The sequence below is a fragment of the Chitinophaga silvisoli genome, from assembly GCF_003412465.1.
Classification (GTDB): Bacteria; Bacteroidota; Bacteroidia; order Chitinophagales; family Chitinophagaceae; genus Chitinophaga; species Chitinophaga silvisoli.
In genome coordinates this window covers 173,015-262,456 of the sequence record NZ_QTJV01000012.1, presented here as the reverse complement: position 1 = coordinate 262,456, position 89,442 = coordinate 173,015, and the positions used below count along the sequence as shown (strand labels likewise).

The 89,442-nt window shown below is 44.7% G+C and carries 84 protein-coding genes, 1 tRNA gene and 1 pseudogene (1 of these 86 running past the window's edge); 24 read left to right on the top strand and 62 right to left on the bottom strand.

What is annotated here, in order from left to right; genetic code table 11:
* Positions 1-153: 153 nt before the first annotated feature.
* Positions 154-558 (bottom strand): winged helix-turn-helix transcriptional regulator, encoded by a 405-nt coding sequence (locus DXN04_RS27510; RefSeq protein WP_116856636.1) that lies wholly within the window; start codon positions 556-558, stop codon positions 154-156.
* A gap of 331 nt (positions 559-889) precedes the next feature.
* Here DXN04_RS27510 and DXN04_RS27505 point away from each other — a divergent pair, with 331 nt between their 5' ends.
* The 3 genes from DXN04_RS27505 (at position 890) to DXN04_RS27495 (ending at position 2,523) form a co-directional block, all read left to right on the top strand.
* Complete coding sequence (locus DXN04_RS27505; protein ID WP_116856617.1) at positions 890-1,465, top strand: YceI family protein; 576 nt, start codon at positions 890-892, stop codon at positions 1,463-1,465.
* Between the two features lie 113 nt (positions 1,466-1,578).
* Positions 1,579-2,112, top strand: coding sequence for a YceI family protein (locus DXN04_RS27500; protein ID WP_116856616.1), 534 nt, complete (start codon positions 1,579-1,581; stop codon positions 2,110-2,112).
* Positions 2,113-2,130: 18 nt separating this feature from the next.
* Positions 2,131-2,523, top strand: a complete 393-nt coding sequence (locus tag DXN04_RS27495; RefSeq protein ID WP_116856615.1) for a hypothetical protein — start codon at positions 2,131-2,133, stop codon at positions 2,521-2,523.
* 123 nt (positions 2,524-2,646) lie between these two features.
* Here DXN04_RS27495 and DXN04_RS27490 read toward each other — a convergent pair whose 3' ends face one another.
* Positions 2,647-3,996 carry an acyl-CoA dehydrogenase family protein gene (locus DXN04_RS27490; RefSeq protein ID WP_116856614.1) on the bottom strand — a complete coding sequence of 450 codons (1,350 nt, stop codon included), beginning with the start codon at positions 3,994-3,996 and terminating at the stop codon, positions 2,647-2,649.
* Positions 3,997-4,168: 172 nt separating this feature from the next.
* The gene (locus DXN04_RS27485) at positions 4,169-4,429 is read right to left on the bottom strand and encodes a hypothetical protein (protein WP_116856613.1); all 261 of its coding nucleotides are present in this window, start codon (positions 4,427-4,429) and stop codon (positions 4,169-4,171) included.
* 562 nt (positions 4,430-4,991) lie between these two features.
* Here DXN04_RS27485 and DXN04_RS27480 point away from each other — a divergent pair.
* The gene (locus DXN04_RS27480) at positions 4,992-5,990 is read left to right on the top strand and encodes a sensor histidine kinase (protein ID WP_158569174.1); all 999 of its coding nucleotides are present in this window, start codon (positions 4,992-4,994) and stop codon (positions 5,988-5,990) included.
* 89 nt (positions 5,991-6,079) lie between these two features.
* Here DXN04_RS27480 and DXN04_RS27475 read toward each other — a convergent pair whose 3' ends face one another.
* The 6 genes from DXN04_RS27475 to DXN04_RS27450 form a co-directional block, all read right to left on the bottom strand.
* Positions 6,080-6,343 (bottom strand): hypothetical protein, encoded by a 264-nt coding sequence (locus DXN04_RS27475; RefSeq protein ID WP_116856611.1) that lies wholly within the window; start codon positions 6,341-6,343, stop codon positions 6,080-6,082.
* Positions 6,344-6,483: 140 nt separating this feature from the next.
* Positions 6,484-7,029: a hypothetical protein gene (locus tag DXN04_RS27470; RefSeq protein WP_116856610.1), complete on the bottom strand. Its 546-nt coding sequence runs from the start codon at positions 7,027-7,029 to the stop codon at positions 6,484-6,486.
* 37 nt (positions 7,030-7,066) lie between these two features.
* Positions 7,067-8,086 carry a zinc-binding alcohol dehydrogenase family protein gene (locus DXN04_RS27465; protein ID WP_233525701.1) on the bottom strand — a complete coding sequence of 340 codons (1,020 nt, stop codon included), beginning with the start codon at positions 8,084-8,086 and terminating at the stop codon, positions 7,067-7,069.
* A gap of 82 nt (positions 8,087-8,168) precedes the next feature.
* Positions 8,169-8,978, bottom strand: a complete 810-nt coding sequence (locus tag DXN04_RS27460) for an MlaD family protein (protein ID WP_116856609.1) — start codon at positions 8,976-8,978, stop codon at positions 8,169-8,171.
* Between the two features lie 6 nt (positions 8,979-8,984).
* Entirely contained in the window at positions 8,985-9,779 is a 795-nt protein-coding gene (locus DXN04_RS27455) for an ABC transporter ATP-binding protein (protein ID WP_116856608.1), read from the bottom strand.
* A gap of 2 nt (positions 9,780-9,781) precedes the next feature.
* On the bottom strand, positions 9,782-10,567 hold the full coding sequence (locus tag DXN04_RS27450; protein WP_233525700.1) for an MlaE family ABC transporter permease: 786 nt from the start codon (positions 10,565-10,567) through the stop codon (positions 9,782-9,784).
* 188 nt (positions 10,568-10,755) lie between these two features.
* Between DXN04_RS27450 and DXN04_RS27445 the strand changes: the two genes are divergently transcribed.
* The 5 genes from DXN04_RS27445 (at position 10,756) to DXN04_RS27425 (ending at position 15,375) form a co-directional block, all read left to right on the top strand.
* Positions 10,756-12,336 (top strand): TPM domain-containing protein, encoded by a 1,581-nt coding sequence (locus DXN04_RS27445; protein WP_116856606.1) that lies wholly within the window; start codon positions 10,756-10,758, stop codon positions 12,334-12,336.
* Positions 12,337-12,397: 61 nt separating this feature from the next.
* Positions 12,398-13,327 (top strand): acyl-CoA desaturase, encoded by a 930-nt coding sequence (locus DXN04_RS27440; RefSeq protein ID WP_116856605.1) that lies wholly within the window; start codon positions 12,398-12,400, stop codon positions 13,325-13,327.
* Between the two features lie 143 nt (positions 13,328-13,470).
* Positions 13,471-14,124 (top strand): FadR/GntR family transcriptional regulator, encoded by a 654-nt coding sequence (locus DXN04_RS27435; RefSeq protein WP_116856604.1) that lies wholly within the window; start codon positions 13,471-13,473, stop codon positions 14,122-14,124.
* A gap of 10 nt (positions 14,125-14,134) precedes the next feature.
* Complete coding sequence (locus DXN04_RS27430; protein ID WP_116856603.1) at positions 14,135-14,971, top strand: sulfite exporter TauE/SafE family protein; 837 nt, start codon at positions 14,135-14,137, stop codon at positions 14,969-14,971.
* 5 nt (positions 14,972-14,976) lie between these two features.
* Complete coding sequence (locus DXN04_RS27425) at positions 14,977-15,375, top strand: DUF1634 domain-containing protein (RefSeq protein ID WP_116856602.1); 399 nt, start codon at positions 14,977-14,979, stop codon at positions 15,373-15,375.
* Positions 15,376-15,398: 23 nt separating this feature from the next.
* On the opposite strand, the gene DXN04_RS27420 is transcribed toward DXN04_RS27425, so the two are convergent.
* The 3 genes from DXN04_RS27420 to DXN04_RS27410 form a co-directional block, all read right to left on the bottom strand.
* The gene (locus DXN04_RS27420) at positions 15,399-17,195 is read right to left on the bottom strand and encodes an ABC transporter ATP-binding protein (RefSeq protein WP_233525699.1); all 1,797 of its coding nucleotides are present in this window, start codon (positions 17,193-17,195) and stop codon (positions 15,399-15,401) included.
* Positions 17,137-18,894, bottom strand: a complete 1,758-nt coding sequence (locus DXN04_RS27415) for an ABC transporter ATP-binding protein (protein WP_116856600.1) — start codon at positions 18,892-18,894, stop codon at positions 17,137-17,139. The genes DXN04_RS27420 and DXN04_RS27415 overlap by 59 nt, the downstream gene beginning before the upstream one ends.
* A gap of 359 nt (positions 18,895-19,253) precedes the next feature.
* On the bottom strand, positions 19,254-20,072 hold the full coding sequence (locus tag DXN04_RS27410) for an SDR family oxidoreductase (protein WP_116856599.1): 819 nt from the start codon (positions 20,070-20,072) through the stop codon (positions 19,254-19,256).
* Positions 20,073-20,145: 73 nt separating this feature from the next.
* Between DXN04_RS27410 and DXN04_RS27405 the strand changes: the two genes are divergently transcribed.
* The gene (locus DXN04_RS27405; RefSeq protein ID WP_116856598.1) at positions 20,146-20,727 is read left to right on the top strand and encodes a TetR/AcrR family transcriptional regulator; all 582 of its coding nucleotides are present in this window, start codon (positions 20,146-20,148) and stop codon (positions 20,725-20,727) included.
* A 159-nt stretch (positions 20,728-20,886) separates the two neighbouring features.
* On the opposite strand, the gene DXN04_RS27400 is transcribed toward DXN04_RS27405, so the two are convergent.
* A complete protein-coding gene (locus DXN04_RS27400) occupies positions 20,887-21,696 on the bottom strand; it encodes an SDR family oxidoreductase (RefSeq protein WP_116856597.1) in 810 nt (269 codons plus the stop codon).
* Between the two features lie 40 nt (positions 21,697-21,736).
* Between DXN04_RS27400 and DXN04_RS36010 the strand changes: the two genes are divergently transcribed.
* On the top strand, positions 21,737-21,961 hold the full coding sequence (locus DXN04_RS36010; protein WP_233525698.1) for a hypothetical protein: 225 nt from the start codon (positions 21,737-21,739) through the stop codon (positions 21,959-21,961).
* 25 nt (positions 21,962-21,986) lie between these two features.
* Here DXN04_RS36010 and DXN04_RS27390 read toward each other — a convergent pair whose 3' ends face one another.
* From DXN04_RS27390 to DXN04_RS27360, 7 genes are all read right to left on the bottom strand, one after another.
* A complete protein-coding gene (locus DXN04_RS27390; protein ID WP_116856596.1) occupies positions 21,987-22,820 on the bottom strand; it encodes an SDR family NAD(P)-dependent oxidoreductase in 834 nt (277 codons plus the stop codon).
* A gap of 295 nt (positions 22,821-23,115) precedes the next feature.
* Positions 23,116-24,018, bottom strand: a complete 903-nt coding sequence (locus DXN04_RS27385; protein WP_116856595.1) for an AraC family transcriptional regulator — start codon at positions 24,016-24,018, stop codon at positions 23,116-23,118.
* Positions 24,019-24,113: 95 nt separating this feature from the next.
* Entirely contained in the window at positions 24,114-24,974 is an 861-nt protein-coding gene (locus DXN04_RS27380; RefSeq protein WP_116856594.1) for an ADP-ribosylglycohydrolase family protein, read from the bottom strand.
* 89 nt (positions 24,975-25,063) lie between these two features.
* Positions 25,064-27,607: a polynucleotide kinase-phosphatase gene (locus tag DXN04_RS27375; protein ID WP_116856593.1), complete on the bottom strand. Its 2,544-nt coding sequence runs from the start codon at positions 27,605-27,607 to the stop codon at positions 25,064-25,066.
* A gap of 6 nt (positions 27,608-27,613) precedes the next feature.
* The gene (locus DXN04_RS27370) at positions 27,614-28,972 is read right to left on the bottom strand and encodes a 3' terminal RNA ribose 2'-O-methyltransferase Hen1 (RefSeq protein ID WP_116856633.1); all 1,359 of its coding nucleotides are present in this window, start codon (positions 28,970-28,972) and stop codon (positions 27,614-27,616) included.
* A 217-nt stretch (positions 28,973-29,189) separates the two neighbouring features.
* Positions 29,190-31,874 carry a glycosyl hydrolase gene (locus DXN04_RS27365; RefSeq protein ID WP_116856592.1) on the bottom strand — a complete coding sequence of 895 codons (2,685 nt, stop codon included), beginning with the start codon at positions 31,872-31,874 and terminating at the stop codon, positions 29,190-29,192.
* Between the two features lie 7 nt (positions 31,875-31,881).
* Entirely contained in the window at positions 31,882-33,300 is a 1,419-nt protein-coding gene (locus DXN04_RS27360) for an arylsulfatase (RefSeq protein WP_233525697.1), read from the bottom strand.
* A gap of 224 nt (positions 33,301-33,524) precedes the next feature.
* Here DXN04_RS27360 and DXN04_RS27355 point away from each other — a divergent pair, with 224 nt between their 5' ends.
* Positions 33,525-33,995 (top strand): hypothetical protein, encoded by a 471-nt coding sequence (locus DXN04_RS27355; protein ID WP_116856591.1) that lies wholly within the window; start codon positions 33,525-33,527, stop codon positions 33,993-33,995.
* Between the two features lie 5 nt (positions 33,996-34,000).
* Here the strand turns inward: DXN04_RS27355 and DXN04_RS27350 are convergent, their stop codons facing one another.
* From DXN04_RS27350 to DXN04_RS27330, 5 genes are all read right to left on the bottom strand, one after another.
* On the bottom strand, positions 34,001-35,536 hold the full coding sequence (locus DXN04_RS27350) for a M1 family metallopeptidase (protein WP_158569172.1): 1,536 nt from the start codon (positions 35,534-35,536) through the stop codon (positions 34,001-34,003).
* Positions 35,537-35,545: 9 nt separating this feature from the next.
* Entirely contained in the window at positions 35,546-35,968 is a 423-nt protein-coding gene (locus tag DXN04_RS27345) for a secondary thiamine-phosphate synthase enzyme YjbQ (RefSeq protein ID WP_116856589.1), read from the bottom strand.
* Between the two features lie 20 nt (positions 35,969-35,988).
* Positions 35,989-36,399, bottom strand: a complete 411-nt coding sequence (locus DXN04_RS27340) for a hypothetical protein (RefSeq protein WP_116856588.1) — start codon at positions 36,397-36,399, stop codon at positions 35,989-35,991.
* Between the two features lie 48 nt (positions 36,400-36,447).
* The gene (locus DXN04_RS27335) at positions 36,448-37,380 is read right to left on the bottom strand and encodes an EndoS/ChiA family endoglycosidase (protein ID WP_116856587.1); all 933 of its coding nucleotides are present in this window, start codon (positions 37,378-37,380) and stop codon (positions 36,448-36,450) included.
* A gap of 138 nt (positions 37,381-37,518) precedes the next feature.
* Positions 37,519-38,415, bottom strand: coding sequence for a hypothetical protein (locus DXN04_RS27330; protein ID WP_147320077.1), 897 nt, complete (start codon positions 38,413-38,415; stop codon positions 37,519-37,521).
* 183 nt (positions 38,416-38,598) lie between these two features.
* Here DXN04_RS27330 and DXN04_RS27325 point away from each other — a divergent pair, with 183 nt between their 5' ends.
* Positions 38,599-40,110 carry a S8 family serine peptidase gene (locus DXN04_RS27325; RefSeq protein ID WP_116856585.1) on the top strand — a complete coding sequence of 504 codons (1,512 nt, stop codon included), beginning with the start codon at positions 38,599-38,601 and terminating at the stop codon, positions 40,108-40,110.
* 239 nt (positions 40,111-40,349) lie between these two features.
* Positions 40,350-41,765 carry an alpha-L-fucosidase gene (locus DXN04_RS27320; protein WP_116856584.1) on the top strand — a complete coding sequence of 472 codons (1,416 nt, stop codon included), beginning with the start codon at positions 40,350-40,352 and terminating at the stop codon, positions 41,763-41,765.
* Positions 41,766-41,801: 36 nt separating this feature from the next.
* Here the strand turns inward: DXN04_RS27320 and DXN04_RS27315 are convergent, their stop codons facing one another.
* On the bottom strand, positions 41,802-42,233 hold the full coding sequence (locus DXN04_RS27315) for a response regulator (protein WP_116856583.1): 432 nt from the start codon (positions 42,231-42,233) through the stop codon (positions 41,802-41,804).
* 213 nt (positions 42,234-42,446) lie between these two features.
* Between DXN04_RS27315 and DXN04_RS27310 the strand changes: the two genes are divergently transcribed.
* From DXN04_RS27310 to gpmA, 5 genes are all read left to right on the top strand, one after another.
* Entirely contained in the window at positions 42,447-44,456 is a 2,010-nt protein-coding gene (locus DXN04_RS27310) for an OmpA family protein (protein WP_116856582.1), read from the top strand.
* Positions 44,457-44,646: 190 nt separating this feature from the next.
* On the top strand, positions 44,647-45,804 hold the full coding sequence (locus tag DXN04_RS27305; RefSeq protein ID WP_116856581.1) for a zinc-dependent alcohol dehydrogenase: 1,158 nt from the start codon (positions 44,647-44,649) through the stop codon (positions 45,802-45,804).
* Between the two features lie 16 nt (positions 45,805-45,820).
* Positions 45,821-46,804, top strand: coding sequence for a manganese catalase family protein (locus DXN04_RS27300; RefSeq protein ID WP_116856580.1), 984 nt, complete (start codon positions 45,821-45,823; stop codon positions 46,802-46,804).
* Positions 46,776-47,459 carry a DsbA family protein gene (locus DXN04_RS27295; RefSeq protein WP_116856579.1) on the top strand — a complete coding sequence of 228 codons (684 nt, stop codon included), beginning with the start codon at positions 46,776-46,778 and terminating at the stop codon, positions 47,457-47,459. The genes DXN04_RS27300 and DXN04_RS27295 overlap by 29 nt, the downstream gene beginning before the upstream one ends.
* 417 nt (positions 47,460-47,876) lie before the next feature.
* On the top strand, positions 47,877-48,563 hold the full coding sequence (gene gpmA, locus DXN04_RS27290; protein WP_116856631.1) for a 2,3-diphosphoglycerate-dependent phosphoglycerate mutase: 687 nt from the start codon (positions 47,877-47,879) through the stop codon (positions 48,561-48,563).
* On the opposite strand, the gene DXN04_RS27285 is transcribed toward gpmA, so the two are convergent.
* The 10 genes from DXN04_RS27285 to DXN04_RS27240 form a co-directional block, all read right to left on the bottom strand.
* On the bottom strand, positions 48,544-49,155 hold the full coding sequence (locus tag DXN04_RS27285; protein WP_116856578.1) for a hypothetical protein: 612 nt from the start codon (positions 49,153-49,155) through the stop codon (positions 48,544-48,546). The genes gpmA and DXN04_RS27285 overlap by 20 nt on opposite strands.
* A 5-nt stretch (positions 49,156-49,160) precedes the next feature.
* Positions 49,161-50,138 carry a hypothetical protein gene (locus DXN04_RS27280; protein WP_116856577.1) on the bottom strand — a complete coding sequence of 326 codons (978 nt, stop codon included), beginning with the start codon at positions 50,136-50,138 and terminating at the stop codon, positions 49,161-49,163.
* A 28-nt stretch (positions 50,139-50,166) separates the two neighbouring features.
* A complete protein-coding gene (locus tag DXN04_RS27275; RefSeq protein WP_233525696.1) occupies positions 50,167-50,709 on the bottom strand; it encodes a D-glycero-alpha-D-manno-heptose-1,7-bisphosphate 7-phosphatase in 543 nt (180 codons plus the stop codon).
* A gap of 115 nt (positions 50,710-50,824) precedes the next feature.
* Positions 50,825-51,520: a nucleotidyltransferase family protein gene (locus DXN04_RS27270; protein WP_199415146.1), complete on the bottom strand. Its 696-nt coding sequence runs from the start codon at positions 51,518-51,520 to the stop codon at positions 50,825-50,827.
* Positions 51,517-52,095 (bottom strand): D-sedoheptulose-7-phosphate isomerase, encoded by a 579-nt coding sequence (locus DXN04_RS27265; RefSeq protein WP_116856576.1) that lies wholly within the window; start codon positions 52,093-52,095, stop codon positions 51,517-51,519. The genes DXN04_RS27270 and DXN04_RS27265 overlap by 4 nt, the downstream gene beginning before the upstream one ends.
* A gap of 110 nt (positions 52,096-52,205) precedes the next feature.
* A complete protein-coding gene (locus DXN04_RS27260) occupies positions 52,206-53,222 on the bottom strand; it encodes a GHMP family kinase ATP-binding protein (protein ID WP_116856575.1) in 1,017 nt (338 codons plus the stop codon).
* Between the two features lie 158 nt (positions 53,223-53,380).
* Entirely contained in the window at positions 53,381-54,511 is a 1,131-nt protein-coding gene (locus DXN04_RS27255; RefSeq protein WP_116856574.1) for a glycosyltransferase, read from the bottom strand.
* 6 nt (positions 54,512-54,517) lie between these two features.
* The gene (locus tag DXN04_RS27250; RefSeq protein WP_116856573.1) at positions 54,518-55,465 is read right to left on the bottom strand and encodes a glycosyltransferase family 2 protein; all 948 of its coding nucleotides are present in this window, start codon (positions 55,463-55,465) and stop codon (positions 54,518-54,520) included.
* Positions 55,466-55,488: 23 nt separating this feature from the next.
* Positions 55,489-56,019, bottom strand: coding sequence for a DUF4199 domain-containing protein (locus tag DXN04_RS27245; RefSeq protein ID WP_116856572.1), 531 nt, complete (start codon positions 56,017-56,019; stop codon positions 55,489-55,491).
* Between the two features lie 17 nt (positions 56,020-56,036).
* Entirely contained in the window at positions 56,037-57,296 is a 1,260-nt protein-coding gene (locus DXN04_RS27240; RefSeq protein ID WP_116856571.1) for a dihydroorotase, read from the bottom strand.
* 145 nt (positions 57,297-57,441) lie between these two features.
* Between DXN04_RS27240 and DXN04_RS27235 the strand changes: the two genes are divergently transcribed.
* The 3 genes from DXN04_RS27235 (at position 57,442) to DXN04_RS27225 (ending at position 58,810) form a co-directional block, all read left to right on the top strand.
* Entirely contained in the window at positions 57,442-58,017 is a 576-nt protein-coding gene (locus DXN04_RS27235) for a Crp/Fnr family transcriptional regulator (RefSeq protein WP_116856570.1), read from the top strand.
* A 69-nt stretch (positions 58,018-58,086) separates the two neighbouring features.
* Positions 58,087-58,494, top strand: coding sequence for a DUF4267 domain-containing protein (locus DXN04_RS27230; protein ID WP_116856569.1), 408 nt, complete (start codon positions 58,087-58,089; stop codon positions 58,492-58,494).
* Entirely contained in the window at positions 58,484-58,810 is a 327-nt protein-coding gene (locus tag DXN04_RS27225) for a hypothetical protein (protein WP_116856568.1), read from the top strand. Before DXN04_RS27230 ends, DXN04_RS27225 begins: the two co-directional genes overlap by 11 nt.
* Positions 58,811-59,036: 226 nt before the next feature.
* On the opposite strand, the gene DXN04_RS27220 is transcribed toward DXN04_RS27225, so the two are convergent.
* The 8 genes from DXN04_RS27220 to DXN04_RS27185 all read right to left on the bottom strand — a co-directional run bounded on the left by DXN04_RS27220 (position 59,037) and on the right by DXN04_RS27185 (position 68,417).
* Positions 59,037-59,609 carry a chemotaxis protein CheB gene (locus tag DXN04_RS27220; protein ID WP_116856567.1) on the bottom strand — a complete coding sequence of 191 codons (573 nt, stop codon included), beginning with the start codon at positions 59,607-59,609 and terminating at the stop codon, positions 59,037-59,039.
* Between the two features lie 297 nt (positions 59,610-59,906).
* Positions 59,907-60,191, bottom strand: a complete 285-nt coding sequence (locus tag DXN04_RS27215; RefSeq protein ID WP_116856566.1) for a hypothetical protein — start codon at positions 60,189-60,191, stop codon at positions 59,907-59,909.
* 317 nt (positions 60,192-60,508) lie between these two features.
* The gene (locus DXN04_RS35900) at positions 60,509-60,925 is read right to left on the bottom strand and encodes a DUF6326 family protein (RefSeq protein ID WP_394337848.1); all 417 of its coding nucleotides are present in this window, start codon (positions 60,923-60,925) and stop codon (positions 60,509-60,511) included.
* Positions 60,926-60,946: 21 nt separating this feature from the next.
* Positions 60,947-61,666: a DUF4386 domain-containing protein gene (locus tag DXN04_RS27205; RefSeq protein ID WP_116856564.1), complete on the bottom strand. Its 720-nt coding sequence runs from the start codon at positions 61,664-61,666 to the stop codon at positions 60,947-60,949.
* Positions 61,667-61,843: 177 nt separating this feature from the next.
* Positions 61,844-64,966, bottom strand: a complete 3,123-nt coding sequence (locus DXN04_RS27200; protein WP_116856563.1) for a COR domain-containing protein — start codon at positions 64,964-64,966, stop codon at positions 61,844-61,846.
* A gap of 645 nt (positions 64,967-65,611) precedes the next feature.
* Positions 65,612-66,724 (bottom strand): tetratricopeptide repeat protein, encoded by a 1,113-nt coding sequence (locus DXN04_RS27195; protein ID WP_116856562.1) that lies wholly within the window; start codon positions 66,722-66,724, stop codon positions 65,612-65,614.
* Between the two features lie 107 nt (positions 66,725-66,831).
* Positions 66,832-67,794, bottom strand: a complete 963-nt coding sequence (locus DXN04_RS27190; protein ID WP_116856561.1) for a hypothetical protein — start codon at positions 67,792-67,794, stop codon at positions 66,832-66,834.
* A 239-nt stretch (positions 67,795-68,033) separates the two neighbouring features.
* Positions 68,034-68,417, bottom strand: a complete 384-nt coding sequence (locus DXN04_RS27185; protein ID WP_116856560.1) for an ester cyclase — start codon at positions 68,415-68,417, stop codon at positions 68,034-68,036.
* A 762-nt stretch (positions 68,418-69,179) separates the two neighbouring features.
* Between DXN04_RS27185 and DXN04_RS27175 the strand changes: the two genes are divergently transcribed.
* Positions 69,180-70,439 carry an amidohydrolase family protein gene (locus DXN04_RS27175; protein WP_116856558.1) on the top strand — a complete coding sequence of 420 codons (1,260 nt, stop codon included), beginning with the start codon at positions 69,180-69,182 and terminating at the stop codon, positions 70,437-70,439.
* Positions 70,440-70,665: 226 nt separating this feature from the next.
* Here the strand turns inward: DXN04_RS27175 and DXN04_RS27170 are convergent, their stop codons facing one another.
* The 13 genes and pseudogenes from DXN04_RS27170 to DXN04_RS27110 all read right to left on the bottom strand — a co-directional run bounded on the left by DXN04_RS27170 (position 70,666) and on the right by DXN04_RS27110 (position 84,071).
* Entirely contained in the window at positions 70,666-72,264 is a 1,599-nt protein-coding gene (locus DXN04_RS27170; protein ID WP_116856557.1) for a glycoside hydrolase family 43 protein, read from the bottom strand.
* Positions 72,265-72,556: 292 nt separating this feature from the next.
* Positions 72,557-72,889 (bottom strand): site-specific integrase, encoded by a 333-nt coding sequence (locus DXN04_RS35895; protein WP_394337847.1) that lies wholly within the window; start codon positions 72,887-72,889, stop codon positions 72,557-72,559.
* Between the two features lie 44 nt (positions 72,890-72,933).
* Positions 72,934-73,575: pseudogene (locus DXN04_RS35890) on the bottom strand (phage integrase SAM-like domain-containing protein).
* A 325-nt stretch (positions 73,576-73,900) separates the two neighbouring features.
* Positions 73,901-73,974, bottom strand: a tRNA-Pro gene (locus DXN04_RS27155).
* Positions 73,975-74,072: 98 nt separating this feature from the next.
* Positions 74,073-77,312, bottom strand: a complete 3,240-nt coding sequence (locus DXN04_RS27150) for an ATP-binding protein (RefSeq protein ID WP_116856554.1) — start codon at positions 77,310-77,312, stop codon at positions 74,073-74,075.
* An 89-nt stretch (positions 77,313-77,401) separates the two neighbouring features.
* Positions 77,402-78,184: a DUF5984 family protein gene (locus DXN04_RS27145; protein WP_116856553.1), complete on the bottom strand. Its 783-nt coding sequence runs from the start codon at positions 78,182-78,184 to the stop codon at positions 77,402-77,404.
* Between the two features lie 64 nt (positions 78,185-78,248).
* Positions 78,249-79,505 (bottom strand): RNA polymerase sigma factor, encoded by a 1,257-nt coding sequence (locus DXN04_RS27140; RefSeq protein ID WP_116856552.1) that lies wholly within the window; start codon positions 79,503-79,505, stop codon positions 78,249-78,251.
* A gap of 109 nt (positions 79,506-79,614) precedes the next feature.
* Entirely contained in the window at positions 79,615-79,971 is a 357-nt protein-coding gene (locus DXN04_RS27135) for a YciI family protein (protein WP_116856551.1), read from the bottom strand.
* A 56-nt stretch (positions 79,972-80,027) separates the two neighbouring features.
* Positions 80,028-80,462, bottom strand: coding sequence for a nuclear transport factor 2 family protein (locus tag DXN04_RS27130; RefSeq protein WP_116856550.1), 435 nt, complete (start codon positions 80,460-80,462; stop codon positions 80,028-80,030).
* A 55-nt stretch (positions 80,463-80,517) separates the two neighbouring features.
* Positions 80,518-81,363: an alpha/beta hydrolase gene (locus DXN04_RS27125; RefSeq protein WP_116856549.1), complete on the bottom strand. Its 846-nt coding sequence runs from the start codon at positions 81,361-81,363 to the stop codon at positions 80,518-80,520.
* Position 81,364: 1 nt separating this feature from the next.
* A complete protein-coding gene (locus tag DXN04_RS27120; RefSeq protein ID WP_116856548.1) occupies positions 81,365-82,390 on the bottom strand; it encodes a hypothetical protein in 1,026 nt (341 codons plus the stop codon).
* Positions 82,391-82,635: 245 nt separating this feature from the next.
* Positions 82,636-83,214 (bottom strand): Crp/Fnr family transcriptional regulator, encoded by a 579-nt coding sequence (locus DXN04_RS27115; protein ID WP_116856547.1) that lies wholly within the window; start codon positions 83,212-83,214, stop codon positions 82,636-82,638.
* A gap of 32 nt (positions 83,215-83,246) precedes the next feature.
* Positions 83,247-84,071, bottom strand: coding sequence for a CPBP family intramembrane glutamic endopeptidase (locus DXN04_RS27110; RefSeq protein ID WP_116856546.1), 825 nt, complete (start codon positions 84,069-84,071; stop codon positions 83,247-83,249).
* 208 nt (positions 84,072-84,279) lie between these two features.
* Between DXN04_RS27110 and DXN04_RS27105 the strand changes: the two genes are divergently transcribed.
* Positions 84,280-85,893 (top strand): hypothetical protein, encoded by a 1,614-nt coding sequence (locus DXN04_RS27105; protein WP_147320075.1) that lies wholly within the window; start codon positions 84,280-84,282, stop codon positions 85,891-85,893.
* 103 nt (positions 85,894-85,996) lie between these two features.
* Here DXN04_RS27105 and DXN04_RS27100 read toward each other — a convergent pair whose 3' ends face one another.
* From DXN04_RS27100 to DXN04_RS27080, 5 genes are all read right to left on the bottom strand, one after another.
* A complete protein-coding gene (locus tag DXN04_RS27100; protein WP_116856544.1) occupies positions 85,997-87,295 on the bottom strand; it encodes a peptidase associated/transthyretin-like domain-containing protein in 1,299 nt (432 codons plus the stop codon).
* Between the two features lie 126 nt (positions 87,296-87,421).
* Positions 87,422-87,853 (bottom strand): RrF2 family transcriptional regulator, encoded by a 432-nt coding sequence (locus DXN04_RS27095; protein ID WP_116856543.1) that lies wholly within the window; start codon positions 87,851-87,853, stop codon positions 87,422-87,424.
* A 4-nt stretch (positions 87,854-87,857) separates the two neighbouring features.
* The gene (locus DXN04_RS27090) at positions 87,858-88,172 is read right to left on the bottom strand and encodes a metal-sulfur cluster assembly factor (RefSeq protein ID WP_116856542.1); all 315 of its coding nucleotides are present in this window, start codon (positions 88,170-88,172) and stop codon (positions 87,858-87,860) included.
* A complete protein-coding gene (locus tag DXN04_RS27085; RefSeq protein ID WP_116856541.1) occupies positions 88,169-89,440 on the bottom strand; it encodes a cytochrome C oxidase subunit I in 1,272 nt (423 codons plus the stop codon). The genes DXN04_RS27090 and DXN04_RS27085 overlap by 4 nt, the downstream gene beginning before the upstream one ends.
* Positions 89,440-89,442 carry the 3' portion of a DUF2249 domain-containing protein gene (locus DXN04_RS27080; RefSeq protein WP_116856540.1) on the bottom strand. It continues 795 nt past the right edge of the window, so only the last 3 of its 798 coding nucleotides appear in the window; its start codon lies beyond the right edge, outside the window; its stop codon occupies positions 89,440-89,442. Before DXN04_RS27080 ends, DXN04_RS27085 begins: the two co-directional genes overlap by 1 nt.

Below are 89,442 nucleotides of genomic sequence, written 5' to 3'. Positions count from 1 at the left end.
TATTTGACTATTTTTGAAAACAGATGTCGGATTTGATCAGTTGACTATGTGTTTACACAATATATTTTATAGTCTCTCTTTTTTCTTGAAAATAGTTTTCATTCCTGTTGGAGAATTCTCCCTTTATATGATAGTCACGTTTATTTCCATTTCTCAGGCATACGCCTTTTTCGTTTTACCTTTCTCCTGGTCTTTCTCTTCATAGCGCTTCCTGTTGTCCAGGATCGTTTCAAGGTGTTGCTGTCCCCAATGCAGCAAATTATTAATCGGCGGGATCAGGCTTTTACCTAATTCTGTGAGCTCATATTCTACCCTTGGCGGGATTTCCGGAAAGAACTCCCTTGAAATCAATCCGTCAGCTTCCAGTGAACGCAGGGTAACGGTCAGCATCTTTTGAGAAATATCACCAATACTGGTTGCAATCTCGCTAAACCGCATCCGTCCTTTGTGAGAGAGCAATTCCACCACCAGGATAGACCATTTATCGCCAAATCTGTCCAGCACATGACGAATGGGACAAAAGGCGGGCTTAAATATTTCTGAACTTTTTTCACTCATAATCACCTGATTTTCAATATTGGTTACCATTTGGTAAGTTGGTCGCCGGCAGGTGCCTTCTTTGTTAGAAGTAACACACCATTTACCTTTGGCTCTCCAAAAGAGAGTGACTCTCCCTCAGGAACAAAAATAACACAAATAATCTAATAAATTGTAATCAGGATGTAGATGACCAAAGTAAGGTAGGCCACCACAAAGGATTTATATTAAAATATCTGTTGAAACACATTTTATTTAAAAAAGTATATATCTTCGGTCCCGAATTCCTGTGAACAGGCAGAACAATAAATTTCTTTTAAAAATTAAAAGCAATCTTAAAACACCAGCTAACATGAAAAAAATCTCCATCGTTGCATCAGCACTGTTATTATCTGCATCTGCATCTTTCGCACAAAACACATGGTCTGTAGACAAAGCGCACAGCAGACTGGGTTACGGCATTACTCACCTGGGTATTTCTGAAAGCGAAGGTAACTTCAAATCTTACGAAGCTAAGATCACTGCATCTAAAGCAGACTTCTCTGATGCGGTAATTGAAGTAACTGCTGATGTTAACAGCATCAACACTGACAATGAAATGCGTGACAAACACGTAAAGAGCCCTGATTTCTTCGATGCTGAGAAATTCGGTACCATTACTTTCAAGAGCACTTCTATCAAGAAAGCAAGCGGTAAGACTTTCAAAGTAACCGGCGACCTGACCCTGCACGGTGTAACCAAGCCAGTAACCCTGGACCTGACCATCAATGGTACTACTACTAACCCAATGAGCAAGAAAGAAGAAGTAGGTATCAAAGTAACTGGTACTTTCAAACGTACTGACTTCGGTATCGGTGCTTCTATGCCAACTCAGATGCTGAGCGACGAAGTGGTACTGAAAGCTAATGGCGAATTCGTAAAAGAATAGGTTTATTCTCAGAAGGATAGCGCTATTCGGATGAGAATAGGTTATTCATAACAGAGTAGGTTTATTCTCAGAAAAAAAGTGTATTCTTAAAAGAATAGGTTTAAAAAACGGCAATGAAAAGATTAATTATATTTTCAGGAACACTGCTGCTCGCGGCAGCAGTGTTTGCCTTTAATATCGTATCTCCGCTGTGGAAGATTGGAGACAAGTACAATGTATCTTTCTCTTCCAACGAAGTAGGTGGGATCTTCAAAGTATTCAAAGGCACAATCAATTTCGACGAGGCAAACCTCGCGGTTTCCAATTTTGATGTAACTGTCGATGTAGCTTCTATCCAGACGGGCAATGCATTGCAGAACAAGCATGCGAAGAGTGACGAGTGGTTTGATGCAGCCAAATATCCTGTGATTCACTATGTATCAAAGAAGATCGTGAAAGCGGGTGCTGGTTACCAGGTAACGGGTGACCTGGAGATTCACGGTGTGAAGAAGGAATTTACCATTCCTTTCAACTTCGTAAAGAAAGGCGCTGGTGCTACTTTCGCTGGTACCTTTAAGGTAAACAGAAATGATTTCCATATTGGCAAACCAGGTGGTGATGTTTCTGATGTAATTAAGGTGGAAATCGCGGTACCTGTTACGAAGTAATTTTATTAAATTGAACTTATGCTGAAGAAATTATTAATATTAGCAGTAGTTTCAGGAATCCTGGCGGCAGTTGCAAGTTTGGTGTACCAAAAGGTGTATGCTGAATCCCTGGGCGACGGGTTTAAGAATATCATTTCCCTGCAAAAGATCTTTGTAGCCTGTATAGGTGCGAACATCGTAGCGGCGATCGGGTATTTCCTGCTGAGCAAGGTGCTGAAGGGACATACAGAGGCGGTATTCAACATCCTCTTTGCCGTGATCACCATTGCCACTATTGTGTATCCAATTGGCTATAAACTGCCATTGGATGTAGAAATGCCGGAGCTGTTTCCGGGCCTGGCGATCCCGATGCACTTCTTCCCTGTATTGGGTTGGATGACATTGAAGCCTTTATTTGCTAAAAATATATAATTGGATAGAGGTTGGATCAAAAGAAAATTGAAGGTATTGAGAATTACATAAACAAAAATTCTCTCCATCAGGTATCCGGACTAAATCCCCGGAAATTTTACTTTTGATCCAACCTCTATCAATTTACACGAAGGCACTAAAACCGGTGATGGCACGGCCTACTATCAATGAGTTGATTTCTTTTGTTCCTTCATAAGAATAGATTGCTTCTGCATCTGCCACAAAGCGGGCTACGTTATATTCCAGCAGAATTCCATTTCCCCCCATTACTTCTCTTGCCCTGCTCACGATATCCCGGGTACGCAAAGAACAGAATACTTTAGCGATAGATGCATGTTCATCTTCCAGCAGACCTTCGTCCTGCAACTGGGACAACCTGTACACCATGGTTTGCATGGCCGTAAGATTCGACAGCATTTCAACAAGATGGTTCTGAATGAGCTGGAAACTGGCAATGGGTTTACCGAACTGCTTACGCTGACGGGTATAGGCAAGTGCATTTTCATAAGCGCCCCTGGCACAGCCTACGGCTAACCAGGCTACCCCGGCCCTGGTCATCTGCAGCACTTTGGCAGTATCCTTAAAGGAGTTTGCATTGGCCAGGCGATCGCTTTCGGCTACTTCACAATCTTTGAGGGTGATGATCCCATTCTGAACAATGCGGAGGGCCATTTTATCATGCATTTTTTCTACGCTGAAGCCGGGGCTTCCTTTTCTTACCAGGAATCCTTTTACCTGGTTATCATCCACATCTCTTGCCCAGATCACCAGTACGTCGGCAAAGGTGGCATTCCCGATCCATTTCTTCTGACCATTCAGCACCCACTTATCTCCTACTCTCTTTGCCGTGGTGGTGAGTCCGCCGGCGGCACCGGAGCCAACTTCGGGTTCAGTGAGTCCAAAGGCACCGATAATTTTCAGTTGCTCCATTCCCGGTAGCCATTCCTGCTTTTGTGCTTCTGAGCCGAGGGTATGAATAGCGCCCATAGCCAGGCCGTTCTGCACCCCGAAGAAGGTGGCGATAGAACAGTCGACTCTTGCCATTTCCATAGCGATGACACCTTCCATGACGAAGGAATAATCACCCCTGAAAGTACCGCCACAGATGTTGAGCTCCGCCAGTTTGGGAATAATTTCAAAGGGGAATTCGGCTTTGAACCAATATTCATTGACGATGGGCTGGATTTCAGTTTCCATGAAATGCCTGACTTTCAGCTGAAGAGCGCGTTCTTCATCGGTAAGCATGGCGGAGAGGTCATAGAAGTCCCCGTTTACGGGAGGGAGTTCCTTCTTTCGGCCACTGCCTGCGGTCAGCATTTTTGTGACACCGGCTAACTGCTGCTCATTCATTTTGCCAAGAGCGGCCATTACTTTTGGCAGGTCCACTTTTTCGGCGATATGCCCTAACTGTTCGAAATCAATGTTTTTGAGTAAGTGGAATGCCTGTCTGATAGTGGAAAGTTTTACTGCCATGGTGGGGATGTTTTTTATAAATATAAGAAAATCCTCAGCTAGCTGTGCCGGCTGAGGATAGGTCTGGCCTTGTAGTAGGACAAACTAAAAATTTACGAAGCATGCATTAAGGGTGCTGAAATGAAAAGACTTTGCTTTGCACTTAAAATACACCTACCTGCATATGAAAGAGTTAAACAACAGAAAACAGTAACCTTGCAGGCAGTTCTGCTGCCAGCCGCAGGTACCTGGTTTGTTCTTCCACCAGTTCTTCAATTTTCTTTTTTCCAAACATATTGTATGGAAATCTTAACGTGATTTTAAATTTAATAGCAGGTTCATCATTCTGTAACCTGTAACCGAAACGGATGTCTTTAATTTTTTCTTTTCCTACCACGTCAGTAAGAAATGCTACAATTTCCGCCGGATGCTCTAAAGTTGTGCTTTGTTGCATGTGTGGTTAAGTTTAGGCGCTTGTGTACGCCTTGTTCTCCAATAAATACATTTGTCTAGCTTCAAAAGGCGGGGGGATTAGGACTGGGTCTAACTGAAACAATAAATTGATTTAAACACAAAACCGGTACATTTGTGTGCAATGCACAACTACCAGGAGTAAAAGACGCGTTTTGATAAAATTTAGTATTAAACCTTATCCGGGCATTTACCTCGTCAAGTTTTAGATGAAAATATATTTATTCACTGCAATTGAACCAGCATTTAAAAAAGACTTTTATCAGCAGATCAGGTCTCAAAATATGCGAATAACCGGCATTACAGCTGCGATTGTAACCTGTACCACCCTTATAACGCATATTATTACCCTATTTTTACCCATTGCAAAATCACTTCCTTTTGGCCAATGGGCCCCTCTACTTATAATACAAAGATGCCTGATCATTAGTTCAGCAATAATTGCTATTCTTATCTACCTGATCCGTAAGAAACTGCCCTTCATACAACAAAATCGATACCACTTTCTGGTGATACTCTATTCCCTGTGTTTTATCGGGAGTTGTATGGCCCTGACTTTCCTGGCGCAGCACAATCCTAAAAACACTATGACAATGATGCTGATAGGCCTTTTGGTGGTTGCGATGGTGCAGGTATTTTCATTTTCACAGCTACTTAGCATTTGCCTGCTCACGGGTGTAACATTTTCTTTTTATCTCCACCTCTTCCAGGTGGACCCTGTACAGCTTGCAGGCAATTTAAATATTTTTTGGCTGATAATGTGTGCCTTCTTTGTGATTTCCAGGCTCTTATATTCTTATCACGCCAATTATTTCATCAAGATTAAAACGATTGAACAGAAGAATGAGGAAATAGCGGCGGCCAATAAACTGAAGACGGAGATCCTGGGCATCGTAGCGCATGACCTGCGGAGTCCTATATCAGGGATTCGTTCCGTACTGCACCTGATGCAGGAATACCCCTTTACCCCTGAACAGGAGAATAAATACCTGCAATGGATCGGCGAGGCCTGCAGTACTGCGGACCAGATCATAGAAGAATTGCTCACCGCAGCGCGGCAATCGGAAGGAGATAAACTACAAACGAATTATATATCACTGAATGACTGGCTGGTGAATGTGCGTGATAACTGGCAACAACAGGTAAAACACCAGCAGCGCTTATTGCTGGAGCTGCCCCAGGGAGAGATTAAGGCACATATTCATACTGGTAAACTGCAGCGGGTGGTGGATAATCTGCTGCACAATGCGTTGAAGTTTACGCCTGACGGAGGGGATATAACCCTTGGCATGAGGCCACACCGTGGGGGTGTGCGGATCACAGTGGCTGATACAGGGATAGGTATCCCGGAGGAAATGCTACCGAATATCTTTGACCGGTTTACTTCAGCCCGGCGGAAGGGCCTTCATCATGAACCTTCCACCGGTCTGGGACTGCATATCTGCAAGCAACTGGTACAGCAGCACGGTGGCAATATCTACGTTTCATCACAAGAGAATAAAGGTACTGTGTTCAATATTGACCTGCCTTATACGGTGTTGTAAGTTTTTTTTAAAAAAAAGGCATAGCTCTTTTTTAATGTGCGCATAAGTAACTCTCTGTTAACAGACCTGCCCTGGATACTGTACTAAGTTCATGGGTAGGATGTAGCACCATTTCCACGATCTTCCACATGAACTACCTCCAAAATGCGGGTAGCAATTGCATTTACCAATTGTGGATCTGCTGCATAGTCCGGGTTTGGTTGTAGGTCGCCGTTTACCTGCAGTAAATAATCGATGGAATGTTCGTCATCCAGCACTGCCTTGTAGTGCTCGATACCCCTTGTTTCATGAGGCTGCACAACTACGATGTAGTTGCTCCCTTTCAGGTCAAAGTCTAATGTGAAATCTTTCATATGGCATCACTTTTAAATGCAATACGCAAAATTGTCCATACAGCGTAATAGGTTGTAGATGTAGATTGTCTGCTGCTCGTTTTGCGTTTTATAAATATAACAAAATTAAGGCCACGCAGTTGCAAAAAATCTATCAACAATTAGTCTTCTTTGCCACCTTTTTCTCCTGTGAACCAGTGTTCTTTTTGTTTGAAGAGGACATTGAAGGTGGTCAATGAGCCGTATATGCGGGTTATGTATTGTTGCATGTTCACTTTGTCTTCGTCGGAGAGCTGCTTATGACTGTTGATCTGTTGTTCCAGTACGCGAAGGCGATCTCTTACCATTACGATTTTATGAAAGAAAACTTCTATGGGTAGTTCTTTTGGTTTCAGCGAAGCATCTTTTGGCTGAAGGCTGATAGTACCACCCTCCCACCTGTCGCCAAGTGGAATGATCTCATTTGGCTCACCCCAGAGACGCAGGATTTTTAATAAAGAAGTTTCGACGGCGGAGGTAGTTTCCACTTCGATACTTTGGTTTTCGATGTGGAGGATTTCGAAAAGCGGGTCGGTCTTATCTACTTCGATGACACCCTGGTCCATAAAGGTCACCACGTACTGAGCGTATTTAACACCGATGATGACTCCCGGACCGTATTTGGCGTGTTGTACCCGCGAACCTTTGCCGGCGGTTAATTCTTCCATGCTGTGATTTTTTTACAAGATATTGAAAAAGTGTCAGTTAGCCCAATTCCACCATTGCCTTGATCACGCCGGTCTTTGGATCCAGCCAGCTGTTAAACTCGGCTTTCACTTCTTCGAATTTTACCCGGTGGGTAATATAAGTCACCGGATCCACTTCCCCGCTCTTCATATTCTTTATCACATGTTCAAAATCTTCCCTTGTAGCGTTCCGGCTGCTCATCAGGGTTGCCTCTCTTTTATGGAATTCAGGATGGCTTACCATGAGCTCTCCTTTTTGTAATCCCACCAATACGTAACGGGCACCGTGTGCCATATATTGAAAACCATTGTTAATAGCTTTCTGACTTCCGGTGGCATCAATCACAACAGTAGGCATATCACCATTTGTGATTTCCTGCAATCTTGCCATTACATCTTCGGAAACAGGATTAATTGTATGAGTGACCTTTAATTTGTCTTTGCAGAATTGCAGGCGACCTTCATTGATATCCATAGCGATCACCTGGCCACCGGCAATACGGGCAAATTCCATGATACCAAGGCCAATAGGGCCTGCACCGATCACCAGTACAAATTCGCCGGGAGTCACGGCTGCACGGCGCACACCATGTGCACCGATAGCCAGGGGTTCTACCAGCGCCAATGCTTCCATGCTGATGCCTTCGCCATGAATTAAGGACGAAGAAGGTACAGACAGGTATTCAGCCATGCCACCATCGATGTGTACACCGCAAACCTGGATCCGGGTACAGCAGTTTGGCTTGCCGCTACGACAGGCGATGCAGGTACCGCAATTAAAATAAGGTATGAAAGTGACTGCCTCACCGATGCTAAAACCGGGTGCATTGTCGATCGCTACCAGTTCTCCGGCCAGCTCATGGCCAAGAATGCGGGGGTAAGCGAAATAAGGTTGTGTTCCTTCAAAAGCGTGGAGGTCTGTGCCACAGATCCCGATACGTTTGATTTTAATAATAGCATGGTTGGCGCTTAATGCCGGCATTTCCTTGTGGCCATAATCAAACTGACCAGGTGTGGTACAGGTGAGTGTTTTTATCATAATGCGTAAAATAAAAAAAATCCCGCTTTTTTACTAAGCGGGATTTTTTTTATTGCGGCCGGCAGCAAATGCCTGGGGTATTTTATCCTTCTTTAGGAATGTTTACGGTTGTGCTGTCAGTACTTTTTTTCTTTGCGTTTTTCTTTTCCTGTTTCTCCTTTTTCTCCTGCTGTTCCTGTTGTTTTTCCTTTGCTTCCTTTGCTGCTTTTTCCTTCTTTCTGAAATAGCCTCTCAACAGGAAATTATGTTTCAACGCTTCCATATTCTCACTGAATCCTTCGGAGCCTTTATGCACTGCTTTCATGGTTTTCTTTGCTTCGTTCACTGTACCTTCCAGGTCATTCGCCATACTATCGCTATACAACAACCTGCCTATACTACCCTTACCCTGGTTCACCTGCGTAGCAATGCCTGCCAGCTGACCAGTGATCACTTCAGCATTGGCAGCTACACCGGAAAGTCTGTCCAGCACCTTATCAAACTGCATTGGGTCTACTGCATTAATGGTTTCACCATCCTTCACCGGTACATTTGAATTCGTACCTGAGCTGATGGCGACCAGCTTATCGCCCATGAGTCCATCAGAACTGATACTGGCTATGGCTCCTTTCTTGATATAAGGCTGCACTTTTTTCTGTATGATCAGCGTAACCCTGGCAGTTGAATCAGAGAGGATATCAATATTGTCTACAGTACCTACATCGATTCCTACAAAGCGGATATTATTACCTACCTGTAAACCACCTACGTTTTTGAATGTACTATATAGGGTGATGGTGCTCCGGAACATATTCTTATTCCTGCCGATAAGGAAAATCCCTACCAGCAACAACAGGATGGTGACCGATGTAAATATCCCAACCTTTACTTTCTGAGATGTCTTGTCGTGCATATCTTATTATTTGAAGAAGTTATTAATGAGTTCATCCGGTGATTTTGCCAGCTCGTCATACGTACCGGTAGCTATATATTCCCCGTCATTCATCACCACTATCCTGTCGGCTGTAATCCTTGCGCAGGGCATATCGTGGGTAATGATGATGGCTGAGGTTTCGTACTTTTCCTGCAGGGTGACAATCAGTTCACTGATCTCCCTGGCGGTGATAGGATCCAGTCCGGTTGTCGGCTCATCGTAGAGCATGATTTGTGGCCGCAGAATCAGGGTCCTGGCCAGTCCTACCCTTTTACGCATACCACCTGAGAGGTCTGAAGGATACTTATCGATGGCATCTTTGAGGCCTACACTATCCAGCGCATCTTCTACCCTTTTGGTCAGCTCCTCTTTATCTTTGATCTGCAATACTCTTGTGAGCGGAAATTCCAGGTTTTCCCTTACCGTCATTGAATCGTAGAGGGCACCGCTCTGGAAGAGGAAACCGATCTTCGTTCTCAGTTCTTTTAATTCATCTTCATTCAGGGTACTGATTTCTTTTCCCAGCACCTCCAGTTTTCCCTCATCGGGTTCCAGCAGGCCGGCAATACATTGAATGGTGACTGATTTACCCTGCCCTGAACGTCCCAGTACGACAATGTTTTCGCCTTTGTGCAGTTCAAGGTTAATGTCTTTCAGCACCTGGTTTTCACCAAAAGATTTCTTCAGGTGTTCAATGCGGATCACCACACCATCTTCCGGTATTTGCTCCTTATCTGTTTCAGGCTCCTGTTCCACCTGGTTTATCTGCGCTTGTTCCATATTTAATAGTATAACAGGTTAGTAATTTGAACAGCCACTGCATCCAGCAAAATGATCCAGAGAGAAGCGGTTACTACTGCTGAATTGGCTGCCAGTCCTACGCTTTCGGTGCCCCGGGAAGCGTGGTAACCTTTGTAACATCCGACAAAGCCAATGGCGAATCCGAAGAAGAAGGTCTTCACCACAGCAGGAATCATATCACTGAATTCAAGTGCAGCGAAAGCTTTCCTGAAGAAGAGAGTGGCGCTCACATGGCCTTGTGTATTGACACCCAGCCAGCCGCCTACGAAGGCCAGGGCATCGGCCATGACTGTGAGCAAAGGCACCATGAGTGTGCAGGCCAGAATACGGGTTACAACCAGGTATTGAATGGGGTTTGCACTGGATACCTCCATGGCATCTATCTGCTCTGTCACTTTCATACTTCCCAGCTCTGCTCCTATGCTGGAAGCAATCTTACCGGTACAGATCAGGGCAATGATCATGGGCCCTATTTCACGTACTATGGAGATAGCCACCATGCCGGGTACAAAGCTTTCTGCACCAAACTGTTTCATTGTAGGCTGGGTCTGAAGGGTCAGTACAAACCCGATAATAAAACCGGAGATAGCGACCAGCGATATAGACCGGACACCTACTACATAACATTGATGGAGAAATTCATTCCATTCGAAGCCATTTCGAAAAATATTCCGGCCAAACTGGGTGGCAAAGGAGATCTGTTCTCCCACCGCGGCCATGTATCTGTTTAAGGATGAAGTAATTGCACTAGCCATAATCGTTCGCATTGGTGATCGTTATCAATCTGATGATGCTGCTACTGGAAATAGATGTAATTTCATGCCACCCTTTTTTACCTGTTTTTGATCATAAAAATGCTGGTAAATGGGTATTATTTTACACAATTGTTGTGATCTAGTGGGAAGGGGACCGCAAAGCAGGGTGATCACTTATTTTTTTTACTTTTGAACTCATCATGAGAAACAGAAAATGTCAGCTTTTCGTTTTACTGCTCCTGCTACTGGTACAGTGTACTTCTAAAAAGCATAATTACGCCGAAGAAATACCTGATCCTATGAAACAGGGCGGCTACGTGAGCAACCCGGATCACATTATTTCAGAGAGTGCCACTGCACAGCTGAATGACATGCTTGGGAAACTGGACCAGGCAGGCAAGGCGCAGATTGCGGTTGTATTGCTGAACAGTATCGGTAGCCAGGTCATTGAAGATGTATCGCACAACATCTTTAGCACCTGGAAACCCGGCAATAAGGAAACCAACAATGGTTTGGTTGTGCTGCTGGTAAAAGACCAGCACAAGATCAGGTTTGAAACGGGATATGGATTGGAAGGCGATCTGCCCGATGTAATCTGTTTCCGTATACAGCAGGCAGTGATGCTGCCTTATTTTAAGAAAGATGATTATGATGCAGGTTTATTAAAAGGTCTGGAGGCGGTAGCACAGGTATTGACCAATCCTGAAGGCACTGTAACAGTAGCGGACAACGGGGACCTGACTGTAGACACAGCTGTTGAGCCAACTCCTTTGGCAGCCGGTGATTCCACTTCAGAAGTAGCAGAAGCAGGTCAGCCATTTGTTGGGGAGGCATCGCCCTATGCAGCAGCAGATAGTGCTACAGCACCTGAGGCAGTGCCACAGTATGCCGGTGAAGCAAGCAGCATTTCACGCCCGGGCTTAGGTACCTTTATCTTCTATATATTCTATATCATTTTTAGTGCGATTACCTTTGGTGTGCTGAAAGGCAATAAACATAAAGATGACCTGTACAGGACTACCTGGCTGGCCAGATGTTTTATCTTCTTTGTACCAGCTATTATTATGCTGGCACTGAGTTTCGGGCTGAACATTCCCTATACCATCTGGACCACCATTGGACTCTGCTATGGTGCATGGCTAGTGTACCTTGCTTATAGGTATAGCCTGGTGAATGCAAGAGAAAAGAGACTGGAAGGTGCCGACAGGCATCAACGTTATGAATCCCTGAACATCGCGCATAAGAACCTGCTTTATACGGCATTTGTATTTCCGCTGCCCTTCCTCGCTTATTATCGCTGGCATGAGGCACGCATGAAAAAACTGCGTTACCAGCCTTATGACTGCGAGACCTGTTCGCAACCTATGACCCTGCTGAACAGGAATAAGAAGAAACCGTTCCTGAACAAGATCCAGGCGGCGGAAGAGAAAGTAGGATCGGTGATTTACGATGTATGGTATTGTAAAAGCTGTGATACGCACAAGGCAATCGGCTATGATAGTATCTATACCAAAGTGACCACCTGCCCGAAATGTAATAACAAAACATTCGAAGCCACACATACACAAACGGTGAAGCGGGCCACCCAACAATCACAGGGAGAAGGTATCCAGTTCTATGAGTGCAGATACTGCAATTTTGTTAAAAAAGAACCCTTTGTTATAGCAAGGTTAAGTTCTTCTTCTTCCTCCTCATCATCAGGTAGCTCCTCCTCTTCCTCATCTGGTGGAAGCTGGGGTGGTGGCTCATCTGGCGGAGGTGGTTCAACAAGCAGCTGGTAAAATGACCGGAGACTGATATTGGTCAGTGATATATATCAGGATAAATAAATACTTTTGTACTATGAATTCTGAAAAACAACTGAGGAAGGGCCCGAACTGGTGGCATCAAATCGACTTTTTAGGCATGCACTTACTGCCTTTTCTGGCATTTTTCACGCATGTAACAACCTTCGACTGGATATTATGCGCATTTTTATATGTGACAAGGATGTTTTTTGTCACTGGCGGATATCATCGTTATTTTTCTCATCGTACTTTTAAAACTTCCCGCTGGTTTCAGTTTGTGCTGGCAGGTGGTGCACAGAGTACTTTCCAGAAAGGTGTGTTATGGTGGGGTGCGAATCACAGAATTCACCACAAACACTCCGACACGCCGGATGATCCCCACTCAGCAAATGTATACGGTTTTTGGTATGCACACATGGGCTGGATCATGGGTCCTGAATATAAACCAACCCGTTTTGACCTGATCAAGGATTTCAAACAACCTGAACTTTTCTGGTTGAATAAATACCACTGGTTCCCAGGTTTAGTGCTGATGGTTGTCAGCTATTTCCTGGGTAACAAGATCAACGGTACCGGCTGGTTCGACTGGCATGCGGGTCTTTCCACACTGTGGATTGGTTTCTTCCTGAGTACCATCCTCGTATACCATGCTACCTTTACCATTAACTCCCTGATGCACAAAGTAGGCAGGCCAAGATATAAGACCGGCGATTACTCCAAGAACAGCGTAATCCTGGCGCTCCTGACACTGGGTGAAGGCTGGCATAACAATCACCACTACTACCAGAGTGCTACAAGACAAGGTTTCTATTGGTGGGAAATTGATATTACCTATTACATTATCAGGACTTTAGGCGCATTCGGCATCGTTTGGGACATCAGAGGCGTTCCGGAAAAAGTGAAGAATTCAAACTTTTTGAACGAAAACGGTAAGCAGCTGGAACCTAGTTTCCCTGCTAATAATACCGTGGAAGTAAATAAATAAGGTTATTTTATAATAGTAGCAGCTCCCGTCTTAAAAAGGCGGGAGTTTTTTTGTGCCTTGTCTGTGTTGAAATTCCCAAAAGAAAACATCTGATGTTTCATTCAAACATCCTACCTTTGTAAAACATCAGACGTTTAAATAAGATGGCAAACGCAATCAAGCTGGCAGATAAGGTCATCTACCAATTACAACAGGATATCTCGCTGGGCAAGTACAAACCAGGGGATATGATTCCACCGGAACCGGTATTGATGGAGCTTTTCCATGTAGGGCGCTCTACCGTCAGGGAGGCGATAAAAACGCTTTCCAACGCCGGCATCCTCAGGGTTCAGCAGGGAGCAGGCACCTTTGTGTGCAGCCCTGAAACCGATGAACCGCTGGACAAGCGTCTTCGCCGGGCTGCCCGCCTGGAAGTGAACCAGGTAAGGTCGCTCCTGGAGATAGAAATTGCCCGGCTGGCTACCCGCTTCAGGGATGAGCAGGACCTGGAATACATTTCGGCAGCCCTGGCAGACAGGTGGCAGGCTATTCAGTCGGAAGACTATGAAGCTGCTGCTGATGCCGATATCCGCTTTCACAAGTCGATCGCACAGGCATCGCATAACAGTGTGCTGGCAGACCTGTATCAAACCTTCACCTCCGTCATCCGCGAATCTTTTTCCCAGCGGGAGAAACCGCATGTACAGCAGTTTCAGCAGACACACCAGCTGCATGCCGGTTTACTGACTGCCATCCAAAACCAGGATGCTGCCGCGGCTACCAATTTAGTCACACAAATCCTGGAAACCAACTTCTAAACTTATTGTCATGTCAATACTATTATTCTCATTAATCCTGCTTGCCGGCGCTTTTATGGCTGGTTTGCTGGGTTCCCTTACGGGTCTTGGAGGAGGCGTGGTTCTCATTCCACTACTGACACTTGTATTTCATGTAGACATCCGCTATGCCGTAGGTGCTTCGCTGGTCGCTTCTATTGCTAACTCCTCAGGGGCTGCGGCAGCCTATATCAAGGAGGGTATTACCAATGTACGTATTGGAATGTTCCTGGAAATTGCCACTACTACAGGGGCCATCATCGGGGCTTTGCTGGCGATCTATACACCGACATCCCTGGTTGCCATCCTTTTCGGGGTGGTGCTGTTATTCAGTGCAGCGATGACGATCCGGAAGAAAAATGAGCACGGCGACAATACCAGCAACAGCAAACTGGCCCGCATTCTAAAGCTGAATAACTCCTACCCTGTCAACGGTGAAATGGTGCCTTACAAGGTACGTGGTGTAGGCGGCGGTTATGCTCTCATGACCCTTGCAGGAATTGTATCCGGCTTACTGGGTATTGGTTCCGGCGCACTCAAGGTCCTGGCCATGGACAATGTGATGCGTATACCATTCAAAGTGTCTACGACTACGAGCAATTTTATGATCGGAGTTACAGCAGCAGCGAGTGCAGTAGTGTATTTGCAGAGAGGGTATATAGATCCGGGCATTGCCATGCCGGTAGTACTGGGGGTATTGGCAGGTGCCTTTGGTGGTTCGAAGCTGCTGATGAAAATGGACGTGAAGAAACTGAGACTGCTCTTTAGTGTGGTGATCAGTGCACTGGCCATACAGATGATTTATAATGGTTTAACAGGTAAATTGTAAGCAGGATGAAACAGTTATTTTCAAAAGAATTCTGGCAGGAAAGAGATGTGGAGATGTTTATCGGGCAACAATTGCGCTGGGGTGTGATCACTGCGAGTGTGATTGCGTTTGTAGGTGGAATTATCTACTTAGCGAATTATGGTGGTGGTACACCGGAGTATCATGTATTCAACGGCGCGCCTGAATATGTAAGACATTTACCGGGTATTTTTCATGGTGTAGCGCAGCTGGATGGTAGGGCGATTATACAGTTGGGTGTAGTGGTATTACTGGCTACGCCGATCACACGTATCGCATTTTCAGTAGTGGCATTTGCAATGGAAAAAGATAAGCTGTATGTGGTGATTACATTGTTGGTATTGAGTATTATTATCTTTAGCATATTCAGCGGACTGGGAGGTTGATCCTCCCAGTCCTGCCGGCTATTTTAGCTATTTCTTTCGTGGTGCAGCAGCATGTTCATGGCATGACTGAATGAGCCGGCCCGCACAATTTCTCCTGCATTGATAAAGAAGATCTCATCTGCATTTTCAATAGTATTCAATCTATGTGCGATGATGACCCGTGTAGTATGAGAGGGTAATTTTTGTAAGATCTCTTCTAAGAGTTGTTCTGTTACGGTATCGATATTGGCCGTTGCTTCGTCCAATACTAATAATTCAGGTTCTCTCAGCACGGCCCTCATAAAGGCGATGAGCTGTTTCTGACCCAGGCTCAGGCTATCTCCGCTACTCAGCACCGGTGTTTCCAGCCCGCCATCAAAACGGGTGAGTAAGGTATCCAATCCGGTTGTACGGATCACTTCCAGCAATTGTTCAACGGTATAGTGCTGGTACTTCTTATTGCCATAGATGATATTCTCATAGATGTTGCCCGTAAATAAAAACGGCTCCTGCAGGATGAATCCTATTTTCTGAGTACGTTCCTCATCCGTAAAGCTGCGGATATCCCTGCCATCCAGTAATACTTCGCCTCCTGTAGGATCAAACAATCTGGCGATCAGGGATGCAGTCGTGGTTTTGCCGCCACCGGTAGGTCCTACCAATGCATAGGTCTTTCCTTTTTCCAGTTCGAAACTGATATGGTGCAGGATGTCTTTACCATCGGGATAATGGAAGTTCACATCTTTGAACACAAGTAATGGTGCTTTGGTTGTTTGATTTGCAGCAGGTATTACATGCAGGTCTGACTCCATGTTCAGGATGTGTGAGATCCTGTCCCAGCCTGCCATTGCCACCTGGAAGTTGGTATACAGGATGGCGAACTGGCGCATAGGGTTATAGAAATAAGTACAGTAAGATAAGTAACTAATGAGCAGACCTATGGTAAACTCATGTTGTGAGATGAGGTAAATACCATATGCTAAAACAGCCAGTTGAGCGAGGTTCGCACAAAGGCTGAATAAAGGCATAAAGAAGTTATTTACCAGGCCTGCTGTCACAGCGGTTTTATACTGCTCTTTATTAGCGATATCGAAGCGCTTGCGAAAATAATCCCTACGGTTAAATGCGATGATCACTTTGAAATTGTTCAGGCTCTCCTGGATCTCGGCACTCATACCGCCAGTGCTCTTCATGTTTTCCGCGTTCTTTTTCTTCACGATCGGGCCTGTGATCCGGGTAATGATCAGCAACAATAAGGCGGGTGCTATAGCAGCAATACCCAGGGTGAAATGGATGCTGAGCAGGAAGACAGCTGCACCGATCATAGAGGCAAAACCACTGATGAACTGAACGAGTGATTGAGCAAAGAACTGGTTTAGTTTGTCCGTATCATTATTGATCCGTGAAATGAGATCACCGGCTTTGTTCTGGTTGAAAAAAGCGATGGGTAATTTCTGTAAGCGGCTGAACACATCATTGCGCAGACGGTACAGGATATTTTGTCCTACGGTTCCCATCAGGCTGGTCTGGAAGTAGCTGGCAGTGAGGGAAATGAGGAATATACCGAAGAGGATGCCTGAAAACAGCAGGACACCGTTATAGTCTTTGTGTGTGACGTATACATCGATCGTATGCCCTATCAGGATAGGGATAGACAGGTTCATGGAAGTACTGATCAGGATGGCGAAGAGTGCTCCGAACAGTGTATTCCGGTCTGGCCGCAGATAAGGTAAAAAGTTCCTGAGGGCTTTACCGGTTTTCGTTTCCTGGCCGGCAGCCAGTTTATTCAGGTTGTAGCTCATAGTTGCTGGTGCTGCGTTGAGAGTTATAGATCTGCACATATTCAGGACAGGATTGCATCAGTTCATCGTGTGTACCGATCGCAATCACCTCTCCTTCCATCAGCAGGATGATCTGATCAAAGTGCACAGCGGAGGCAATCTTTTGTGTCACGGAGATCAGGGTCAGGTCAGGATAATTTTGTTGCACATTTTGCAGGATGCGCTGTTCCGTATTGGGGTCTACCCTCGCGGTAAAGTCATCCAGCAATAGGATGGTTGGATTGATGGCGAGGGCTCTTGCCAGCATCAGTCGTTGTTTCTGACCACCTGAAAGGCTGGTACCACGTTCGGATACGATGGTTTCCATGCCTTCGGGCAGGGTCGTGATGAAGTCTTTGAGTTCTGCGGTGGCAATGGCTTTATTCATCAGGGCATCGCTCACGGTTTCATTGAAAGCGATGTTTTCTTTTAAACTCATATTGAATAGGATGCTATCCTGGAATACGAGTCCTATTTGTTGTAACAGGTGCTCCTTATCGTAATCTTTCAGGTCGGTGCCATCGTAGCTCACCTTTCCTTTATCGGGGTTGAGGAGGCCAATGAGCACGTTGAGTAACTGGGTTTTGCCCGCAGCGGTAGGGCCAATGATGGCAGTGCGGGTACCTGCTTTGACCCTGAAGGAGATGTCTTTTAAAACAGGTTTGCCGGCGAGGGTCAGGTGGATGTTTTCCATCGCAACATCGCCATCAATAGTACGCTGTATGGTACCGGTATCAACAGCATCCGGGGCGTAAAGCACTTCGGCAATACGGGAATAGGAAGCGGCAGATTGGGCAATGAGGCCGCTCATAAAGCCGATTACAACGATTGGGAAGATGAGGATGGCAACATAGCTGTTGTACGCCGCTAATTCACCCAGTGACATGCTGCCGGTGATCACGTAATGGCCACCGAGGAGCAGGATTGCCAGCAGGGACATATTTGCCATGAAGGAGATGACTGGCACCAGGCCCGCAAAGAGGCGTACGACGGACATGCCCAGAGTCCTGGATTCGCCGTTGGGGGCGATGAAGCGGTCGTATTCATATTGCTGTGCGTTGAGCACGCGGATGAGGGCAGCGCCCATGACGCTTTCGTTGATGATTTTATTGAGACGGTCAATGACCTCACGACTTTGTTTGAAGATGCTGCGCACCTTGTTCAATACCATGTAAAAGGCGAGGCCGATGACGGGGATGATGGTGATGACGCAGAGGCCGAGTTTCCAGTTCATAACGAGCAGCAGGGTGCTGGCTCCGATGATGATAAAAAGGGAGGAAGCCACGGACACGATTCCTTGTGATACGAACAGTTTTACTGTGTCAATATCGGTGGTCAGGTTGGTCAATAGTTTGGATGGGTTGGCAGCCTGGATGGCGGCGTATTGCTGGCGGGATATTTTGTCGGCCAGTTTGGTGCGCTGTTCGCGGGCCACTTTCTCAGAGGTATAGGTTTGTATAACGCTCTGGAGGTAGGTGAAGATGAAGATGCATGCGGCAGCGAGCACAAATTCGGTGACTAGTCCCGACATGTCGAGGTGACCGTTTGTGTAGGCATCGATACCTCTGGAGATGAGCCAGGGCAATACCAGGTTCAGGCCATTGCTGAGCAGGGCCAGGAAGATCAGCAGGGTGACCATTCCTTTATAGGGCTTCAGGATGGAGGTGATACCAGGAAGGGCCGGTGCTTTATCAGCAGGGGGGCTTGTTTTTTTCCTCATAGATGTTTGTAATAGTTGATATGCCGATGTGCTGGTGGCAGCGGCTAATTTACGCCAATTTGAAAGACGAAGGAGAAGTTGAGATATTTTATAACACTTGATAAATATTTGGGGATTTGGGGAAATATTTTTGGTAGTGTGAAATGGAGGGCAAAAAAATGCTCCGGGTGTTTTGCCCGGAGCGGAATTATTTGACGCGTCCGCGTCACAGTTATTTTTGATGGAGCAACCCAGTTAGGCGATACTAACTGAAGGTTTCCATGAATATACTGTAGATGCCATGAATACCTCCTTTTCTTTGATGAGTAATGAAGTTACGTATTTTTTACGTTTAAAAAAACACAAACTTTAGTGTGATTTTATACGAAGAAGCTTTCCATTTTTTCGAGGTAATTTTCTATTGGCATGCTATTCCGCATTGCCATAAGACCCTGACCGGACGCACCTACCAGCGTTCTGAACTGCTGAATTTGTTTGGTTGCCAATGCATAAATTGTGTCCACAATTATTTGAGGATCATCTAACAATTCCGGGTCAGTATGGCTCATTAATGATTTCACTTTGTTAGTGATAACATCATAGTCTGTAACGGCCGGATTTTCATTCCAAATGACAGCGTCTTTGAAGTTATTGCCTGATGATCCCCCCTGCTCTACCAGCCTGAGTTCAATACCCAAAGGTTTCAGTTCATAGTATAAGCCTTCGGTCAGGCCTTCGAGGGCGAATTTAGACATATTGTAAAGTGATCCTACAGGCACAGCCGTAGTAACGCCCATGAAAGAACTGATATTGATAAACATACCACTTTTGTTCTCCCTGAAATGTGGCAGAAAGGCCTGTATCACCTGGATGGGACCTTTGACGTTTACATTGAATTGCCAGTCGATGGTTTCCTCTTTTGCAAATTCTAAGGGCCCGTAGGCTCCAACGCCGGCATTGTTAACGACAACGTCTATCTTACCAAAGGCGTTAATAGCAGCGGCTACCGCCTCCCTTACCTGGGTGGGACTGGTAACATCCAGTTTGAAGATGGCTATATTTTTTATTTGGGTGAGTTCGGTTTCCTTTTCAGGGCTGCGCATGGTAGCGGCTACATTCCATCCATTAGCGGCGAAATGGCACGCGGTAAGCTTGCCGAGGCCAGAGCTGGCCCCGGTGATAAATATTGTCTTTTGCATATTGGAACTTTTGTTCCACAAATGTAAAGATAACGGAACAAAAGTTCCAAATAATTTTTACCTTTAGGGTATTATGGCAAGAACGAAACAATTTGATGAGGAAGCAGTGCTGGATCAGGCGATGGAATTCTTCTGGCGGAACGGGTATAACAGCAGTTCTCCGCAGGAGATCCTAAATGCATTGGGCCTGAGCAGGTCGAGCCTGTATGATACATTTGGCGATAAGCATACCTTATTTATAAAAGCCCTGAAGCGGTATAGGGAGAAGCAGACAGGAGCAGTGATTGCGATGCTGGAGAATAGTGAGGATGTGATGGAGACGATCAAAACATTGTTGCTGGCAACGAAGAAAGGTTGTGCAGAAGGTGGCATCAGGGGCTGCCTGATGGTGAACTCTAAAATTGAATTAGGGATGAGTGATGCAGAGGTGGCGGAAATTGTGACGGAGAATAGATTGGCGCAGGAAGAGGCCTTTGCAAAGGCGATAAAGAAGGGCCAGGATGCGGGGCAGATTAATAAGGCACAAAATCCCATGGCATATGCGCGGTTTGTGATTAATACCTTGTGGGGATTGAGTACGTATGCGAAGATTCCTGAGGCGGATAAGAAGGGATTTGATGATGTGATTAAGGTGACTATACAGATGTTGTCATAATAATAAAAATGAGGTTGTATCAAAAGTAAAGTTTCCGTGTAATTGATCCGGATTCCTGATGGGAGAATTCTATTTTACTGAATTCTAAATGCCATCAGATTACTTTTGCTACTACCTCATTTTTATTATGCAGGTTTTGAGCGCCTGTACATTGCTGGTTTAAAAAATTGTGTTTGCAGAAACCGCTCTCCATTCTTCGATTTCGGCTTCAATTGATTTCAATTTCTGAGGCACCAGCTCAGTTGCATCTTTTCCAATCAGGAAATTCAATGGAGGATTGTCACTTTTAGACATTTCGATGATTGCAGCAACGCCTTTTTCTGGATCACCGGGCTGTTTACCATCCAGGTCAGCATGCCATTGAATGCTGTCTTTCACGGACTGGTATTTACTTTCGGTTACACTCAGGTCTGTGCCCAGGAAGGAGGTTCTGAAATAACCAGGTAAAACTACTGTCGCCTTTACACCAAATTCTTTGATTTCTTCACGGAGTCCTTCTGTCAAACCTACTACTGCAAATTTGGTAGAGCAGTAGATGGCCCAACCAGGGAAACCACCGAGCATACCACCTACAGAGGCGATATTGATAATATGGCCGGAGCGCTGCTCACGTAAATGCGGCATCACCTGTCTGATTACATTTAATAACCCGAATACATTTACATTATAGTTCTCCCTGGCATCCTTATCGCTCACTTCTTCAAGGGCACCTACCTGTCCGTATCCGGCGTTATTTACAACGACATCGATTTTCCCGAATTTACTGATAGTCTTGTCTATCGCAGCTTTTACGCTGGCTTCATCTGTGAGGGAGACGGTCAGCGGCAGGAAATCATTTCCTGAAAATTCAGTTAAGGATGCGACATCACGGGAGGTAGCTGCGACGCGATAGCCCTGTGCTAATAACTGTTTTACTAAGATGCGACCAAAACCTTTGGAGGCACCGGTTACAAACCATACTTTATTCATAATAAGAGGTTGATATTTTTAAAGATTGATATTTTTAAAGATGGATCTTTTAAAGGATGAACTTTTAAAAGTTGATCTTTCAAAGACTGATCTTTTAAAGACTGAACTTTTAAAGGTTGATCTTTCAAAGACTGATCTTTTAAAGACTGAACTTTTAAAGGTTGAACTTTTAAAGACTGATCTTTTAAAGACTGAACTTTTAAAGGTTGAACTTTTAAAGACTGATCTTTTAAAGGATGAACTTTTAAAGATTGAGTGGCTTTAGAAAAGGATTAACCAGATATTTCTGATTAATAATCAGTGGACTTTGTCAGGGTCTCAGTTGCTTTAAAAGCTGTACCCAATTGATCCAGTTTATTTAAAGCACGTTGATAAGCATCACTACCCAGCAGGAGATACAATGGTGGTTCCGCCATATTCACTAATTCAATCATCGCTTTGGCTGCTTTGTCAGGATCTCCCTGCTGCACTCCGTCCATATTTGCATATTTTGCATGCGAAGCCCTGATAGCTGTATAATCAGCAATCGGCGTGTCTGTTAATACCAACGAATCAGCAGTGAGGAAACTGGTTCTGAAAGCACCAGGAGCAATTAAAGTGACATTGATACCAAACTCTTTTACATCCTGTGCCAATACATCCGTTAGTCCGGTCACGGCATACTTAGCAGCTGCATAAACCGACCAGCCTGTATTTCCTGAAATACCTGCGATAGAGGAAATATTGATGATATGCCCACTCCTCTGCCCGCGCATAAAGGGCAATACATGCCTGATTACATTCAATGTGCCAAATACATTGATATCAAAGCTGATGCGGGTAGCGGCATCAGAGAGTTCTTCTATTCCACCACCGATACCGTAGCCGGCATTATTTACAGCGACATCTATACGTCCGAATTTGTCTACAGTGGATTGAATGGCCTGCGCTACACTTTTGTCGTCAGCGAGGTCTACCTGTAGTGGGAGGAAGTTTGTGTTGTCATTGCCTACGGCTTCAGTTAATGCCGCAGCGTTGCGGGAAGTGGCTGCCACAGCATAGCCGGCAGCAAGCAAATGCTTCACCAGGGTGAGGCCCAGCCCTTTGGAGGCCCCCGTTACAAACCAGGTCTTTTTGTTGTCCATATCTTTGCTTGTTTTGATAGGACAAAATTAGGTTGCTGCGGGATGTGACTTATTACAAGGTTCAAACCATTGATTGCAAAATTCAAACAAAGGGAGATGAGAGGCATTTTATACCTAAACAAGGGGCAAATATTTTACAATACAGTTATTATAAGATATATCTATACACCACCCGAAATATCCATTACACGAAGTGAAATATCCATTACACCACCTGAAATATATCAATTACACGACTTGATATATACATTACACCATCTGAAAAAAGATCCATTACACCTCTGAAATATACGCATTACACCACCCGATAAGACGAAGGCGTACTACTTGTATGCTTCTTAAAGAAATTATTAAAATGTGCCGGCTCTTCAAAGCCAAGACTATAACTGATCTCTGCAATATTCCAGTTGGTATGCTTCAGCAAGGCCTTTGCTTCTCCTAATAATCGCTCGGCAATATGATCTGTGGTGGTCTTGCCGGTAGTCTCCCGGATGGCCCTGTTCAGGTGATTGACATGTACTGCCAGCTTATCGGCAAAATCCCTGGCTGAGCGCATTGTAAAACGCTGGTGGGGTGTTTCGATAGGGAATTGTCTTTCCAATAATTCTGTGAAAATGGCTGTAATACGTGCATTAGCGTCTGTATGCTGGTACAGCATTTCTGAGGGCTGCATTTTCAGTGCATAGTGGATCATCTCTGTCACATAGTTTCGCAGCAGGTCATATTTAAATTTATAGTCGGAGTTGATTTCCTCCAGCATCTTTTTAAAGATGGCACTGACATGCTTATCCTGGGTTTTATTCAGCATGTAGGCGGGTTTACTGCCGGTGGCAAACATAGGCAATTCATTGATGTTGGTTCTCAATGATTCGGTAAAGAAGGATTCTTTGAAGATACAGAAGTAGCCGGACCGGTCATCTTTTAAAGACTCATAAGTGTAAGGTACATTGGGGTTGAAGAACATGAGGGCAGTCCCGTCTGCTTCAATACTTTTATCGGCATAATGATAGACAGTGCGGCCCCTGACCAGGCTGATCTTGTAAAAATCGCGGCGGGCATAGTGGATAGGGGTACCACCGGGGTTTAAAGTGTCTTCGATTCTAAACACGTTAAAATGCCCGATATCCTGTTTCAGGTTATCAGGCAGCCAGTTAAATTTATGTTGGTAAAATTCTTCGAGAGATTCCCTGTTTGTCATAAGGCGAAGTTACGAAATTCAAACAGAATGAATCACAATTGAGATTATTTTAACCTGGTAAGGTTTGAAGCGGATAAAAATTGGGGTTTCTTAATTTAAAAAGACTCAATAATCTGCTGCATCCACTCATACTCCTTCAATTTTTTAAGTTTTTCCTGCAATCCTTGAGGTATGGCATTAATCCCGATTTCCGCTCCCTTGATCTGGCCTGCGATTGATGCATTAGTATCTGTGTCTCCACCCGCAGCTATTATTTCCGCATACATCTGTTCTACTGCTCCTTCCCGCGTAGCCGCAAAAATGGCGAATGGCACCGAATTCACTACATACCCATTACATCCTAACACAGCTGCAGTTCTAATATCTCTACATTCCCTTATTGCTACAATCCTGTCACGCACCATGGTATCCGGCAACTGGTCAATAAGCACTTCCCATACATCTTTCCCTTCTATGATAGCCCGAATAGCCAATACCACTCCCAATGCCCCTGCATAAGCTTCCGTGTGCTGATGCGTAATTCTGCAAACGTCAAAAATGCCTTCCCTGCTTATGTCACAAAACGCCAAAGGTGCTATCCGCATGGCTGCACCATTACCAGCAGCATACTCCCCACCACGACCTGCGTATTGCCAGGGTATCCCAGCTTCCAAATCCCGGAGCGCCTTCAATGTACTTGCTCCCACTCCATTCAATCGTCCCTCCTTATAATACAATAGAAAATGAGCCGCCAGTCTGGCAGGCTCAATTTTCCTGTGCATCCCTAATATCTCACACGTTGCCAGTGTAAGTTGTGTATCATCCGTCAATTTCCAACTGCGATCGGGTTCGGGCTTTTTACCCCAGTACCAGGTTGCCTTATCATCTTTCTGTTGATCAAACTCCCAGGCACTTCCCCAGGCATCGCCGATGGCCCCACCGATAATACAGCCTTTAAATCGATCTGTTATCTGCATTGTTAGTTTATAATCTCAGGTTTGCAATTTCAGCAGGTTCTTACTTTTTCATCATCACACCTCACAATCGAACAAACAACAGCATCATTCTACAACCTCGGATCCACCGCCTCACTCTCCATCGCCAACACGCCAAACACACACTGATGCACCTTACTCAAGGGCACCTTCCCTACAAATCGCTCCAGCGCCTCCACTCCTAACGCAAACTCCTTCTGCGCCATGATCCGCTTCGTACTCAATCCCCTCTCCTTCAACCTCACCAAATTCCTCTCCAACGTATACTCCGGCCCGTAAATAATCCTCAAATACTCCTTCCCTCTCACCTTCACTGCCGGCTGCACAAAGAACTTCTCATTCATCGTTATAAAGTCATACGGCTTCACTACCATCCCTTCTCCTCCATTATTCGTCATAGCATGCCACCACTCAGTAGCCGCTAACACACCTGCCTCATCTTCCAGGTCCACCACCTGATATTTAGTCGCTATAACAGGATTCCCTTCTCCGCCCGCAAACACCGCCAGCTGCTCCATATGCCACTCATGATCCTTATCAAAATACGTCTTCCCTTCCGTTGCCAGCAAATGAAACGGTGCCAGCTGGTAATCTTCCATTCCCCTCACTTCCCAGCAGTACTGCCTGTAAGCTGTCGTAAACTGGTCTACCATGGCCGCCCTCTCTCTATACTCTCTCAGCAAAGGCAAGGCCGCCGGATTTGTTGCCGCCTGCTCCAGGCTTGCTATCGCTCCCTGCATTGCATACCTGCCCGCAGCACCCGTTGCACCATACTGGTTACGGAGCAACTGCTGTGCCTTCAGGTTCCATGGCATCAACTCACAATCTAAACAAAACCAGTCCGTGTCATAGGTTTCCCAGCCACCACGTTCTGTTATTACATCCGCGATCTTTTTCAGGAATCCCTGTTCTATTGATTCATCATCAAAGAATACACGACCGGTGCGGGTATAGATTATCCCGATACTCTCTTCCTGGATGCCAAAACGCTTTCTCACTACCTCACTATTCTTACACACGATTACCACCGCCCTGGAGCCCATATGCTTTTCCTCACAAACAACCTTCTTCACGCCTTCACCTTTAAAATATTTAAAGGCTTCCGCAGGATGCTCCAGGTAATCAGGCAATGCACTGGTAGCAGTTGGAGACATAGTAGGTGGCAGGTAAATCAGCCATTTGGGATTTACGCCCCAGCGACTCATTATTTCCAGCGCTGATGCCGCATTCCCTTCCCTGATGCCAATCCTCTTCATCAGGCGTGTCTCTATCAGTTGCTTTCCAATTACATCATTTATATCCAGCACATTATCATGTTCCTGCTGTAAACTCAGTTCATTCATTGATTCCCTGATAGGCCTTGCCGGCACTGCATATTCCTGCAATGCAGGTACACTCACCAATTCCCTTTCAGGATAACGTAAGGCTGTCAGACTACCGCCAAACACGCATCCCGTATCTATATCAATCGTATTATTAAACCATTCAGGACGTACTACCGGCGTATGACCATAGATCACCGCTGCTTTTCCATTGTAATTAGCTGCCCAGTTGTAACGCACAGGTAACCCGAATTCATCGGTTTCACCGGTAGTTTCACCATACAGGCAGAATTCTCTCACTGCTCCGGAGCCCCTGCCCTGCATGCTTTCCTTCAGACCCGCATGTGCCACTACAAGGTTACCATGATCCAGTACATAATGGCTCACCAGTCCATCCAGCCACTTTTTCAGCGACTCTATCCACTCAAGGTCGGTACCTTCCAACTGTTCTACAGTTTGTTTCAGACCATGCTGCAACAATACATTTCTTCCTGTCAGGTACTTGAGCAATTTGTTGTCATGGTTACCTGGCACACACAGCGCCAGCTTCTCTTCGGTCGCCCGCATCACCAGTTTCAATACCGCCGGTGAAGCAGGCCCTCTATCTACCAGGTCACCAAGGAATATCAGCTTTCTGCCATTCGTAGCCGTGATACGCTGCGCCGCTTTATCTACTGTATGACCCAGGGTCGTGAGCAGCGTACACAATTCATCATAACAACCATGTACATCGCCAATGATATCAAAAGGCCCTTCTTCATGCTTCAGATCATTGAAGAGCGGTTCCCTGATAATTTCAGTAATATCCTCCACCGCCTCCGGTGTACGGAACTCAAAATGCCTCCTGAATCCTTCCTCCCTGATCTTGTGGATCCCACTTTTCAAAGTAGCCATCTGGCCTTTGATCACGCGGGGGGCCAGGACCCTGTCAGTACGTGTTTTATTCCTGTCCTGACATACCCTGTCAGACATATTCATAATGATCGCCACCGGCAATACATGGTATTCCCGTGCCAGCGCCACCAGTTGCTTCCTGTATTGTGAATTTACATTGGTCGCATCTACTACCGTGAGCAAGCCTCTCTTCAGCCTTTTGGCGATTATGAGGTGCAAAAGTTCAAATGCATCCTCTGAGATGCCAGGGGTATTTTCATCGTTGCTCAGCATCAGACGAATTGCGTCACTGCTGACGATCTCTGAAGGCCTGAACCATTTCTTTGCAAAGGTACTCTTCCCTGATCCTGATGCGCCGACTAATACTACCAGGGAAAGTTCCGGAAAATTTAATGTCATAATGCTTTATTGTTTTGAGAAAACAGCCATCTGGCTGGGTGCGCCTACTGCTTCGATCTCCTCACCCAGTGGCTTTATTTCATAAGTATATTTATACACGTCTCTGATATGCTCACACCATGCATTAAATGCTGCACGGCTCCATTCAAACCTGTGATCAGAATGCCGCAGCATATTTTCATCTGTTGTAAAAGTCAGGTTCCAGTCTTTGTTAGGTGTTGTCAGCACCACTGTATTGGGCTGTATTTCATTGAATAGGTTTTTCTCCATGGCCAGCAGCCGGTCCTCGTCAAGGTGCTCTATTACTTCTACCATCGCAGCTACATCATAGCCATGCAAACGCCTGTCTTTGTAAGTCAGTGAACCCTGTATAAGCTGGATCCGTTTACGCTGACTTTCTATCATTTTGTCCAGTTTGAGTCTACTGGCAGCCACTTCAAGACTGTGAGACGAAACGTCCATACCCGTGATCCGCTGTAATTGTTTATTTTCAAGCAGGAGTTTGATAAGGCGGCCTTCTCCACAGCCCAGGTCAATGACTGAGGTAACATTCAGGCGGGCAATTTCATCACTGACTGCCTGTAACCTTACATCATGGAGCTTTTGCCTGGCTGCCTTTTCAGGTAAAGGAGCATCCTCCGATACAGTCATTGCCGCCAACGCATTATCAGAAAGTTTACGCTGATGACGCAGGTATCTGCGCACTATTATTTCCCGGGAAGGATGGTTTTCCAGCCAGCCTTTCCCTTTATTCATGAGCTTTGTGACTTCTTCTTCGTTTACCCAGTAATGTTTTTCATTGTCCATGACCGGGATCAATACATATAGATGAGAAAGCAATGCCTGTAAAGTAATTTCATTCTTCAGGGTAACTGTAAAGTACCGGCTATTGCCCCATTCGGGGAAATGCGGGTCCAGGGGGTGCCGGATAGCAATGATTTCGTAGCCCAGTGGCTGAAAAAGTTGCTGCAGAAGTTCTTCACCGCCCCTGATGGAGAGAACGGAAATTTGTACTTCCAGTTGAAGCGGGATGCTCACCAGTTCCGGCTTTTCTTTACAATTTCCATTCAATGCGGAACTAAAGCCCTTTGAAATGGCGCTGCTCATAAATGAGGAAGCCACGTAAGGGCGATCGTTGACGTATTGGTCCAATGCAAAGGAGTTGGCATCACTGTTCCTGACCAGCCCAACAGGATCCATATCCAGCAATATTGCGCAGGTACATTTTTCATCGCCTGCCTCGGGGTAGAAGACATGGGCTTTACCGTTCATCACCTCTACAGATTGTACTTTAGCGGGGTGTTTGTGCAGTAAGAAACTCAGGTCGGTAGCGGGGTAGCGTGAGTTTGTGATAGTCAATAACATATTTGCAATATAAATTATACTGGCAAATTTCAGAAGTATGTGTGAAGGGTATCTGCGCAGGTAAAAATAAAGATGTATCAAAAGTAAAGTTTCCGGGATGTAACCCGGATCCCTGATGGAAGAGAAATTCTTTTTATTGAATGCCAAACGCCGTCAATTCCTTTTGATACAAGCGCGGAACCCGGCTCGCAAGGATTTAGGCCGCTATGCCCTGCCATTAATTATATGGCGTAATGCTTACCTTTCCCAGCAGGCCCGAAGCCTGTACCTTCCAACCAGCCGCATCAAAATCCTTATAATTTATATTCACAAAATTAATTTCATGATACTGCCGCCAGGGTATGTGGTGCTGGTCCATATACCTGATATGATTCGCCATCAGGTTTGCCACTTCAATACGGATCTCATTTCTTCCTGCACGCAGGTACTTCCCTATCCTTAATGTATATGGAATACTCCACACAATCCCGGCATCCTTACCATTGATCCATATATGGGCACTCTCATGCACCTGATCAAATTGCAGCAAATATTCTTTCGCTTTCTTCGCAGATAAGCGGAAACTGCCAGTATACACTCCTTTCCCTGAAAAAGAACGCAGGGTTGTATCAGGCAATGTCGTCCAATCCACTAAACTATCCAGTCTTACAGCAGCGGGGATAAATGGTCCACCATCTTTGAATGCTAATTGCCAGGGGCCTTGCAACACAATCGGTGTCTCCGCTTTATTCAAATATACCCAATCAGGAAAACCATTCTTTTCATTTTTGGGTGCATCAGCTATTGTTTTTAGAATGACAGACTCTCCCGCTGCCAGCTCCACTTTCACCAGCGTAGTACTATCAGTTTGCGCGATCTCCGCCAGCCCGCTATCTCCCCGCAATGGATCCAGTATAAACACACGGGATAAACGATGATTTACAGGAATCAAACTGGCAATTTTCCCCGCCGTATGATTCACCAGATAATACCAGGTATCCTTCCCATCTTTCCGGCGGATGAACTTCAATCCAGCATCTGTCAATGCTTCCCGCCGCACCCCAACCTGATGCAAGGCACCCTGCACATCCGCAGTAATGATGATATTTTTCTCCCCTCTCAAAGTTCCCAGCAGCGATTGAAACTCCTTTCTCTTAGCATCCAGGTCATTCATTCCCGGCACATCCTCAGGCAATGCCTCAAAGATCACCGTCGTCCCACTTCGCGCAAGCGCAATAACCTTTTGCAGGGTAGCTATCGGCATCAGGTGCGCCTTGGGGATAATCAATGCCTTGTAGCCCGATGTCTTTCCAATCCAGTTATCCGACACAAAATCCAGCGTAAATCCTGCCCGCTGCAATCCCATTACCTGCTTATAAAACGCTGTTGGATACAACCACTTATCTATGTGATGCACAGACAATGGCATTTCCATTCCCTCCGCATCATGCCAGGTATCATAAACCGGCCAGTAAACCATCAGATCATTATCAGGCTTACCCGCCTGCAAAACAGACTGCACCCGCGTAATGTATTCGTTCAACCCTGGTAAATGCGACCACCAGCTATTTGCCGGCACAAAATTCACTGATGCGTAAAACAACCATCCGGGAAATGGCACTTCCTTCGGTGAATAAGTCGTACCATGATAAAACACATGATTTACCCCCGCCAGGAATGCCTGCTCCACCTCCGGTTTACACTGTGATAAAGATGTTTTAAAATGCTCTGTCAGCCATGTAAACGTCTCGCTCGAAATGAGCGGATGCCCCGCTATATGCCCCGCTGAAGTGGCAAATTGCATCATGATCGGATCCGGACTCACATTCCTGATATCCGCACTATCCCTGCGCAGTCCTGGTATAGGAAAATACGTAGATCCAAAGGTCTCACATTCAGGGATATCCACCGTTGCATATAAATCAATCAGGTTCCCTGGCGAGCCATGAGCCTGGTTTTTAGTAAGACGATGATAATCATGCGCCCACTGCGTCCATGGTTTTGTAAAATTGTCCAGCAGCAACTCCGCCATGGTCTCCCTGTAATCGGATTTTACACGGGCAATTGTATCTGAAATTCTTCCGGAACTAAACTCCCTGATAAATTGGGTGAGATCATAGCCCCGTCTGCGCTTAAACTCCGGCAAAAAGGCCGGAGTCCAGTCGGCCCCATACACCTCGTAACTATCATTATAAAATGCCCTGATAGCAGGCACTTTCCCCCTGAAAGCCGTGTCAAAACGATGCAGGTAAACCTGAACAGCCTCGCGGGACAGATGATCCAGGGTATAGCCCTCACCACCCGGTGCCGCCCGCTTTACCTTTTGCTTCGTATGACTGCTATACAATGCATACACACTTATATTTCCGGCAGGATGCTCCCAATGCAGGGTGCCATCCTTCACCTTATCCAGTATAGGCTCCGGTGTCAGGCCCTTATAAGCTACCAATGCCTGCAGGGTACCAATCGTCGTATCGATTTTTTCAGGCAGCGCCAGGTCTATATATTGCCGCAATACCTTCACCTCCATCTTTGCTGCAGCATGCGACAGATCGATCTGTGGCCCGCCAAAAGGCCAGCCGGTACCCGTGGTAAGGTCTACGCCCATATGTAAACGGGATGCCTGTGTGGTCGTAATATCTAATAAATGCATCCATTGCGGGGACAAAAAGTCCACATACTTTGACTCAAACCCTTTCGCCCCATAGATAGGCGCTATTTCAACACCCCCGAAGCCTACTTCATTGTAGGTATTCAGTGCATTGGTCAATCCCACGCTATCTACAGCGCTTCCCATCCACCACCAGCGGGTCCATGGTTTTGTTTCCTTCTTTATAGAAGGCCATACAGGTGTTTGTGCAGTAGCCTTAAAGGCGCAAAGGAGCAGGCCAATGGCAGCCAGCCTGTAAAAACGTGGATGCATATATTGTTTATTTCTCGGTATCAGACCAGTCAAATTCCTTATTCTCTGCCGGGGTTTTCGCCTTCGCCATGATGGCTTTCAAGGCCTTCACTTTAGCCGGGTTTTCAGCAGCAAGGTCTTTTGTCTCTCCAATATCGTCAACTATATTGTACAATTCAAATCTTTCCGGCTTTCCTTTGTATTTGAAGCGGATTAACTTCCAGTCACCCTGCAATACCGCCTCCTGGATATAGCCTTCGTTAAACTGCCAGTATAAGTAATCATGGGTCTTTGCAGGCTTTTTGCCTTCCAGGGCCGCTGCATAATTCAGGCCATCGATCCCGCTCAGGCTCCTGGACTTTGTGAGGGCACTGAAAGTAGGCAGGATGTCCCAGAACGCCCATTCCTCATCACTCACTTTACCTGCCGGGATATGCCCCGGTGCCCTAACCAGCAACGGTACACGGATTCCGCCTTCATACAGGTCACGCTTCAGTCCCTTCAGCGGACCATTACTATCAAAGTATGCAGGGTCCGCACCTCCTTCCTTATGAGGCCCGTTGTCACTGGTAAAGAAGATATAAGTATTATCATCCAGCCCCAGTTGCTTAATGAGCGCCTGGATCTGCCCTACATTCTGATCCAGCTTACTCACCATAGCAGCAAAGGCAGCATGGGGGTATTGCTGGCTGCGATAAGTGCCCCCGTTTTGGGCATAGGGGGTTTCAGGTGCCAGTTTGGAACTACCGTCCGGGTTCAGCCAGGCCTGCAGATCTTTCTGCGGAGGTACCAGTTCCGCATGGGGAATGGTAATAGAAAGGTATAGAAAGAATGGTTTGTCCTTATTTTCATTGATAAAAGAATAGGCATGTTCCATGATCTCATCATGGGTATACACACTGGTATCATGCGGAATTTTACTGATCTTACCCGCCTTTACCTGGTAGAGGTAATTGGTATAATAATCATGTGCATGGCCCTGGTTCAGGTAACCATAAAACTCATCGAAACCTTTAATTTCAGGAGAACCCGTCGTACCCATCTCGCCTAAGCCCCATTTACCGAACATGCCGGTAGCATAGCCGTTTTGCTGCAGCACCTGGGCCATGGTACTATCCTGGGGCCGTAATGGAAGACGGGTATTGCCGCGGATGTAGGCATGTCCCATATTCTTTCCCGTTAGTAAGGCCGCACGGGATGGCGCACAGACTGTATTGCCGGAATAAAAGCGGGTGAAACGGATTCCTTCCGTCCCAAGCCGGTCTATATTAGGAGTAGGAATTGGACTCCTGGGGTTAAAGGATGTCAGGTTGCCATAACCCAGATCATCTGCCAGAATAAAAATAATATTGGGCCGGTCAGAATGTTTCTTTTGCTGTGCCATGGCGGCTATGGAGCTGGTAAGCAGCCAGCCTGACAAGAGGATTTTGTAAAAGCGACGTTGCATAGTTTCTTAAGTTCAATGGGCTAATGTACAAAAACCTACCAAAATGATAGACTAATAATTTATGAGTGGTTTCAGTCCAGAATTGTAAATAATTTGATCAGAAAGGTACCGTATCAGATACTTTTTTTATATTTGGTATATTTTCGTTTCAATTGTATTAAATTCATATCGCCCTCAGTGTCAAGGTTTATAGAGGTTATGTGAATGATTTAAATCAATAGAAAATGATGGTGAGATACTATGCAATATTTGGAGATGGTAGTTACAGTCCCCTACATTCCCTGGAATCGGTCTCTATACTTCCGGAATATTCCTACATACTGATGACAACGGATACACTGAAACCGAATGGCTATGTAGAGTCTACGACTTATCAATTTGTAAACACAAAAGGAGAGGTGGAATTACTGCGGATCAACAATTGGGAATTACTGTACATTAGTCCATGGACGCATAGTTCCGACGGTCTCCGCTACTGTCTCTACAATCATATGACCAAAACTGCCCACGAGTTTTTCGGGGAAGAAACCGGCCTTCATTTCTTTAAACACGATCTGTTTCCCAAGCTCAGAGAGCTGTCTATTATCTCAGATTACAACCAATACCTGTTGAGCGAAAAGGTGGATCTGCTGGAAGTAGAGCTGACCGAGTTAAGGAGAAGATTATATGAGCTGGAAAAAGTGTTAAGGAAGTAAGTGCACTACTTCGCTATATCCGCCAGCAAATTAGTATCCGGGTCCAACCAAATACCGGCAGGCTTTGTTTCTGCTGGTATCATAATGGTAGTGACCCTTTCTTTTATCATCACCTGCTGCAGGGGCTTTGTCTTATCCAGCGTATACTCCAGTGGGAATTCAAATAGTGGAGACTGTTGCTGTATCACCTCCATCTTCACCGTATGGGTAGCTTCATTGTAACTCAGGTTCATCTGCAATTCCGGTATTGCCGCTGTATATAGCCATTGTGTAAAGAATCCCTTCAGGTCCTGTCCACTCGCCTTTTCCATTTCTTTCCTGAAATCATCGGTACTCGCATTACGTCCGTTATAATCTTTGAAATACTGCCTGATTCCCGCCCAGAACTGCTCATCCCCAATCTTCCTTCTTAACATATGCAATACCCAGCCACCTCTCTGATAACTATTTGCATTCAGCAACTGCATATAATTACTATGTACGGTCGTATCTACCACGGGTGTCTTTCTCTTTTTCGCGAATCCGATGACCTTCTCCCGGTCCTCTTTCAAAGATGCTTTCAGGGTATCAGTACCATATGTATGCTCCATGTACAGCAGTGTCATATAGGTAGCAAATCCTTCACTCAGCCATAGGTGCCGCCAGTCAGTCTCCGTCACAGCATCTCCAAACCACTGGTGTGCAATTTCATGTGCCAGTAAAGACTCCAGTCTTTCAAAGTCCAGGGAATTCTCTGCATAAAAGATAGCACCGGCATTCTCCATCCCACCGAAGATAGTTTTTGACTGAATATTAGCCAGCTTTTCAAACTGGAAAGGACCTACCTGCTGAATGAAATAAGGGAGTATTTGCGTAGCTCTGGCATAGCCCTGGTGACTGGCATCTTCCCTGAATACGTAGCTATACACGGGTATCCTGCCCACATCACCGGAATGTGTCACTGTAAAATCAGCGGCTGCCACTGCCATCACTTTTATAGGCAGCGGAACCTTCTCGTCATATACAGTTTTTTTTATGCCAGCGGGCAGCCGCTCTTCTGAAACCTTCACGCCATTCGCTACTACTGTATAATGCTCAGGAGCATTAATCGTAAATGTTACTGTCGCTTTATCAGAAGGATGATCTATACAGGGCAGCCATTGATGCGCCCTGTCAGGCCAATGGTCAGTAAAGAAAGTTCTGTCTCCGTATTTATTTTTAGAAATGATCAGGCCATCCTTTGGCGTGCCTGCGTACACTACGGTATATGCTGCCTTATCGCCAGCTCTCGCATGGACCTTGAGGTACAAGGCATTTGCATCCTGTTCGAAACCAATCTGCCTGCCTTTGGAAAGCACCTCACTCACCTTCATTCCTGCCAGGTCAATTTTCAACTTCCCCGTTTGCTGCAGGTATTGCAGATTCAGGGTTACCTTTCCCGCTATCTGGTTCGTTGCATCATTAATGGTCAGGTCGATGCCATAATGCAGTACATCTACCTGCTGCGCGGCTACTACGGTGCCCCAGAGTGCACACAATGTTATGATAAATACTTTCTTCATAGTCATTGATTATTCTCCCCAGACTGTAACCACCAGGCTCCTTGCTCCACCATAGTTGCGGTGTTCACAAAGATAAATCCCCTGCCAGGTACCTAATGCAAACCGGCCGTTGGATACCGGTATCATCACCGAACTTCCCAGCATCGCCGCTTTCAGGTGCGCAGGCATATCGTCCGGTCCCTCATCATTGTGCTCGTAGTCAGGATCATTTTCGGGAACGGCTTTATTAAAATAAGTCTCGAAGTCTATTCTTACTGTAGGATCAGCATTTTCATTGATCGTCAGCGATGCGGAGGTATGCTGAATGAATACCTGGCACATACCGGTCCTGATATCCCTCAACTGAGGAATACCCTGCAATACTTCGGCTGTAATAAGGTGAAATCCACGGGCTCTGGCGCGTAGTTGTATCGATGCCTGGTATATTTTCATGCACCGAAATTAAGTCTTTACTACTTTACTTTAATATACCTTTCTATGATTTCATGGTCTACCCCGGTGCCTTCCACCTTTTCAATCCCTTTCTGGATAAGGGTATCGCCGTGGATTGTAAGGGTAAATTTAAAAACACCTCCCTCCCAGTCTTTATTATTGTAATAGTCCAGGTGCTCGGTATATTGATCCCCTGCCAGGGTATAGCGGCCTCCGCCAGCATCAAAAGCACTTCCGTGTTTCAGGAATGCAAAATGCGTGTCGTTAATGATCTTAATCATCTCCTGATCCTTAGTATAATCTGTAACAGTGGTATCACCCTTGGCAATTGAGGTCTGGGAAAGAAGTCTCCAGGTGCCGTTAATACGGGTAGTGGCTTGCGGTTGACAGGCAAACAATAACGTGGAAAATAGCAGTAAGTACAGTTTCATTATAGGTATCGCTTTTGCCTAAATTTAGGCAAAAGCGATTGAAAAACCTTATTTCTTTAGGTGCCTGATGATGTTCTGTGTATAAGAAATATCCTTTGTAATATTCCCGTTTGCATCAGTATGATGATAACTGCAACCAAACACAAACTCCATCATACCTGTACCTGGGGATGCCGTTCTCAGAGTATCTGCAATCTTACGCTCCTCTCCTGCCGGCGTTGCCTGTCCTGCATTGATCGCACATCCCTGTCCTACGCCAATCAGCACATTTTTTGTATCGCCGATCGCCGCACCATATGATTTCACAATGTTCAATACCTGTTTGGCTGTATTCCAGTAAGACATTGTCATTACGTAATCTATGTACTTATTGGTACGCCTGATCTGGTTGATGTTGTAATTATTGTAATCTACTACTGATAATATCCTGCCTGTCTTTGAATCCGGCCCCAGGTATTTGCCCAAAGCAATCACGGCACTATCAATATTTTTTGTCGTAGCACCACTATATTCCAGATCCAGGTCTACACCATCCAGCTGCCACTTATCCAGTGAATCTTTTACAATACCAGCCATCTTTGCGGCTTCGGCACCGGATAAATTTACCATGTTGCCGGAAAAGGAGGTACATACAATCCTGATGCCTCTCTTTTGCAATGCATGCGCCTTCGTCAACACATCATTCCAGTCATTGTAGCCCGATACCCCTCTGTGCTCAAACTCCCAGCTACCATCAGTCGTTTTAGCAATGCCCAGGGTAAAGATGTTCACTACATCCACGCTATCAGGAATAGCCTCCAAAGGGCCTACATCATTGCGGTCATAACAGCAACCACCCCAGTATTCTACCATGAGGGGTCTCTGGGTGAGCAGTGCCGGCGTATCGGTGCCGGGAGGCGTGGTTGTGCCTGTATGCTCTTTTGTACAGTACGCGAGGAAAATAAAAAATAAGAACAAGAGTCGTGGAAGATTGCGTGTCATGAAACAGTACCTTTTTTTGAATAAATGAAAAAAGCTAACACCGGCTTTATGCCGGTATTAGCTCTTATGCTTTGGAAAAAGAAATTGTATCAATGAGAACGCAAAGCGCAAAATATTTATGCGAAGCCTCCTGAAAATTTACTGAATGGGAATTGACTTTGTTTTGGTCACAATATCATCGTCATTCAGTTCACTATAATGAATGATCACATAGCCCGGTTTCTTTGGGTCTTTCTGAATCACCTTCACGCCTTCTTCCCACTGGTTACAATGGGTAGAAATAACAGGTACTGCAAGGATCCACTTCCCCTTCTTCAGGGTAAATACATGATAACCACTCCAGCAGCTGGTCCACCACCCGGGATTAATACCAATCTCATCTTTCCCGTCATTATTCAGGTCGCCCAAAATATCTATCGCCGCGTCCAGACAATTCGGAATTTTCAGCTCGGGAATAGCCTTGTTGGAAAAATGAATTACGGATGTACAACTATCATCCAGGCAAGTCATTTCCCGGGTCGTATCGATAGGTGCAGGTGTTAACCAGGCGTATTCTTTCACACCGTCCCCATCCACATCACAAAGTACGGCACCTTTCGCTTTCATTATTCTTTTCTCCACGTTGGCATCTGTAGTCAGGTCACTTTCCACAACAATCTTCCACGCATTGTTGACCTTACGAAATACAAGATAAGATGCATAGGTTTTGGTTGCACCATTAGTAGTAACGACCTTATCGAAACTACATTTCACATCCCCGTTTTCCAGTGTTGTGGATTTTACCTGGCCGGCTATCTGCTGGTTCAGGGTCGGGTATTTTTTAAAGACGGAAAGTTTGCCGGCAATACAATCCTGCTTTTTAAGTTGGGTACCATAGAATAATACTTCATTGTCGTAAAACAGGATAAGGGTGCCGATGTCCTGCTTGTTGTTTGCGGTATTCCATTCCTGAACTAAAGTGGCGGGATCTTTTGCCTGCTGTGCGTTTGAATGCAGATATAAGAGGCAAAGGAGTAAACTAACGAATGATTTCACTTGACTTAATTTAGCCATGTAAAGTACAAATAAATTATATTGATATGTCAAAGTATTTAAGTACATTCACTATACCCTTGAAAGCCGTAGCATAAAATACCACCTATTAGCGCTAAAGTGTTTTTTGAAGACCCTGACTATTCAACCAAGACCAAAATTCAATAATTGTTAAACCAAAACCACATGAAGAAAAATCTATTGCCCCTTTCATTCCCCGTTCTAATGTTATTGTTACTAGCCTCCTGTTCAAAAGACGCACAGGAAGTTAAACTGGCCCAAGGGCTGGTAAAGACCCCAAAACAAGACAGGGGATTCATCATTCTTACTGAGCAAAACGTCGACCAGCAAGCTATTTCTGAGGCTATCTCCAGCCTGGGTGTTAAGAAGTTTGTATTCAAAGAGGCCAATAAGGAATTGGGGCTGATCCGTGTACAAACGCCTGATCCGACCTTCCCCGAAAAGGCCAGAAAAGTAGCCGGCGTACAATCTGTATCTGTAGACATCGTGCAGAACTGGCGGTTGCCGGAGCGCACTTTCCGTTCTTCTATTCCCTATGGCAGTACCGCCATCACCAGTGGCACTACCCATGATTACGCAAAAACCAGTTCCAGCGCTGCCCTGACTGACAGGTACAGCTTTCTGCAATGGGGTCTGCAGGCTGTTCATGCACCCGAAGCATGGGCCAAAGGTTACAAAGGCGGTGGTGTAAAAGTAGCCGTACTCGATGGCGGTTTCCTGCTGAACAACCCCGAAATCAAACCTAACATTATTCTCACCCACAGTTTTGTGGAAGGTGAAGAAGTACAATACCATGGCAAAGAAGGCTTCAGCCACGGTAGCCACGTAGCCGGTACCATCGCCGCTATCAAGGATTCCAATGGGGTAGCCGGTGTGGCTCCCGAAGCTAAACTGATCCTGGTAAAAGTATTGTCCGATGCCGGTTCCGGTGCCTTCAGCAGCATCATAGACGGTATCTTCTATGCGACCAACCACGGTGCCAAGGTAATCAACATGAGCCTTGGTGGTGAGTTGCCCCTCAAGACCTTCACCGATGACAACGGCACTCCCGATGATCCTTCTGATGACTACGTAGTGGAATATGACCGCGACGTAAAAGAACTGATCACCGCTATCAACAGGGCTACACTCTACGCTAACCTGAATGGTACGACCGTGATTGCCGCCGCCGGTAACGATGGTTACAACTATGATTCAGAAAAACGCTTTATCACCTACCCTGCCGCGGCATTAGGTGTAATTGCCATCTCCTCAACCGGTCCGCTGGGATGGGGTATCAACCAGGATACTTCCCTGTACCTACCTTCCATCTTTACCAATTACGGTAAGAATTTCATCCACTACGCTGCTCCAGGTGGTAACTACACCCTGCCTCCAAACACCACTGTTGTGAGCGTAGGCGGTATCATCAACTATGAATATTTATTTGATTTTGTATTCAATATCGGTTTCTGGGATGAAGCGTCCGCTACTTACTATTATGGCTGGTCAGCTGGCACCAGTATGGCATCACCACATGCTGCGGCAGTGGCTGCGCTGATCTACAACAAATATCCTTTCGCCAATCCATTGCTGGTAGACCTTATTCTCAAGGCCTCTTCCACCGACTATGGTACCCCAGGCAAGGATAAATACTTCGGCGACGGGGAGGTAAATGCCGCCAAAGCCGTTCGCTAAGACTAACCCCTTACATACATACCAACAAATGGAAAAGGCTGTCTCAAACCCATTGAGCAGCCTTTTTCTATGCAGGTTCCCCCACAGCAACATGGAGCCTTAAATATCAGCCCCATGCTCCCTATTTCAATTCTATTCCATCCCCTTTTTTCTTTTACTATCAATATCAGGTAAAATATGCGCATTCAATCCACCAATATTCCGCATCTTACAGGCTGAAATTAAAACAGGTCGAATACATGAAGAAAACAATCGTTGCTTGCTCCGTTTTATTTGCAGCTATGCTGACAGTAAAACAAGCAACAGCCCAGGAAACTGATGGTCTGCACCACATGTCCAAGGAGTATGTAGCTCCTACCGATCCACTCGTGATCAAAAAACTGGATAAGTGGCAGGATCAACGCTTTGGCTTATTTATGCACTGGGGCCCCTATACCCTATGGGAAGAAGTAGAAAGCTGGAGCATTTGCCCTGATGACTGGGTGGTAAGAAAAGGCCCTTACTCCGCTGATTACAACGTATATCGCGAAGCCTATGAGAAACTACCCAATGAATTCAATCCCGTAGACTTCAACCCTGAAAAATGGGCTAAAGCCGCTAAAAATGCGGGTATGAACTACGTGGTATTTACAACCAAACACCACGATGGTTTCTGTATGTTCGATACCAAGCAAACGGACTACAAAATCACTGCTCCAAACGTACCTTTCTCCAAAAATCCTAAAGCAAACATCGCCAGGGAAATCTTTGACACTTTCCGTAAGGACAGTTTCATGATCGGTGCCTATTTTTCCAAACCAGACTGGCATAGCCAGGATTTCTGGTGGAAATACTACCCGGTGATGGGGCGTAACACCAACTACAATATCAAAATGTATCCTGAAAAATGGGCTGCATTTAAAGAATATACCTACCGCCAGATCGAAGAACTGATGACCAACTACGGTACTATCGACATCCTCTGGCTGGATGGTGGCTGGGTAAGGCCAGGCGGCAAACAGGAGATCGATATGCCTAAGATTGCTGCAATGGGTCGTAAAAATCAACCAGGCCTGATCGTAGTAGACAGAGAAGTACCCGGTGAATTCGAAAACTATGCTACGCCGGAACAAACGCTGCCTGAAAAGCCACTCCCTTATCCATGGGAAACCTGTATGTCTATGGGTGACAGCTGGACCTATACCCACACCGACCAGATGAAGTCTTCCCTGAAACTGGTTACCCTGCTGGTAAAGATCGTGTCAAGAGGTGGTAACTTCCTGCTGAACATCGGCCCGAGCGCAAAAGGTGACTGGACACCACAGGCCTACGAAAGACTGGCAGATATCGGTGCATGGATGAAAATCAACGGTGAAGGAATTCATGCTTCCCGTCCGGTAGCTCCCTACTCCGACAACAATGTATTCTATACACAAAGGAAAGACAGCTCTGCTACCTACGCATTCTTTACATCCGACAGCGATGCAGTGAAACTGCCTGAAACAGTGGCTTTTGCTATCGAAAAGCCTGCAAAGATTAAACGTGTAACACTGCTGGGTACCAAAGCGAAACTGAGCTGGAAACTCAACAATGGTAAACTGGAGATCAAAATACCTAAGAACTTACAACAACAAAGCGGTCTGAAATACGCCGCTACGTTCAAAGTAGAAGCTTAGTAACAATACTTGAGGAGCCGGTCACAAAAGCATATTTCAATATGCTCTTTTGTGGCCGGCTCTCCTTTTTAAGCAAAGCTGGTTCAGCATCTCCTGCCGTACCGCCCCACTCATATACTTCTCCCCGTTCAGCACCGTCTTCACCGCGTACTCCATCTCCTCCTTCTTCGCACTCTTACTCAGGTAGCCATCGGCACCCGCCAGCAGATTGTCAATTGCAAACGTCTTCTCATCTGCAGAAGTATAGATCATGACCTTTATGTCAGGACATTTCTCTTTCACCGGGCGTAGAATCTCCGGGTGCAAATCAGTAATTAATAAATCAAAACACCGGCTGTCCAAAAGGGCAAGCGCAGCCTCGCAGGTATCGGCAGTTTCAATGTCTGTGGGCTGGGGCATTGTAGCTATGATCTGGGTAAGTCCATACCTGAATATAGATGGGTCTATGGCTATCAAAATAGTTTTCATCAATAAAGAAATATGATTACATTCCACAAAACTAGAATATTAGAATTTTCGCATTTGTAGTACTTATACTACAAGCATATAGAATTTCTACTATGTGACGAAGATCAGTCTGAAGGTAATTTTGCATTGCGATATGAGATTGAAAGGTTAGCGTTTTTTGACCTATGTGAAACCGATCCGATGGGATCCATTTTTTAACCGTTCTCCCTGTATATGGATAAAAAGATTGCGCTGTTCAGCATCATGCTGCTCTCTGCCACCCTTTCGAATGCACAATATGTTTTAAAAGAAGCAGATAAACAGGCATCCTTGTATAATTATACTGCTGCCATTCCTTTGTACAAAAAGGCTTTCAGTAAAAAAGTAACCGTTCGCGCCATCCGAGGAGTAGCTGACAGTTATCAATTATTGAACGAATATGCGGAAGCCGAAACATGGTATCGCAAACTCGTTGTACTTCCTGAGCATACTGCCAACGATGAACTGCACTATGCAAAAGTGCTGATCAATAATGCTAAATATACAGATGCCAAAGAAGCACTAGATGGTTACCTGGGAAAGCAGCCGAATGATCCGCTGGCGATCAGCATGAAACAAGGTTGTGATAGCGCTATGAAGTGGAATGCTAAACCGGTAAAAGGGGATTTGGAAAACCTGAAAGCCATGAATACGCAATGGGCGGACTGGGGTACAGGTTTTAGAAATGGCAGGTTTGTATTTGCATCGGATCGTCCTTATGATTCCCTGCGTCACGACAAGCTCTTTAACAATTCGAATATCAGCAGAAAGAAATATGGCTTTACCGGCCGTAGTTATCTTCACCTGTATGAAAGCGATGGTTTTGACAGCAGCAGCACCCGCCTGCTCTCCCGCAATGTAAACGGTGACTACCATAGTGCCAAAGCAACGTATACGGCTGATGGAAATACCATGTATTATGCGGTGACAAACCTGGTAAAAAAGAAAGGCCGTTTTGCAGAGCAGTTATATACCCTGAACGTAGAACTGAAAGCATCTAAATGGAACAATACAAACGGTAACTGGGAAACAGACAGCTTTCAATACAATGAGATCTTTGATTACAGTGTAGGAGATCCCTTCATCAGTGCTGACGGACGTACGCTCTATTTCGTAGCCGATTATGGCACTCGTGGTTTAGGTGGCACTGATATTTATTATTGCACCAGGGGAACGGACGGTAAATGGGAAACACCTGTAAACATGGGCCCATCCATCAATACAGCAGGTAGTGAGCGCACCCCGTTCATGGATAGCACAGGTGTATTTTACTTCGCTACTGATGGCAGACCCGGCATTGGTGGTTTAGATATTTTTTCTGCAAAGCAGCAGGAAGGCAAATGGTTTCCTGTAAATATGGGAGCACCGGTCAACAGTGCACAGGATGATTTTAGTCCGGCTTATAATACGGGCAAGACCTTATATTTCTCTTCCAACAGACCTGGCGGATATGGTAACGACGACATCTACCGCTTTACCCCCTGGAAGATCCTCGTGTTCAGCCTGGAAGGAAAAGCATTTGACAAAGTAACGAAAGCGCCATTAAACAATGCAACGGTAACACTGGCAAACAAAGCTACAGGCAAGGTGCTGACAGCAGAAACAGACGATGCCGGTAATTACAGATTCGTACTTGATAGTTTGTCTGATTATGGATTGAATGCCACAAGAGTGACCTACAATCCTGCTGAGAATGCTGTAGTCACTACCAATGGATTGACAGAATCGCAGGTATTACACCAGGATGTGTGGTTACAAAAAATTGAAATAAAACAGGTAGCAGCACCTGAAAAGAAACCTTTGATCATAGCGAAAGCAAATGTGACAGGCCATAAGATAGACTTGGGTAACCGATTCAACCCGGCAAACGTATACTTCGACCTGGGAAAATCAACTGTAAGACCTGATGCGGCGAAAGAGCTGAATAAGCTCATAGCACTGATGAAAGAAAATCCATCCTGGAAATTAGCGATGGGATTCCATACAGATAGCCGCTCAGACGACAATTATAACATGAAATTATCGCAGAGAAGAGCTGCGTCAGTATTACAATATTTCATATCACAGGGCATCGCCAAAGAGCGTATGACAGCTACCGGATATGGCGAAACGAGATTAATTAACCGTTGTGCAAACGGTGTGCATTGTTCGGAACAAGAACATCAGGCCAATAGAAGGACTGAATTTGAAGTGTTTGACAGGTAAAAAGGATTGATGTTTACTAATAAGCGGTTCAATGAATTTCATTGAGCCGCTTTTTTATTATACATGGCTTCCCTTTTATTTTCCTGTTGTGTGTATAGTTAGAAACATTGTCCTGCGCACTCATCGGTGTTATCTCCCTGAAAATGGCATGGCCCCGTCTTTGTGCATTGTTCTTCATTAAAAGAACAATATGAAAGCAGCCGTTTTTCACCATCCGGGTAAGATTTCTTTTGATTCAGTAGCAGACCCGATTATAGAGAAAGAGACAGACCTCATTCTGAAAGTAACCTCCACAGCCATTTGTGGCTCTGATTTACATATATACGATGGTTTCTTTCCACAAGGCAAAGACCTGATAATGGGACATGAATTCATGGGCATCGTGGAAGAGACAGGTCGTGGTGTTACCAAATTCAAAGCAGGAGACAGAATTGTTGTGCCCTTCCCCATCGCCTGCGGACAATGCTATTTTTGTCAGCATCAACTGCCTACAGCCTGCGAGCATTCCAATCCTGAATATTACGGTCCTGAAGGCGATATGCTGAAAGGCAAAGGAGGCGCACTCTTCGGCTATACAGACCTGTATGGGGGGTATAGTGGCGGACAGGCAGAATATGTTCGTGTGCCTTATGCGGATGTAAGTCCACGCAAAGTATCAGATGCACTTGTCGATGAGCAGGTCTTATTCCTCACAGATATCTTTCCTACCGGCTGGGCGGCAATCGACTGGGCACATCTGAAAGGGGGTGAAACAGTGGCCATCTTTGGCTCAGGACCTGTAGGCCTGATGGCACAAAAAGCAGCCTGGCTACAGGGTGCAGGCAGGGTGATTGCCATTGATCCTCTCAATTACAGATTAGAAAAAGCAAGGGCAGTGAACAATGTTGAAACTATTAATCCCCACGAAGTAAATGCTGTAGAAGTAATCCGGGAATTAACCGGGGGACGTGGTGCAGATGTATGCGTCGATGCTGTAGGCACCGAGGCGGAGCGCTCTTTCTTTGACAAAGTGAAAGCTGTGATCAATTTTGAAAAAGGCACCATGAAAGTAATGGAAGCCTGCTTTGAAGCAGTAAGACGCGGCGGTACAGTAACAGTGGTAGGCGTGTATGGAAGCCCTTATGATAACTTCCCTGTGCACAGGATCTTTGACAAGGGTATTAAGATCCAGATGGGACAGGCACCGGTTACAAACTATATAGATCACTTAATAAACCTGGTAGATACCGGCAAAGTAAAGCTGCATGACATCGTAAGCCATACATTACCATTGGCAGAAGTTTCTCATGCATACGACATCTTTAAGCATAAGGAAGACGATTGTGTAAAAGTTATTCTCAAACCCTGATAAAAGCTTATAATTTATGTTTTACCACGTAAAAGACCTTCAATTCAACGCGAGGGTGTCCAAACCCGATCCTGCATTTGCCACTTTATTGCTGGAACAGTTTGGTGGTGCCAATGGCGAACTGGCAGCGGCGCTCCGTTATTTCGGTCAGGCCTTTGCAGCAAGGAATCCATTCCCTGATAAATATGACCTCCTGATGGACATCGCCACAGAAGAGTTTAGCCACCTCGAAATTGTAGGTGCAACAATTCAGATGCTATTGCAAGGTGTGAATGGCGACCTGAAGAAAGCCGCTGACGAATCAGAGATCATGCAGATGCTGGATGGCAGAAAAGCCAAAGAGGAGATCATTCATAAATCTATGATAGCCCCGCAATTCCTCACCTCTTCAGGCGGTGGCCCGGCTTATACCAATAGCCAGGGTGTACCCTGGACCGCTGCTTACATTAATGGAGATTGTAATGGCGACCTTACGGTAGACCTGCGTTCTGATATAGCTGCAGAGTCAAGGGCAAAAATTACTTACGAATACCTGTTGCAGTTTACAGACGATCCATATGTAAAAGAGACGCTGAAGTTCCTGATGACAAGAGAAGTGGCGCATTTCCAGATGTTCGAAGCAGCCCTGGAAACTATTCAGCCAAACTTCCCGCCCGGTGTATTGCAATCCGATCCACGCTATAGCAATTTGTATTTCAATATGAGTAGTGGTGCGGACATCAGGGGACCATGGAACGAGGGCGAGTCTTCACAGTTAGGCGAAACCTGGCAGTTCATTGAAGATCCGGTAAGTTATGTACTGAAAACAAATGGCCTGACAGATATAGAACCTAAGGGCACAGCCAGAACACTGAAAGGTGTGGATGAAATTGATCATGGCATGAGTGCACAACGAAGCGAAGAAATTAATATGGCAGTACCAATTGGCGAACAGGTTTGGAGCCAGTCAGCCAAAGATCTGGAAATAGAAAATGGAAGCAAACGTAGGAGTAAAAAATAGCATTGCATTAGAACTAGTGTGTTATACTGATCCGCTTTGTTGCTGGAGCTGGGCTTTTGCGCCTGTGCTCCGGCAATTGAAAGTGGAATATGGCGACATGATCTCCCTGCGATATTGCATGGGAGGCATGTTATCAGATTGGAAGCAATACCATGATCCTGTGCAGGCCGTCTCCCGTCCTTTGCAAATGGGCCCCGTCTGGATGCAGGCCCGGCAAATGACGGGAGCTGTTATTGACGACAGGATCTGGTTCAGGGATCCTCCTGCCTCTTCTTACCCTGCCTGCGTGGCCGTGAAAACAGCGGCGCTGCAGTCAGCCGAAATGGAAGAAAGATACCTGTATTTATTATGGGAAGCTGTCATGGTAAAAGGGAAAAATATAGCAAAGAAAGAGGTGTTGCTTGACATTGCAGCGGCGCTTGAAACTGAATACCCGGAAAGCTTTTCTGCAGAAAGGTTCGGCATCCAGCTGGGCTGTAAAGCTACTGTAGATGCATTCAAATCAGATTTGCAGGAAGTGAGCTACAGGCGGATAGAGCGTTTTCCGTCGCTGTTGCTGACTTCACGGAAATCAGGACAAGCGCTGCTGCTTACAGGCAACAGACCCTTTGAAGCGGTGGCAAAGAGCGTGGAGAAGGTGATCAGTTCTCAATAGTTGACCAGGTCGTTTTATGAAAGCTACAAGAGGTTGTAGGAAAAGTAACCTGATGGTATTTAGAATATAATAAATTCTTTCCATCAGGGATCCGGATTAAATCCCGGAAATTACTTTTGCTACAACCTCTTTTTTTTGTGTATCACCTGTTTCCCTGATCACGCGTTTTTCTACTTGCCTGCGAGATGATATAAATGACAACACCTACGACAACTACAGCTAAAGCGATTAATGGTATGAGCATAAAATTAGTTTTATGTATTCATTCAGAAATAGTGCCAGCAGGCAAATGCACGGACCGCCAGGCTCAGTACTGGTATCGTTTTGCGGCCCCTTTTACCCATTAAATCTAATTTGGATTAACACAATAAAATCAACGCCTTTAAAATATAGCATATTTTTTGCGCCATGCTCAGCATGCAAAAATTAGTACTCCTACGCCACGGCGAGAGCCTTTGGAACCTGGAAAACCGTTTCACCGGCTGGACAGATGTCGACTTATCCCAGACCGGCATTGAACAAGCCAGACATGCGGGAAAATTACTGGCTGACAACGGTTTTCATTTTGACCTCGCCTTTACCTCCGTGCTCAAAAGAGCCATTAAGACCTTACACCTGGCCCTGGAAACCATGGATCAATTGTATATCCCCGAAGAGAAATCATGGCACTTAAATGAGCGGTTTTATGGTGCTTTGCAGGGATTGAATAAAGCGGAAACAGTGCAGCAATATGGAGAGGAACAGGTCCATAAGTGGAGAAGAGATCCACATGAGCACCCACCCGTTCTGGAAAAAACTGATCCCCGCTTTCCAGGCAATGATCCCAGGTACAAGGACCTGTTGCCCAGCGAACTGCCTGTGACGGAAAACCTGAGTGAAACCATGGACCGGGTACTCCCCTACTGGACAAATAAGATTATCCCTGCACTAAAACAGAAAAAGCAGGTGATCATTGTTGCCCATGGAAATAGCCTGCGTGCATTGATTCAGTACATCGATCATCTCAGTGATGAAGAAGTAACGAAGCTGGACATCCCTACTGGAACTCCCTGGGTGTATGAATTGAATGATGATTTAAGCAGGATCAGGCATTACTATCTATAATGTTATCTGCCCTGGAGGCAGTGCCATTCTTAAACATAATAAGCTCAAGAGAGCGGAGGGCTGTTATTTCATAACCTACTTTTTTCATCATAGATTGATGGAGTGGCTGAAATGCAGGCTGGGAAATAATGCCCTTGCAAAATTGGAGATAAGCAAGATAGGCTTCATAATCATGGATCTGGTATTGCCAGGCATCTTTCCCTTTTATATAGCGATAAACCCTGCTATCCCAGATAGCGTAATTTTCAGGATTGATAAAGTGTAATAACTTGGAAACGCCGACTAAAGAGTTATTAAAACAGGCCCTTAGGAGGTCTAGTTCTTCTGCAGTAAGCAAGACTCCCTGCTTTACTTTGTTCAATATAGCCACCGCATTATCAAACTGGCTCTCGTCTTTCCTGAAATTGAAGATCGTTGGCATCCATCCATAAGTAAAATGGATACCAATCACCAAATGATGCTTTGTAATGACATCAATATCTTTAAAATATTGCAGGAATTCAGGATAAGCGACCAGGTAGGATTTGTCTTTTTCAAAGACAACCTTCGACTCATCCTCTTTTAGTTTTTCAAGTGAAATTTTATCGAACATAAGCGCTATTTCGGCTTCTTCTTCGACTGCTGCTTCTGCAGCGTCTCCTCGTTGATCTCCTCTGCAGTCTTCGGTTTTGTCAGGTCCTTCTTCTTATAATCCAGGGGCTGTCCTACCGGATACTTGCCTAACTGCAGGGCATCATGAAACACTTTTTCTATATGCACCCACTTCCCGCCTTTCCACTTAAACCCTTCATAATCCAAGTCGGACACAAAGGTAGAAGGCTTTCCAGGCTGGTTCGTCTCAGAAATGAGGTGATCATATACGATCATATCCATCTCCTGGTTATAACTCAGACTCACGGTACCATCTTTCTTATACTCCATGATAAACCTGTTCTTCAGCGGCTTTGGAATTGTATCTTCAGCATAACTAAAGAAAGGCCCACCAAACACTGGCTTGCCGTCTTTAAAAGTCAACATCTCTATCAGCTTCTTCTGACTGCGCATATTATTCGCGTCCCAACCAAACAAGGTGTAGTAATTCGTATTAAAGAACCTGCGTTGCAGGATTTTATAATACATACAACCAAACCAGTTCTTATTGTCAGTAATCGTGTCTGTATTCAGGATATAATCAGATGCATCAAACAGGGGGAACAACTTCAGTTTACCATCCTCCGTACGCATCTGGATGGCACCATAATGATGGAAGAAGGTGTTCTCACTCTCCAATCCCCAGGTAAAGATACGAAAAGTACTATCCTGCGGATATTGAATAGAAACAGTGCTGATAGAATCAAAAGGAAAATAAAAGGAGTTCGGGGTCTTCAGGGCCTGCACCAGTTTTGGGATGAAACGGTCATTGGCATTCTGGCGGGCATCTTCACTCCTGCCATGTAAAATAAGGTCAGATAAGTATTTCAGGGAATCCTGTTGTGCGATCAGCGTCGCTGCATCAGTAGCAGTGATCTTTTGTCCCTTTACAACAGCAGCCACAAACAGCAGACAGGTAAACCCAATTATGCGCACTTTCTTCATAGCCTTATTTACGTTATATGAAACAAATTTATTGTATGATCTTTGAAAATTCCAATAAATTGTCGCACTTAAAATCGATCATTGGATTCGGAAATGGTGTTTCCGGTTTAGTAGAAGGGATAAATACTGTCTTCATTCCCAGTTGTTTCCCAAATTTCATATCCCCCATGGTATTGCCTACCATAATAGATTTACTGAAATTGATCTCCGGAAATTCCGCCTGCGCCTGCATGGCCATACCTGGTTGCGGCTTACGGCAGGGGCTGTCATTGTTGACATCCGGACAATGGTAGATAGCATCGATCCTGCCCCCGTGTAGACGGATTTCATTCAGCATATGGGTATGGATCACTTTTAATCCTTCTTCGCTTAGCAGCCCCCTTCCAATACAACGCTGGTTTGTAGTGATCACAATCCGGCCAAAACGGGCATTTAATAGAGGCATTGCGGCGAGCACTCCTTCCGAAAAACGGAACATCTCCCATTGCAGCACATACCCGTCTTTAATTTCCTCGTTCATGACACCGTCGCGGTCCAGGAATAATGTCCAGCTATTATCAATTGTAATCATGCCTGTTTATATACTATCGTGCCAGCCTATGGCCTTTTAATGGTTCTTTTTTTCCTTTTTAAACCATTCCCCGGATGCTGCTAACAACAAGTCCTTCTTATATCAGTACCCTCCGCTATCCTGCCAGCTCCTGCTGCGCACGCTCATAATCAGCAGGTACACCAATATCTATAAAATAGGAATCACTCTCAAACCCGTACACTTCTCCATTCCTGACCTGTGCTTCCAATACATCCTTTTCAAAAGAGAATTTCTTAGGCAATCCTAATCCCTCCAGGTACTCCCTGTTCGCCACATAAATCCCGCCATTGATCAATCCTTCATCACAATACTGCTTTTCCAGGAAGGCCGTGATCCTGCTATTTTCATCCAGCTTTACGCTGCCGTAACGATCAAATTGCTGCATTGGCTTCAGGGCCAGGGATAGCTTGCTTCCCTTTTCCTGGTGCCAGTTTGAATAATCAAACAGGTCTACATTGAACAGCGTATCTCCGTTCATAATGAAGAATTCATCTTCCTCCAGCTCTTCCAATGCATTCATGATCGCGCCACCGGTACCCAGCGGTTCTTCTTCAATCACGAAATCGACCTTCATCGTCCATTCATTGGATTCAATGTATGCTATCACCTGTTCTGACAGGTGGCCCAAAGATAATACGACATGCGTCATACCTTCCTTCAGCAGGTAGCGCAACAGATAATCTATAAAAGGAACATCGCCCACAGGAGCCATGCATTTAGGCTTATCAGCAACTACACTACGTAAACGGGTACCCAGCCCTCCTGCTAATACAATACATTCTGTAATCATGATCCAAACAGGTTATTTTCTACGATTTCACAAATGATATGACCGATAGTAATATGCGACTCCTGGATGCGGGGTGTATCAGAAGAAGGTACATTCAGCAGGATGTCGCTGCCATCTTTCATTTTACCGCCAGACATACCAGTCATACTTACAACAGTCATTCCTTTTGCTTTTGCCACCTTGATGGCTTCCAGGATATTGGCAGAATTACCTGAGGTAGAAATACCGACAAACACATCGCCAGCCTGGCCGATGCCGCGCAGCATACGGGCATATACTTCATTGTAACCATAGTCGTTCCCAACGGCCGTCAGGAATGAGGTGTTGCAATGTAATGCTTCGGCATACAGGGGTGATCTGTCTTTATAAAAACGGCCGGAAAATTCTGCAGCCAGGTGTTGCGCATCGGCAGCACTACCGCCATTTCCTGCGAATAATACTTTATGGTTTTGTTGAAAGCAGGCAGTGATCACGCTTGCTACCTGTGCAATGTTTCTCACTAATTCTTCGTCCTTTATAATCGCTTCTTTTACTGCGATGCTTTCCTGAATTGTTTTAATAATTTTTTCTGTCATTGCTGCTGCTTTTAAATAACCGGAATTTTCACTTCCCGGCTCTCATAATCGGAAATGGGTCGTCCAGGTTCCACTCCCTGCATTAAATTCCTAATGAATCCAATCCCACCTTAAATCGTCCAGGTATTCACGCCCTGATGCGTAAAATGATACCTTTTCACCTGTCCGCCAAATGCATTCAGTGCATCCACCACTGCATACCGGGTATTCCCCGGACAATAAAATGTCATAAATCCACCGCCACCGGCACCAGATATCTTCCCTCCGGAAGCTCCCGCACGTTTAGCTGCTTCATAAATCTCATCTAACTGGGAATTCGAAATCCCTTTTGCCATGTTTTTCTTATGCTGAAAACCATAATCAAGGATCTCTCCAATTTTATCGATCGTTCCCTTCAGCAAAGCCTCCTTCATCATCACCGCCTGCTCTTTCAGGTGGTGCATGGCTTCAATACTCGCCTCTTTTTTCTCCGTCACATTCTTCTGCTGTTCAGATATAATGCTGCTGGACAAACGGCTGGTAGACGTATAATACAAAACCAGGTTGTTTTCCAGTTCATCCAGGTATTTATCCTTTATACGCAGCGGATTTACAATTACTTTATCACCGTAAAACTCCATGAAGTTCACCCCCCCAAATGTAGCTGCATACTGATCCTGTTTCCCCCCGGCCTGTTGCAAATCCTCTCTTTCAATGCAGTAAGCAAGGTGTGCCATATCATACTCACCCAGGGGCAGTTTCAGCCACTCGGCAAAGGCTCCCAGCACCGCTACTACCAGGGTAGAAGATGTACCCAGGCCGGAACCCGCCGGTGCGTCTACAAATGTTGTCAGCTTAAAACCCGAAGGAATACCATAGTCTTTAGCAACACGATTAATGACTCCTTTCAGAATATCCAGTTTACCATCGCAGGTAAGTGGGAATACGGCTTCGCATTCCAGTTGTTCCTTCCTGTCTGCCGATTCAAAGATAACTTTGTTCTCAGCAATGGGCTCGATAGCTGCCCTGGCGTATAACGAGATGGTCGCATTGAGAATAGCGCCACCAAACATATCAGAATATGGACTTACATCGGTACCACCGCCTGCCAGTCCCAGGCGTAATGGTGCTTTACTACGATAGATCATGTTTAAGTAATATGGACCGGCAAGATAAATGATTCCTGCGGGGGAACATTTAAAAAACCGTTAAAATATCTGAGAATTCTTTCAGGTGGATGATTTTGATTGCCAGCCTGTAACAGGAGAATTGCTTTAAAAAAATCGCCAGTTGAGAAAATGCGGCTTTACAATCCCGTCAGCCGCAGGATCTCCTTCGCCAGCCTGTCCCACGAATACTTCTCCTTCTCTACATGAACGGCGGCCGTCATATCTGCCTCCCTGTTCTCAACATAATACTGCTCAATCTTCGCCGCTATATCCGCCGGCTCCGGTTCACATTGAAATCCCACCACATTATCAGGCACCATTTCCAGCAAACCTCCTACCCTCGTCACTACCATCGGCTTTTCAAAGTGGTAGGCAATCTGTGAAATTCCACTCTGCGTCGCGCTCTTATAAGGCTGTACGACCAGATCGGCCGCACAGAAATAATTTTTAACTGCATCGTTCGGAATAAAATCCGTGTGCATCAACACCCGGTCCCCGAGCTGCAACTTCGCCAGCAACTCATTATACGGCACCGGATCTTCATAATACTCCCCTGCTACAACCAGGTGTACATCCAACTGCTTCAGGCGCTCATCAGCCATTGCCTGCAAGAGCAGATCCAGGCCTTTATACTGGCGGATAAACCCAAAGAAGAGAATATATTTCTTTCCCGCATCCAGTTTCAAGACCGCCCTGGCAGCCGCTTTGGAAATCGGCGTACCATAGTTATCATAAATCGGATGAGGGATCAGTGATACTGGCTTATTGGGTTCAAAGACCTTGAGATCATCCAATACCGACTGACTCATTGCAATGAATGCATCCACCGGTTTCAGGAAATATTTGGTAAAGGCCACATCTCCTGGCCGCTTTTCATGCGGAACCACATTATCCAGGATAGAGAAGGCTTTCGTATTGCCTCTTTTACCCAGGCGAATCAGGGAACCCAATGCAGGGCCCATCAGTGGCAACCAGTACTTGGCAATGATCAGGTCCGGCTTCATTTTGCGGATCTGCCTGCCCAGTTTCAACCAGTTCAGCGGATTGATAGAATTAATCCTGCGGGAGATCTTCAGGTGAGGTGGCGCAGGTTCTGTAGCATATTGACTCTTGCCGGGAAAAAGGAATTTTGGATATTGCAGGGTAAAGGTCCAGATCTCTACGTCTGCATCCTTTTGCAGTTCTTCAGCCAGTCTTTCATTGTAGGCGGCGAGGCCTCCACGATAAGGCCAGGCGGGTCCCAGGATAAGTATCTTCTTTCTTCCCATTAGCAATTATTTCGTTCGGTCAAGAGTAGTTTCCACAAGGTAATCGTTTCTTTCAACGGCATTCCTGGTTACCAGTTCCCCGATGAAACCGGCCAGGAACAGCTGGGATCCGATGATCATAGCCAGCAGTGCCAGGAAGAAGATAGGGCGATCTGTCATTTTATAGACATCATGAAAAAGCTTCTCATACCCAAGATAGGCGGCGATCACGAAACCGATCATAAAGAACAGGGTACCCAGGGCTCCAAAGAGGTGCATGGGGCGCTTACCGAACTTCCCGATGAACATGATGGTAGCCAGGTCCAGGAAACCATTGATAAAACGCTCCAGGCCGAACTTGGATACGCCGTATTTACGGGCGCGGTGCTCAACTACCTTTTCCCCGATATTGCGGAAACCATTCCATTTTGCAATAACAGGGATGTAACGGTGCATTTCACCGTATACTTCAATGCTCTTCACCACTTTTTTACGGTAGGATTTCAGGCCGCAATTCATATCGTGCAGCTTCACCCCACTCATCCTGGTAGTGGTCCAGTTGTATAATTTAGAAGGCAGGTTCTTGGTCAGGGCACTGTCATAGCGTTTCTTCTTCCAGCCGCTCACGATGTCGAAACCATCGTTTTTGATCATGCTGTACAGCTCCGGAATCTCGTCCGGGCTATCCTGCAGATCCGCGTCCATGGTGATGATCACATCCCCTTTGGCCATCTTGAAGCCTTCGTTGAGGGCAGCCGATTTGCCATAGTTACGCTGAAATTTGATGCCTTTAATGCTAGCATTGGCAGCTGCCAGGTTTTGGATTACCTCCCAGGAATTATCAGTACTACCATCATCTACCATCCACACTTCATAGGAAAACTGGTTCTCCTTCATGACACGGTCTATCCATGCTGCCAGTTCCGGCAGTGATTCATCTTCGTTTTTTAAGGGAACGATTACGGAAATATCCATCTTAAGTTACTATGTGTTAATGGTTACTTTCTGCGAACGATCAGGGAAAGTATCGCGGAAAGGATGAATGATTTAATCAGCTTTTGCAGATAATTTATGACACTGCCTGCAATTGTCACGCCATATTCACCTGTTTCTGCCTCTTTCAGTTCCCTGTTATAATCGGATTCAGAGTAACCCAATGCTTTATAAAGGTTTTTCATCTCCCTCACATCCGCGATATGCGCCTGTTTCATCTGTTCTACCAGGGAAGGATCTATAAAATTGAACATGACATAGGTAAAAATGACCCCAATCAGCAAGGATATCACGAAAGTCGTAAAAACAGGCTGCAGGACGGTCTTAAAATCTATTTTTCCCCCAAAGGCTTTTCTGCGTTCCAAGCCTGCCAGGAGCGCACACACGGCGGTAGCTGCCAGTTCAATACCTCCGAAAAGGAGGCTTTGCAGCTTAATCGGGTTGGTGAAATAGAAGATCAGCCCGGCTACAATGCCGGCTAATCCGGCTATTAAACCCCACTTAACGCCCTGGTTGGGAGAAGATGCATTACTCATACTCAAAATGACATTTATTAAAGTTGGGCATTGGTGCCATTAATGATTCCTTTTACCGAACCCTTCAACCGGGTGCCAAGATACGCCGAATTTTTGGACCTGCTCGCCAGATGTGCCGGTGTCAGCGTCCACTCCTCCTCAGGATCAAAAATGGTGATATTCGCCACTGCTCCCACTGTCAGCCCATGCGCCGGCAGGTTAAAGATCTTCCTTGGCTGGATCGCCAGCATGTCTACCAGTTTTTCCAGCGGCACTTCCGGCAGGTACTGGCGCAGTACCCCAAAAGCACTCTCCAGGCCAATCATCCCATTCTTAGCATATTCAAATTCAAGCACTTTGGCATCCCAGTCCTGTGGCAGGTGGTGGGTGGCAAAGCAGTCGACCAGTCCATCTTTTACCGCCTGCTGCAGGGCTTTTACATCTTCCTTGCTGCGGAGCGGCGGGTTCACCTTCAGGTTAGAATCGTAGGTTTCAAGCTGGTTATCACTGAGGCTCAGGTGGTAAGGAGTCACAGAGCAGGTCACCTTTATACCTTTTTTCTTTGCCTCAGCAATGAGCTGGATGGCTTTCGCCGTGCTTACCCCCGTGAAGTGAATTTTTGAATCGGTATACGCTGCCAGTTCCAGGTCGCGCTGAATAATCAGCTCTTCGGCAATGGCTGGTTTGCCAGCCATCCCCAGCTGGGTGCTATAGATACCTTCATTCATGAGGCCATGAGCAGAGATACTCAGGTCATCAGGCAGTTGTATGATAGTGCCGTCTACGGCTTTCACGTACTGGAGGGCTTTGAGCATAATGCCCGGGCTCTGGATCGGCTTCAGGCCATCGGAGAAGGCCACTGCACCGGCTTCCCGCATTTCGTACATCTCTGCCAGTGAAGTGCCTTCAATGTTTTTGGTGACAGCGCCAATCGGCAGTACCTGTACACCAGTGTGCCGGGTACGGCTGATGACGTACTCGATCTGTGGTTTTGTGTGCAGCGCAGGCTGGGTATTAGGTACGATGAGTACAGTGGTATATCCACCTTTTGCCGCTGCAGCTGCCCCACTTTGAAGGTCTTCCTTGTATTCCTGACCGGGATCAGAAAAGTGAGCGAATACATCGGTCCATCCTGGAGAGGCGTGGAGATTACTGCCTTCAACGATCCGGGCGTTTGCCGCGGAAATGTTGTTTCCAATCTGGCTGATGACGCCATTTTCGATTAAAATGTCCTGCTGCTGGCCGTGATTTGGCGCACCAGGAGCGATGATTTGTACGTTTTTGAGTAATATATGCATGCTATACTAACTGAGTCTAAACCTTTCTGGAAATACCGGGGACAAAAGTAATAGAATTTCGGGGTAAGGAGTGCAGTGGGGGATAAAAAAGGCCATCCGGGTGTCGTCACAATATTTATTATCTTGGCATACAATTCAATATTTCATGCACGAAGCCCTCATCAACAGTATATCCTCTCTGATCCATGTCTCAGAAGAAGAAAAAGAATGGATAAAAGAAAAATTCATTCCCCGGACATATAAGAAGAACGACTATTTCCTGCGGGAAGGACAGGTATGCAGGGAGGCCGGATTCATTGCGGAGGGGCTGGTCAGGTATGTAATAAGCAAGGAAAATGGAGAAGAGTTAACCGTAGATTTTAATAAAGAACTGGAATATACCTGCAACTATGCCAGTTTTCTTGACAAATCACCCTCTGGCACAGGCATCCAGTGTATAGAACCCAGTACGATCCTTGTGATCTCCTACGATGACCTGCAGACTTTTTATACTCACCTTGCCGAGGGCCAGAAGTTTGGAAGACTGATCTGCGAATTCTTATACGTACAGACTATCAAAAAAGTAAGCACGATGTACATCAATCAACCGGAACAACGCTACCTGCAATTCCTGGATGCCTATACCTCCCTCCTGCCAAGGTTACCACAATACTACATCTCTTCCTATGTAGGCGTAAAGCCGCCATCACTCAGCCGGATCCGGAAAAGACTCAGCAGGTAATTTATTAACCTGGGTGAACGAACAGGCATTTTGGGCGACCTAGTTTTGTGTTATCAAAAACATGATAATATGAAAACAGGATCTCAGAAAACTGCTTATTTTATTTCGCTTGTTACAGGCGCTTTCATGGTCTTTATTGGCCTAAGATTTTTTCTTAGTCCGCTTGCGGCAGAAGCTGCATTCGGCATTCATACGGGTATCACCAATCACCTGGAGTTTCACTACATCAAGGGGATTCGTGATTTGGCTACCGGCTTATTAACGCTGGCACTTCTCTTCAATAAAGAATACAGGAGCCTGGGATGGCTCATGCTCTGTATGAGTATTATACCTGTAAACGATTTCATGCTGGTACTTCATACGCCGGATCATCCCGGATGGGCGATCTATTCTCATCTTACAGCCATTCTAATTTGCCTGACAGTAGGTGCATATTATTTGTCAACCACCAAAAAACCTGTGTCATATGCTGTTTAGTATTTTGTTATTAATCCATTTCATTGCATTTGCCTTCTATGTCGGTTACCTCGCTCTTCTATGGCCGGTAAAGGGGAAAGGCCCCCGTAGTAAAGCCGGGTTTATATTGGGAATGATTATACTGCTCACAGGCATATTGATGGTGATGATGATCTATCCGAATGTTAATTATTACAAAGTCGTTCCGAAAACAGCGGCATTCCTGGTTGTAACGGTGATCTATATATTCTTTGAGAAGAAAGAGTTGACTACAACAGCCTATTACAGTTTAATAGGGTTAACATTGCTGGCGGGGTGTATCGCTATCTTTCATTAATTATTTATCATGTTCCGGTTCCGTGGCGACGTACCTTGTTAGGTCGGCCATTTGGGGGCCGGAACATTGACTTAAGGATTTAATTCTATGTTCAAAGCATCCCTGCTTACAGGCGATTTTGTGGTGCTGATATGTCAGGGAAGAACAATAGTACTTACAAGCAATTAAAGACGCAATGGAAAAGTGAAAAGGGATAATGCAATTACTTGCATTCAGCTTCATTAGATTATTTACAATATTCAATTATTTTCTTTGCAATTTCATGTGGTGCTAATACGTAATCAGGATGATCATTTGCAATAAGGGCTTTGGGCAGAATAGGTTGCTCTGCCGTATATGGATCCTGCACGACAATCAATCCTCCCGCCTTCTCGACTTCAACAGCACCAACAATCCCATCGAATCCTCCCCCACCGGACAAGATTACTCCCATACAATGATCTCCGGCTGCAGCTGCCAGGGATGAAAAGAATATATCAATGGCCTTATTCAACTTTTGTTCTTCCTCAGTCCGATCACGAACGACCAATTCATCATTAACGATTCTCATAAATTTCCCTTCAGCGATTACGTAAACCTTACCGGGTTCAATAGTAAAATTATGGTTCACCTTTATTACAGGTAGCGTGGTGTAAGATTTTAGAATTGAATCCAATTTGGAGGGGTATGTGCTGGAGAGGTGCTGCACGACAATTAATGCAGCATGAATAGTAGTTGGGAGTTCCCTTAAAATATGGCCCAGTGGTTCAATACTGCCAGCGGATGCGCCAAAGGCTACTACTTTATAATTAAATGCCATAGGAGAGTATTAATGTAGGAGTGTGTTGCAAATCTGTCTCCAAAGTACTGATTGGGGTGGATGGGATTAAAATCCTTTATGACAGCGGATCTTTGATATGAACAAAGTTGGTTTTTAATTATATGTGCATACTAAAGGGCAACAATATGGGGTATGAGCGGGTAGTTAATTGCTCAGGGGGGGGTCAGCAGGGCTTATTATCTAATGCAGCAGGACCGGATCCGAAACCGGTGATGATAGTAGCGGGGGTCGTTGATCCATCCGGTAAGCAGTTTATTTATTATAGGGTGTTTACACTTATTCGCAAACTATTTCAAAGAAAAGATACTCTTCCCTTTCAGCGATAAATTTTAGGGCACCATCATAGTCATGGTAATTCTTATTAGTCGAAGAGTAATTTATGCTATTCTCTATGCTTGGCTGAATGCTGGTTTCTGTTAGGTAAAATGCGTCTATCCAGAAGATCGCGATATTGTAATTTCGACAATGTTCAATAATGTCTAAAATGTCATTCTTTTTATATAAAATAAGGCCATCGCGAATAATTGGGCGTTCTTCAAATTGGCTTTTAAATTGATCCATATTTAGATATTTAATTTAGGCTAGATTGTATTGAAATGACATGGATCATATGCTGGTGTCACCAGAAATAAGTACAGTCAATTAAAAATAAGTTATAAAATAAGAACGTAAAGTACCATTGATTATCCTCGTTCTGCACTGGCAGATAAATTCAGGCTGAACGATAAACTGCTTTTTCCTGGCCTTTTGAATGCGTGGCAAGGACCTGAAGATTTATTCTTCTTCTTCAGTTAATGGTATAAACCGCAACACATTATTTATAATAGGGCTGAATTCAGTCATTCGGCTAACCTTTTGTTATCGTACCTGGCTACTGCCTATGTGACAATGGCTTTGGGCCAACGCCACGCATGAAATACTATTAAAGAAGTAATAATTATTTCGATAACACCCAAATAGATATAAAAGATCATCCATTTATCGATAGAAGTGCAAACCACCAATAGCATAACTACTGTAAAGAAAATACCGGCGACTATATTGATAATACGGTTTACTTTCGGTTTTAGGATTAATGATAAAAATATCATTAGCGGAGGTATTGACAATAGTACTGCATATGCAAGCAATACCCAGGGGGTAATTGGGCCTGCCCCGGACTGTCCGTTCATCAAACCCTTGATCCGGCCCGGGACAAATAATGTAAAGAAGTCGCCATAGATATAACAGAACATGAGCGAAATCCACAAAGCGGAAAGTTTAATTTTTACGTCTATTCTAACATTCTCTAGCATCATATTTTTCAGTGTTTATGTTCAATTGGTAGCGGCTGAAGATGGAGTGAGTGGTATTTTTTTGTACTTTATTCCTATAATCATTAACCACAGGCAAATTCCTATTTCGCCTAAGCTGGCGGGCAATGTTATATAGTTTGAAATTATTGTTTTATCAAATTCGGGAAAAAGAAAGCTTCCAAAAAAATCTGTTAAATAGCCAAAGCACCCCGCCATCAAAAGGAGGCCTAAAATTTTAGGCATAAAACCCGACCTAAATACTAAATAGCCAAACGGGAATAACCAAAGGCCCCAGAATATTTGGTTAATAAAATTACCTTGCCGGTATAAATTCAGATAAAACAATATCTGAGCGGACAAATGGTCAGTCGGTAATACATTGAGATCAGCAGATCCGCTGATAAGGGAAAGAACGGCAAATTTGTTTAACAAATTCACAAAGGCAATAGGAACCTGAACCACCGCAAAAGCAACCATCAGTTTGGCAAAAGTGTCATTAACAGGTTTAAATAATTTGTATAAAATAATAGGTAATATTATAAATGCAACCCAGCAAATTATTTCACATACAATACCAGCTCTAAACAAAAATTCGCCGTTAACCAGGCGGGGAAGAACAGTTGAAGGATCACCCTTAAGTTTAATTTTTGAAGGGATGTACTGCAAATAAAGGGTTCCACACAACACCACAATTAGGTATAGGAAACCAGCCAACCTTGCTATGCTCTTTCTTGTATCCATTGTTGTTCGGGTCTTGATTTTGGCGATATTTGGTATAAAATTGTTACAATAAAGCAGGAGGTATAAACTGTGCACATTACTGATAAGCGGTAAATTAAGAAAAAATTCGACATTTTCTTACACGTACACCTTAAAAACCAATTTCGATTAGTTTCCTGGTGTTTTGAGCTGGCTTTACTATAATTTCTTTAAGACCTCTTTCAATACAAATTCATTCATAAACGACGTCGATTCGCTCTTATTACTGATTGCCGGCAAAACCCTTCCTTTTTTATAGGGAGGAATTTTACAAATATCCCCATGTATAGCATTATTCAAAGAGAAGCTCTTCACTGTCAATATGGTGCAAAACTTCTTCTGATCCATCATACGTTTGAGTATGATTGGTACTTCCTTTTCTTGTATATACTTCTTCCGGCTATGCATATAGTCAGCACTTAAAAGAATGATATATCCATCCGCATTTTCAAATTCATGGCTGATTTCATCATCCCAATCTGCCCGATTAGACAATTTACCGTCATACCAGTGATCTACCTTATAAGCATCTAAATAATTAACAAGCAAATCTAATTCTGCTTTATCTTCTTCTGCGTAGGATATGACGACCCTCGGTTTGGGCGGCGGGGTCAACCCTTCATATACACTATCCTGTACAACGTTTTTTATCTCTAACAATTCAGCAGCTGTTTTCTGCCCCGATGGAACTAAATTTGCATGCCCTTGCACCACTTCCCATTCTTCCCCAACTATCTCTTTTCCTATTTGCAGCTGAGCGATAATAGCCTGTTGCCACTCTTCCACCGCATCATCCATCGTAATTTGAATAGTATGTTTTTCAAAATCAGCTTCCACTAAAAAGCCATCAAAAGTTTCATTATTTAAGCAAATTAAAATACCATTTCTCCACAGGTAGTTATGCATAGTCTTGTTGCCAAATCTGCTGATGAACTTATGCAATGGATAATACGGAAGAAATTTAAACTGCTTTTTCAACACCTGGCGTTTTGATTGCTTCAGGTCCCAGAGTTTTACAAAGTTGGGCTTAACAGAAGGTAAGAACTCAGGGAATACAAAGAATGTATCCAAAGTCTCCTCTTCACTGTCATCCTGCTTAATCGAAAAGCACAATCCACAACTTTGCATATACTTTAAAAAGATCCATTTATCTTCTATCGAATAATTGTTTTCAGTTCTATCAAAGTCATCAAACAGCGTTCTAAGTGTACATTTACCATAATACACATTGCGCATTTCATAATAAAACTGACTATTCCTGTCAAATATTTTATAAATAGCTTTTAAAGCCCATACCTGGTCGACAATAATATTCTCACCAAGTTCCTTCCTGTAGTATAATGCTCCGATGTTATGCAGATGTTCCAATAAATCATCAATTCCCTCAACCAATACCTTTGCCTGTTTACAAATATCCCTAAACTCGCTTTTATCAATAATGCGTAAACGATCTTGTTCCGGTTTTTTCAGATTATTACTAAAATACCGTCTTACCTTTTCCCAGTAAAAAGGCACTGGTATGCCATAAATACCCAGCTCAGTAGCTGCATCATGTATCTCTGCGGATAGTGTTCTGATAGACAGATTATTCGATACACTCACCTGGCGAATTTTATTTTTGAGTCTATATTCACTCAGGTATTCAGGTATGGTATCATCTTCTTCTATTTTATTTTGTACAATGACAATTTTACTATTAGGACTTAATTCCTGTACACGGTTGATATAAAATGGCAACTTGATATTTCTTACAGTCTCTGAGTCCAGGAGCCTGTCAGGAGAAACAGATGTTGCCTCTGTAATGGCATCAAAGACAAGCAGCTGTACTGACTGGGACATCATAAACATACGGTGAGTACCATAATATATTTCCTGTCCGCCCAGGTCCCAGATCTGCAGATATACAGGCTGCTCCGGATCACTAAAAGTTAATGTATCAATGCTGATGCCATGCGTAGAGACAATATCTTTATCATAGGGTAGTTTCTTCAGCGCCCTGATGATGCTACTTTTCCCAACATTGCTGTTGCCTAATAGAATAAGCTTTATATAGGTATTTTTTTCACTCTTACGTTCCAGCTCATTCATCCAGTTTCTCAGGGAATTGATACAGTTATAATCGTCTTCTTCTCCAATGATATGTTCAGGTAAATCTTGTATGGGATTATTAGCAATCATTAATTCACCCAACTCCTCCCATCCTTCAATTTGTCCAATGGATCCTATCTGATTATTACTAATGTCTAAACTTAATAAATGACCAGGAATATTAATTTCTTGTATTTTATTATAACTCAAATTGAGCTTTCTCAATGAAGCTGGGAATTCATTAAACCTGGTAAGATTTGTATGACTGGCAATCAGCTCTTCTAAACTAAGGGGTAAATTTTTAATTTCACTTAAAGGGTTCGCCAAAACAGAAAGGGCTTTCAAACCAACGGGGAGATTTTCCAGGGTAGTTAAACCATTGTAATCGGCAAATAAAACCTCTATCTGCGGTGGTAAATGCGCTAACTTTTCAATCTTATTACGACTAATTATCAATACACGCAAATTATCCAGGACCAATATATCTTCAGGAATTTTCTGAAGCCCCAGAGAACTCAAATCCAAGGTTACACTTCCAGAGCGGATATATTCATCTATTCTACTTGCTACTATATGGGCTATATTTTGATCGTCATTCTTTTGTATAATGTATTGTTCCTTTTTATGTATCATCAACCCATGTTGAATCCCTGCTATCAAACCTTCTGCATGCTGCTGTATACCCTGAACTACATTTTGAATATTAAGATGATGATCTTTTTGAACTATTTCCAGTTTTAATTTTTCGCCTTCTTTTATTAAATCAGATATATTATCTGGTTTTGATTCGGGCTTCGGCTCTACCTTAGCCTGTTCCACCTTAAGTTCAGGTGCTGGTTTAGACTCAGGCTTTGACACCTCTGCTACCGGGGCTATGGGCTGCTCTTCTTTGGCAGCTGCTTCTTTCTTTCTAGCGGCGGCTTCTGCTTCTTCTTTTTCCTTCCTCTTCATAGCATCTAATATGCTTCCTTTAGGCAGGGCTATTGGGTCTAATTTGCGCCTGGTAACCCTATTTTGCTGAAATTCAGATTCCAGTGCTTTATACATCTCAGAGGTAAGGCGAGCATGAGGTGAACCAAATCCATCCATATCATAGCCTTTATTGGACAGGAAATCGATCAATGCTTCCTTTCCAATATTAAACTCTTTGGCTGCTGCCAGTAATCGCGGTGTGTTGTTTGGTACGTCAGGCATATTGTAATCTCGGGACTCCTTTTCTCCCGTCTATAAACGGGACTCCTTTTTAACAATTAACAATAACTTGAAAAAATCCTGGCAAGTAAGCCCACATCCCGGGGAAGTGGTGGTGCGGTCTTATTCTTTGTCAAATTCTTCCTGCAGGATACTTTGAGGCTAAGTTTTCGCATATAAACAGGGATAGCATTCTTCTAAAAATATTTTGCCAATACGGGAATTTTCCTAAATTATTGCAATACAACGCCTTTAGTAACATATCAACGTCAAGCAATCACCTCATTCATACTTCTCTCCTCATGTCGCACAGGATAATAATCCACATAACTCCCCTCATCCCCCAACACCTCACCCCCCTATTAAACAACGTCTCATACACCACCGGCGGCGCGGCCAACTTATCACACCTGTTCACCACATTCTCATCCGCCGGACTATCAAAACACAACGTTTAGTAAGAAAAAAAAGAGGTTGTACTAAATGTAAAATTCCCGGAATTTAATTCGGGTACCTGACGGAGAGAATTTTTGTTTATGAATTCTAAATGCCTTCTGATTACTTTTGATACAACCTCTTTTTTTATGGGTAGTCCCTCATTGCATATTTTGGGGCAGCTTGTTTTTATTTAATGTATTATTTAACAGATCAGTTGATTACACCTTTTAAAGAAGAGTACATCCTAAGGATGCGTACGAGCTCTGTAAGACGGTTGCACATAAATTCCGCATCCGACCTTCTACCCATGCCTCGTAGCCTGATAGCGGAACTACGATGCATCATAGATAATATCAGAGATGTCCTGCCCAGGATATCCCTCCCCCATTCAATGTTTTCTACCCTGTACAATTCATACTTATTCACCTTTACAGAAAAAAGTCCTTTCCTGATTGTGAGGTTACCATTACTAAAATAATAACGATTTTGTTTGATCAATATCATCTTGTAGATAATGGCGACTGCCCAGTAAAGAAGAGTAATGGATGCCATCATGTCGATGTCGCTATCTGTAAACCGAATCCGGAGCCGGGGAATTTCCGACAGAATACCTAATACGAAGAGGACAACGACAGGGAATAACCATATTTTGATAAATGATAACCAGTAGTCAACGAAACGAGGCACCACCTGCACCTCTATTTCCTTAATGATCTGTGCTGCATGTTGTGATTCAAAAGATTTGTCGAGTGTAAGTCTTTCATAGAATTCCGATACAGGCCCGGTGTATGGCCGGTATGACCTGCTTTTAAAGGTATGGCGTTCTACCAGCGTATTATTTTGTGTGTATTGTATTGATTGATTACCACTAGGTGGTATGTTTGCCCAGGTGTTTTGCTGAGGTGACTGAGCACCGTTATACTGTCCATTAGCACCTGCCATAGGTTGCTGGTTTTGTTGGCTTTGCCGGCTCGTAGCAGCAGGTACCTTTCCGAGTGCAGCCGCATGATCCGGATTGATTTCCAGCGTTTTTTTATAGTACATCATAGCTGATGCCAGCATTCCCAGCTTCTCTTCACAAAGCCCGATATAGTAGGCCGCATTTGCATTACGGGGATTATTCTCGAACGCCAGTTTAAAAAGAGAAACTGCTAATGGATAATTGTTGGAAAGTACCTCTATGTAGCCATATAAATAATAGGCTTCAGAATTGGTCTTGTCAGTAGCAAGGATGGATTTTAAAATTGCTGTGGCTTCATTCAAGGCTTTACTGTTGATGAGTGCTTTGGCACTTTTTAATTCTTCATCGACATAAGTGTTCATGACTATTTGGGGTTTTGTATGAAAGTGTTTAAAAATCAATAACTGTGGGCATCCTACATATTGGGATCGATAGACTATTTGGGGGGGTGTAAGAAAGTGTTCAAGAATCAATGACTGTGGGCATCATACATATTGGGGTCGATAGACATATTTGTATCATGTGACTGAAGGTCGTTCCCGGAATGATGATCTACGGACTGATTGGGCTCATGAGCTCCAGGATCTACAGACATATGCAGGTCGATAGATTGGTTTGCATCATGGGATCCAGGATCTATCGAGGCATGCGGGTCATGAGTACCGGGATTTGCGGAGGCCTGGTGATCATGAGAGCCGGGATCAATGGAATTATGCCCATCACTTCCTCCCTGGTGTGATGAATTATCTACTGACATATTTGGTGCGTGTGCATCCTTACCAGGATCTACAGACACTTCAGGAGCAGGCGCATGTGGTTGGATCGACTGATTATCCGTATGCGTTACCCCGAAGGACGGATCGATATTAGTGGGTAATTCAGGTGCCGCCGGCGGTGAGGTAAGCACGGTTCCGGCTACAATTACCGCCGGTAATGCAATCACTCCCGCCTCCAAAGCTGTTGCTACATATGGCAGGGCAGTTTCGCCAGCCAATATTACTTTTTCAGCGGCTCCCGCTATTACATTACCTGCGGCAGCCACGGCTTCAAGGGCGATTTTTCCCTCTGATACAACTGCTCCCTTTACAGCCGCCACCGTATCCGGTGCAGCGATTTTTGCAGTTTCGTAGGCTAATTTTCCAGCCATAGTACCATCCGCTCCCCACGATGTCGGAGTCGATACGCCGTCGTGCGCCATTTGAGCAGCCCCCTGCAATACAGGGGCAATATATGGCGAGGAACCAGGTAGCGCATGAGAGGCAGCATCGATAGCGGCACCCGTTACTGCGGCACCCGCTGCTATACCTCCAATGGCGGCGACATTTCCGGCTGTATCATGCTGTGTCTGTGTTCCGGGATCAATGGAAGAATGCTGGTCATGATTGTTTACGTTGCCTGGATCAATAGGCAATTGTTGATTTGGGGTATCCACGTTTTAATTATTAAAGATGGTTAAACAAAGAAATACGAGCTATTGGGGTGTAACTGATCTACTTTTAGTATATCTTAATGACAATCACAATTTTACAAAATAATTTACAATGCAGCAAGTTTTTGATGCGGATGCCGGTGTCTTACTAGGCTCTACTGTAGGAGGGTATATCGGTTCGAAGCTTGTCCCGGGGTAGTCCACGACTAAAATAGGAAGGCATATATGCGATGTCTCTTCCTTCACGAAAGTTGTTTCTCAATGGAAGCCTTGTCAATTACAGACCAGACTTCCTTTATTTTGTTATCACTGAATTCATAGAAAACATTTTCTGCGAACTGGACCCTACGGCCGTTAACAGGCAGGTCCATAAATATTCCGATCGGGGAACAATCGAATTCAAATCTGCAGGCGACAAAAGAGGTGTCGACCACCAGTAATTCCGACTTGAAGTAAAGATCGGGGATGTCCCGGAAATTCCCTTCCAGCATTGACCGATAACCCGTCAATCCAATCTCCTGTTTATTATAAACCACCCGGTCACAAATAAAATTCTTGAGTTCGTCCCATGCCTGCCGGTTCAAACACTCCAGGTAATCGCGATATATGTAATAGAGTGGATTCATTCTGCAATTTTTATCTGACAATAAAAAAATGATTGTGGCGGTCGCTCATAATTCCAATCGCTCCATACGGCTTCTGATTCCCTTCTTTCCGTCCATTCGATTGCGCCTTTTTCAACGCCGCTTGAGTTTGTGACAGTAACTGTCTCCACATTAAAAATAAAGTACCATTTCTTTATCAACTCACCCATCCAACAAATACGGCGCATAGCAAGCGTTCAGAAAAGAAGTAAAAGCCTATGTCGAAATTGCACCCAAAGTTACCGTTTGGGAAAAGTTATTTAATTGCCACCAGGAATCTTCCTGTAATTCAAAAGTAAGTTAACGGTTTTCTATTCAGGTTCATCATATTATTCTTGAAATAGCGTACAGTTTCAAATATGCTGTTTGCCAGGGTAAGATAGAAAATCCAGTTCCGTATTTGCAACAGCAGACATATGCAATAAGCTTCAGTAAAGTGCAATTATGTTTTTTTATAAGCATTTGCTATAGCCTAATAAAAAATCTTACCTTCAGCAGGAAGGCACAGACAGGAATAACTTGCAACTAAACATCATAAACCCGTCCTTTAATTTGATGGAGATACAACAGCTTAGGAGTATAATAAAACCCATTGTATCTTAAAATAAGTGACTCCAACATAAATATCCTGACATTTCAAAATGTAGAATCAAAAAACGGGACTTTTAATGGCATACTACGAGGAGTTGGAAAAATATTCAATCAAACATTTGTTACTTTAAACGTTAACAACAATCTGTTTCAATGCAACTGAAAACAATTTCCTTAACTACTTCATTCGTCTTATTATCAATTTTATTAGTAAATGCTCAAAATCAAAAACCCACAGATAAGACTGCTGTCACTGCAAAGCGAATGATTGATGTTCGTTCAGGAAAAGAAATTCCTGACGTAGTTATTCTAATAGAAAATAACAAGATTACAGGAGTAGGCTCTAAACTGAAAATACCTGATAGTATACAAATTATTGCTTTAGGTGATGTAACACTTTTGCCGGGGCTTATTGATGCTCATACCCATTTACTTCATCAATATTATGCAAAATATGGAGATGATAACTCGAATAGGCTGTTAGAGATGGTTCAACTCGGGCCTGCTAAAAGAGCATTACTAGGCGTAAGGTTAGCACGTGAGATGCTGGAGGCTGGCTTTACCTCTGTGCGGGATTTGGGTAATGCCGGCATCAACGCCGACATTGCACTAAGAGACGCAATTAATAGCGGAGATGTAATCGGACCACGTATGTTTGTTTCCACCAGGGCACTTTCCCCTGTAGGTGGTCAGTTTCAGTCAGTGACACCAGCTGCACAAGAGTTAATAAGCCAGGAGTATGTTCAAATTAGTGGTGCGGAAGAAGCCAGGAAGGCCGTACGTCAAGCTATATATGATGGCGCTGATTGCATAAAAGTTATAGCCAATGTAGGCACCCGCAGATTATCATTGGAGGAGATGAAAGTTATCGTAGCGGAAGCCAGGCGGGCTAACTTGCCAATAGCTGTACATGCAACTGACGGCGATGGCCCTTCTATGATAGCAGTTGAGGCAGGAGTGAGTTCTATCGAACACGCATATACAGTCTCAGACACTGTGCTTAACTCGATGGCCAGGAAGAAAATCTTTTTGGTTCCCACAGATGTACCTGGAGTAACGAGATATCAGGAAAGAATCAAAAGAGCTGTAAAAGCAGGTGTGCGAATCGCAATAGGTTCAGACATTTATTATGAATTTCCAGGGAAAACCCGAGGTCAAATCAGCGCCGGAATGTATAAAACTTATGTAGCATCCGGAATGACTAATATTGAAGTATTACGTGCTGCAACCATTAATCCTGCTGATTTAATAGGAAACAATTCAATAGGCGCTATTGAAGTTGGGCGCTTTGCAGACATTATTGCTGTTAAAGGAAATCCATTGGCGGATATCAGTGTTTTGGAAAATGTGTTTTTTGTAATGAAGGATGGCAAGGTTAGCAAATATCAATCAGTTGTTAAAGCGGAAGATTAGCAGTCAGCAAGAAAAAATATATTTAATCTATTGAAATTACATCAATCAAGAACGATTCAATCCCTTCTTACTGCAAAAGGTACCGTTTAGACAACTGTACACAGGATTCCGCATAAGTATTTTTACATCTTTTGTCGAATTAAATATTTCAATAGCCATTGCTAAAAACAGATAGGTGCTAATAATGCTGCAAAAGAAATGGCCACTCAGCTCCGAAGTGACTTTATTACTTTACCATGACCTCGTCTGAAATACGGAAATAATCAAAATCGGCATATCCTCCAGGTTCTTTGGTCGCATAGTTGAACAAACCAAATCTATATCCCATAAAGTGCGGTAGGGTATACTTCATTTGCAATGGTGTACCGATAGAATTCCACGATTTACCGTCAAGACTATAATAGAACCTGGCAATATCTTTTCTGTCGGTAAAATTGCAATCTGCTTTCAGGTAAATAGTACTTTTATTCAACGCTATCTGGGCAACTTCTTCAGGATTATCACCTGTGGCATTTACCATAACCAATGTTCTCTTTGTTCCATTAATTTTTACGCCTAACAGTCCGAAATTCTTTTGCAAAAGGCATAGACCGGCAAAATCACCGTCTTTCATCCTGGAGACATCAATTGATGTACAGGCAGAAGATGTAGGCCCAAAAGTCCGCTGCGTCAAGGTGTTCCTTGCCTGCAGGAAATCCCTGTTCACTACTCCGGTGGTCAGGCGTAAAAACCCTTTCCGTCCTTTCAGTGACCATAACCCGTTATCTGGTTGATGGTTCCATTGCCAAACCAGAGGAAAGGACGCATCTTGTAAACCACGGTTAAATTCATCGGATGCCACAATGCCCGGAGAGAGTGATTGATTGGCAGTGAGATTCAGCGCCATGGGTACTTTTCCATCATCACCCAGTACTGGCCAGCCGTTTTCCCATTTTACGGGAACTAAGTAAGGTATGCGTCCTACGGCACCGTTGTCCCTAAACAGGTAGGCGAACCATCTGCCATCAGGCATATCTATAAGACCGCCTTGTGCTACCCCTTTATCCTGGAGCGCTGTTTTCCCTTCCCATGGACCTGTTATTTTATCTGCCCTGTGTATCACTACGGATCGCTGTCCGCCAGCAGGCCAGGTAATGTTGAAAAGATAGTATTTGCCCTTTATTTTGAATAATTGTGAACCCTCAGCCGGCAAGCCCTCCCTGCTACCTGAAGGCGAGGTGGGAAGACTGGCGTTTTCAATGATCACCTGTTCGCTACCTGGTGCAATACCTGTGAGTTCGCTGTTTAATTCTACCAGCCTTATTTTACCACTACCATACACCAGGTATGCTTTGCCATCGTCATCGAAAAAAAGCGAGTGGTCGTGCATCATCGGCTTAAATGAAACACCTTTCCAGGCACCCTTTTCTATGTCTTTTGTGGAATAGATATAGGTTTTGCCTGTGGTTTGGGAAAAGGTGCTGACGTAATATGTGCCATTATGATAGCGCAGGCTACTGGCCCAGGAACCCCTGCCGTACGTATTCTTGCCGTTTCTGAGATTCAGTTCATCCATATTGCCTAACGTGTCGTAAGCATAGCCAATCAATTTCCAGTTTACAAGATCAGTCGATTTCATGATGGGCAGGCCAGGGCTCATGTGCATAGTTGTACTGCTCATATAATAGTTATTGCCTACCCGTATTATTGACAGATCCGGTACGTCGGCATAGATGATAGGATTATGTGCTTTTTCGTGCTGTGCCTTTATTGGCAGGAAACTAGAAATATGTAAAATTCCAATAGCGAGTGTTAACCGGGCAAGGCGATTTAATTGGGTTTTCATAACAATTTTTTATTTTGTAACATGTAATGTCAAATGGTAATTCAAGTGAATGTTTTTGTAATATAAATATTATTCAATGAATGGACAGGGATAATTCATTATATGTGGCGATCAATCCTGGACACAATCTCATAAACTGTATAAGTCCCAATTGAGGTCTTATCTTATCCAACTCGTATTCTATTCATTCTCGTTCATTTCCTTTTGTAACATCGCCATGTCCATCGCCACTTTAGGCTGCGTTACCTTCGCATAAATCATTGTCGTACTCAACTTCGTATGACCTAACATTTTACTGATTCATTAATGTAATTGTAGTTGCAAACGTATGCCTCGCAATATGAAACGTCAGGTGCTTTTTTATCTCACAGATTTCACTGATTATTTTAAGACCTCTATTGATATTTTGATTGGTGGTGCCTGGGAAAATATACTCCGAGTCTTGATTGTATATATTCAATATCGATATTACCCGTTTGAGTAAGAGTACATAAACAGATGTACCCGCTTTTGCCCTGGATGTCCTGATCCATTTCATCCCATCATCATTAGTAAATATATCCTCCGGTTTCAGACTCAATAAATCCGTAAATGCTAATCCTGTGTAACAACTAAAAAGAAACAGGTCCTTTACCTGCTTTAATATCCCATTTTCAAATTCCTTATTCTCTATTGACTCAAAAAATCCCGCTCCTTATGCCTAAATTTCAAACTATACAATTCAAACGGGTTTTTATCCACCCATTCATTATCCTTCGCCCATTTCATTATTTTCTTCAGGCCTTCCATATGCTTCATTACCCCATTTTTCGTGCATTGATCATGCTCCTTCAATGGCTATGTCCTTACATAATGCTCAAAACCAGTAATAAACTCAAAAGCCAGCTTCCTGAGCAACACGTCATTTGTACCATAATGTTTTTTAATAAACAGCTGCAAATAGCTCTCAGTAGTACGGTAGTTTTTCATAGTCCCCGGGGCCAGGACTGTTTTCATTATTTCATTATGATAGCCTATAAGCCACATCAAAGAATGCTGTTCTGCAGGCTTATCGTCATTTAAAAATGCCTCCTTCACCATATCAGCATTTATTCCCTCATTTCCCAATCTTAACTGCTGGTAATGCCTGACCAACTTAGCCCTTACCACTTCCAAATACCTGCTAAACCGTCTCAACTCATCCGACTTATTCTTAGCACATCCCTTCGCCTCATTCCAATCAGAGGGATTGATTTGCTGCTTCATCCCCAGCTCGCACTTAGTCTTGTTCACCACAATCCGGGCATATACATACCATCTCCCGGCCGGCATACGGCGCAACACAAACTGCCCCCAAAATGTCCTTTCTTTCCATTGAAATCATTTTTACGTGTTTAACCAATTCACCAATACTTCACTCACAAGCCACGAAAAAGGAAATCACATCATTCAAGAACGACTCAACACCTTCTTACAGCATAAAGAACAAGAAGTTATACATTAATCCGTGAACTACTAAGTTAATTCACTATTCAATTCACTCTTTACGCATCAGAAACATCGATATCCATACCCCCACACTACACCCCCAAAAACACAAAAGGCCCGTAAAACCTGCGTTCTACGTGCCTCCTGATATCCTTTGATATTAACTACGTCGGGACGACTGGATTCGAACCAGCGACCTCTTGCACCCCATGCAAGCGCGCTACCGGGCTGCGCTACGTCCCGTTCCGGTACATCATTTTTTAAATGACGGGATGCAAATGTAATATTTAATTTCTTTTTATAAAATTTTCTTAACAGGTTTTTAAAAAGCCATATCCCCCTCAACAAGGCAACATAAATGAAAATACCGTCCCCTCCCCTTCTTTGCTCTGTACAAAAATCCTCCCCTTATGCTTCTCCACTATCTTCCTGCTTATATATAACCCCAAACCCATCCCCGGATAAGTATCCATATTCTTCGCCGTCACCCGGAAAAAGCGCTCAAAAATCTTATCTATATCACCCTCCGGAATTCCCAATCCCTCATCCTGAACACTCACCCTAACCCCCTCCTCCTCTTTCCTGCTCCCGATCCGTATTGTAGTACCCTTAGGCGAATACTTAATCGCATTCGACAATAAATTTGTAATCACCTGCCCAATTCGTTCCCTATCCGCAATTACACACGGCAAATTTTCAGTATGCAATTCAAACACATGATTGGTCGTCCTTTTTATTTCCTCCACCCTATCCCGCAGCAATTCGTTCAGGTCTATCTCCTCCAGGTCTAATCGCAACTGCCCTTCCGAAATCTTCGTTGTATCCAGCAGATTATTGATTAACATGATCAGCCGGTCTATCTGTGCATTCAATCGGAACAGCAAATTGCTGGCATCCTGGTTCCCTATCTCCTCCAGCCTTTCGGCTACTATTTCGGCATACACCTTCATACTGGTTACAGGCGTTTTCAACTCATGACTGGCAATACCTATAAATTCATCCCTCAGTTTGAGCAGGCGTTTTAATTGTTGCTCGCTTTCCCGCAAAGCCTCTTCCGCCCGTTTCCTTTCCGTAATATCCTGAAAGAGAATGGTAACCTGGGGAGCGCCATCTGGATTAGCTTTGGGAGAAATGTAGAAGTCATACCAATGTCCATGCAAAGCCATAAAACGCTCCAGGCGCTCAGAAATGCCTGTCTTCACCACCCGGTCGTATATTTCCAGCCAGTAGTTTTCTGCGCCCGGGGCCACTTTACTCCACAGCTGCAGGGTATAATCCGGAACCCCCGTGAGCCTGGTGGCCGCAGGATTACCTTCCAGGTAAAGAATGTCTACCGGTAGCCCAAGGTGGTTGTAAATCACTTCTGCCAATACGAAGCCTTCATCCATAGACTCGAACAGGGTCCTGTATTTTTCCTCACTTCTACGTACGATTTCTTCAGATTTAGCTCTCTCTGTTGATGCCCAGATCCGTGCCGCTGTTTCAGCAAGCAGCGTCACTTCATATTCCTTCCAATGGCGGGGAGCAGATTCCGAGACGATAAGCGCACTGACTAAAACATTGTCCTTAATAAGCGGAATGAGAATAAAGGAAATCACCTGGCTCACTTCCAGGGCAGGCAGATATTCAGGCGGAATGAAATCAACTTTGTAAACATCGTCAATCACAACAGGCTCGCCCTTCTTGTAAAGCGGCAGGATCCAGGAAAAAGCGGATAGCGGATGGATGCCAGCCAGGGAAGGCGAATCACCGCTAAGGTAATTCTGGTTTACTTTTACATAATTATCGGCCTCACTAATTCCGGCATAAAATGCCCGGCCAGCTTTCAGCTCTTCGCCCAGCAATCTGCAGGCAGCAGCTTCTATTTCTGTAGCATCGGAAAGCGGCCGAAGTGCATCACCTAGTTTTAATAAATATTCCTGTTGTTGTTCCCGGCGTTTTCGTTCTGTGATGTCATCATAAATACAAGCAATCACCGGACTACCATCCCCTCCAATCCTCGACATATAAGCACTAAACCATTGCCCCAGTTCCTGCACAGGATATTCTACCCGGATTGACTCCCCCGTGTAATAGATCGTCTCAAGCATCTGGTGCCATGCAGGTTCCACGTAGGGCAGCAATTCACTCATTCGCTTACCAACCGGGTCTTTAATCCCCGTCATCTTTGTAAACACCGGGTTATCTTCCCTATGCCAATAATCAATGACCTTTCCGTTTTCGTCAAAGATCAGTTCAATCAGGCTAAAACCCTCATCGATCGAATTGAACAAGGTGCGGTATTTTTCTTCGCTCTTCCGTAAAGCTTCTCCCACTCGTGCGCGTTCCGCCGAGGCACACATCCGCTTCATCGTTTCGCCTGCCAATTCCACTTCCTCCTCTTTCCAGGCCCGCGGTATTATATCGGTCATAGACAATGCTCCTATCCATTCTTCATCTTTGATAAGGGGTACAGTTACAAGAGAGCAGGCCTGTATGCCTTCCATGGCTGTTATAAAATCCGGAGGCACAAAACCGGCCTGGTAAAGGTCTGGTATGATCACAGGTTCACCCCGGCGCAGCGTGCCTGCCCACCAACTATATTTCTCAAGGGGATACTCCCCGGCGATGGAGATGGCACCAGCACCCCGATATTGACTCTCTATCCTGATGATACCCTCTTTGCCAGGGATTTCGTTAAAGTATACACGATTTACGCCCAGCCATTCTCCAAGAATACGGCAGGCAGTGATTTCAATTTCTCTTGCATGGGAAAGCGGGCGCAGGGCATCGGAAAGTTTAAGCAAATATTCCTGTTGCCGCTCACGCTGTTTGCGCTCGGTGATGTCTGAAAACACAACTGCTACCTGTTTACTCCCCTCACCGCCTATGCGGGAGGAAAAAGAGCTGTACCAACGCCCGGTCGCCTCGTGCCAGTCTTCAAAATGAACCGCTTCACCTGTTTTAGCCACCCGGTCATACACCTCCAGCCAGTAACTTTCCGTTTCCATCGAAAAATCACTATGCAGTTTGCCTACAACATCTTTCAGGCCCGTATGTTTTTCATAAGCAGGGTTCACTTCTATCCAGCGAAGGTCTGTTGGCGTACCGGAACCATCATAAACAAGTTCGTAAATACAAAAGCCTTCCTGGATTGAATTGAAAATAGAATAGTACTTATTAGTAGCATTACTTGCAATCTCATCTTTAAGACGCAGAATCTCCTGCTTTGCCTTTTTTTGTGCTGTAATATCACGGGTGGTCATCAGCACTCCATCATTCTGCTTTACAAGAGCCTGATAGAACCATTGCTCTTCAAATTGTTCATAAGAATAATACTGCTCCTGCTCGTTTGGCACACCTGTATCCGCCACCTGCACCATGCGCGCAAATATACCAGAGGGAATAACAGCCGGATTGAGCTGAAGCAGGCGTTTTCCAATTAAATCCCCGTTTTGCTGAAAACCCTTGCTATTCTGAATCTTCCATGTAAAGTCCGTTATAGCTCCATTCTTATCTCTCACCGCATCAAAAACCTGAATAATATCCAACGAGCTATCAATTATAGATTGCCATAACGCTTCATTGCTACTAGGTTCCATAAAGCCTTAATATTGAAATTGTTCATCTGTAAATTAAGGCAATCATTTTACATGAACTAACGATGATGAGAGACCCGGGGTATTACAACTCAACTAAACATATCAGTGATCAGACTATTTATTAATTCCCAATCCGTAGCCTTACCAGGCTCACCTTTTAGCAAAGCCAGCTTCTTCTGCCATGCAGTCTTTCTCTCCTGCTGCTCCTGTACCAGGCGCTCCTTATTGATATGAGTACTACCCCAATCCTTTGCTGCTGCCAACTGCACCTGCATATCCATGGCATTAAAGAAGCGCTCTCCAAAATCTTCCACTTCCCCTACAAAACTTTCATACGGCATCTCCATCTCTCCATTTCCCGCCGTCCACACCGGTATATTATTTTCCGTCAGGTAATCCGCCTTCCAGACAATCGCCAACTTATCTCCATTCCTGAAAAAACTAATCCCTGGTCCACCCGTCAAATGCATCGCAATCAGCGTTCTGCTATAGATCCATTCTATCGCCTTTTCAAACCTGTCATAGGTAGCCTCATCAGATACCTTCTCCAACCATTGCTGCACGGCTCCATAAAAGCGGTACAAGTAATGATTACTCTTTGCAATTGAATAAAACCCATCCGGTACCAGTGTTGCTATTGCTTCAAATAGTACTGAGAAATCTTCTATCAAACGCGCTACCGGGTATTCTACATAACGAGCATCCTCCTCACCGGTCAACACGTCATTGGTATACTCATAAAGCATCGCCTTATTCAAATCCAGCCAATATTCTCCTTCAGTAAGTCCCAGCCAGTCCATGCTGGTATCAGGCGCATCTCCCCAGGGAGCAATGCTATCCGGATGTTTCAGTTTAAAATTAATAAGCGCCATAGAAAATAAAAAAGTCCTGCGCAAGGTAGTATAAAAAGTAATAAGGATCTTCCAATTCCACTTCCTATGCGACCACATCTGCCCGTCCACCCAGCCGCTCAATCCGCCCTGCAATCACCCTTTGCTCCGCTACAGATCCCGTAAGCGCCAACGCCTTCCTATAATGCCCTATAGCCTGCCCCACATCCAGCTCACTATACAAAAAACCCATCAGGCCATGATAATAACTGTTCTGCGGAAAATCAATCTTCTCCATTTCCTTCAACGCCTGCTTACATCCATACACCTTCGCAAACGCAAACGCCCGGTTAATCACCGTCATCGGCGAATATTCCAGCATTATCAGCTGATTGTACAACTGTAATATTTGCGGCCACTTAGCATCCCCACCAGTCGTATGCCAGCAAGCTATCCCCGCTTCCAGGTGGTATTTAGATACCACCTTATCCGCAAAAGCCTTCCCGAGATAATAATACCCCTTCTGCATAAGGAACTGGTCCCATAATTCCCTATCCTGGTCCTCATACAAAATGGCCTCTCCCAATTCGTTTGTCCGTGCATTCAAACGCGAACTCTGAAAACTCATTAACGCCAGCAGCGCGTTGGCCTCAGAACTATTCGTCAGCTGATTCTCCACCAGCAATAATGTCAATCTCATTGCCTCTGCACAAAGGTCTTTCCGGATAAACACCTTTTCATTCTGTGAAAAATATCCCTCATTAAACAAGAGGTAGATCGTCTTCAACACTGCAGACATCCTCGCATCTACCTCCATCCGGTTCAATGACCTGAGCTGAAAACTATTCGTCCTCAGATTTACCCTTCCCCTGTGCAGGCGTTTTTTGATCGTCTCCCTGTTTGAAAGAAAAGCCCCCGCAATCTCTTCCACACTAAACCCGCAAAGTATTTGCAAAGCAAGGCAGATCTGCGTTGAAGGAGGATTTACAGGATCACACACCACGAAGATCATCAGGAGCTGACTATCCGCTATGATCTCCTCACTAAACTCAAACTCCTGCTCCGCCTCTTTTTCAGTTCCCTTTATCTCATTTTTAATTTCAGATTCAAATAGCACTTGCCGCCTTAAATAATCTTTCGCTTTATTCTTTGCCACCGTATAAAGCCATGCTGCCGGAGAGGCAGGTATTCCATGTACCGCCCAGTGACTCATAGCTTTTACAAAAGTCTCGCTGGCAATGTCTTCTGCCACTTCTATATGCTGCAAACCGAAATGACGACTCAGCACGGCTGTAATCTTTGCATATTCCTGGCGAAAAAGATGGGGAATCAGGGTGTCGATATGCTCATTGTTTACATTCATAAAGCCTGCTTTTGCACTCACATTGCTATGGAAAACAGGTACTCTTATACACACCGAATGACGACAAGATCTGCCGTCATTCAGGATCCTGCCTCCTTATTAAATCAGTTTAACTATGGTCGTCCGGACTCACCACCTTTCTTACCTCCACATGACCACCTACATTCAGGATCGGGCATTCCCGGGCAATACTCACCGCATCCTCAATATTCGCTGTCTTCACAATGATATAGCCATTGATAAATTCCTTCACCTCCGTGTAAGGCCCATCAGTAACTACATCTCCCGGCTTTACTGTTTTGCCCTCTGACATGGAAAGGCGGTTCCCCCTGTCAGCCAGCTTGTCCTGTGCAGCAATACCTCCCATCCAGTTCATCCAGTCGGTCAATAACTGCTGCATCTGCTCAGGTGAAGGATTTCCGCCTTCCTGAACACTGTTTCTGAAGATCAAAACAAATTCTTTCATGTTTAAAACGTTTATGTTCGTATTGATAACGATCGAATATGTGAGACGGGGACAAACTATGCTTTCAATCGTTCCAGCGCCAATACAGGCAGATTAGTATCACCACTTTGTTGTTCAAAATGGAATGTCAGATCGGTGATCAGCCATTTGTAAGCAGCCAGCTTCAATGTCACATCATAAGTACCTTCCACCACCCAGCATGCAGTCCCTATCCAATGCTCCGCCACACCCTTAAAATGAGCCGTACAGGTGTCCCCGTTCTCATCTACCACAAACCCTGACAGCCGGTGGATGGTCTTATCAAACCCCGGCAGAAATCCGGACCACATATCTGTAATCTGCAGCGGGGTCAATACCGCCCCCGGATTGCCATTCATAGACGAATAATCAAGTAATACACGGTCACTCATCGTTACCGCTACCTTTTGCCAGTCACGTTCGTCCGCGCCGGCAAATAATTCCCGTATCTGGTGAATGATATCTGTTTTCATGATGTAAGTGCATCCAGGGATTTGAAAAAAACGCTAATAGCTGCTACTGCCTCGTTTACCGTAAGGGGTTGTCATAAAAATCAAACTGACTTCCATTTGTCCAATATAAGACTTTTTGGGAATGTGGGATGTTGTCGAAAAACCGCCTGGCATTTTCCGCCAATACAGCTCCATCTCCATGAACCATTAATACCGGTTGCCGGATAGACACAGCGTAAGACATGGGGTCAAAAGTCAGCCAGCCCTGCCAGCTGATGACCGCAAATTTATCTGCACTCCACTGTGGTATGCCGCCACGCAAGGGGTTTAAATAATAATCATAGTCTCCAAACATGGCCGCCGAAGCATCTGATGTGCTGATTGCAGGAATATATTTTACCTCACCCCGCTCCTCAAATACCTCCCGGGCAAGTGCCGCATTGTCTAACTTTTCCCGAACACCTTCTTCCCCGCCATATATCAATCTCACGCTCTCCGCATCATGAAGCCATCCTGCTATTGTAGCCAATCCTTTCACCTGCTCATTCTTCGCTGCCAGTGCCGCCATATATCCTGCACTGGCACATACCGCCGCCAAAAAGATCTTCTCCCTGTCCACTCCCTTCACTGTTTGCAGGAAGGATACAGCATTGTTATAGTCTGCTATCTTAGCTTCCGGTTTTTCCCAGAATCGCGGTTCACCCTCACTCTCCCCAAAATAACGCGGGTCAAAAGCCAGTGTAATAAACCCATGGCGCGACAATCGCTCCGCATATAAGCCACTCATTTGTTCTTTAACTGTGGTCCATGATCCACCCACAATGATAGCCGGGTAATGCTGCGAAGGCGAGAAATGATCCGGGAAATATAAATGCCCTGCCAACCGTACGCCTTCACTATAAAATTGTATTTTCTGCTGCATCCTATTTAATTTTAGCACAATCTATCCGCTCACCATTGGTACGCACTTTCAAACTACCATACTTCCCATTTCCCTCGTAAGGCCGTTCAAAGATGATGTTATCATAATAACAATTCCCTGTTTTCTTATCCTTGTAAGCAGCCATGATATACCGCGCTGTCTGTTTGTAAACAATGACCCCCAGTTCATTTTTCATCACCTTATAATCATCGCCCGGACCTACCACAAATTTCAGGATTTCAATATTCGCCGGCAGATATTTGATGATATTTGCTTTACTGAGCTGAGGATCTGCAAAGGCATAGGATGAGCGGCTGAATTCTTCCGGCAGCTCCGCTTTCATCGCATCATCCTCCTGTGCAAAATCATTGGCCTTCTTTTGAATAGGCTGTATAAAATCGGCAAAACCCTTCATACTTTTCATCGTCAGGTAAAAGCTGCCCTGTAAACCCTCGATCTTCCAGTTGAATTCAGTTTTCACCCCCGGTTGAGACAAGCGCATCACCATCCCTATCAGCGCCGGAGATTGCATCCTGTCAGCATAAACAGTAGTTGCATCAGCAGGCTTCGCCAATACATCAAAATCCAGCTCTTTATTTTCCTGGTTCACTTTAGAGACATCCACCTTCACATAATTCACTGAATAATCATCACTACCTTCCTCTTTATATGCCACATCAAATGTCAATATATTATCTGTCACATATTCTTTGATCGGCTTTGGGAAAACAATGTGTGCATAAATATAATCTCCCTCAGAAAAATCCGTGGAGAAAGCAGTTCCAGGCTTACCTTTAGAAAAAAAAATTGCTGTCTTTGCAGGATGGGGGTTCACTTTGGATATATCTTCTCCTGAAGTGTTTTTTACATCCTGTACCTGTTCTGTAGCATGCTGTCCCTGCGCAGCTGCATCTTTTATCTTGCCTGCAGAGGGTTTAATTTTATCCGTCATCTTCCCAAACTGGGCATTCGCATGGTGGATAGTAAGGATGCCACCAAAGAGGGCAACTAAAACTGTCTTTTTCATGATTATTCTTTTATTTAACTAATTCTCATTACTTATAGGGCTCCCCTTTTCAACCAGTACAGCAAAAAAATCCACTACCCGGAACCAGGTTCATACACCCGGCCCAGGCAGACAAAAGGTTAAGCACGCAGCATTGAACCCCTACATTTGCTACATGACGGATGAGATGTGCAAATGGGGACAATCGCCGCGCTGCAAAATTTGAGAATCAGATTTTAAATCTCATTTACATTTGGCAAGATTTTTCAGACAGCAGAAGTGCCCCGTACCCTGCTAAGAGAAGTTGGGGTTATACCAAGATATGAGGCTATATAATAATGTTGTATCTCATTTTCCAGTCCGGGGTAAATCTTGCGGAACCAATCCAGTTTCCCCCTGGCAGTTTCCTTTAATAATAATACTTCTTTTTCTACCCTGCGCATACTGTCCAACATCACTATGGTATTCCCGAACTGCTGCAGATCAGCATTATAGGGCATCAGGTCCTCCATTCTCATATTATTAAACACCAGGATGCTGGCCTTGCCGGAAATAACCTGCAGATTGTAAATGGAACGGTTATTAACTCCACGCATAATGGCCGGGGTCACAGCATTGCCACTTACATAGAAATTGACGGTCACATCTTCTCCTTCTGAATTAAGCAGATAGCCCCGTACAATTCCCTCCAGTACAACAAATTCATTGCGAATCACATTATTTTCCTGTTCAAGAAACTCGTCTGCGGAAAAGTTGACAATTTCTGCAGCGCCAGACAAGAGAGCGGCAGTAGCATCAGTAATAGGAGAATAAACGGACAGGGCTTTTTGTATAACTTCTTTCATGCGTCAGTTCGAATATATGTTAGTGAAATAATTTATCGAATGGTCCTTTCTACATACGAAAGATGCCTGGGTTTGAAAATCAATATCGTTCCAATTCCCCAGATAGTAATCAGCATACCCATATAATTAATAATTTGCTGGTCGGCAAAATCAGCCAGGAAAGCGATATCTACCGTAGAATGGAAAATGGCACATACCAATATACTTGCCCTGGATGAATTATACAACCAGGTGAGTAATACACTCCCGGTCAGTAAACTAAAAATCCAGCCAAAAGTGCCGGCAATTCCCATTTGAACAAAGCCCGGCCGGTACAGGAAAAGCGGCCAGTGCCACACGGCCCAGCATATGGTCAGGATGATGCTAGCCCATAAGGCATTATTTCCTGCCTGCAACCTGGGCAAGGCAAACCCACGCCAGCCGACTTCCTCCCCAAAACCAAAGAAGACCAGGTTATAAAGCAAAAAAGTAAGGAAGGAAAATTCAGGAAACTCCCTGGTCCGAAACAACCCGGCTAACTGGATTGTCTGAGCACTTAACAGGAAATTAATCCCCGCGGCCATAGCAGCCAGCATAAATGGACTGAGCAAAGCAATTAAAACAAATAATATAGGTCTGACTTTTAGCATTTGCCGCACTAACAATTGTAAGCCTTTACGCCCATCATAGATCCATGTAGTAATTAAAGCAGCAAGCATAGGACCAAGGCCTCCCAGCCCGTGATGAAAAGGCAGAACAGGTAGATTCTTAATACCCAATGCCGGGCTATATAAAGGGAACCAAATTATCCAGCTGATGGAATAGGCAAGCGTAAAATAAACAATCAGAGGGCTTGTTGTTGCTGACCATTTTTTCATGTCAAAATGTTTATCGTCATTTATGGGAACAATTTAGCACCTTCAGCTTAATACAAAAAAAACTAATGCCCGTACCCGGGGGAGCCTACCCATTGCCTTTCTATACAGTACCCCTGATCGCTGGGCAGTTCGCCGCCGGAATTATTGAAATTTTAAAAATAAATTTCTATTTTCAATACCAATATCACCTATATAATATTGCACCTATATGAGAATTGTCATGCTGATCGCCTGTATCTTATGCTGTCATCTAAGTTTCTCCCAAAGCCCCGAAATTGCCTTTGATACCGCCAAAGCAATGCTGGAAAGAAGAGATGTCGCTTCCGCCCTGCCTTATTTCCAGACCGTCATGGCCCAGGGAAATGAGCGCCTCCAACGTAAAACCATCAACTACATCGCCGAAACATGGGTAACAGACATTAGTCCTATCGCCCTGCATAAGCTCAACAGTAGTTATGGTAAATTGCTTTCCGATTACATGAATGCAACTTTCAGGGGAAAAGAAAGCACCATGAATGCCGGGGACCATTACACTGCCGGACTTATATTCTGGTCTTTCGCCTTCTCCGGTCTGAACACCAATACCAGCAAGGCTATCTATCAATTTAAAACGGCTTTCGACGCTGGTTATACACAGGCCGTAGTCTACCTGGCAGCTGCAACAAAACAGATGAAAAACCAGGATCCCTCCGTGCAATGGGCACAGATTATAAAACTCTATTCACTGGCATCAATTGTACAAAATTCACCGCTTCCTTTGATCAGACTCGCCAACTCGCAAGTGGCCGGGATGCAAAGAGGATTCTCAGACTCACCAGATAAAGCAGCCCAAAAAGATACGGCAAGAGATGTCTTTTTTAAATGCCTGGACAATATCATAAAGGAGATGCCGGATTCTTTTCACCTGGCGGTAAACACCTTCTGGGAAAGAGGTTTTCAGTTCGACACCCAGGATACAATGGTGACTAACCTGATGAAGAATTATTTTACCCGGGTGAATATTCCAGCTACCTCTCCTGCCCGGAAAGGACTCGCCTGGCACCGGCTATACGAGTATTTTTATGATGCCACTACTGAAAAACAAAAGGAAGGATCACCGATTATAAACAATTTAAAAAAATACTATAATAACGACCGGCAACTGCTCACTGATATCGCCGACTTCCTGCACTCCGCCGAACCTAATAAGGTCGGATTTGCACTCGGTATTAACTCCAAATGGCTCAGTGCCTTCTCTCCTATGCAGGTAGATAGTCCCGATCGCTTCTTTGCAGCAGCAGCCATGACGGAACAGGACTTCCTGGGTTTCCTGGCCAAAAATGAACCTGCCGGCCGTTTTACCGGGGCTATCGCCGCCGGATATCACAGACGCTTCGATATCCTCTTCGATATCGCTTCTACTAACGAAATTGAAAGCAAATACAGGTACGCTATTGTCGATGTAACCAGCACTCAAAACATGCGGCTTATTGAAAAACTGGCCGCCTATCCCGAGATCAGTAATAGCAGTGCTGTCAAATACACCTATGCAGACATGGCCGTACTGAATAACCTGGCCTCATATGCCAGCAATGGAGGCGGAATTCCCATCAGTTTCAATGAACTTCCTAATGTTTACAGAAAATGGACCCAGGCCGATAAACAAGGATATGAAAGACAGTATGTCGATTTCCTGCTGAAGAAAGTACAGGAATTGGTAAATACCGGGAAAAGTACAAATTCCCTGGCGCTGGCAACTGGTAAACAAAGCCTGGACCTGAATGATTATGATAAGGCACAAAAGACAATCAATGAAGTTGTCCTGGCCCTGGCCATAAAATAGCCTTCCACATATAAAAAAACAGAAAAGCGGCGCTTTGTTTAAGGCAAAGCGCCGCTTTTCTGTATAGGCCTACACCTGGTACCGGCCTCCCTCTTTCAAAAGCTTATCGTACATCCTTCAGGCTCACATCCAGCTTTTCTCCATCCCTCCGGATCGTCACCTTCTCCTCTATCTCCGCGGTCGCACCTGTAGACGCATTCGCTGATTTATAGACATCATTTGATGACAACACCGTACCACTGGGATGCATCAGGTACGATGTACCTGCATAATAACTATATGTATACTGGTGTGTATACCCAAAACTTGTGATCAGGATATACTCCCCAGGCATTAAATTCGTAAACTCAAAATGCCCCTTATCATCATACACCGTCGTCTTCTTGATACAATCCGCTACATTCGGATCAATAGGTACCTGCGGCAGCTTCTTTCCCTTCGCAATCTTCTTATTCACGGCCTTCCATTCCTCTAAATATTCTGAATTAGGCAGGATCGACACTACTGTACCCTTCGGTGCATACTGTGCTTTGTTAATATTCACCACAGCCAGCTTATTGCGGGAACTATGGTCTCTTGCAAAGGCGGTACCCGTGATTACACTATTTCCTTTCTCCAATTTTTGCAAAGCCTCCTCCTTGTTAAACTTCGCCGCAATCGGCTGGTAATCCAGTTCCTCATTCACACACACCTCCGTAATTCCGCCACCTGCCGGCATTTCCCGCTGCCAGATCCGGTGATCCTTCTTATCAATGATGTACGTGTAAATGGCCCCTGATTGCTCCTCCAGCACACTCACCAGCCAGGCTTCATGATTCCCGGTCTTTGGAGAACGATGAATGTAGCTTTTTACATCCTTAATGATGTAATTAGAAAGTAAACTATCCGGATTGTCTACGTAGTAAAATTCACGGATAGTCGCCTTATACCCCACATCCAGTGGCAGGGTTGTAAATAAAAGTTCCGCGACGTTGAAATCCACAAATTTACCGGCTGGCTTCAGGGAGATCTGTTTATCCTTATCCCCGTTCAGGTAATGGTATTTACCCGTGATCGTCGTGCCAAACTTCAGGTCAAGGCTCCCCCTGGTGTTTTCTGACCTAAAACTCAGCGGTTCCAGTGTTTTGGCATTTGCAACTGAGATTCTTTTCTTATAGCGCTCGTTTTTCTCATCCTTGTAGTCCGTAGAAATCTTCAATTCATCCCCCAGAATTGTTATATCATTTGTATAGGTCCCCTTGTTCGTCCAGGTAGTACCGTTTACATAATAGATGGTGAACAATGTTCTTTCGGATTTTAAGCGCGAAGTGTTGATGTCCGGGCTACCGGGGAAGACTGATTTTTGTCCGAAGCTGGCAACAGGCAATAACAATAGAAATATAGGTCTCAATAATGTACGCATGGGTTCTTGTTTACGTGCAAATAAGCTGATAGAGATTTTTCAATGCTTACAAAAATAAGCCTTTTTAGCGGAGTTCATCAAAAAACCTGCCAGAGTCTAATGGCCCATTCCAATTTTTTTTGAATACTACCCAATCAAATAGGCAAATCCGTTATCCACCGGTTCGCACAAGTCTTCAATGCGCTTATTATTAAACAATTCCGCGATGATGCCCCTCGCCTTTCCATATTCACTATGGATCGGACACGGGTGTGTAGCCGAACACCTGCTCAGGCCCAGGCCACAGCCCTTAAACACCTGTTTCCCATCTATCGCCGCTACTATATCCATGATCGGCTGCTTCATCTGCGTATCCGAGATATTGAATCCACCTGCCGGTCCTTTCATACTGCGGATCACCCCCTGCCTGACCAGCACCTGCAGCAGCTTGCCTACCGTATGCTCACTGGCATTTATACACTCAGCAATCTCCTTAATACCTGCATTCTCCCCGCTCCTGTGCTTTGAGGACAGGTAAATTACCGCTTTAATAGCTGTCTTACAAGTGAAGCTAAGCATCAGATTATCTGTTTAAAAATTCCTGGCCTTCTGCTGAGATCATCTCCATACTCCAGGTAGGCTCAAATGTCACGGTTATCTCTATCTCATACCCAGGGTAAGATAATTCCAGGCGGTTCTTTACTGAATCGACGATAGACTGTCCCATCGGACAATACTGAGTACTCAATGTCATCAGCACCAATATCTTCTTTGCGTCCTCCTCCACGCTGAGTTCGTAAATCAAACCCATGTCCACCACATTCAACCCTATTTCAGGATCAAATACCCAGCGCAGCGCAGCCAGGGCTTCGATAGCTTTTTCCGTCAGCGCGATCATAGCATCCTATCTTTATGAAAGAGTAACTTAAATACATTCGCATTATAAAGAAAAGCACACAGCAACAATAAGAGTGCGCCAACCTTCATCGCAATGCCGTTTGATATAACAATGCCGGCCACAAAACTTATAAATCCAATGATAAAACAAACCGCCATTATATTAAAAAGCCGGCTGCTGAACAGTTCCTTCGGAACTGGTGTAGCCCCTGTACCGGCTCTTGCATGGTAAACCCTGTTCCAGATAATGAAGGGCAGTGTCTTAAAAGTCATACCTAGAATAATAGCCGTGAGCCAGCCAAAGAAGATAGTAAAACCATAGGCCAATACCATGTGTACATCGGCAGATATGGTCATCAGTGTGACGATGACAGCAATTAAAAATACCAGGGGTAAAACCATCATCACAACTGCCAGCAGCGAGATCTTCATCTCTTCGTCCACCTGTCTGCGGATCCTCTGCCGGTAAGCCTTCCTGCAAAAGAATCCAAACAATACAATACCCCCTGTCACACACAATACCGGGATCATATACAACACTGATACTGCTTCCCTGAGGAAGATAAATATGAATGTAATCAGTCCGCCATTGATCAGGCCATAGATACTCCAGAGTATTTTGGGAGAGTCGTATTTAGAGATGAGGAACATGGGAATCAGGCGGGACCCTACCCCCATCACCAACAGCAGGAACCATCCAACGATACCGATATGCGCATGGAGGGAAAGATAATGGAGTGATCCATCCGGCAAAATATTCTCCGTAAAATTGCAGATCAGCAGGCCGCCTGCCAGGGTAGTGAATGCCAGCCAACCTGCAGCCGTGAGCATAAAGATAGCCTGGATGTTTTCTTTTTTACTTTTTACAATGCTCATCACCACATTCACAAAGAAGGCAATGACCCCGGCATTGATCAGCAAGGCACCACACTTCGCAGGCCAGCCCATGTGAAAGATATAAAATGCCCATACTAACAAGGCAATCCCGATGCCCGTAAAGGTATAGGACAAGTATGCGAGTTTAACACTGTACAATTCTCCTTCCATCAATACCGGTAGTAACTGATGACTTGCTCCTAAAATGATCATCGTACCCCATCCTAGTGCCATCGTATGCGTGATGGCCAGGATATGGGGCTGGAAATAGTGCCCGGAGAACTCAGCGGCCCCTGTAAACAACATCCCGGTAGCTACCAGGAATGCCAGCCCTGCATATACATAAAACGGTACTACCACACGGTGGGTAGTTGTGTAAACGACATCGCTCATTA

Coding starts and splice junctions, on each gene's coding strand:
- DXN04_RS27505 (WP_116856617.1), top strand. CDS start 890: ATGAAAAAAATCTCCATCGTTGCATCAGCACTGTTATTATCTGCATCT.
- DXN04_RS27390 (WP_116856596.1), bottom strand. CDS start 22,820: ATGGACAACAAAAAGACCTGGTTTGTAACGGGGGCCTCCAAAGGGCTG.
- DXN04_RS27095 (WP_116856543.1), bottom strand. CDS start 87,853: ATGCTTAGCTTCACTTGTAAGACAGCTATTAAAGCGGTAATTTACCTG.
- DXN04_RS27310 (WP_116856582.1), top strand. CDS start 42,447: ATGGATAAAAAGATTGCGCTGTTCAGCATCATGCTGCTCTCTGCCACC.
- DXN04_RS27480 (WP_158569174.1), top strand. CDS start 4,992: ATGGCCCTGACTTTCCTGGCGCAGCACAATCCTAAAAACACTATGACA.
- DXN04_RS27445 (WP_116856606.1), top strand. CDS start 10,756: ATGAGAAACAGAAAATGTCAGCTTTTCGTTTTACTGCTCCTGCTACTG.
- DXN04_RS27240 (WP_116856571.1), bottom strand. CDS start 57,296: ATGCATATATTACTCAAAAACGTACAAATCATCGCTCCTGGTGCGCCA.
- DXN04_RS27305 (WP_116856581.1), top strand. CDS start 44,647: ATGAAAGCAGCCGTTTTTCACCATCCGGGTAAGATTTCTTTTGATTCA.
- DXN04_RS27105 (WP_147320075.1), top strand. CDS start 84,280: ATGAGAATTGTCATGCTGATCGCCTGTATCTTATGCTGTCATCTAAGT.
- DXN04_RS27275 (WP_233525696.1), bottom strand. CDS start 50,709: ATGATTACAATTGATAATAGCTGGACATTATTCCTGGACCGCGACGGT.
- DXN04_RS27410 (WP_116856599.1), bottom strand. CDS start 20,072: ATGCAAAAGACAATATTTATCACCGGGGCCAGCTCTGGCCTCGGCAAG.
- DXN04_RS27350 (WP_158569172.1), bottom strand. CDS start 35,536: ATGAAGAAAGTATTTATCATAACATTGTGTGCACTCTGGGGCACCGTA.
- DXN04_RS27320 (WP_116856584.1), top strand. CDS start 40,350: ATGAAGAAAACAATCGTTGCTTGCTCCGTTTTATTTGCAGCTATGCTG.
- DXN04_RS27470 (WP_116856610.1), bottom strand. CDS start 7,029: ATGGAAGAATTAACCGCCGGCAAAGGTTCGCGGGTACAACACGCCAAA.
- DXN04_RS27255 (WP_116856574.1), bottom strand. CDS start 54,511: ATGGGAAGAAAGAAGATACTTATCCTGGGACCCGCCTGGCCTTATCGT.
- DXN04_RS27495 (WP_116856615.1), top strand. CDS start 2,131: ATGCTGAAGAAATTATTAATATTAGCAGTAGTTTCAGGAATCCTGGCG.
- DXN04_RS27225 (WP_116856568.1), top strand. CDS start 58,484: ATGCTGTTTAGTATTTTGTTATTAATCCATTTCATTGCATTTGCCTTC.
- DXN04_RS27140 (WP_116856552.1), bottom strand. CDS start 79,505: ATGAATGTAAACAATGAGCATATCGACACCCTGATTCCCCATCTTTTT.
- DXN04_RS27175 (WP_116856558.1), top strand. CDS start 69,180: ATGCAACTGAAAACAATTTCCTTAACTACTTCATTCGTCTTATTATCA.
- DXN04_RS27405 (WP_116856598.1), top strand. CDS start 20,146: ATGGCAAGAACGAAACAATTTGATGAGGAAGCAGTGCTGGATCAGGCG.
- DXN04_RS27415 (WP_116856600.1), bottom strand. CDS start 18,894: ATGAGGAAAAAAACAAGCCCCCCTGCTGATAAAGCACCGGCCCTTCCT.
- DXN04_RS27195 (WP_116856562.1), bottom strand. CDS start 66,724: ATGAACACTTATGTCGATGAAGAATTAAAAAGTGCCAAAGCACTCATC.
- DXN04_RS35900 (WP_394337848.1), bottom strand. CDS start 60,925: ATGCTAGAGAATGTTAGAATAGACGTAAAAATTAAACTTTCCGCTTTG.
- DXN04_RS27135 (WP_116856551.1), bottom strand. CDS start 79,971: ATGAAAGAATTTGTTTTGATCTTCAGAAACAGTGTTCAGGAAGGCGGA.
- DXN04_RS27295 (WP_116856579.1), top strand. CDS start 46,776: ATGGAAGCAAACGTAGGAGTAAAAAATAGCATTGCATTAGAACTAGTG.
- gpmA (WP_116856631.1), top strand. CDS start 47,877: ATGCAAAAATTAGTACTCCTACGCCACGGCGAGAGCCTTTGGAACCTG.
- DXN04_RS27400 (WP_116856597.1), bottom strand. CDS start 21,696: ATGAATAAAGTATGGTTTGTAACCGGTGCCTCCAAAGGTTTTGGTCGC.
- DXN04_RS27285 (WP_116856578.1), bottom strand. CDS start 49,155: ATGTTCGATAAAATTTCACTTGAAAAACTAAAAGAGGATGAGTCGAAG.
- DXN04_RS27170 (WP_116856557.1), bottom strand. CDS start 72,264: ATGAAAACCCAATTAAATCGCCTTGCCCGGTTAACACTCGCTATTGGA.
- DXN04_RS27435 (WP_116856604.1), top strand. CDS start 13,471: ATGGCAAACGCAATCAAGCTGGCAGATAAGGTCATCTACCAATTACAA.
- DXN04_RS27465 (WP_233525701.1), bottom strand. CDS start 8,086: ATGATAAAAACACTCACCTGTACCACACCTGGTCAGTTTGATTATGGC.
- DXN04_RS27335 (WP_116856587.1), bottom strand. CDS start 37,380: ATGACACGCAATCTTCCACGACTCTTGTTCTTATTTTTTATTTTCCTC.
- DXN04_RS27425 (WP_116856602.1), top strand. CDS start 14,977: ATGAAACAGTTATTTTCAAAAGAATTCTGGCAGGAAAGAGATGTGGAG.
- DXN04_RS27145 (WP_116856553.1), bottom strand. CDS start 78,184: ATGGCGCTTATTAATTTTAAACTGAAACATCCGGATAGCATTGCTCCC.
- DXN04_RS27235 (WP_116856570.1), top strand. CDS start 57,442: ATGCACGAAGCCCTCATCAACAGTATATCCTCTCTGATCCATGTCTCA.
- DXN04_RS27370 (WP_116856633.1), bottom strand. CDS start 28,972: ATGTTATTGACTATCACAAACTCACGCTACCCCGCTACCGACCTGAGT.
- DXN04_RS27260 (WP_116856575.1), bottom strand. CDS start 53,222: ATGATCTATCGTAGTAAAGCACCATTACGCCTGGGACTGGCAGGCGGT.
- DXN04_RS36010 (WP_233525698.1), top strand. CDS start 21,737: ATGGATCTTTTAAAGGATGAACTTTTAAAAGTTGATCTTTCAAAGACT.
- DXN04_RS27270 (WP_199415146.1), bottom strand. CDS start 51,520: ATGATTACAGAATGTATTGTATTAGCAGGAGGGCTGGGTACCCGTTTA.
- DXN04_RS27110 (WP_116856546.1), bottom strand. CDS start 84,071: ATGAAAAAATGGTCAGCAACAACAAGCCCTCTGATTGTTTATTTTACG.
- DXN04_RS27460 (WP_116856609.1), bottom strand. CDS start 8,978: ATGCACGACAAGACATCTCAGAAAGTAAAGGTTGGGATATTTACATCG.
- DXN04_RS27355 (WP_116856591.1), top strand. CDS start 33,525: ATGATGGTGAGATACTATGCAATATTTGGAGATGGTAGTTACAGTCCC.
- DXN04_RS27455 (WP_116856608.1), bottom strand. CDS start 9,779: ATGGAACAAGCGCAGATAAACCAGGTGGAACAGGAGCCTGAAACAGAT.
- DXN04_RS27100 (WP_116856544.1), bottom strand. CDS start 87,295: ATGCGTACATTATTGAGACCTATATTTCTATTGTTATTGCCTGTTGCC.
- DXN04_RS27085 (WP_116856541.1), bottom strand. CDS start 89,440: ATGAGCGATGTCGTTTACACAACTACCCACCGTGTGGTAGTACCGTTT.
- DXN04_RS27200 (WP_116856563.1), bottom strand. CDS start 64,966: ATGCCTGACGTACCAAACAACACACCGCGATTACTGGCAGCAGCCAAA.
- DXN04_RS27380 (WP_116856594.1), bottom strand. CDS start 24,974: ATGCAGATAACAGATCGATTTAAAGGCTGTATTATCGGTGGGGCCATC.
- DXN04_RS27375 (WP_116856593.1), bottom strand. CDS start 27,607: ATGACATTAAATTTTCCGGAACTTTCCCTGGTAGTATTAGTCGGCGCA.
- DXN04_RS27475 (WP_116856611.1), bottom strand. CDS start 6,343: ATGAAAGATTTCACATTAGACTTTGACCTGAAAGGGAGCAACTACATC.
- DXN04_RS27220 (WP_116856567.1), bottom strand. CDS start 59,609: ATGGCATTTAATTATAAAGTAGTAGCCTTTGGCGCATCCGCTGGCAGT.
- DXN04_RS27365 (WP_116856592.1), bottom strand. CDS start 31,874: ATGCATCCACGTTTTTACAGGCTGGCTGCCATTGGCCTGCTCCTTTGC.
- DXN04_RS27265 (WP_116856576.1), bottom strand. CDS start 52,095: ATGACAGAAAAAATTATTAAAACAATTCAGGAAAGCATCGCAGTAAAA.
- DXN04_RS27215 (WP_116856566.1), bottom strand. CDS start 60,191: ATGGATCAATTTAAAAGCCAATTTGAAGAACGCCCAATTATTCGCGAT.
- DXN04_RS27340 (WP_116856588.1), bottom strand. CDS start 36,399: ATGAAACTGTACTTACTGCTATTTTCCACGTTATTGTTTGCCTGTCAA.
- DXN04_RS27490 (WP_116856614.1), bottom strand. CDS start 3,996: ATGGCAGTAAAACTTTCCACTATCAGACAGGCATTCCACTTACTCAAA.
- DXN04_RS27450 (WP_233525700.1), bottom strand. CDS start 10,567: ATGCGAACGATTATGGCTAGTGCAATTACTTCATCCTTAAACAGATAC.
- DXN04_RS27360 (WP_233525697.1), bottom strand. CDS start 33,300: ATGCAACGTCGCTTTTACAAAATCCTCTTGTCAGGCTGGCTGCTTACC.
- DXN04_RS27325 (WP_116856585.1), top strand. CDS start 38,599: ATGAAGAAAAATCTATTGCCCCTTTCATTCCCCGTTCTAATGTTATTG.
- DXN04_RS27130 (WP_116856550.1), bottom strand. CDS start 80,462: ATGAAAACAGATATCATTCACCAGATACGGGAATTATTTGCCGGCGCG.
- DXN04_RS27125 (WP_116856549.1), bottom strand. CDS start 81,363: ATGCAGCAGAAAATACAATTTTATAGTGAAGGCGTACGGTTGGCAGGG.
- DXN04_RS27250 (WP_116856573.1), bottom strand. CDS start 55,465: ATGGATATTTCCGTAATCGTTCCCTTAAAAAACGAAGATGAATCACTG.
- DXN04_RS27385 (WP_116856595.1), bottom strand. CDS start 24,018: ATGACAAACAGGGAATCTCTCGAAGAATTTTACCAACATAAATTTAAC.
- DXN04_RS27115 (WP_116856547.1), bottom strand. CDS start 83,214: ATGAAAGAAGTTATACAAAAAGCCCTGTCCGTTTATTCTCCTATTACT.
- DXN04_RS27120 (WP_116856548.1), bottom strand. CDS start 82,390: ATGAAAAAGACAGTTTTAGTTGCCCTCTTTGGTGGCATCCTTACTATC.
- DXN04_RS27345 (WP_116856589.1), bottom strand. CDS start 35,968: ATGAAAATATACCAGGCATCGATACAACTACGCGCCAGAGCCCGTGGA.
- DXN04_RS27510 (WP_116856636.1), bottom strand. CDS start 558: ATGAGTGAAAAAAGTTCAGAAATATTTAAGCCCGCCTTTTGTCCCATT.
- DXN04_RS27500 (WP_116856616.1), top strand. CDS start 1,579: ATGAAAAGATTAATTATATTTTCAGGAACACTGCTGCTCGCGGCAGCA.
- DXN04_RS27245 (WP_116856572.1), bottom strand. CDS start 56,019: ATGAGTAATGCATCTTCTCCCAACCAGGGCGTTAAGTGGGGTTTAATA.
- DXN04_RS27150 (WP_116856554.1), bottom strand. CDS start 77,312: ATGGAACCTAGTAGCAATGAAGCGTTATGGCAATCTATAATTGATAGC.
- DXN04_RS27185 (WP_116856560.1), bottom strand. CDS start 68,417: ATGAATCCACTCTATTACATATATCGCGATTACCTGGAGTGTTTGAAC.
- DXN04_RS27300 (WP_116856580.1), top strand. CDS start 45,821: ATGTTTTACCACGTAAAAGACCTTCAATTCAACGCGAGGGTGTCCAAA.
- DXN04_RS27280 (WP_116856577.1), bottom strand. CDS start 50,138: ATGAAGAAAGTGCGCATAATTGGGTTTACCTGTCTGCTGTTTGTGGCT.
- DXN04_RS27485 (WP_116856613.1), bottom strand. CDS start 4,429: ATGCAACAAAGCACAACTTTAGAGCATCCGGCGGAAATTGTAGCATTT.
- DXN04_RS27440 (WP_116856605.1), top strand. CDS start 12,398: ATGAATTCTGAAAAACAACTGAGGAAGGGCCCGAACTGGTGGCATCAA.
- DXN04_RS27205 (WP_116856564.1), bottom strand. CDS start 61,666: ATGGATACAAGAAAGAGCATAGCAAGGTTGGCTGGTTTCCTATACCTA.
- DXN04_RS27090 (WP_116856542.1), bottom strand. CDS start 88,172: ATGATCGCGCTGACGGAAAAAGCTATCGAAGCCCTGGCTGCGCTGCGC.
- DXN04_RS27315 (WP_116856583.1), bottom strand. CDS start 42,233: ATGAAAACTATTTTGATAGCCATAGACCCATCTATATTCAGGTATGGA.
- DXN04_RS27420 (WP_233525699.1), bottom strand. CDS start 17,195: ATGTGCAGATCTATAACTCTCAACGCAGCACCAGCAACTATGAGCTAC.
- DXN04_RS27230 (WP_116856569.1), top strand. CDS start 58,087: ATGAAAACAGGATCTCAGAAAACTGCTTATTTTATTTCGCTTGTTACA.
- DXN04_RS27430 (WP_116856603.1), top strand. CDS start 14,135: ATGTCAATACTATTATTCTCATTAATCCTGCTTGCCGGCGCTTTTATG.